Genomic DNA, 113,528 nt, shown 5'->3' on the forward strand with positions numbered 1-113,528 from the left:
AGCGACCAGACCCGCTCCAGGGAGGCCTCGATCAGGGTCTCGCGCTCGATCCTGTCCTCGCTCATGGGATGCTCCTCCGTCGTCACCAATGAATGCAACTCCATGGTTGCACCTCAATCCACCCGGGCGCAACCGGAGGGTTGCGCCCGGGTGCGGTCGCCCCGGTCAGCCCCACCACTGCTCCGGGACGGCGGTCTCCTCCCGCGGCAGCCCGGCCGGGTCCTCGGCGGCCCGCTCCGGACCGGCCGTGACCAGCAGCTCGTCCAGCCCGGTCGCGGCCACCTGGTAGCCGGACTCGCGCAGCACCACGGCGACCGCACCGGTGACCGCGGCCCTGATGCCCTCGACCGGAGGCGACGGGTCGACCCGGTCGGCGCCGTCACCCCCGCCGCCGTCGGCCCCGTCGGCCGACTGCCAGTCGACCACCACCCCTTGCGGGCGGTGGCCGATCCGCAGACCGGACACCCCCCGTCCGGTGTCGAACCCGGCCCGGGCCAGGTCGGCTGTCACGTCCTCGAAGAGTTCCCGGTGATCCACCATTGGCGCAGCGTAGGCCCGGCGCCGCACCCTCCCCGGGCACGGCGCGCGCCGAAACGCTTCAGCGCCCCGGCAACAGCACCCGGGCGCAGCATCCCGGCACCCCACCGGGGGTCGGGGACCACCGGACGGGCCGACACGAGCGGCCGGACGGGCCGATGGACGTGCACAGGCGGCGCGGTGCCGACAGCATGACAGAGTAAGCGCTCCATCACTTTGAGCAACGGGGTCGGCGGATCGGCGGATCCGCGCGTCGGCGTACCCGACACCCCCGCATCGAGAGGTCCGATGATCACATCACTCCGCCGGCCGGCAACTCTGCGGCCGGGCGTCCAGGACGTTCCGCAGCGGACGCCGGGGAGCCCGTCGTGAGAGCCGACCAGCAGTCGAGCCCGGGGCCGGCCACCAGCACCCGCGCGGCGCCCGCCAACAAGGCCGAGGCGCTCGCCGACTGGGCCGACGGGCGGCTCGGCATCTACGCCCTGTCCAAGTCCAACCTGCGCAAGATCTTCCCGGACCACTGGTCCTTCATGCTCGGCGAGATCTGCCTCTACACCTTCATCATCGTCATCCTGACCGGCGTCTGGCTGACGCTGTTCTTCGTCCCCTCGATGGGCGAGGTCATCTACGAGGGCTCGTACGTGCCCCTCAGGGGCATCCCGATGTCCGAGGCCTTCGCCTCGACGATGGAGATCAGTTTCGACATCCGCGGCGGTCTGCTGATCCGGCAGATCCACCACTGGGCCGCCATCGTCTTCGTCGCCGCCATGTTCGTCCACATGATGCGCGTCTTCTTCACCGGGGCGTTCCGCAAGCCGCGCGAGATCAACTGGCTGTTCGGCGCACTGCTGCTGTTCCTCGGCATGTTCGACGGGTTCATGGGCTACTCGCTGCCCGACGACCTGCTCTCCGGCACCGGCATCCGGTTCATGGAGGGCGCGATCCTCGCCGTGCCGATCGTCGGAACGTACCTCCAGTTCTTCATCTTCGGCGGCGAGTTCCCGGGCGTGGTGATCATCCCGCGGCTGTTCACCGTGCACGTCCTGCTGATCCCGGGGATCATGCTGGGGCTGCTGGTGGCCCACCTGATCCTGGTCTTCTACCACAAGCACACCCAGTTCGCCGGACCCGGCCGGACCAACGAGAACGTGGTCGGGATGCCGCTGATGCCGGTCTACATGGCCAAGGCGGGCGGCTTCTTCTTCCTGGTGTTCGGCGCCGTCTCCGCGATGGCGGCGATCGCCACCGTCAACCCGATCTGGCTGTACGGCCCCTACCGGCCCGACCAGGTCTCCACGGACGCCCAGCCGGACTGGTACATGGGCTTCTCCGAGGGCCTGATCCGGATCATGCCGGGCTGGGAGATCGGACTCTGGGGCCACACCCTCAACATGGGTGTCTTCGTACCGCTGATGATCTTCCCGCTGGTCCTGGTGGCGATCTGGTCCTACCCGTTCCTGGAGGCGTGGATCACCGGCGACCGGCGCGAGCACCACATCGCGGACCGGCCGCGCAACGCCCCGGTGCGCACCGCCTTCGGCGCCGCCTGGATCAGCCTCTACCTGATCCTGCTGGCCGGCGGCGGCAACGACCTGCTGGCCACGCACTTCCACCTGTCGATCAACGCGATCACCAACGCGGTCCGGATCGGCTTCTTCGTCGTCCCGGTGGTGGTCTTCGTCATCACCAAGCGGTGGTGCCTGGGCCTCCAGCGGCGGGACAAGGAGAAGGTGCTGCACGGCCGGGAGACCGGCGTCATCAAGCGGCTCCAGCACGGCGAGTTCATCGAGGTCCACGCGCCGCTGCCGCAGGGCCGGCTGCACACGCTCACCTCGCACGACCAGCCGCAGCCCGTCGAGCTGCCGGCCGAGGTGGACGAGAACGGGGTGGCCCGCAAGGTCGGGCTGCTGGCCCGCACCCGCGCCAAGCTCTCCCGCGGCTTCTACGGCTCGGGCAGCCAGATCGCCAAGCCGACGGTCGAGGAGCACGAGGAGATCACCAGCGGCCACGGGCACCACTGACCCGGACGCCCCCGCACGACCGGGCCCGCCGCACCCCCGTGAGGGTGCGGCGGGCCCGGTCGTGTCCCGGCCCCGCGGGACCGGGAGCCACCCGTCCCGCGGGGCGCCGTCAGCCGTGCAGGGCCGCCGGGAGGGCCGCGAGCAATGCCGCCGCCAGGGCCACCGAGAGGCAGAGGGCCGCCCAGCGGGCGCAGATCCGGCGGCACTCGGAGCGGTAGCGGGCGGCCAGTTGCCGGCACCGCTCGACCGCCCGGTCGACGACCTCCTCGGCGTACCGGAGCCGGTCGTCCGCGTAGGCCCGCTCCAGGGCCTCCCGGTCGTCGGGCGGGAGCCAGGGGAACCGGTCGGCGAAGGCCCGGGCGTCCCGCTCGGCCGCCGCCACCTCCGCCTCCCAGGCGAGATAGCCCTCCAGCCGGGCGATCTCCACCCGGGCGTCCACCGCCGGCCCGCCCGCGCTCGGGTCCGTCGCCCGCCTGCCCGGCCGGGCGTTCCGCGCCTTCGGCGGGCGCTGCCTGCCACCCATGACCGCTCCTTGTCCCGTCGTCGTCCCAGCACCCCCCGGCGCGAACCGCTCCGCAGCCACGCAACTACTATCAGTGACCAATGGCGGGTGGCGCCCGACTCGCCGGGCCGCCGCCCGGCCGGTCCGCAGGGACCCGGCGCGCGTCGCGCGGCGCGCGCCGGGGAGGCTCCGGCGCACCTCGGCGGGGGTGCGAACGGGCGTGGCGACACCGGAAGTACGGACACGCTCCGCACACGGCTGTGTACCATCAGCCATCGAGACCGGCGCCCTGCCCCGCGTCGGCCCCGCCCGCCCCCGGCCCAGCCCGGGACGTGATCCCAGGAGGTCAGCCATGCCCGACGCCGGTCGGTTCAGCGAGTTGGGCGAGCAGGGCTCGCGCGCGGTCATGGAGGCCGCGGCGGTGCTGGAACGCGAGCTCTCCGCCGGGCTGGCGGACGCCAAGGCGGCCACCGCCCGGCTGACCGGCGAGCACCGCGTGGACCAGGAGGAGTTCGACCGACTGGTCCGCCGGGTCTCGGAGAACACCCACCAGCTGATCGACGCCGTCAGCACCCGGGTCCTCGCCAGCACCACCGGCGAGGTGTCCGAGCAGGCCGAGCGGCTCACCGCCAACGCCCACGACGTCCTCGACCTGCTGCTGAACCTCAGCAGCCTCGCCCCCGGCCTCGCCAACCGGACGCTTCAGGGCGCCTTCGGCCCGCAGCGCGGCGCCGCCGACCGGGCCGAGGGCGCCGGCGGCGAGTCGGCCGACCGGCCGAACGGGTGAGCACGACGGCCGGGCCGGCGGCCGTCGGGGCTCCGCTGGTCGAACGGGTCCTCGCCCGGTACCGCGAGCGGACCGTCGCCGAGCTGCTCCGCCACATCCCCGAACAGAGCCCGCCCTACCTCTACGAGCTCGCCGCCGACTACCCGGTCCGGCCCTGCAAGGGCCTGCGCGCGGCGCTCTGCCTGGCCACCTGCACCGCCTTCGGCGGCTCGCCCGGGCGGGCCCTCAACCCGGCGGTCACCGTCGAACTGTTCCACAACGCCTTCCTGATCCACGACGACATCCAGGACGGCAGCGAGCTGCGCCGGGGCGCGCCCACGCTCCCCACCCAGTACGGCGTCGAGGTCGCACTGAACGTCGGCAACGCGACCCACCTGCTCGGACTGCGCCGGGTGATGGCCAACCGGCGCGGCCTGGGCGGCGAACTGGCCTGGCGGCTGTTCGAGGAGACCGAGCTGATGTGCCGGCAGTCGCTGGAGGGCCAGGCGATGGAGATCGGCTGGATCAGGGACAACGTCTGCGAGCTGACGGCCACCGACTACTACCGGATGTGCCTCAAGAAGACGTCCTGGTACACCTTCCTCTACCCGTGCCGCTCCGGACTGCTGGTCGCCCGCGGCGCCGGTACGGACGCCAACCGGCTCGACCGCTTCGGCTGGTACCTCGGCGCCGCCTTCCAGATCCAGGACGACGTGCTCAACCTGATCGGCACGGCCGAGGTGTACGGCAAGGAGATCGCCGGGGACCTCTGGGAGGGCAAGCGGACCCTCATGCTGATCCACCTGCTGGAGCGCGGCACCCCCGGCGAACGGGCCCGCGTCGTGCGGTACCTGAGCCGCACCCGCTCCCAGCGCGGCCCCGAGGCGGCCGAGGACGTCCGCTGGCTGCTCGACCGGATGGCCGCGTACGACTGCGTGGCGAGCGCCCAGGAGGCGGCCGCCGGGCTGGTCGCCGCCGCCGAGCGGGAGATCGAGGGCGTCCTCGCGGACGTCTCCCCGGACGCGGCCGGAGCGGCCGGGGAGGACGCCGACACGGCCGAGGAGGCCGCCGAGGCGCGGGAGTTCCTGCTGGCCCTGCCCGGATTCGTGGTCGCCCGCGGCCGCTGACCCTTGCGCGTTCACCCACCCTGCGTAAGATCCACAAGGCTGACCCCGGCGGACGGGAACCGGCCGCGGGTCGGTCGACGTCACCGGGGATGACGTCGCTGCGGTCAACGTGGGGGTGGGGTGGCCGATGTCCGTGGAATCCGGCCTGCGCGAGCTCGAACGGCTCGCCGGGCGACTGCCTGCCGGGGTCGACCTGTACCGGCTCCGGCCGGACGGCCGCGTCCTGCTCGCCGACCGGGACGGCGCACGGGAGTTGGGCCCGGACACCGCACACGGCCCGGCCGGTGAGGAACTGCTCCGCTTCATCGACGAGGGCCAGTTCGCCCACTACCTGGTCGGCGACGCCAAGACCTCGCCCGAGCGGCCGTCCAACGCCACCTACAAGCTCGGCATCGTCGCCCCGCGCAGCGCCTTCACCCCGCACGCCCACGGCGGCGAGCACCTGGTGCTCAGCCTCGGCCACGCCGCCTGCGGCCTCTACGACGCCGAGCGGCGCCGGGTGGTGGACGTCCCGCTGACGCCCGGACTGCTGATCCGGATCCCCGAACTGATGCCGCACTCCTTCGCCAACCGGGGCACCGAACCGCTCAACATCCTCGCCGCCAACACCGGTTACGGCATCGACCACGAGGACTACGCGATCACCGCCGCCGAGGCCGAACGCCGCCAGGAGACCGAACTCGCCGAGGCCCTGCGGGCGGTGGAGCGCGAACAGCAGGTGGGCGGGGTCAGCGCCCGGGAACGGCTGGCCGCCCGGCTGCGCCGGCTCGCGGCCGCGCTGGAGGTGCCGCGGTGATCTGCCCGCACTGCCGGCAGCAACTGCTGCAGCGCGAACGCCACGGCCGCCGCTGCGGCCGGTGCCGGCGCGAGTTCGCGCTGGACCCGAAGCTCGACCAGGGCCTGCACGACCTCCGGGTACGGCAGCACGCGGCCCGGCTCACCGGCGGCGGCCGCCTCGTCTGCACCACCGACCAGCTGCGCTGGTCCCTCGTCAAGCGGCAGCAGCCCTCGGCGCTCCCGGACCGCCCGCCCGCGGAACCGCCCGCGCCCATCGCCGGGACCGACCGCCCGGGCTGCACGACGGCGGGCGCGGCCGTCCCGCTGACCGCCGCCGTCCTCTGGGCCGTCCTCGCGCCCGGCTACCCGCTCCTCGCCCTCGCACCGGCCGCGATCGGCCTGTGGTTCCTGTTCGGCCTGCTGGTCATCGTCCTGGAACGCCGGAAGCTCCCGCAGAAGCGCCGGGAGTGGCAGTCGTCGCACGACCGGTGGACCGAACAGCTCCGGGAGTGGCAGGCCGAGCAGCAGCGCTGGACCGAAACCATGGTGACCCCCGTCGACCTGACGGACCAGCGGTTCCGCTCCTCGGTCCTGTACTCCTGGAAACGCACCTACGGCGCCCTGCCCGCGGGCGTGGTCGACGAGTCGACCGTCCGGCCGACCGGACCGTCCGGCGCCCCGGCGCTCGCCGTGCTCTGCCCGGACCCCACGGTGACGACCTTCCTGCACGCCAACGGCTTCCCCGGGCGCCACGACGCGCTCCTCGTGCGCACGCCGGAGGAGATACCCGCCGGACTCCCCGTGGTCGTCCTGCACGACGCCTCCCCGCAGGGCTGCCTGCTCGTCGCCGACACCCGCGCCGCGCTGCCCGGCCGCCGGGTCGTCGACGCCGGGCTGTCGGCACGGACCGTGCTCGCCGAGCGGACGCGGACGGTCCAGCTGTACGCCCGCCAACAGCGCGCAGCGCTCGCGGAACAGCTGGCGCGGCTGCCTGAACTCACCGGGGCCGAACGCACCTGGTACGAGAAGGGCCTGTGGAGCCCGATCGCCGCCCAGCCGCCCAGGCGGGTGCTGGCGGCCGCCGAACGGGCCGCCGAACGCGCGCTGGGACGCGACCCGGGACGCGACCTGGGGTTCCTGAGCTGGCCGACCCGCCCGGCCGGGCCCGCCCCGGCTGCGCCACCCGCCCGCCCGGCAGACCTGGGCAAGGCCGGACCGGAGGCGCCGCGATGATCTGTCCGCACTGCGCGAAGAGCCTGCGCCAGCGCGAGCGCGGCGGGCACCGCTGCTCGTACTGCCGCAAGGACTTCGCCCTCGATCCGAAGTCGGAGGGCACCGGGCTCCACGACCTGCGGATCCGCAAGCTGACCGCGAAGCTCACCCTGGACGGCCGACTGGCCTGCACCACCGACCAGTTGCGGTACGCCCTGCAGCGGCGCGGCCGGCCCGAACCGGCCTTCCTCGGCAGCCGGGGCGGCGGCTCCTGCCTGGCCGTGCTCGGAGTCGCGGCCGCGGTCGTCGGCGCGGCCCTGAACGGGGTGCTCACCGTACTCCTGGTACTCGGCGGCCTCGTCCTGATCGGCAGCGGCGTCCGGCTGTTCCGGCTCGCCGACAAGCCCGCGCCGCCCGCCCCGGTCGAACTCCGCTGGGACGCCGGCGCCTTCCGCGGCACCGTGGTCGACCGGTGGAAGAAGGTCTACGGCACGCTGCCCGCCGGGCTGGTCGAGGACGAACTGGTCCGCCCGGGCCCGCCGCCCGCCGACCCGGCGTTCGTGCTGCTCTGCCCGGACCGCACGGTGACGGCCTTCCTGCACGCCAACGACTACCCGCGCCGCCACCGCGCGCTGCTCGCGGCCGACCTGCGCGGCGTCCCCGCCGGACTGCCCGTGGTGGTGCTGCACGACGCCTCCCCGCAGGGCTGCCTGCTGGTCGCCGACGCCCGCGCCGCGCTGACCCGCCGCAGGGTCCTCGACGCCGGCCTCCCGGTCCGCACGGTGCTGGTCGACCAGTCCAAGTACGTCCTGCTCCGCGACCCGCACCGCTCCGAGGAGTTGCAGACCCGGCTGGAGCGGACCGTGCCGGGGCTGACCGCCACCGAGCTGACCTGGTTCGCCGAGGGCTGGTGGAGCCCGCTCGCCGCACTGCCGCCCAAACGGCTGATGGCCGTCGCCGTCCGGGCCGCCGAACGGGCGGGCCCGGCGCACCCGGCACGCGGGCCGGGCGCGGCGGGCGGGCCGGGCGCGGCGGGCGGCCTCGTCAAGGCCCCGGCGGCCCGGCGGCCCGAGCCGCCCGAGAGCCCCGCCGAGACCCGTCGACGCGCCCTCGCCGTCGGCTTCCTGACCTGGCCCGACGACCGGCCCGGCACCGGGCCCGGGCCCGCCGAGAAGGGCACCGCATGACCCCGCGTCCACTGCTGGACGGAGCACTGACCGTCGCCGCCGCCCGGGCCGGAGCCCCCGGCGGGCTGCGCTACACCGAACGCCAGCTCTACTACGAGCTGTGCCGGGTGCTCCAGCCGCTGCACGCCGGCCCGCGCCGGATCCCCTACACCCTGGCACCGCCGCTGCGGTACGGCCGCTTCGCCGACGCGCTGGCCGCCCGGCGCGGCGGGCTGCCGGGCCTGCTGCCGCCGCTGGAGCCCGGTGCGGCGGTGGCACCGCACGCCCGGGTGGCCACCGAGGGCGACCTCTACGACTACGGGCTGCCCCGGCTGCTGGTCTGCCAGAGCCCCGAGATCGCCGCCATGCTGGTCGCCAACGACCTGCACCTGGAGGCCGCCTGCCCCGTCGTCCCCGCCGCCGACCTGCCGCTCGACCCGCGGCTGACGGCGGCGCTGGCCCGCGCGGGCGACGCCGTGGTGCACGTGCTGCACGACGCCAGCCCGGCCGGTCTGGCCTGCTTCGAGCGGGTCCGGGCGGAGTACGGCGGCGGCGCGGGAGGCTCCGGCGCGGGCGACAGCGAGAAGGGACACAGCGAGAAGGGGGGCAGCGAGGCGGGGGGCACCGAGGCTGGGGCCGGCGGCGCGGACGGGGCCGGCGCGGTACGGGTGCGCTCGATGGGCCTGGTCCCCCGGCACGCCACCGCCCTCCACCTGACCTCCGGCCGCGGCCCGCGCGCCTACCGGGGCCCGCTGCCCGCCGGACTCCGGCCCGAGGAGCGGGCCTGGCTCGGCAGCGGCCGGACCATCGAACTGGCCGCCGTCGGCCCTGCCCGGCTGCTGCACACCGTGATCCGCCAGGTCCGCGGCACCGCCACCGGACCGCGCCGCACCCCGCTGCGGAGCCGGGTGCGCACCGCACGGGAAGCCGGCTTCCTCAGCTGGCCCACCGCCTGACCACCCGCCCCGTCACCGACGCGTGAGGACCCCTCGACCCATGAGCAACGCACGCCACCTCGGCTACCGCGACGAACTGCTGGCCGACGGCCAGCTGCACCGGCGGTACGAGGACGGCCGCAGCGAGTGGCGCCGGCGCGGCGCCGGCCACCTCGTCCACTGGCAGGACAGCCTCGGCCGGTCCGGCACCGACGAACGCCTCGGCCGGGACCTCGTCAAACGGCGCCACACCGACGGCACCACCGAGTACGGCCGCGACATCGGCTACGGGCGCACCGTCTGGGCCGGCGGCCTGGTCACCGTCAACCGCACCTCCTTCAGGGGGCGGCTCGGCGTGGTCGTCGGCGCGCTCGGCGTGGCCGGCGCCGCGGCGATCACCGCCGCGCAGCTCCCGCCCGAGACGCTGACCGAGGAGGAAGAGGAGGAGCTGCGCCGGACCGCCCAGCGCCAGCAGGCCGACGGCGGCGGCGGGGGGTCCGACGGCGGCGGCGCCGAGGCCGACTGGGGAGACTCCGACGACGGCTGGGAGGACACCGGCGACGACTGGGACGGCGACGACTTCGGCTGAGCCGAGCCGCGCCCTCGCAGACCCCCGACGAAAGGCACCACCCCATGCCCCGCTGCTGCGCCTGCAACGGCCCCGACGCCGACCGGGCCCGCTCCCACCTCGCCGCGCTCACCGGCGCCCCGGCGCCGGCCCCGACGCCGGCCGACGACACCGACCGGGGCGGCCGGGCCGCCCTCCTCCACGGTGAACCCGGCTTCGCCACCGGCCCGTTCACCGTCGACGGCACCACCGCCGTGGGCGAGGTCACCCTGCACAACCGGCCCGAGCTGCTCGACGCCCTCGCCGCCACCGGCTCCCCCGCCCCCGGGACCTGCCCGGACGGTGAACTGCTGCTACGGCTGTGGCTCCGGCTCGGCGCCGACGGGATCCGGCGCGCCGACGGACTGTTCGCGCTCGCCGTGGTCGACGGACCCGACCTCGTCCTGATCCGCGACCACGCCGGCGCCCGCACCCTCTTCTACGCCCGCGCCGACGGCTGCTGGGCCGCGTCCACCTCGCTGCGCGCGCTGCGCCGCTGGCCCGCGCTCGGCACCGGGCTCAACCTGGCCGCCGTCCGGTCCTTCCTCACCTTCGCCTACCTGCCCGGCGAGGAGACGCTGCTGCGCGGAGTCCACGAGGCGCTGCCGGGACGGATCCTGCGGCTCGCGGCCGACGGTTCGGCGCACCAGGACCCGTACTGGGAGCCGGCCGAACTGCTCGCCGAGGACGGCCTCCTCCCGCCCGCCGGGTACGCGCGGGAGCTGCGCGCACTGCTGGAGCGCGCCACCGAGCGCCGGCTGCCGGCCGGCGAGGCGGTGGCGGTGCTGCTCTCCGGCGGCGTCGACAGCTCCCTGGTCACCGCGCTCGCCGCCCGGCTGCACGACCACCCCGTCCACACCTACTCGATCAGCTTCGGCGACCGGCTCCCCAACGAGCTCGGCTACTCCGGCCTGGTCGCGGGCCACTGCGGGACCTCCCACCGGGTCCTCACCGTCTCCGGCGCGGAGGTCGCCGCCCGGCTCGCCGACACCGTCGCCCTGCTCGACAGCCCGGTCGGGGACCCGCTGACCGTCCCCAACCTGATGCTCGCCGAGGCCGTCGCGGGCGACGGGATCACCGTCTCGCTCAACGGCGAGGGCGGCGACCCGGTGTTCGGCGGCCCGAAGAACCTGCCGATGCTGGTCCACGAGATGCACCGGGACGACCCGGACCCCGACGCGCGGGCCGAGGCGTACCTGCGGTCCTACCGCAAGTGCTACGAGGACCTGCCCCGGCTGCTCACCCCGGAGGCGCTGCGGGCGCTGGCCGGTGAACCGCAGCCGCGCCGCTTCGTCGCGCCGTACCTGCGGCCCGGGCCGATGCACACGCTGCTCAACCAGCTGCTCCACTGCAACCTGCGGACCAAGGGCGCCCACCACATCCTCACCAAGGTCGAGCGGCTGACCGCCTCGCAGGGCGTGCAGGGCCGGTCGCCGCTCTTCGACCGGCACGTCGTCGACCACGCCTTCGCCACCCCGCCGACGCTCAAGCTCCGCGGCACGGTGGAGAAGTGGGTGCTCAAGGAGGCCGTCCGCGACCTGCTGCCGGCGGCCGTCGTCGACCGGCCGAAGAGCGGCATGCGGGTGCCGGTCCAGCAGTGGCTGAACGGGCCGCTGCGCGACCTCTCCGGAGACCTGCTGCTCGGCCGCGCCTCCCGTGAGCGCGGCCTGGTCCGGCCCGACACCGTCCGCACCTGGATGCGGCGGGAGGGCACGCTGCTGCCGCGCCAGGGCGGCAAGCTCTGGCTGGTGCTCACGCTCGAACTCTGGCTGCGCGCCTACGACCTGTGAGGCCGTCCGGCCCGGCCCCCACCACCGCCCCGGTCCGACCCGGCCCGACTCTGCCCGCCACTGCCCGCCACTGCCCGCCACTGCGCGATCTCGTCCCGACCCTGCCCGACCCTGCCCGACCCGCAACAACAGCTGCCCAGGCCCGGGAGGCCCGCCCATGGAAGCGTCCACCGAACCGTCGATCCACCTGACCGACCCACGCACCGGCCACACCCGCGGCACCCTGGTGCCCGCCCGCGCCGGGCAGGTCACCGAGACCGTCGCCCGGGCCCGGGCCGCCGCGCCGCGCTGGCGCGCACTCACCCCGCGCGAGCGCGAACGCCGCCTCGACGCACTCGCCGACCTCGTCGAACGGCACCTCACCGAGTACACCGTGCTGGAGCAGGCCGGCACCGGCAAGCCCGAGGAGGAGGCGGCCGGCGAGATACGCCAGGTCGCCGACCTGTTCCGGTTCTACGCGGGCGCCGCCCGGGCCGGCAGCGCTCCCGCCGCCGGCCGCTACCTGCCCGGCCACGAGAGCTGGGTCCGCTGGGAGCCGATCGGCGTGGTCGCCGCCGTCGTCCCGTGGAACTACCCGCTGCTGATGGCCGCCTGGCGGGGCGCCCCGGCACTGGCCGCGGGCAACACGGTGGTCGTCAAACCGGCCGAGACCACCCCCGACTCCGCCGCGCTGCTCGCCACCCACGCCGCCGAGGCCCTCGGCGAGGACGTGCTCACCGCCCTTCCCGGCGACCGGGAGACCGGGCGCCTGCTGGTCACCGCCGACGTCGACCTGATCGCCTTCACCGGCAGCGCCGCCGCCGGCGCCGACATCGCCGCCCGGGCCGGCCACCGGCGGGTCAGCCTGGAGCTGGGCGGCAACAGCCCCGTCCTCGTGCTGCCCGACGCCCCCGCGCACACCTGGGCCGCCCTCGCCGAGGCCTGCACCTACAACGCGGGCCAGAGCTGCGCCGCGCCCGCCCGCGTGATCACCTTGTCCGAGCACTACGAGCAGGTCGTCGCCGCGCTCACCGCCGCCTTCGCCGAGCGGCAGGCCGGCCGCGACTTCGGCCCGCTCAACAACCCCGACCAGGCCGCCCGCTACGACCGCATCCTCGCCGCCTCCGCCGCCGAGCGCTCGACCGCCGCGCCCGGCCGCACCGACGGCCTGTGGCGCCCGGCCCGCCTGCTCGCCGACCTGCCGGACGACGACCCCGCCGTACTGGAGGAGGTCTTCGGCCCGCTGCTCACCGTCCAGCACGCCCCCACCGTCGAGGCCGCGCTCGCCCTCGCCAACGCCGTCCCGCAGGCCCTCGGGGCCAGCGTCTGGACCCGCGACCTCTCCACCGCCCTCGACCTCACCGCCCGGCTGGACGCCGGCGAGACCTGGATCAACTGCCACCTCGTCCAGACCGCCGAACTCCCGCACGGCGGCCGCGGTGCCTCCGGCCACGGCACCGACCTCTCCGTCCTCGCCCTCCAGGAGTACCAGCGCCCGAAGACGGTCACCGCCCGGCTCTGAAGTCCTTCGCGTCCGAGCACTTCGCGTGCGAGAACTTCGCGTCCGAGTACGTCGCGTCCGAGCAGCTCGCGTCTGAGTACTTCGCGCAGGGGAACTGAGTACCCGTGCGCTGACGGGGCGGCGGGGCACCCGGGCAGGATCGCCGGTATGACGAAGAGGGTGGCCCGGTCGCGGGCCGGGTGGTGGCGTGCACCGATGGTGTCGACGCTGGTGACGGGGCTCTGCCTGCCGGTCCTGCTCTTTCTCCGGGGGCTGGCCGAGATGGCCCTCGATCCGTGTCCCTCCGAGCCCGGGTCCTGCCCGGCGACCCGTCACGGCCTGGCGTTCGCGGACGGGTGCCTGACGGCCACGCTGGTGCTGCTGGTGGTCCAGTGGCCGGTCGCGTTCCTGCTGCGACCGGCCCGGGTCTGGGCCGCCCTGGCACCCGGGACCGCCCTGTTCCTGGGCGTGGTGACGGTCTTCGGCGTCCAGCCGGGGCAGTGAGCGGGTCGCTCAGACGAAGGCGCCCGGGCGTCCGAGGGCGACGAGGTGGTGGTCCTTGGTGCCGACGTAGATCCGGCCCTTGTCGGTGGCCGGGACGGAGAACTTGCCGACCGTGCCGAGCGGGAAGGAGCGGCGCAGCTTGAGGACGCCGTCGACCGGCACGGGATCGTAGGCGCGCAGTTCGCCGCCCTCCCCGTACTGGCCGGTGCCGGACCAGATCACCCAGACCAGCGCCGAGCCGGAGCGGGTGCCGTCCGAGGTGACGACGGGCGAGCCGGACATCTTGAGGAAGTCCTCGGCGCTGGTGCCGGCGCTGCTGAGCTGCGGATTGCCGGCGGCGTTCACCGAGTACCCGAGAGCGCGCAGCTTGCCGAAGTTCTCAACGGTGTAGACGTAGCCGCCGTCGCCGCCCCAGACGGCCGGGTGGCCCCAGACGCCGCCGAAGGGTCCGGTGAGGCCGACCACCTTGTCGGTCCCGCCGGGGCCCTGGGCCGTGCCGCCCAGGTCGTCGCGGTCGAGCAGGAAGATCCGGCCGTCCTTGCCGACCTGGACGAGCAGGCGGGGGTGGGCGGGGGTGCCGAAGGTGGACGGGAGGGCGACCGGACCGCCGGAGCCCAGGTCGGTGTCCCGCTTGTCGAGGGTGGCGTTGTTGGTGGGGCTGAAGAAGTCCTGGGGCGCGAAGCCACCGTCCTCGTCGACGGCGAAGCGGATCACCGACTCGCCGAGGCCGCCGGGGGGCCGGTTGCCGGGGCCGGGGGCGGGTGAGGCGCCGGCGCCCTGGCCGTTGGCGGTGGTGAGGAAGAACCGGCCGGGGCCGTCCGAGACGAGGCCGCTGCCGGCCATCCAGATCGAGGCGCGCTGGGTGTCGGAGCCGGCGACGGTGGAGAACAGGGTGAGCTTGCGGGTGCGGGTGTCGAGGCCGGCCAGGGTGCCGATGTAGTCCCCGATGCCGCAGAGGGATCCGAAGCCGAGGTAGAGCCGGCCGTCGAGGAGCAGCAGTCCGGGGCGCTGGAGGGAGCGGTAGGCGTTGAACGGCTTGCCGGGGGCGTTGACCGGGTCGCCCTGGACGGTGACGGGCCAGCCGCTGCGTTCGGCGCCGGTCTGGGCGTCGACGGCGTGCACGTAGTAGTGCGGGTGCTTGTCGTCGGGCCCGTCGTTGACCTTGCTGGTCAGGTAGACGGTTCCGGTGGCGGGGTCGTACACCGGGGTGGAGGTGGTGCCGACGTTGGGGCCGGGGTCGGAGCAGCCGATGGCGGCGGAGGGCCAGGCCGGTCCCATCTCGCGGTGCCAGGTGATCTTCCCGGTGTTCGCGGCGATGCCGTAGACGTGGTTGGTCTCGGTGGCGACGACGACGGTCGGGCCGATGACGAGCGGCTGGGCGAAGACCTGTCCGTTGACCGGGGTGGAGAAGCGCACGCCGAAGTCGGACTTGCCGACCTCCGCGGGGCTCAGCGCGGGTTCGTCGCGGTCCCAGGCGGTGCGGTCGGTGGAGAAGGAGCCGGTGGTGACGTCGGCGCGGGCGGTGCCGACGGCCGCGGGGGCGAGCAGGGCGAGGCCGGTGAGGACGGCGGCGGCGCGCGGCAGCCGACGGGGGCCCGGGCGGCGGTGGCCCGCCGGGTTCGGGAGGGTGGTCCGGCACGGGAGGGTGGTCCGGTGCGGGTCGGTGGCTCGGTTCATGGCGCCCATGGTTCGGCGGGGCGGGTGGGGCCACCAGCGGGGATGGTCCACTCGGCGGGCGGCCGTTCGCGGCGTTCACCGGACAGGGCGGGCGGCCTGCTCTATCGTCGACGCGGCAGGTTTCCGAGTGACGGGTGGTGCGGTTGTGTGGTATGGGGTCATTGGTACCGGTGGGGTGGGTCGGACGATCGCGGACAAGCTGGTGGCGCTCGGCCACGAGGTGACGATCGGTTCTCGGACCAAGGACAACGAGAACGCGCTGGCGTGGGCCGAGCAGGCCGGTCCGAACGGGCACGCCGGCACGTTCGCCGAGGCCGCGGAGTTCGGCGCGAGAGTGGTGAACGCGACCGCCGGGACGGTGTCGCTGGAGGCGCTGGGGGCGGCGGGCGCGGAGCGGCTGGCGGGGAAGGTCCTGCTGGACCTCTCCAATCCGCTGGTGTTCTCCCCCGAGGGCACGGTGTCGCTGGACCCGGTGAACACCGACAGTGTCGGCGAGCGGATCCAGCGGGAGTTCCCGCGGACCCGGGTGGTGAAGGCGCTCAACACGCTGACCGCGCCGCTGATGGTGGACCCGGCCCGGCTGCCGGGTGAGCACAACGTCTTCGTGGCCGGTGACGACGCGGCGGCCAAGGCCGAGGTCGTGGCGCTGCTGGGCGAGTTCGGCTGGCCGGCGGAGTCCGTGATCGACCTGGGGGACATCGCGGGCGCCCGGGCGCTGGAGATGACCATGCCGTTCTGGATCCGGCTGATGCAGGCCTTCGGCACGACGGAGTTCAACTACTCGTTCAAGCGCGCGCAGTAGCGGCCGCACGGACGCCCCCGCGCCTCCCCCGACGGAACGGGGAGGCGCGGGGGCGTCGGTATCGCCCGGGGGGGGTGCCGCTACCGGCGGGCGGTGGAGGCGGGGACCCGGTCGGCCGGGTCGTCCTCGACAGGCTCGGGCGCGCCGGCCACCTGGCGTGGCACCCGGGTGCCGGCGGGGCCGCCGGTCCGGCCGGACCGGGCCGCCTCGGCCAGGGCGAGCCGGCGGTCGGCCTCGGCCTGGATGGCGTCCTTGTCGCCGATCTCGGCGTCCGGCAGCGCGTCCGGGAGGAGGTCCTCCAGGAGCCGCAGCGGCCGGTAGGCCAGGCCGAGCAGGCCCCAGAGCGTGAGCACCAGGCCGACCACGACGAGGAGCAGTCCGGCGCCGCGGCCCGGTCCGGTGCCGAGGACCAGTCCGACCGAGTCGGCGAGCGCCCCGCCGGGGCGCATCAGCGGCTCGAAGACGTGGTCGGAGAGCGGGCCCGCGGTGAGGAAGCCGAGCGGCATCATCGACATGGCGAGCATCTGGTTGGTCGCCAGGACGCGGCCCTGGAGCTCCATGCCGACCTTGGTCTGGATCAGCGCCATCCAGTGCGAGTTGAGGATCATCATGGCGGCCCAGAGGACGAACAGTCCGCAGGCGGTCAGCGCGGCCTCGGGTCGGCTGCCGGTCAGGACGGCGGCGACGCCGACCACCGAGGTGAAGCCGATCATGCCGAAGGTCCGCCGCCGCGTGCCGCCCCAGAGGGCCATGACCAGGGCGCCGGTCATGGCTCCCAGACCACCGAGCGCGGTGATCACACCGAGCTGGACGGCCGAACCGCTCGCCAGCACCATCGGGGTGATGAGCACGGTGGCCACGGCGAACAGGTAGTTGAACACCACGAAGAAGACCACCATGGCGACCAGGCTGTGCCGGCGCACGATGTACCGCCAGCCGGTGACCACCTCGCGGATCAGCGGCTCCTCCTGCCGGTCGAACATCGCGTCCGGGAAGCGGACCAGCAGCAGGCAGGTGACACCGATGAGGAAGGTCACCATGTCGAACAGCACGACGCCGTGCAGGCCGATCAGCGAGACCAGCACGCCACCGCCCAGGACGGCCATCATGTCGCCCGCGCCGGTACCGAGTTGGGCGAGGCCGTTGGCCTGCCCCAGGTACCGCTTGGGCACCAGCTGGGTGATCGCGGCCAGGTAGGCCGGGCGTTGGAAGGCCGAGCAGACGGCGCCGGTGCAGGCCACCACGTAGATGTGCCAGACCTGGAGGAGGTCGGCCCAGAGCAGCGCGCCGAGGCCGAGCATGCCGGCGGCGGCCACGGTGTCGGTGACGATCATGATCCTGCGGCGGTCGACCCGGTCGGCGAGCGCCCCGGCGATCGGCAGCAGCAGGACGGCGGGCAGCACCGCGACCACCGAGATCATCGCGAAGTCGAAGGCCGAGCCGGTCTGCTGGTAGACCCAGACGCCGAGGGCGAAGGTGGAGAGACTGGTACCGATCATCGAGACGAACTGGCCGATCGCCACCTTGGCGAAGGTCCCCAGCTCCGCGCGGGCGGCCGGGCGCTTGGCGTCCGCCCGGTCGTCGACCGTGCCCGTGGCGGCGAACCCGACCAGCACCCGGGCGAGTTCCTCGGCCTGGTGCTTCAGGAAGTAGTGCCCGGCGCGCGGGATGACGGCGAGGTCGACGGTCCCGCCGAAGTGCTCCCACTCGGCGTACCGCTCCTGGTACAGCAGGGTGGCGCGGTCCTTCTCTCCGACGACGCAGAGGATCGGCGCCTCGATCGGCTCCGGGCGGGCGTCGCCGTAGGCGCGGGTGTAGAAGTCCTCGGCCTGCCGGACGTCGTGGCGCAGCGCCCGGACCAGGAAGTCCTGCTCGGCCTGGTCGTAGACGTCGGTGAAGCCGCCCATGGCGCGCAGGTAGTCGAGGTAGGAGCGGTTGGAGAGCATCCGGTCGCCGGGGAGCCTGCGGGCCATCCACTCGGCGAACCGGCCGGGCAGCCGCGCGGCGGGGAATGTCCCGCCGAGGGCGACGCCGCGCAAGTCGGCGCCGGCCGCCTCCAGTCGGGAGCCGAGCGCGGTGGCGAGCGCGCCGCCGAGGCAGTGGCCGTAGAGCAGCACCGGGCCGTCGATCCGCTCGCGGATCTGTGCGGTCAGGGTGTCGGCCAGCGCGTCGAGTTCGGCGAGTTCGTCGTCGGGGCGGCTCGGGTCGTGGCCGGGCAGCTCGACGGCGTAGAGCCGGTGGTCGGCGGGCAGGGCGTCGGCGAGGGGCTGGAAGGTGATCGGGCTGCCGCCGCCGTACGGGACGCACACGACGGTGACCGCCGCGGGCGTGTTCCCGCGGGTGAGCTTGTGGACCAGGGTGCGCGGGCCCTCGTCGGCGGTGCCGCCGGCCCGGGCGTCGAGCAGTGCGGCGAGTTCGCGGACGGTGGGGTGCTGGAACAGGTCGATGACCGAGAGGCCGCGGCCGATCAGCCGGACGGCGTGCACGGCGGAGAAGGAGTCGCCGCCGAGGGCGAAGAAGTCGTCGGCGGCGCCGATCTCCTCGGCGGCCAGCACCTGGCGGTAGGCGGCGGCCACCGCGTGCTCCGTCTCGGTGGCGGGCTCACCGCCGCCCGCCGAGGCCGGCTGCGCGGCGACCGGTTCGGGCAGGGCGGCCCGGTCGACCTTGCCGTTGGCGTTCAGCGGCAGAGCGTCCAGGACGACCAGGACGGCGGGCACCATGTAGTCGGGCAGCCGGGTGCGCAGGGCGGCGCGCAGCGCGCCCGGGTCGGGGGCGGCGGCCGGGTCGGCCGGGACGAGGTAGCCGGCCAGGGTGCGGGCGGCGCCCTCGCCGCGGGTCACCACGACGGCCTCGCGCACCTCGGGGCGGGCCGTCAGCTCGGCCTCGACCTCGCCGATCTCGACCCGGAAGCCGCGGATCTTGACCTGGTGGTCGATCCGGCCGAGGAACTCCACGGCGCCGTCGGGGCGGAGCCGGACCAGGTCGCCGGTGCGGTAGCAGCGGCGGCCGTTCACCTCGGTGAAGCGCTCGGCGGTGAGGTCGTCGCGGCCGAGGTAGCCGCGCGCCACGCCGGCGCCGGAGACGTACAGCTCGCCCGGGACGCCGACCGGGACCGGGCGGCGGCGGGCGTCCAGGACGTGCGCGCCGACGTTGCCGAACGGGCGGCCGAGCGGGGCGGTGGCGGCGTCGCCGAGGTCGGCGGGGACGGGCGCGCCGAGCATCGAGACGGTGGTCTCGGTGGGCCCGTAGTGGTTGTGCAGCGGAAGGTCCGGCCGGGCGGCGCGGATCCGGGCCACCAGGTCGGGCCGCAGGGCCTCGCCCGCGCAGATCAGCAGCCGGGCGGGCAGGATCGCGCCGAGGCCGGCGCCGTGCGCGGCGAGGCCCTCCAGGTGGCTGGGGACGAGCTTCATCGCGTCGATCCGGTGCTCGGCCGCGTAGGCGGCGAAGGCCTCCGGGTCGGTCGCCTGGTCGCGGGTGAGCAGGTGCAGGCAGCCGCCGCCGGTGAGGGCGCCGAACACGTTGGTGGTGCCGAGGTCGGCGGCGAAGGTGGAGACCAGCGCCCAGTTCCAGCCCTGCTGGTCGCCGCCGACGCGCTCGCGCAGGCCGTGCAGGTAGTTGCGGTAGTTGCGGTGCTCGACGGCGACGCCCTTGGGCGCACCGGTGGAGCCGGAGGTGAAGACCAGGTAGCAGAGGTGCTCGGGCCGGACGTCCACCTCGGGCGCGTCGGCGGTGGCCGAGCCGTCCGGCACCACCGCCGGGATCCCGGGGGCCGACCGGCCGCGCAGGTCCTCGGTGGTCACCACGGCGGCGGCCCCGGCGGCGTCGAGCAGTCCGTGGATGCGCTCGTCCGGGTAGACCGGGTCGAGCGGCAGGTAGGCGCCGCCGGCCTTGAGGATGCCGAGCATCCCGACCACCAGGGCGGCGGAGCGCTCGACCAGCAGCCCCACCGGGCGGTCCGGGCCGACGCCGAGCGCCCGCAGCCGGTGCGCCAGCGCGTTGGCCCGGTGGTCGAGTTCGGCGTAGCTGAGGACGCCGTCGGCGCCGCGGACGGCGGGCGCGCCGGGGGTGCGGCGGGCCTGCTCCTCGACCAGGCCGTGCAGAGTGCCGCCGAGGTCCCAGCCGCGCAGGGTGTCGTCCCACTCGGCGAGTTGCCGCTGCTCGGACGGGGTGAGCAGGGGCAGGTCGGCGAGCGGGCGGTCGGGGGCCTCGGCCATCGCGTCGAGCACGGTGGTGAGGTGGCCGAGCACGCGGCGGACGGTCGGCTCGTCGTACAGCTCGGTGCGCCAGACCAGGTCGGCGGCCAGTTCACCGCCGGTGTCGACGACGGCCACCGACAGGTCGAACTTGGCGGTGTCGGTGCCGATCGGCCGCCAGTCCACGGCGTGGCCGGGCAGCCCCGGCCGGGCCTCGGCCTGGTTGTGGACGTTGAGCAGGACCTGGAAGAGCGGGGTGTGGGCGAGTTCGCGCTCCAGGCCGAGCGCGTCGATCAGCCGCTCGAACGGCAGGTCCTGGTGGCCGAACGCGCCGAGGGCGGACTCCCGTACGCGGTCCAGCAGCTGGCGGACGGTCGGGTCGCCGGAGAGGTCGGTGCGCATCGCCAGCGTGTTGACGAAGCAGCCGACCAGCGGCTCGGTCTCGCTGCGGGTGCGCCCGGCGACCGGGGTGCCGACGGTCACGTCCTCGCTGCCGGTGTAGCGGCCGAGGACGGTCTGCAGGGCGGCGAGCAGCACCATGTAGACGGTGGTGCCGGTCTGTTCGGCGAGTGCCCGGATCCGGCGGGTGCGCTCGGCGCCCAGCTCGGCGGTGAACCGGGCGCCGGCGGTGCCGGCCACGGCCGGCCGGGGGCGGTCGGTGGGCACGGTGACGGTGGCGGTGGCGCCGCGCAGGCGCTCCTGCCACCAGGCCTGCTGCCGGTCGAGCTCGGCGGCGAGTTCGGTGTGCTGCCAGTGCGCGACGTCGGCGTACTGGACGGTCAGCGGCGGGAACTCGGGCGCCCGGCCCTCGCGCCGGGCCGCGTAGGCGGTCGCGAGGTCGCCGAACAGGACCCCGATCGACCAGCCGTCGGCGGCGATGTGGTGCAGCACCAGGCTGAGTACGGCGCCGTCGCCGGTGCGCAGCAGGGCGGCGCGCAGCGGCAGGTCGACGGCGAGGTCGAAGGGGCGGTGGGCCTCGGTCTCCAGCCAGGCGTCGACCCGGTCGGCGGGGACGTCCGCGGTGGTGAGGGTGAGGCGCTCGGCGGGCAGCGGCTCCGGGCGGACCTCGCCGTCGACGGTCGGGTAGGCGGTGCGGAGCACCTCGTGCCGGGTGAGGACGTCGGTGAGGGCCGCGTGGAGCACGGTCGGGTCGGGTTCGCCGTCGATGTGCAGGGCGAGCGGGATGTGGTAGGCGGCGCTGTCGGGCTCGTACTGGGCGAGGAACCACATCCGGCGCTGGGCCGAGGAGAGCGGCGCCGGGGTGCCGTCGGGGCGCGGGGCGATGGCGTAGCGGTCGCCGGTGCCGCCGGCCGCGGCGGCCTGGGCGTTGGCCTTGGCGTTGGCCTTGGCGTTGGCCTTCGCCCTGGCGAGGCGGCGGCGGAGCAGCTCCTGCCGTCGGGCCTCCGGGTCCTGGGTGGTCCCGGTGGTGGGCTGGTCGGTCATGCGGTCTCCCCCGTCCGGGCGCCGGCGGTACCGGCGGCCGTCTCGTGGTGCGGGTCCCCGGACGCGCCGGGGTCGCCGGCGCCGTCGGGGTCGGTCGGGCGGTCGAGGTCGCTCAGGTCGTCCGGATCGGCGTGGCCGTGCGGGTCGTCGAGGTCGTTCGGGTCATCGAGGTCGTTCGGGTCGTCGAGGTCGCCGATCTCGGCGAGCATCCGCTCCTCGATGCGGCGGGCCAGCGCGGCCAGGGTGCGGGCCTCGAAGATGGTGCGCAGCGGCAAGTCCGTCTCGAAGGTGTCGCGGACCTTGGTGAGCAGCCGGGTGGCGAGCAGCGAGTGCCCGCCGACGGTGAAGAAGTCGTCGTGCCGGCCGACCCGTTCGACCCCGAGGACCTCCTGCCAGAGGTCGGCGAGGAGTTCCTCGCAGTCGCCCTCGGGCGGGGCCCCGGCGCCGCCGAGCTGCGGAGCGGGCAGCGCGGCCCGGTCGACCTTGCCGCTGGGGGTCAGCGGGAGCGCGTCGAGCAGGACGAGCGCGGCGGGCACCATGTAGTCGGGCAGCCGCTCGGCGAGCGCGGTGCGCAGGTCGTCCTCGGTGAGCCCCTCCCCGGTGGGCCCGTCCCCGGTGGGCGGGGTGCCGGGGGTGCCGGGAGTGCCGGGAGTGCCGGGGACGGCGTACCCGGCGAGGACCGGGCCGGCCGGGGTTCCGACGAGCCGGACGGCCGCCGCGGCCACCCCCGGGACCGCGGCGAGCGCGGCCTCGATCTCACCGAGCTCGATGCGGAAGCCGCGGAGCTTGACCTGGGCGTCGGCGCGGCCGTGGTACTCCAGCCGGCCGTCGGCGCGGCGGCAGACGAGGTCGCCGGTGCGGTACATCAGCGCGCCGTCGGGGCCGCCGGGTTCGGCGGTGAACCGTTCGGCGGTGAGGTCGTCGCGGCCGTGGTAGCCGAGCGCGACGCCCGCGCCGGCGATGCAGAGCTCGCCGACGCCGTTGACCGGGACGGGCAGACCCGCGGAGTCGAGCAGGTGCAGCCGGGTGTTGGCGATGGGCGCGCCGAGCGCCACCACGCCTCCGTGGGCGGCGAGTTCGGGGGTGACCCGCTGCGCGGTGGACCAGACGGTGGTCTCGGTCGGACCGTACAGGTTCCACAGCGCGCCCACGCGCGGGAGCAGCGCCCCGGCGAGGTCGGCGGTGAGGGCCTCGCCGCCGCACAGGGCGGTCAGGCCGGGGTCGCCGGACCAGCCGGCCTCCAGCAGCATCCGCCAGGTGGCGGGGGTGGCCTGGAGGTGGGTGACACCGCGGTCCGTCAGCCAGCGGGCCAGCGCGTGGCCGTCGGTGGCGGTGGCCCGGTCGGCGATCTCCACCCGGGCGCCGGTTACCAGCGGCAGCCAGAGCTCCAGGCCGGCGATGTCGAAGGTGACGGTGGTGACGGCGGCCATCACGTCCTGCCCGGTGAGGCCGGGTTCGCGGCCCATCGAGGTGAGGAAGTTGACGATCGCGCGGTGCGGGACGGCGACGCCCTTGGGGCGGCCGGTGGAGCCGGAGGTGTACAGCAGGTAGGCGCGGTCCTCCGGACCGACGGTGACGGCGGGCGCCCCGGTGGGGGCGGCGGCGTGCTCGGGGCCGTCCACCAGAACGGCCTCGCGGCCGTCCAGCAGCGGGTCGCCCGCCGTCGCGGTCTCCGCGACCAGCAGGGTGACGCCGGCGTCGTCGAGGACGCCGCGGTTGCGGACGAGCGGCTGGTCGACGTCGAGCGGCAGGTAGGCGGCGCCGCTGCGCAGCACGCCGAGCAGGGCGGCGGGCAGCAGCCGGCCGCGCCGGACGGCGACCCCGACCAGGCTCCCCGGACCGGCGCCGCGGGCGGCCAGCAGGTGGGCCAACCGGTCGGCGGCGTCGTCGAGTCCGGCGTAGTCGAGGACGCCGTCGGCGGCGGAGACGGCGACCGCGTCCGGGGTGCGGGCCGCCTGGGCCGCGACCAGCTCGTGCAGCCGGGCGTCGGGGACCGGCGCCGCGGTGCGGTTGCCCGGCTCCTCGGCGGCGAGTCCGGCGAGTTCCGCGAGTTCCGTGAGTTCGGCGGCGGAGAGCATGGCGAACTCGCCGAGCGGACGGTCGGGTTCGGCGACGGCGGCGGTGAGCAGCGCGACCAGGTGGTCCAGCACGGCCCGGACGGACCGCTCCTCGTAGCGCGAGGTGCGGTACTCGGCGGAGAGCAGCGGGCCGTCGGCCGGGAACTCCAGGAAGATCGAGAGGTCGGTCTTGGCGGTGCCGTTGCACACCTCGGCGGTGAACCGCAGGCTGAGGCCGGGCAGTTCGACGGCGGCCACCGGGTGGTTCTGGACGGCGAGCAGCACCTGGGAGATCGGCGAGGCGGTGAGCCCGCCCGAGCCGCCGAAGCGGCGGGCGTGGTCGACGAACGGGTGGCCGCTGTGCTCGGCGGCGTCCAGGACGACCGAGCGGACCCGGGAGACCAGGTCGCGGAAGGTGTCGGTGCCGGCCGCGTCGAAGCGCAGTGCCACGGTGTTGATCAGCGAGCCGAGGACCTGCTCCAGCTCGGGGACGGGCCGGACGGCGAACGGGCTGATCACCGCGAAGTCGGTGCGGCCGGTGTAGCGGTGCAGGACCCCGCCGAGCGCGGCGAGCACGGCCATGTAGAGGCTGGCGCCCTCCTGGGCGGCCCAGCGCTCGGTGGAGTGGATCAGCTCGGCGTCGAGCCGGCGGGCGATCCGGCGGCCCGCGATGTCCTGCGGGTTGGGGCGGGAGCGGTCGCCGGGCAGGTGCTGCTCGGCGTCCAGCCCGCGCAGCCGCTCGCTCCAGCGCCGGGCCGCCTCCTGGCCGGCCGCCACCGCGCGCTCCTCCCAGCGGGCGACGTCGGAGAGCTGGAGGGCGGGTTCGGGCAGCTCGCCGTCCCGGTGGGCGCGGGCGATCTCGGCGAGCAGCAGCCCCGCGGCCCAGCCGTCCATCGCGGCGTGGTGGACGGTGAACAGCAGCTCGTGCCGGTCCTCGCCGGTCCGCACCGCGAGGACGCGCAGCAGCCTGCCGCCGGCCAGGTCGAGCGGCCGGGCGGCCTCGGCGCGCAGCGCGGCGTCGAGGGCCTGCTCGTCGGCGCCGGTGAGGTCGAGCAGCGGGACGTCGACGGGGTAGGGCGGGCGGACCTCCGCGCTGACCTCGCCCTCGTCCCCGCGCGGGTTCTCGACGCCGCGCAGCGCGGTGCGCAGCACCTCGTGCCGGCGGACCACCTCGGTCACGGCGCGGCCGAGGGCCTCGCGGTCGAGGACGCCGTCGGCCCGGACGAGCAGCGGCACGTTGTAGAGGGGGCTGCCGGCCTGGATCGACTCGTGCAGCCGGAGTTCGCGCTGGAAGCTGGTGGCGCGGGCGGGCAGTCCGGCCCCGCGCTCGGGGGGTGCGACGGAGCGGCGTCCGCCGCCGCCGTTGGCGACCCGGACGGCCAGTGCGGCGACGGTAGGCGCGGCGAAGAACTCGGCGAGCGGCACCCGGGTGCCGAACTCGCGCTCGATCCGGGCCAGCAGTCCGGCGGCGAGCAGCGAGTGCCCGCCGAGGTCGAGGAAGACGTCGTGCACGCCGACCTCGGGGACGCCGAGCAGGCCCTGCCAGAGTTCGGCGATGCGGGTCTCGACGGGGGTGCGGGGGGCGACGAACAGCTCGTGGCCGGCCCGGCTCCGGGCGACCGCGGGAAGCGCCTTGCGGTCGGTCTTGCCGTTGGGGGTGAGCGGCAGGCTCTCCAGGACGGCGACGGCCAGCGGCACCATGTAGCCGGGCAGGGCGGCGGCGCAGTGGGCGCGCAGTTCGGCGGGGGACGGTTCGGCGGTGCCGGGCGCGGGCTGGACGAAGGCGGCCAGGTAGTCGCCGGCCTCGTCGCGCTGGACGACGGCGGCTGCGGCCTCGACGGCGGGGTGCGCGGTGAGCACCGCCTCGATCTCGCCGAGCTCGACCCGGAAGCCGCGGACCTTCACCTGGTGGTCGACGCGGCCGTGGTACTCCAGGTCGCCGTCCGGCAGACGGCGGACGAGGTCGCCGGTGCGGTAGCAGCGCACGCCGTCGACGGTGACGAACCGCTCCTCGGTGAGGTCGGGGCGGCCGTGGTAGCCGCGGGCCAGGCCCTCGCCGGAGAGGTACAGCTCCCCGATGCCGCCGTCCGGCACGGGTATCCGCTGCTCGTCGAGGACGTGGCCGACGGTGCCCTCCAGCGGGCGGCCGATGACCGGCTCGCCGGTCTCGTGGCGGCCGACCAGCGACCAGGTGGAGTAGACGGTGTCCTCGGTGGGGCCGTAGAGGTTGTAGAGCCGTTCCACCTTGGGCTGGGCGTACACCTTGTCCGCGAGGCGGCGCGGCAGCGCCTCGCCCGCCAGGTTGACCACCCGCACGCCGTCCGGCAGCCCGCCGCCGCCGGGGAGGCCGTCGCCGCGCAGCAGCGCCGCCATCGCGCTGGGCACGGTGTTGACCAGGGTCACCTCCTCGCGGGCGGGCAGTTCGGGGAGCGCGAGGACGTTCTCGGCCACCACGAGCGTGCCGCCGACGGCGAGTGGGAGGAACAGCTCGTAGACGGAGATGTCGAAGCAGACGGAGGTGCCGAACAGCACGCCGGCCAGGTCGGCCGGGGTGTAGGTCCGTGCGGCCCAGCGGAGCATGGCGTTGACGCCGCGCCGGGTGACCGCGACGCCCTTGGGGCGGCCGGTGGAGCCGGAGGTGTAGAGGACGTAGGCGAGCCCGTCGGCGTCGGCCGGGGCGGGAGTGGCGGCGGCGAGGGTGGGCGTCCCTGCGGCGGAGATGGGCGTCCCTGTGGCGGGGACGTCGCCGTCGACGTGGAGGAGGGTGGCGCCGGCGCCGGCCAACAGGTGCTCGTGGGCACGGTCGGTCACCACCACGGGGGCCTGGGCGTCGCCGACGACCAGTTCGAGGCGGTCGCGCGGGTAGGCCGGGTCGAGCGGCACGTACGCACCGCCGGCCCGCAGGACCGCCAGCAGGGTGACCACGAGGTTCGCCGTTCGCGGCAGGCAGACCCCGACCAAGGTCTCGGCCCGGACCCCGGCGTCGGCCAGGCGTGCTGTCACCACGTCGACCGCGGCGTCGAGTTCACGGTACGTCAGCCTCGTCCGGCCGTCGATCACGGCGGTGGCTTCGGGGGTGCGCCGGGCCTGAGCGGCGAACAGCTCGGCCGGCGATGCTGCCGGGTCCAGCGGAGGATGTCCCGTCGAACTCATCAACTCTCCTGAGGGTGTTGCTGCTCCGACTTGTGGTCGGCGAGAAACGGTCGGTGTGCCCCCGGAGATGGTGGGGTAAAGATCTTCTGATGACCAGCACATTTCCGTCACTCGTTCGATATGCCGGAAAGATCACCTCAATCACCCTCCCCATCGGTGCGCAGACGTGAGGGTTCGCCGGTGATTTCGCACTGATTGTCAGGACCCTTGGCATCGGCGGCCGTTGACGCTACGTTCGTCCCCAACGGGTTCCGGGAGACGGCCGACGCCGTTCCGCCGGAGACGCAAGGCCGGTTCCGGCCAATTGATTGTCAGAGACCTGCCAGGTCAGCGGCCGCGCCACCCGGCGCGGGGCGGAACGGCGGCGGTGGCGCCGACGGTCACTGTGCGTACAACAGTGACTGTGAGTCGCGAGTGCGGCGGCGGCCAGTGCGCCGGCGGCGGTGGCGGCGGGGTCGGTTGCGCACATCCGACCGGACGGTCGGGCACACCGGCGGGCAAGCGGTCGGACGGTCGCGCACGCGCCGCGCATCCGGTCGGGCACCCGGCCGGCCGACCCGGCGTACGACAGGGTGGGCGGCAGGGTGGGCGGGAGCCGCCCCGGACAGGGGCCAGAATGTACGCCATGTCCCGACGACGCCCCGCGCCCCGCGCCGCCGCGCCCGCGCCCCGCCTGCTCCCCTCCTCCCCCTGCCCCTGCGGGCTGCCCGCGACGTACGGCGAGTGCTGCGGCCGCCTGCACCGCGGCCAGGCCGCCGCGACCACGGCCGAGGCCCTGATGCGCTCGCGGTTCAGCGCCTTCGCCGCCCGCGACGAGGCCTACCTGCTGCGCACCTGGCACCCCGACACCCGGCCGGACTCGGTCGACTTCGACCCGGGGCTGCGCTGGGTCCGCCTGGAGGTGCTCTCCGGCTCCGAGGGCGGAGCGTTCCACGCCGAGGGCACGGTGGCCTTCCGCGCCCACTACACCGAGGGCCGGGAGGAGGGCGTCCTCACCGAGCACAGCCGCTTCGTCCGGCACGAGGGCGCCTGGGTGTACCTCGACGCCCTCTCGCTCGACTGAGCGGCGGGCGGGCGGCCGGCACCGGGACACCGGGGCACCGGGGCACCGGGGCACCGGGGCACCGGGGCACCGGGGCACCGGGGCACCGGGCGACACCCCCCGCGCGGCACCGGGCGGCACCGGGCGGCACCGGCCGACGGGGCGGGCCCGCCGGTGGCCCGCCGCGCGGCTGCTACGGGTAGCGACTGCTACAGGTAGTCGTCCAGCCGGGCCAGCGCGAAGCCCTGCGCGGTGACCTCCTCGACGACCTTGCGGAGCAGGTCGGTCATGGTGCCCGGCCAGAGGTCGGTGCCCCGGAAGTGGGTGAGGATGATGTCGCCCGAGTGCAGGCGCTGGTCGAGCTGGCGGTACTCCATCCGGTCCGGGAAGGCCTCCTCGTTCCAGAGCGGCACCGCCTCGATGCCGCAGGAGGCGGCCGCCCGCAGGGTGTCCTCGTTGTACTCGCCGTACGGGGGCCGGAAGAGCCGGGGGCGGGCGCCGATCTGCTGCTCCAGCTGGTCCTGCTGGTTGCAGATCTCCTCCCGCTGGGTCTCGTAGCCGAGGACCTTGAGGTTGCGGTGGTTGATCGTGTGGTTGTTCACCGCGTCGCCCTGGGCCGCGAGCCGGCGGAAGTACCCGTAGTCGGAGCGGGCCAGGTAGTCGGCGACGAAGGTGGAGAGCGGGATCCCCAGTTCGGCGGCCATCCGGCTGAACTCCGGGTCCTTCTCCGCGCCGTCGTCGACCGTGAGGAAGACGATCCTCTCGTCGGTGGGCACCCGGTAGACCACCGGCGGCAGGCCGTCGGCGAGCTTCACCCCCGAGGCCGCGTGCAGCTCCGGCCTGCTCGCCGGGCGCGGCGGCGCGGGCAGCGGCGGACGCTCCAGCCCCCAGCGGTGGGCGGTCTCCAGCGCGGTCCGGACGGCCTCGGCCTTGCGGGCCACCGCCTCGCTGCTGGTCTCCTCCTCCGCACGGGCGGGCCCCGGCAGGGACAGCGGCACGGCGGGCGGACGCGGAGCGCCCTTGTCGGCCGGCGCCCCGCCCGCGGGCGCCCCGGGTCCGGGCGCCGCGCTCACCCCGGCCCGCGCCGGCTCCGGCGCCGCCGGGCCCCCGGTCGGCCCGCCGCAGCCCGCGACCACGGCGGCCAGGCACACCGCCGCGACCAGCCCGGCGCGGCTCCGGTGATGCCCCCTCAGAAACCCGCTAATACGACAATCTGATGGTCTATCCATGGACCCACTGCTCCCCCGCCACGCCGACCACTCAATCCCCCCGTCACCCGGGCGGCGCAGCCGGACGCCGCCCGAGGGCCCTCACGCAGCGCCCCCGCCCGGCACCTTCACCGGGGGCACCTTCACCCCCGGGCGCCTTCACCGGGCGCCTTCACCCGGCCCGGGGCGCGGGTCGGGGCGGGGCGCGCGCGGGGCGGGGCGGGTCGGGGCGCGCGCGGCGGCGTGGCCCGAGGCGCGGACGGCGGCGAGCAGGGAGCGGGCCCGAGCGGCAGCGGCCACCCGCCGGCGAGCACCACCGGCTCCCGTTGCGGGCGCCGCCCGCCGACGAGCGCGAGCACGACGCCTTGGACGAGACGTCGTACTCGCATTCACTCGCCCGGGCACGCGAACCCCCAACGCGCTCGGCCGCCACGGCGTCCGCGTCCCGGTCAGCCGTACATCGCCAGGCGGTACAGGGTCGCGAGCGCGCCGTCGATGGGATGGGGCTGCGGCCTGCCGGAGGAATCGAGCCTGTTCCACCTCTGCAGGTTCACCGCGACCGCCATTTGCCGCTTGCCGTCGGCACGGGTCATGGCCAGCGCTCCACCACCCCAGACCGTGCCGCCGTGGCCCCAGAAGACGCCCTGCCCGGGATCCTCCATCGGGTGCAGGCCGAGGCCGTAGTCGATCGTCCTGCCCTCCTGGGAGACGACCGGGACCGTGCGTTGCATCTGCGCCAGCGACGACGGGCTGACGATCTCCCCGGCCAGCAGCATGCCGTAGAAGCGGTTGAGGTCCGCGACGGTCGATATCAGCGAGGCCGACGGCCCCACCCACGACATGTCGTAGACGCTGTAGTCGCGCGGCGGGTCGATCATGCCGAACCACGCCTCGTAGAGCTGCGAGTGCGGGCCGTCGACGTACGGTCCGGAGGGGAGTTCGGTGTCCCGGAGCCCGGCGCGCTCGATGACGTTCCGGGTGATGTACTGCTCGGCCGTGGTGCCGGTCACCACTTCCAGGAGTCGGACGAGGAGCAGGTAGTTGGTGTTGGAGTACACCCCCGGTGTGCCGCCCGGGGCGCCGACCGCGGGTGCGGTGACGCCCATCCCGATCAGGTCGGCGGGGTCGAACCGCGTGAGCCGGTGGTCGTCCAGACTCTGGGGCCCGGTGTCCGCGAGGGCGGGGAACGCCTTGAGGGAGGGGTAGGCGTACGGGAGGTACTCGGCGAGGCCGCTGGTGTGGTTGATCAGCATCCGGACCGTGATGGCGTCACCGCGTTCTCCGGGGACCAGCCCCGGAAGGTACCGGCTGATCGGTGTGTCGAGGCCGATCCGGCCGCTCTCGACCTGTTGCAGGACCGCGGCGGCGGTGAAGGTCTTGGTGATGCTGCCGACGCGGTGCCGCATGTCGGCGGTGACGGGGCGACCGGTGGCGACATCGGCGACCCCGGCGGCACCGCGCCAGACCTGGTCGCCGTCACGCACCTCGGCGAACAGGCCCGGCATCCCGGCGCGGTGGACGTTCTCGACGGCTGCGTTCAGCGCCGCCGAATCCAGTGGGTTCTTCACGTCATGCGTCCTTTCGTGTTCCCCGGGGTGAGCGCCGCATCGGTCGCCCGACCGGGACAAACAGGGCACGAGTGGCGTGCCGGCCCGCCGGCACACCCATGTCCTCATTATGCACACGGTGCGTGCAACACCAAGTGCACAGGTAGGCTGGGACCCGGCGAGAGGAGCCCGATGGCAGGCCGAAGGCGTTGGTCCCCCGAAGAGATCCTGGATGCGGCGGCGGAGCTGCTGCGCACGGACGACGCGGAGTCGTTCAGCGTGCGCAAGCTGGCCGCGGTCCTCGGAACCGATTCCTCCAGCCTCTACCGGCACTTCCGCAGCAAGACCGAACTGCTGCGCGCGGTCGCCGACCGGATCCTCCTGGCCGCGATGGACGGCTACCGCCCCGAGGGCGACTGGAAGCAGCGCATCACCTCCCTGGCCCTGCGCGTGCGAGAGGCCTTCGGCCGACAGCCCCAACTCGCCGCGGTCTGGGGGCGCTACGCGTCCAGCGGCACCGGCTCCCGGCTGGTCATGGAAGAGGCGCTGGAGGCGCTGCGCGCGTCGGGACTGCCCGACGAGGAGATCCCGACGCACTACCACCGGACCGCGGTCCTCCTCGCCGCGCTGATCGCCTCCGAGGCCGGGGTCAGCGCGGTCACCCCGGAGGAGCACGAACAGGGCATGGAGCTGTTCCGCGTGGCGGTCCTGGGCGCCGACCCCGAACGCTTCCCGAACCTCGCCCACTTCGCCCGCGACGTCCGCCCCCTCGGGGTGGACCGCCGCGCCGCGTTCGAGGAGATCCTCGCCGCCCAACTCGCCCACATCGAGGCCGCGATCCGCCCGAACCAGGCGGTGCCGTCAAAGTCGTGAGGGCTCACCGGCAGGCCGCCGGGGCGCGAGAAGACAGGGCCGGAACCGGGCGCTCGGCCGCTCACGGGGCGGGTTGACCAGCAAACTCCACCCGGCCGTCGACGGACGGATGTCGCGACCGTTTGAGGACACGGGCGCGCTGGAGTCGGAGGTCAGGAAGCACCCCCACGACGGTGGGGATGGGCCCTCAACGATGGCCGGCGCTGCCAGTAGGGGCGTTCTGTGCCCCGCACACGCGGGGACACCCAGCCCTGGCTGAACCGGGCCGCCTCCCTGTCGGCGTACTCCTCCAACAGTCGGGCGGCCTTCACGGGAACGTGCTCACCGGCTGCGCAGGCCCGTTCATGTCGTGCGCCCACAGTTCGTGGGCAGCGGCGAGCGGGGCCTCGGAGTCCGGACACACCTCGCAGTGGACGATTGTCCGCGCGATCCGCAGGGACTCGCCGAAGGGGCCGGCCACCCGGTGTCCTGCGGCGTGCCACGGGACCTCCCCCCGAGGCCGTGAGGTGGGAAGTGGAAAGGGCCGGCCAGGGGCTCACCCGCCGCGATGGGCAAGAGCCCCGTCCTCATTGGTTGAGGCCGGGCCCTTGACTACTCGTCAGATCACTTCACTCGCCGGGGTTCAGGGCTTCGTCTTCCTTGACGATGACGTGCTCCTCACCCTCGATGGTGATCACCTCGCCATTGGCGAAACCGTCCTTCTTGGGCGCCGTGCCTTCGTCGTTCGTCTGCTCGGTCGCCATGTCTACCTCCGGCGCTCACCGCGATGAATAGCTGTCCTGTCAGGCAGCTGCTCGGAGTCTTGACCACGTTCGATTTGTGCGGCAAGTCCAAGATCAGCCACGACGCGCAAGCACAGAGACGGGGCCCTGAGCACAGCTCCTCAGACGCGATTGCCCCAGCGGGAGGCGATGGCGTCGCGGGCGTTGTGGCCGTGGAGGCTGCCTTCACCCTCACCGCGGCGCGCGCTGTGCGACTGGCACCGGATGTCGAAGGACACCGCCGGAACGTGGGTTGGGGCAGCCGCCGGCCGACCTGGCTACCGCACCCGCCAGGTCGCCGCCGTCGAGCTGCCCATCGCCGTCCCGCTCTACCGGACAACCTCGTCGGCGTCGCCGGTCGCTCGCGGCAGGTGACGACCGCGGCGAGGGCACGGACGGCAACGTGTGGGCGCTGTGCTGCCCGTAGCACAAGGCCAAGCCGCGGCGGGACTTCAACGCCGAACGTCCGCCGTTCTGACAGCACGCCGCCCCGGTGCAGACCGTGAGAGGTCCGAACCGGGGCGGTGGGCGACTGTCAGCGCTGAGTGAAGTCGTCCGCTTCGTACCTGTCGACAGCGAGGAAGTCCGGCGCCCCGTGCGATGAAGCCGGGTCGGACACGAACACGCCGGCCGTGTAACTGTCGCCCAGCGCGACCCAGTCGGGCTGCGTGGGCGCCGGGGCGGACACCGGGGCGGACACCGGATCGGGCGTGTGGAGGACCGCATGGCCGTTCACCCAGGCGAATCGAGCCGCGTACACCGCGCCGGAACTGCTCACAACGGGAAGCTCGGACGGGACGTACTTCCCCCCGCTCGCGACGATCACGGCCACGCCGTTCCGGTACTCGATCGACAGGGTCGCGGCGTCCTCGGGCTTGATCTGGTCTGCCGGGATCAGCGCCGGTTCCGTGGGTGCCGTTGCTGCGGGGGTGGAGGTCAGTCCGAGGTTTGCCAGCTGCTCGGGTGACATCTGCACCTTCGCGGGTCCCTTGGAGTTGGGCGTCTCGGGCATGGCTGTCTCCTTACCGGTCGGCTCGCTGCCGACCCTGCGCGGATCTTCCCATGACGGACAGTCATCAAACCGTCACTCCTGACAGATCGGAGGTGCGCGCCATGCCTCGCGAACCATGCCCCGTGCAGTGTCCCCGGGTGCCCCGAGCAGGGACGTGGCCCCTTGCACATCAGCTCGTTTCCGCAGGTCGGGAACATGGTGCAAGAGTGAACCGTCCTGCCAGGTGGTCGCCCAGGCCAGGTCGAACGGGAGCGCCCGCAGCAGCTCGCCGTGCGCGCGGTCCAGCCAGACCTCCACCGGGCGGGCGGCCCAGGCGGGCTCGGTCCGGAAGGGCCGGCGCCCCGGCGGGCGCTCCGCCGGGGTGGCGAAGTACGGGTTGAGCGGTCCGTCGACGTCCAGCAGGAGCAGCGGGCGTGGTTCCACGGGACGGAACCGTACCCCGCACGGGCGGGCCGGAGCAGCGGCGGTGCCGGTTCCGGGGATGATCGAAAACCGTTCGTCACCGGGGCGGCCGGGCGCCGATAATGCGCGCATGACGATCAGCGGGACACGTACTACCGAGATGACCTGGGCCGTTTCGGCCGCCGACGTCGGGTCCGCGGAGGCCCTGGCGTTGCTGCGGGAGTACTACGTGGACGTCGCCAACCGGTACTACCGGCTCCACCTCGGCCGGGAGGGCACGACGGAGGAGATCGAGACCGGGCTGGCGGACTCGCCCAGCGACGACCTCGCCCCGCCCGCCGGGGTGTTCCTGCTCGGGCGCTACGGCGGGGTGGCCGACTCCTGCGCCGGCCTGCGCGTGCTCGACGCCCGCACGGTGGAGCTGACCAGGGTGTACGTCCGCCCCGCCCGGCGCGGCACCGGCGGGGGCGCGCAGCTGCTGGCCGCCGTCGACGAGGCGGCGCGGGCGCTGGGGGCGGAGCGGATCGTGCTCGACACCCGGCTCGACCTGGTCGAGGCCCGCGCGCTGTACCTGCGGAACGGGTACCACGAGATCCCCGCGTACAACAGCGGTCCGTACTCCGAGGTCTGGTACGGCAAGGACCTCACGCCCGGCCCCGCCGACGACCAGGCCCAGTCCCCGACCTCGGGCGGACCGCGTGCAGACCGTTGAGCTGCTCTGCGACGCGCCGTTCGACCGCGCCGTTCGCACGCTCTGGCAGCAGCTGGCCGACGGCGGCGTGGACAGCCTCGCGCACAACACCCACGCCGGCCACCGCCCGCACCTGACCCTGGCCTCGTGCGCCCGGATGCCCGACGGAGCCGCCGAGCGGCTCGACACGCTCCTTCGGGACGCCCTGCCGCTGCCGGTCCGGCTGACCGGGCTGCTCTCGTTCAGCGCCCGCAGCCGACGCCGGGTGCTCAGCCGGTCGGTGGTGCCGACCGTCGACCTGATGCTGCTGCACCAGCGGGTCTGGGAGGTGCTGGACGGCGCCGAGGAGCCGGACCGGCACTACGTCCCGGGCCGCTGGTCCCCGCACCTGTCCCTCACCCGCCGCCTCGTCCCGGAGGACGTCACGCTCGCGCACGACCTGCTCGGGCGTCTCCCCGACCTCACCGGGACCTTCGACGCGGCCCGCAGCTTCGATTCCGAGACGCAGGAGGCCCGTCCGCTGGGAGCGGGATGAGGGCCGGACGCCCCCGGGCGGCACGGCGGCGAGCGGCACGGCGGCGAGCGGGGCGCCGGAGGGAGTATCCGCGGCAGGGCAGGGCAGGGCAGGGCGGGGCGGGGCGTCCGGGGCCAGGCGGTCCGGGGCGGGGTGCCTGGCCGCCGCGGGACCGGGGCGCTTGCGGACGATCGGCGGCGCCCGCCGGGCGGTCACGCTCCGGGCGCGGCGGGTGAGGGCCGCCGGCCGGGTCGTCGGCGGGCCCGGAGGGTGCCTTCAGGACGCCGGAGCGGCCAGGGCCTCCGCCAGTTCGGCGGCGTCGGGCGGGTTGGCGCCGGGGCGGGCGACGGTCAGGGCCGCGGCGGCGGCCGCCCGGGTCAGGGCCTCGTCGAGGCCGGCGCCGCCGTGGCGGGCGTGGAGCAGGGCGGCCATGAAGGAGTCGCCGGCGCCGACGGTGTCGGCCACCTCGACCGGGCGGGCCGGCACCTCGGCGCGGCGGCCGTCGGCGGTGAGCGCGAAGGCACCGTCGGGCCCGAGGGTGACCGCGACGGTGGCCGGGCCGAGGCCGAGCCAGTGGCGGGCCACCTCCTCGGGCTCCCGGCCCGGGTAGAGCCAGCCGAGGTCCTCGTCGCTGGCCTTGACGAGGTCGCTGAGCGCCACGCACCGCTCGACCCGCCGGACGGCGTCGGCGTGACCGCCCAGCAGCGCCGGGCGGACGTTGGGGTCGTAGCTGACGCCCGCCCGGCCGCGCCACCGCTCGACCAGGTCGAGCACGGCGGCCGCGCCGGGCTCGGTGACCGCGGCGATCGAGCCGATGTGCAGGTGTCCCGGCGGGTGCGGGAGTTCACCGGCCGGGAGGGTCCAGCCGATGTCGAAGGTGTAGCGGGCCCGTCCTTCCCCGTCGAGCCGGACCACGGCGGAGGGGGTGCGCAGGCCCCCGGCCGGGCCGGTGAGGACGGCGACGCCGGCCGATTCGAGGTGGGCCCGGATCAGCCGCCCGTACGGGTCGTCGCCGAGCTGGGTCAGCAAAGTGGTCGGCGTCCCGAGCCGGGCCAGTCCGTACGCGACGTTGGCCGGACTGCCGCCGGGGTGGACGGTGTCGGGCGCGCCGTCGGTGCGGACGACGTCGGCGACGCACTCGCCGATCACCACGAACTGCGGGCTGGTCACGGGCTGCTCCTGCCGGTCCGGTGCACCGGCGGGGCTGCGGGCGGCCGGCGCGGCTGCCCAGCCTACGAGGTGGCCGGCGCGCGCGGCCGGCGCGTACGGCGGGAGCACCGCCGGGGGCGCGCGACCGGTGGCAGGAACGGTGGCGGAACAGCAGCCGGAACGGCGCGAAGAACGGCGGGAGGAAACAGCGGTGGGAACGGCGGCGGGGCGGTGCACGGGTGCGGCCGCGCCGCGCGGGTGCGACCGTAGGCACCGTAGGCATGAGTACGGCCGCCGGACCTGGCCAGGTTCTCCGACGGCCGTGGCCCCGCCCGTCAGGGGGTGGGGCTCTTCGAACCTATGACACTGCGCAGCCGCTCGGCTACCACGGTGGTCCGTCCGGGGGACGACCGCGTGTCGCGCGGCTCCGGCGGGGTCGGCGGGAACGGCTGGAACCCGGCGGGGTTGTCGGACCCCTCTGCTACGTTCCGTGTCCTTAAGGTCGCTCCACGGAACCGGGTGTCGCCCGGTCCGTGCGGCGGGCCGCACGACACGAGAGAGGTGATCGCCTTGTCCAGGTACCGCCCCGTCCTCGCCGCCGCGCTCGCGCTGGGCGCGGCACTGCTCGGTCTCGCCCCGCCGGTCGCGGCCGCCCCGGCGCCGGGCGCCGGCCCGGGGGTGGGCACCGACGTGGGCACCGACGTGGGCACGGGGAACGGCACCGGGGATCCGGTGTTCCCCGGGCTGGGCACCACCGACTACGACGCGCTCGCCTACGACCTCGCCTTCACGTACCGGGCCGACACCCGCACCGTGGACGGCACCACCGTGCTGACCGCCCGCGCGCTCACCGCGCTGCCCAGCCTGGAGCTGGACGCCCTCGGGCTGGACGTGCGCTCCGTCCGGGTCGACGGCCGGCCGGCGCGGTTCCGGAAGCACGACGAGAAGCTGACCGTGGTGCCGGCCCGGGCGGTACGGCGCGGCGCCGCGCTGCGGGTGGAGGTCGCGTACACGGCCGACCCGCGGGCCGCGCTGCCGCACACCGGCTGGGTGGTGACACCCGACGGCTTCGCGGTGGCCGGCCAGCCGGACGGTGCGCACACCGTGTTCCCGTGCAACGACCGCCCGGGCGACAAGGCCCGCTTCGCCATCACCGTCACCGCGCCGGGCGAGCTGTACGGCGTGGCCAACGGGACGCTCACCACCACCAGGCCGAACTCCGACGGCTCCACCACCCGCCGGTACGTGTCGCGCGAGCCGATGGCGACCGAGCTGGTCCAGGTGTCGGTGGGCCGGTACACGGTGCGCGAGAGCCGGGGCCCCGGTGGGATCCCGCTGAGGGACGTCGTCCCCACCGCGCGGGCCGCCGCGCTGGAGCCCGCCCTCGCACTGACCCCCGGGCAGCTGGCCTGGGTCGAGGGGCACCTCGGCCGGTTCCCCTTCGAGACGTACGGGCTGATGCCCGCCGACACCGACGACCCGGCGGCGTTCGACTTCACCGGGCTGGAGACGCAGACGCTCACGCTCTACAAGCCGAACTTCCTCCGCCAGCCCGCGCACCTGATCGGCTCGCACATGGTGCACGAGCTGGTGCACTCCTGGTTCGGCAACAGCGTCACCCCGGGCACCTGGGCCGACCTCTGGGTGAACGAGGGCCACGCCGACTTCTACGGCCTGATGTACCGCTACGAGCGGGGCTGGCCGGATTCCTCCGGCTTCACCACCCTGGAGGACCGGATGCGGGCCGTGTACGCCAAGGGCGACCAGTGGCGCCGCGACTCCGGGCCGGTCGCCGCGCCGACCGCCGCCAACCTCTTCGACAGCCAGCGCTACACCGGCGGCGCGTTGGTGCTGTTCGCCCTGCGGGAGCGGGTCGGCACCGCCGTGTTCGACCGGATCGAGCGGGCCTTCCTCCAGCGGTACCGCAACGACAGCGCCACGACCGCCGACTTCCTGCGGACCGCCGACGAGGTCTCGGGGCAGCAGCTGAGCGGGTTCCTCACGGAGTGGCTGTACGGCGACAAGACGCCGCCGATGCCGGGCCACCCGGACTGGACGGTGGACCAGGTGGACCGCGCGGCCCGGCGTGCCGCCGACGTGCCGCACGGGTCCGGGACGCTCTGACCGCCGGGGCCTTCCGGGACCGCCGGCCCCGGAAGGCCCCGGCCCGGCCCCCCGGCCCGGAACGCCCCGGCCCGGGAAGGGAGGCCGGGGAGTCGTCACACGGCCCGGAAGTGGCGCGGCACGGGACCGGTCCGACTCGGTCCGCCGACCGGGTCGGCCGACCCGACGCGCCGGGTCGGTGCGCCCGGGCGCCGTCCGCGCGCCCCTGGACGGCCCCGGCGGACGGGCGGATCGTGGTGCGCACGGCCCGCCCGCCGCCCGGCCAAGTCCCGGCCGGCTCGCGGGCCGTCCACCGTTCCGGGCAGGTCCGCCGGTCCGGGCCCGGTGCTCCTCCCGGGCCGTTCCGCGCCGTACCCGGCCCCGCCGCGCCGTACCCGGCCGGGCCGTCGGACGGGAGGCAGCCCGGGGGCAGTCCGGGGGCAGTCCGGAAGGCGGCCCGGGAGCGCCGGCCCCGTCACCGGGCGGCTCGGTGGGCCCGCCCGTCCCGAGGGAGCCGCCGGTCCGGCCGAAGATCGGAAAAGTCGCCCCGGGCAGGCAACCGAATCCGCGCCCCAGCGCGTTCAGCAGCCGTGAGGACGAAAACGGGGACACGGCGGCCACGGCCGACCGGCAGGGCCTCCGCCGCCGGAAAGGCGGCGAGGACGACGGACACGACGGCGGGAACGCAATGGCGGGGGCGGCAGGATGAGGGACGCGACACCGGACTTCGAGGAGTTCGTCGCCGCCCGCAGCCCACGGCTGCTCCGGATGGCGTGGCTGCTCACGGGCGATCCCTACCTGGCCGAGGACCTGTTGCAGACCGCCCTGGCCAAGGTCTGGCCGCGTTGGGACCAGATCTCCATCGACCGGCCCGAGGCGTACGTCCGACGGGTGCTGGTGAACTCGCACGTCTCCTGGTGGCGCCGCCGCTGGCACGGGGAGCTGCCGCACGACCGGCTGCCCGAGCCGCCGGTCGACGCGGACCCGTTCGAGGACGTGGTGGTCGGCCAGGTGGTGGCCGCCGCTGTGCGGGCGCTGCCGCCGCGCCAGCGGGCCGTCGTCGTCCTGCGCTTCTTCGAGGACCTCAGCGTGGAGGAGACCGCCGAGGCGCTGGGCTGCACCGCGGGCACCGTCAAGAGCCAGACGCACCGCGCCCTGCAGGCGTTGCGGGGCAAACTGCCGACCCGCGAACTGCTGCTGCACGGAGGACACCGTGACGGGGCGTGAGTCCGGCCCGGACGACGGCCGGCCGTCGGACCCCGAGGTCGAGGACGAACTGCGGATCCTGCTCCACCTGGCCGCCCCCCACCTCGCGGCGCCCGAAGACCGGATGGACCGGATCCGCGAGCGGGCGGCCCGGACCCGGCGGCGGCGCCGGACCGCCGCCCTGGCGGCCGGTCTGGCCACCGGCCTGACCGCCGCGGTGCTGGCCGCCGCCCCGGCCCTCGCGCCGGGCCCCACGGGGACGGCACTGGCTCCCGGATCCGTCGGCCCGGCCGCGCCCGGCGGGGCGCCGTCGAGCGCGGTCCCCGGTCCCGCGCCGGACCGCAGCACCGGAACCGTCACCGGAGGACCGGTCCGGTTCCCCGAGCTGGACGGGGTGATCATCGACATCCCGCCCGACTGGTACCGGCTGTCGGTGCCCGGCACGGGCCGGAAGGACGACACCGGCGCCAGCTACGGCTACACCTCCAACCAGCCGCTCGTCCCCGAATCGGGCTGCCCCACCAGGAACGGAACCAGGGAGCGGCTCTGCCTCGCCTCCGGGGCCCTGGAGGACGGCGGGGCCCTGCTCAGCCTCACGCTCGTGCGCGACCCGGCCGTGGCCGGCAAGCAGGCGGGCCGGTCCGCCACGGCCACCGAGATCCTGCCGGAGAAGTCCTGCCTCATGCTGGGCGGTACGCGTGCGTTCCGCGGGTACCGGACAGTGGTGGCGGACACCAGCCCGACGGTCGTCGAACTGACTGCCTGCCTGCGCAGGTCGTCCGAGCAGACCGTGCTCGCGGTGGACCGGATCCTCGACTCGGTCCGGCTGTCCGGCGGGGCCGCGGACGCCCCGACGACGGCCCCCGGGTGACGGCGGGCCGGGGCTCCCCGGCCCGCCCGTTGCGGTGGCGCGCCCGGCGGGCGCTCCACCGGCTGGTCACCGGCGGGCCGACGCCGCCGGGCCACCGCGGGCCTGCACCGAACGCGTCCGGCGGCACCGGCGCAGGCGCGTGCGAGGGAGCGGCCGACAGCGGTGCGGCGGCACGACCGACGGCGGTGCCGCCGAGGTGAACGACGACACGGCCGGCAGGGTGAACGGCAGCGTGACCCATGGCGCGGCGGGCCGGGCCAGCAACCGGACCACCGACGACCGAGCCACCGACCGGGCCACCGTCGGGGCGGCGCGCTCCGGGGGTCGTGCCGCCGACGCGTGGCGCGACCGGGACACGGCGGCGGGGAGCGGCCGTAACCCGAGTGGCGCAGCGTCGTTGGACGGGGCATGAAGAAGCGCAGCATGCTCGCCGTCGCCTCGCTCGCCGTGGGTGTCGTGGCCTCCCTGACCGCTCCCAGCGCCCACGCCTCCGCCGTCGGCGGCCAGGGCGACCTGGCCGGGCCGCTCCAGGGCGGGGTCCCGGCCTCGGTGCCGGACGCCCTCCCGGGCCAGGTCGGGGACGCCGGCGGCGTGGTCGGCGACGCGACCGGGTACGTGACGGGTCAGGCGCCCGGGCTGGTCGGACTGCCCTCCTGACGGCCCGTCGCCACACCCGCCCGTCGTGCTGGGGGCCCTTCGTGCTGGGGCCCGTTGCGCTGAGGCCCGTTGTGGTGGGGGCCGTCGTGACGGCAGCCCGTCGTGATGGTGGTCGTCGGCCCTGGTGAGGGCGAGTCCTCGGTGCCGCTCCGCCGTGGGTACCGCTCCGCCGTCAGTGCTGCTCCGCCGTGGGTGACCGTCAGCCGAGCGGGGCGCCGAGGTCCTGGGTCCAGTACAGGCCGGCCGGTCCGGTGGCCACACCGATGCCGACGTCCTTGAAGGCGCAGTCCAGCATGTTCGACTGGTGGATGCCCTTGTCCATCCAGCGGGAGAAGACCACGGCGGGGGCGCTCGGCCCCCGGTCGAGGTTCTCGCCCCACTGCGACCAGCGGTAGCCGGCCGTGCTCAGCCGGGAGTCCGCGCGGGTGCCGTCCGGGCTGATGTGGTCGAAGAATCCGCGCGCCACCATGTCCTCCGAGTGCTTCTGGGCGGCCGCGTGCAGCTTGGGGTCGATCCGCAGCGGGCCGCAGCCGGTCCTGGCGCGCTCGGCGTTGACCAGGTCCACCAGCTGGCGCTCCAGGCTGGGTGGCGGGCTGGCCGGGCGGCTACTGCTGCTCGGGGTCGGGGTGGCCGCCGGGGTGCTCGGAGCCGGCGGCTCGACGGGCGCGGACGCGACGGTGGCCATGACGGTCGGGACTGCGGTCGGGGTCTCGGGCTCCGGTGCCGGCGGCGCCGGTATCGCGGCCGCCGCCGGGGTGTCGGGCGCGGCAGCCGGAGTGGTCGGTTCGGGTGTGGTCTCCCCGGGCTGCGGGTGGTTCGGCCAGACCATCGCGAGCGTGGCCGCCGCCAGCACGGCGGCCGTACCACCCGCCAGGACGGTCTTCCGGCGCGCGAACTCGGCCCAGCCGCCCGTCCCCCCTGCCGGGTCGGTCGGGGGCGCGCCCGCCCCGCCGGGCGAGGTCGCGCCGGAGCCCGTGGCGGTGCCGGAGGCGGCCGAACCCGGCTCGGTGGCGGGACCGGCGGCCGCCCCGCCGGCGGGTGCGGCGGACGGGTTGGCCGCGGCGGCCGCGGCCTGGAGGGCCAGCCCGGTCGGCGTGTCCATCGGCACCGGCACCAGCGCCAGGCCGGCCAGCAGCCCCTCGGCCGGGAAGAGGTCGCGGCCCAGCCCGTCGCAGGAGGCGCAGGCCCTGATGTGCCGGGCGATCCGCTTGCGCCAGACGGAGTCCGGTGCGCCGTCCCACCCTGCCGTGAGTTCGGCCAGCTCGGGGCAGCGCGGGTAGGCGGTCAGTGCGCGGACCACCACCCGGCCCGCCTCCAGCTGCTTCTTCATCCGCTGCACCCGGACGGCGGCGTGCTGGGGCGTCAGGTCGAGCGCTGCGGCGAGTTCGGCGCGGGTGAGGTCGCCGCACGCCTCCAGCCACCAGAGGGCGAGCAGTTCCTGGTCGTCCTGGTCCAGCCAGCGGGTGGCCTCGGCGACCTCCCGGCGCTGGCCGGAGAGGCCGAGCCGGAGGATGGTCAGGTCGGTGAAGTCCGCGCGGGGATCGGCCACCTCCCAGGTCTCGTCGAGGCCGCCGACGGCCGCCTGCTGCTGACCCGTCGACCGCCGGCGGACCTGGTTCATGGTGATCGCGACCAGCCAGGACCGGAACGCCTCGGGGTCGCGCAGCCCGTCCAGTCCGTCGAGGGCCCGGATCATCGTCTCCTGCGCGACGTCGTCCACGTCGGCGTGGCCGTTCAGTGCCCGCCCTGCGACGTTGTAGACCAGCGGGAGCCACGCGGCGACCAGCGCCTCCCGCGCCTGCGGGTCGCCCGCCTGGGCCGCGAGTACCAGGGTCGTCCCGGTCCTGCTCTGCACGTCAACGTTCATGGGTCCGCACTCCGTCTTGCTGTCGTCCGTCCGCCGCTGCCTCCTCGGAGACCTCTGGGGAGTGCTCAGATAACAACAATTCGCGCGGATTGGGAAAATCCGAGGTCAGCAGGGGTGCTCTCCGGGGTGGGAACGGGCCGGACAGGGCAGGGCAGGGAGCGGAAACGGGAACGGGCACACGAGGCAGGACCAGGACCGGGCAGACCGCGGGCAGACCGGTCGCCGGTCACGACGGCGAGGCGAAGACCTGCGTCCACCAGGGGCCGCCGGAGCCCGTCCGGACGCCCACGCCGATCTGCTTGAAGGAGCAGTTGAGGATGTTGGCCCGGTGGCCGGGGCTGTTCATCCAGGACTCCATCACCGCCGCGGGGTCCTTCTGGCCGCGCGCGATGTTCTCGCCCCAGCTGCTCCAGCGGTAGCCGGCCGCCTCGATGCGCTGGTCCGCGTGGTTGCCCTCGGGACTGGCGTGGTCGAAGAAGTTGCGGTTCGCCATGTCCTCGCTGTGCACCTGGGCGGCGGCGGTCAGCCGCGAGTCCACGGTGAGCGGGCCGCAGCCGGCCTGGGCTCGCTGGGCGTTGACCAGGTCCGCCACCTGCTGGGCGAACTGGGTGTTCGACCCGCCCGGGCCCGCGGTGCCGGTCGGCTTGGCGGTGGCCGAGGACGGCTTGGCGCCGGTGGGCGCGGCGGTGGTCGTGGCGGCCGGCGACTCCGGCTTGGTGGTGGGGGCGGCGGTCGGGCTCGCGGTGGGGTTGCGCGGCGTGCCGGAGGCCGAGGACGGGGCGGCCGAGGCGGTCTGTCCCGGCGTTCCGGCGGAGGCGGAGGCGGAAGGTGCCGTCGGCGTCGCGGACGCGGTACCGGTGGCCGGGGCCGCGGTCGCCGCACGGGCCGGGTCGCCGGCGGGCGGGGTACCCCCGGCCGGGGTGGCGGCCGGGTCGACGACGCCCGCCCCGGGCACCTGGATGCCGTTCTGGTCGCCGGCCTCCGCCGCGATCAGCGGCTCGTAGGCCACGGCCTGCCGGCCGTCGTCGACGCCCTCGTCGCCCCGGTACACCGCGTACCCGGCGCCGGCCAGGGCGGCTATCACCCCGGTGCCCGCGACGGCGGCGACGACCGCCACCATCGGTCCGAGGCCGCCGCGCCGCCGGCCGCGGCGGCCGTGCCCGCGACGCCGCTCGGCGGCACGCCGCGAGGCGCGCCCACCGGCGCCGTCATGGCGTCCGGTCGCGGGGAGGATGGTCGTCCGGTCTTCGCTGTTCACCTGCGCACGCTTCCTGCTGTCCGGGTCCGTCGGGAGGGTACCGACACCTTGGAGACCTCACGGCGGAAGCGGGATAACAGAAAGTACGAACGAATTTCCGAGAATCCTCCGGGGAGACGCGCGAGGGGCGCGGAAGGGGCGCAGAACAGGCGCAGAACAAGCACAGAACGGGCGCTGGAGGAGCAGCGGCGGCGGGGAACACGACCCGCACTGCCCCCGCCCCGCCGTGCACGCCGTGCGGCGCGGGGCTGGAGCCGGACCCGCGCCGGATCAGGCCGGATCAGGCCGGATCAGGCCGGATCAGGCCGGATCAGGCCGGAACGGGCCGCGCCGCGGCAGTGGTCAGGGCGTCCGCCGGCGCGCCTGCTTCGCCTCGCGGGCGACCGCCCAGGCGTCGGCGACGGTCCCGAGGTGCCCGAGCTTGTCGGGATTGACCACGCTTCGGACGGTGCGGATCCGCCCGTCGAGGACTTCCAGGACCAGGACGTAGAGGATCCCGCCGTCCCGGTCGCGGAAGACCGCGCCGGGCTGGCCGTTGACCTCGTGCAGCTCGAACGTCACGTCGATCCGGGTCAGCGAGGGGATGCCCGCGCCCAGCAGCCGGGCCACCTTCTCCGCGCCCACGACGACCCTGGCCAGCTGCGGGGCCTTGCCGCCGCTGTCCCCGACCAGCTGCACGTCCGCGGCCAGCAGGTGCTGCAGCCCGCCCACGTCGCCGTCCTTGAGCGCGTCGAAGAACCGGCTCGCCAGCTCCCGCCGCTCCCGCCCGTCCACGTCGAACCGCGGCCGGCCGGCCTCCATGTGCCGCCGCGCCCGCACCAGCAACTGCCGGCAGGCCGCCTCCGAACGACCCACCGCCGCGGCGACGTCGTCGAACCCGAAGGCGAACACCTCCCGCAGCAGGAACACCGCCCGCTCCAGCGGGCTGAGCCGTTCCAGCAACAGCAGCGCCGCCATCGACACCGAGTCGGCGAGCTCGACCGACCGCGCCGGGTCCTGGTAGGGATCGCTCAGCAGGGGCTCGGGGAACCACGGCCCGACGTACGCCTCCCGCCGCACCCGGGCGGAACGCAGTACGTCGATCGAGATCCGCGTCACCGTGGTCGACAGGAAGGCCTTGGTCGACGTCGGCCGGGTCGTCGAGCCGTCGAAGCGCAGCCAGGTCTCCTGGACCGCGTCCTCGGCCTCGCTCACACTGCCCAGAATCCGGTAGGCGATCGAGAACAGCAGCGGCCGCAGCTCCTCGAACTCCTCGACCTTGCCCATGCCGACTCCCCTTCCCCGAACCCCTTCCACCTGGCCGTACTCATCGGCGCAGGCGGTCCCCCCGTGATCATCCGGACCACCGGCACGCAAGCGTAGGGCCCGGCCGCGGTGGCCACGGGCGGCGGCCCCGCGGCCGCCGCCCGTGCGCACGACGGTCAGTGGAACCGGCCGGCCACGTAGTCGCCGGCCGGCTGCCGGGTGATGACGTTCAGCCGGTTCGCCATGTTCATGAACGAGACCAGGAGCACCAGGGCGGTGAGCTGCTCCTGGTCGAAGTGCTCGGCGGCGGCCGCCCACGCCGGGTCGGTGACACCGCCGGCCCCGTCCGCGGTCCGGGTCGCCTGCTCCGCCAGCTCCAGCGCGGCCCGCTCGGCCGCGGTGAAGACCGTGGCCTCCCGCCACACCGCCACCAGGTTCAGCCGCACCGAGGTCTCGCCGGCAGCGGCGGCCTCCTTCGTGTGCATGTCGACGCAGACCGCGCAGCCGTTGATCTGGCTCACCCGGAGCGACACCAGCTCCTGCGTCACGGTCGGCAGCGACGACTCCTTGAGCGCCCTGCCGGCCGCCATGACGTGCTTGAGGGCCTTGCCGGCGGTCGGGTCGGCGAAGAAGTCCAGTCGAGCATCCATGATGTGCCCCTCCATCGGTCATCCGAGGTTTCACCCCCTGAGACGGATCGGCACGCCCTCCTGTGACACGGGCCGATGTGACCTGCGTCTCCTCCCCCGGCCGCTCGAACACGACGCCGGCTCGGCCCGATTCAGCCCGATTCGGCCTGATTCAGCGCAGCTCGGCCCAGCCCGGCGCGACTCCGCCTTCAGAAATATTCCTTGACGCGAATATTCGTGTAGGCGAATACTGACTCCCATGGACGCACTCCTCACCGCACTGGCCGACCCGGCCCGATGGCGGCTCGTGACCCTGCTGGCCGAGCGGCCCCGCCCGGTCGGCGTCCTCGCGGAGCTCGCCGGGGCACGCCAGCCGCAGACGACCAAGCACCTCCAGACCCTGAAGCGCGCCGGCGTCGTCACCTCCCAGCGCACCGGCCAGCGCCGCATCTACGCGCTGCGGCCCGGTCCCCTGAGGGAGCTGGCAGCCGCGCTCGGCGGCCTCGCCGACGCCGCGGACCGGACGGACGGCCCGCACGCGACCTTCGAGCGCTACGGCCTCAGCCTCCGGGCGGAGCGGCTGGCCGCCGAGGAGCCGGGGTGGGCCGACGGGCGGTCCTTCAGGTTCCTCCGGTCCCTGCCGGGACCACCCGGGCCCGTCTGGCGCCACCTGACCGAGACTCCCCTGCTCGCCCGCTGGTGGACGCCCGACGACCTCCGCGTCTCCGAGCTCGTCTTCGAGGCGCGGCCGGGCGGGCGGATCGTCCACGAGTACCGCGACGTCGAGGACACCGACGGTTCCGACCGGGTCGCCGGGCGCGCGGAGGGGGTCGTCGTCGACGTGCACCCCGGCGAGCGCCTCGCCTACCGGCTCTCGCCGCTCCTCCCCGACGGCGGACTCGCCTTCACCGCCCACGTCGAACTCGGTCTGCGGGCCACCGCGACCGGCACCGACCTCGACGCCCACTGGCTGATCACCGACAGCACCGTCGACTCTGCGGACTTCATCGCAGGAATCGAGATCGGCTTCGGCCAGAGCCTCGACAAACTCGCAGCGGGCCTCGCCGCGGGGTCCCACCACACGGGAACAGGGAGCACGAAGTGACGGAGCAGACTGCCGGCCGCCGGGTCGTCACCAACATGAGCCTCTCCCTCGACGGACGCTACGCCTCACCGGACGACCCGCTGGACATGGGCTGGGTGATGCCCTACGCCCACACGGACGTCGCCCGCAACCACCTCACCGGCCTCTGGGAACCCGCCACGACGGCCCTGCTCGGACGGGTCAACGCCGAGGGGTTCCTGGGGTTCTGGCCCGCCGTCATCGGCATGGAGGGGGCCGACCCGCGCGACACGGCCTTCGCGAAGTGGCTCGTCGGCACCGAGAAGGTGGTCCTCTCCAGCACCCTCCGCGAGGCGCCGTGGGAGCGTACGACGATCGCCGACGGACCGACCGCCGAGGTGGTCTCGGACCTCAAGGCCGCCGACGGGGGTGACATCCTCGTCCTCTCCAGCGCGAGCGTCATCAAGGCCCTGCTGGCGGCCGACCTGGTCGACCGCCTCGCGCTCACGGTCTTCCCGGTCGTCCTCGGCGGCGGGCCCCGCCTCTTCGACGACGGCCTGCCCGCGGGGAAGTGGGCGCTCGTCAGCCAGGCCGCGGGCGAGCACGGCACGGTGGCACTCGTCTACGACCGGCTCCGCTGAGCCCGTCGGCCGGAGCACATCCGGTCGGCGTGCGCAGGATGAGAGTCGGTGTGCCGGGCCGCCGCCGCCAACCCGCGCCTGACGCCGGAAGCCCTGGAAGCCCTCCTCACCGACCCCCGCACCGCAGAGGGCGCTGCGGCCGACCCGTCCCTCCCCGTACCCCGCATGCACGCACTCCTCGACCGCTGCCTGAACGGCACCGCCATCCCGCCGACGGCGGCCCGACGCCGAGAGGCGACACCCACGTAGCGATCACACGTCTGCCGACGTTCTCCGTTCGTCACCTACGCAGTGGCTCCGGCGCCGCCCGGGGGCATGTCGTAGGTGACGAACATGGTGCGCGTGGCGACCTGGTCGTACTTGCTGCGGGCGCGGTGGTTGTCGTCGGCCGTGATCCAGCGGACGGTGTTCCAGCCGCGTTCGGCGGCGATCTCGCGCAGCCGGGCGAGCAGGGCGTCGACAGCGCCGGTGCCGCGGGCGGACGGGGCGACGAAGAGGTCGTCGAGGAAGCCCGCGACGGCGCCGTGCAGGGGGCGGACGAAGGGGCGGTAGTGGGCCAGGCCGACCGGGGTGCCGTCGGTGTCGCGGACCAGCAGGCCGTCCAGCTCGTGGGCCGGGTCGGAGAGCCACGACCACACCAGCTCGGCCTTCTCGTCCGACGCCGGCACCCGGTAGAACTCGCAGTACCCACGGAACAGCTCGCGCCAGGCGGCGAAGTCGCCGCTCCCCGGGGCGTCGACGGTCCAGCGGGCGGCGGTGGTCACGGACGTCATGGCGGGCTCCCCCGGAGTGCACTCGATTCTGCGGTCGCGGGACAGCATGACGGTCCGTCGGGTCACGGCCGATCGACAGTCCGGCCAAGAACGACCCCGGTACCGCTCCATCGAGGCAGACGCGCGGTACCCGCCGCGCCGACCGGCGTCGCCCTGCCCCTGCGGCCGTCGTCCCGTCCTGACCGGCGGCCTCCCGCCTCGGCGGCAGGCGGGGGCGCGGCAAGCGGGAGCACGGCGGGCGGCGGGGCGTGTCCGCCGTGCGCGATCGGCCCGCGTCGCCGATGCTGGACGCCCGCGCGCAAACCCCCGCCTCCCGTTCTCCCGAGGAGCCCGCGATGCTGCTCCGGCACCTGGCCCTGACCTCCCGCGCCGTGGCGGCCGAGCCCGGGCGCCGGGCCAAGACCGAACTGCTCGCGGCGTGCCTGCGCGACCTCGGCCCGGAGGAGGCACCGGCAGCGGTCGCACTGCTCTCCGGCGAGTCCCAGCGGCTGCGGACCGGCGTCGGACCGGCCGCCCTGCGCGACCTGCCGCCGCCCGCCGCCGAACCGGTGCTCGGGGTACGGCAGACGGAGCGGGCCCTGGAGGAGATCTCCACCGTGCACGGCACGGGCGCGCAGGCCGAACGCCACCGGTTGCTGGCCGGACTGTTCGAGCGGGCCACCGAGGTCGAGCAGGCCTTCCTGCGCGCGGTCCTGGTAGGCGACCTGCGCCAGGGCGCGCTGGACGCGGTGGTCGCGGACGCGGTGGCGCGGGCCGCCGGCGTGCCGGCGGCGGCGGTACGCCGGGCACTGATGTTCCGCGGCTCGGCGCGGGCGGTCGCGGCGGCGGCGCTGGCCGGCGGCGTACCGGCACTGGCCGGGTTCCGGCTGGAGGTGGGCCGCCCGGTCCGGCCGATGCTGGCGGCCTCGGCGCCGGACGTCGGGGCGGCGCTGGAGCGGGTCGACGGCACGGCCGCGCTGGAGTGGAAGCTGGACGGCGTCCGGCTCCAGGTGCACCGGGACGGCGGGGAGGTCGCGGCCTTCACCCGTTCGCTGGACGACATCACCGCCCGGGTCCCCGAGGTGGTGGAGGCCGCACTGGCCCTTCCGGTCCGGTCGGCGGTGCTGGACGGCGAGGCGATCGCGCTCGGCGCGGACGGGCGGCCCCGCCCCTTCCAGGAGACCGCCGCCCGGACCGCCGCCCGCCGGGACCCGGACCGGCTGCGCGCCGAGGTCCCGCTCAGCGCGCACTTCTTCGACCTGCTGCACCGGGACGGCGAGGACCTGGTGGACCGGCCGGGCCGGGAACGCTGGGCCGCGCTGGCCGAGGCCGTCCCCGCGGGACTGCGGGTGGCGCACACCGAGACCGGGGACCGTGCGGAGGCGCTCGCCTTCTTCCGGAACACCCTCGCGCGCGGGCACGAGGGGGTGCTGGTGAAGGACCCGGCGGCCGGCTACCAGGCGGGCCGGCGCGGCGCCGGTTGGATCAAGGTCAAGCCCCGGCACACCCTGGACCTGGTGGTGCTCGCCGCCGAGTGGGGCAGCGGGCGGCGGCACGGTCTCCTCAGCAACCTGCACCTGGGCGCCCGGGCGGGCGGCGAAACAGGGCTGGGGCCGTGGGTGATGCTCGGCAAGACCTTCAAGGGACTCACCGACGAGACACTCGCCTGGCAGACCGAGGCGCTGCTGGCCCGCGAGGTCGAGCGGGACGCCTGGACGGTGCGGGTGCGGCCGGAGCTGGTGGTCGAGATCGCCTTCGACGGCGTGCAGCGCAGCCCCCGCTACCCCGCCGGGCTGGCGCTCCGCTTCGCGCGGGTGGTGCGCTACCGGCCCGACAAGGCGGCGGCCGAGGCGGACACCGTGGCCTCCGTCCGGGAGATCGCGGCCGCCGAGGGGCTGTGAGGACCGGCCGGGCAGACGGCGGGCCCGGCGCCCGCCGGCCCGGACAGACCGCCCTCCGGCGGGCAGCCGGTCCGCAGCTGATCTGACGGTCACTCAAACTTCTTTTTCCTCACACCCGTTCACGACCAGAGGCAAATCGGCCATTCTGCGCAAGGCGGCCACGCACTCTTCGTATGCGACGGGAGCTGGGGCTAGGTTGACACCGACAGCAAGGGGCGGCACGGCCCGGGCCGTCCGGTGCCACACCAGTGAGAGGTGTCCGACCATGCACGTGAGTGTCGATCCGGACCGCTGCTGCAGCTCCGGCCAGTGCGTCATGACCGTGCCGGAGTTCTTCGAACAGGACGACTCGGACGGCCTCGTGAGGATCCGTCGGGTCGTCCTGGAGCCGACGCGGTTCGCCGATGTCCGGCTCGCCGCCAAGCTCTGCCCCGGCGGAGCGATCACCGTCACCGAGGGTGCCGAGCCCACCGGGGAGGCCGAGGAGGCTCGGCAGGCGGAGGGCACCGGGCACGGCGGGGGCCACGGGCACGGCCCCGCCGCGTAACCGCGAGGCCTCTCCACCGCCGTCGCCCGCGCCCCTACACCCCCCTTCACCTCACCACCCCTCACCTCCCTTCGTCACCACGCGCCCCACTTCGTCATACGAGGAGGAGACCTCACCTTGACGAGCACACCCACCACCCAGGCCCCACTGCTCCCGGCCCGGCACGACACCCGCTGCCCGTTCAGCCCGCCGCCCGTCTACACCGAGGCGGCGACCACGGGCCCGGTCAGCCGCGCCGAGCTGCCGGACGGCACCTCCTGCTGGCTGGTCACCGGCTACCAGGAGGTCCGTACGGTCCTCTCCGACCGGCGGTTCAGCGCCGACGCCCGGCGGCCCGAGTTCCCGTTCCTCAGCAGCGGGCAGCGCGAGATCGTGACCGCCAACCCCTCCTTCCTCCGCCTCGACGACCCCGAGCACGCCCGCCTCCGCCGGATGGTCACCGGTGACTTCCTGGTCAAGCGGGTCGAAGCACTGCGCCCCGGCATCCAGCAGATCGTGGACGAGGCGCTCGACCGGATGACCGCCGGAGGTGCGCCCGCCGACCTCGTCGCCCACTTCGCGCTGCCGGTGCCCTCCCTGGTGATCTGCCTGCTGCTCGGCGTCCCGTACGCGGACCGGGAGGCGTTCCAGGAGCGAAGCCGGCTGCTGCTCACCATCGACGCCGGGAAGGAGCAGGTCGCCCGGGCCCAGGACGAGCTGCTCGACTACCTCGGCGAGCTCGCCGTCCGGAAGCGGGAACGGCCCGGCGACGACATCCTCAGCCGGCTCGCGGTCCGCGACGACCTGACCCCGCGGCAGATCGCCACCACCGGCGTGCTGCTCCTGGTCGCCGGCCACGAGACCACCGCCAACATGATCGGGCTCTCCACCGCCCTGCTGCTGCGCCACCCGGAGCAGGCCGCCCGGCTGGCCGACCCGGCGGCCCTCCCCGGGGCGGTGGAGGAGCTGCTGCGGCTGCTCACCATCGTGCACACCGGTGTGCCCCGGCTGGCCGTGGAGGACGTCGAGCTGGGTGACACGCTGGTCCGCGCCGGGGAGGGCGTGATCGCGATGCTGTCGACCGCCAACCGGGACGAGGAACTGTTCGGCAGCGGGGACCGGCTGCCCACCGACGAGCTGGACCTCGACCGGGACGCGCGCCGGCACGTCGCCTTCGGCTTCGGGGTGCACCAGTGCCTGGGCCAGCCACTGGCCCGGGCGGAGCTCCAGATCGCGCTGGCCACGCTGTTCCGGCGACTGCCGGGGCTGCGGCTCGCGGTGCCGGAGAGCGAGCTGGACTTCCGGGCCGAGACGGTGATCTACGGACTGAAGTCGCTGCCTGTCTCCTGGTGAGCGCGCCGGGTCGCGGCGGGTCGCGGCGGGTCACGGGGGGTCACGGGGGCTCCGGGCCGGGCGCGCCCTGACCGCGAAGGCGGACCGGCCGGAGAAGACCGGAGCGGCGCGGCGGGCCGGGCACGACGGGCCGGGCACGACGGGGCGGGCAGGCGCAGGACCGACGAGGGCAGGAGTAACCGCCGGACGAACGGGCAGACGGGTGGGCGGGCAGACGGACCCGGAGGACGGGTCCGGGCCCGCCCGCCCGACGTCCGGCCGGTCCGGTTGGCCGTGGCGCGGGCACGGAGGCAGGCTGGAGGGGCGAGACAGAGCACCGGTCCGGCGGCCGCCCGGCACCACGGCGTGTCGCGGCGGATCCGGGCGGCCCGGCCGGCCGAGGAGAGGAGCCCGCGATGACCGACATGAGCGCACGCTCCGAGGTGGGCGCCGACCGGGACGAGGACGTCCGCGCGGCCGACCCCGAGGAGGGCATCACCTCGATGCAGAACCAGCACGCACAGGACACCTCCCAGGCGGAGGGCGAGCCCCTGGAGGAGCCGGGGGCGAGCGGCTGACCGCTCCTGACGCAAGCGTTGCCACGAGGCCGCCCGCTCCCCGGGCGGCCTCCGCGACCGCCGGTGTCGCCCCCCGAACGGCGGCGGACCGGCAAGGGAGGATGGGCGCATGACCGAACAGCAGCAGGGCGCAGCAGAGCGGAACGCGGCTGGGCAGGGCCCGGCGGCACGGGCCACGACCGGGCCGGGCGGCACCGGGCCGGTGGAACCCCCGGTGGATCCGCGGGCCTCCTGGGCCACCTGGACCACCCAGTCGATCATCAGCGGACCGGGCGGGGTGACCACCGCGGAGGTCGGCCCGATCTCCGGCGACCTCACCGTCCACACCACCTGGGTGGACGGCGAGGCGCGGCTCACCGTGCAGTACACGGGGGCCCTGGACTGGTACAGCGTGGCGGGAAGCCCGGTTCCGGCGGCCGACGAGAGCACGGCGCGGGCCGTTCACCAGGCGATGGTCAACGCCGTCAAGTCCGGGCGGGGCGCCGGCGCGCCGCAGGCGCCGGCCGGCTGACGGCGTTCCCCGAGGGGCCGCACCTCGCCCGAGGGCCTCGGTCCCCGGGCGTCTCCGACACGGGGCCCGGACCGCGGACCTCGGTCACGGGCCCTCGGTCACGGGCCCGGCAGCCGCGGGTCCCCGGTCGCGGTCGCGGTCGCGGTCCCGGGCCCGCCGGGGGGTGCGTGTTCAGTCGCCCTTCTCTCCCCGGAGCGCCGGGGCGGCGGCCGGCCAGTAGCCCGGGTCCGCCGGGAGGCGCCTGCGCAGGTCCTCGCGGACCTCGCGGGCCAGTTTGCGGGTGTCGCGGCGGTTGATCGTGGCGCCGATGCCCGCGCCGACCAGCAGGGGGGTCAGCGAGGGCAGACGGCGCAGCGAGCTGCGGGTGAGACGGCGACGGACCTGCTGGCGCACCTCGGAGCCGAGCGCCATCGCGGCCAGGCCGGCCGGTTTGACGAGCAGGGTGCCGTCGATGCCGCGCCGGTTGGCCCAGGCGGTGACGTAGGCACTGGCCCGCTGCGTGGTGCTGCCCTGGGCGGGGACACCGTAGACCTCGTGGAGCTCCGCGATCAGCTTGATCTCGACGGCCGCCACCGCGAGCGTCTCGGCGGCGATCTCGACCGGCATCGCGGGCGGCACCGGAAGCATCGCCGCTGCGCCGACCCCGGCGCCGAGCGCGCTGGACGCCCTGGAGGCGCCGAGGACCAGCAGCTCGGCGAGCTTCTCGGGGTCGGTGGCACCGGGGTGCTGGGAACGCAGTGTCGCGAGGTTGCGGACCGGAATGCGCGGCGCGGCGTGGAGCAGCTGGTCGGTGAGGGCGCGGCCGCCGTACACCGCGCCCTTGGCTGCCGCCTTGCTGCCGGTGCCGAGCCGGCGGGCGATGTCGGCGACCAGCCGGGCTCCGCGCCGGCGGCCGTACTCGACGCCCGCGCCGTACTCGATCACCTGTCCGACGGGGCCGCCGGGCTCGGCCGGCGCGGGGCGTTCCAGCTCCTCGACCAGTTCGGCCAGCTCGTCGGCCACGCGGTCCGGGGTCGGCTCGGGCTCGCCGCCGCGTCCCGGTTTCCTGAAGATTGCCATGCTCTGCCGGTACCCGGCCGGGCACCGCGGTACGCGCCCGCGGTGTCCGGGTCCTGTGACGGTACGGCTACTGCGGCCGTCTGGCCGAAGGGCGTGCCGCCGGCCCCGCTACTCGGTGATCTCGACTCCGCGCCAGAACGCCACCCGGTCCCGGACATGCTCCGCCTCGGGCTTCGGGTCGGCGTAGTACCAGGCCGCGTCGGGGTTGGTCAGCCCGTCGACGTCGAGGGTGTAGTAGGCGGCGGTGCCCTTCCAGCCGCAGACGGTGGTGGTGTCGGAGGGGCGCAGGTACTCCGCTCGGACCGAGTCGGCCGGAAAGTAGTGGTTGCCCTCGACGACGGTGGTGTCATCGCTCTCGGCGATGACCGTGCCCTGCCAGCTCGCTGTGGTCATGCCGGCGATTCTGCCCGACGACGAACGGACGGCGCCGCCCGTCCGACGGGTTCAGGACAACGACGGGCCGGGCCCTGCCGAGTCCACCCGAGGGCGGGCCACACGGGCCGGGGCCGGGCGGGGAGACGGGCCGGGGCCGGGCGGGGGGAAGACGGGTCAGGGCAGCGGCTCGGCGTGAACCGGGAAGTGCGGAGTCTGGTGGCCGCCGCTGGCGAGCATCCGGACCTCCCCCGCGTCGCTGATCTCGGCCCGGACGATGCCGCTGGCGTCCTCGTACACCGGGTGGCCGCCGGGGCCGGTCGCGCTGGTGCGGGCGACCACGACGACGTCCTGCGGTGCCTGGGTACCGGGGGTGCCGGGGAAGGTGAGTGCGTAACGGGTGGCTGAGCTCATCGCCGACCTCCTGGTCCCTGCTCGTCACTGCCGGTTGCTGGTGACTGCTCCACGATCGCTTCCGGTCACTGTGTTCGCTGTGCTCGCTGTGCTCGCTGTGTTCACTGCGTTCGCTGTGCTCGCTGCATTCGTTCGCTGCGGCCCGCGGTCACGCCGCGAGCCGGGTTCGCGGTGCCCGCCGCCGCCCTAGACCGTGGCCCGGGCGGGCCGCGCGGTGGCACCGCGGACCTCCAGCTCGTCGAGCAGCCGGGCGGTGGCCTCCGTGACGGCGTCCACGGCCCGGTCGAACGCCTCCCGGTTGTGCGCGGCGGGGGCCCGGAAGCCGGAGACCTTCCGCACGTACTGGAGGGCCGCCGCCCGGAAGTCCTCCTCCGAGGCGTCGGGCGTCACGGGTGGTCTCAGCGTCTTGATACTGCGGCACATGGTCCCAGTCTCGCGCGCGAGCGCCCGACTGGCGACCCCCGTCCGTCACCGGCCCGCCATGACCGCCACACGGTGCGGCCATCCGACCGGATTAGGATTTCGCCCGAACAATCCTGACTCCTCCCGCTCGTTCCGGAGTATCCCCTTGCCTCTCGCGCTGGTCGCCCTGGCCGTGACCGCCTTCGCCATCGGAACCACCGAGTTCGCCGCCATGGGGCTGCTCCCCCAGGTGGCCGACAGCCTGGACGTCTCCATCCCGCAGGCGAGCTGGCTGATCTCCGCCTACGCCGTCGGCGTGGTGATCGGTGCCCCGCTGCTCACCGCGCTCGCCGCCGGGCGGCCCCGGAAGGCGGTCCTGGTCGCCCTGGCGGGGTTCTTCGCCGCCGGCAACCTGCTCTGCGCGGTCGCCCCAGACTTCTGGTCGCTGGCCGCCGCCCGGCTGATCACCGGGCTCCCGCACGGCGCCTTCTTCGGCGCCGGGGCGGTCGCCGCGGCCGAACTGGTCGCCCCGGGCCGGCGCGCCCGCGCGGTCGCGGTGATGTTCTCCGGTCTGACCGTGGCCAACATCGTCGGCGTCCCCGCGGCGACCCTGCTCGGCCAGCACCTGGGGTGGCGGGCGACGATGCTGGTGGTGGTCGTGATCGGCGTGGCCGGGACGGTGGCGATCGCGCGGCTGGTCCCGCACCTGCCCTCCCCCGCACAGGGCGGGCTCCGGCACGAACTGGGCACGTTCCGCAGCGGACAGCTCTGGCTGGCTCTGGCCACCGTGGTGTTCGGCTGCGGCGGGTTCTTCGCCTGCTACAGCTACATCACCCCGCTGCTGACCGAGGTCTCCGGGTACGCGACCGGGTCGGTGACGCTGGTGCTGGCGCTGTTCGGGGTGGGGATGACGATCGGCAACGTGCTCGGCGGGTACGCGGCCGACCGGGCGCTGCGACCGACGGTCTGCGTCGCGTTCCTGCTGCTCTCCGCCGTGCTGGCGCTCTTCGCGGTGACCGCGCGGACCGAGTGGTCCGCGGCGGTGACGGTGGTGCTGGTCGGACTGTTCGGCTTCGCGATCGTGCCGGCCGTGCAGACCCTGGTCATGCGCGAGGCCCGCAGCGCGCCGACCCTGGCCTCGGCCACCGTGCAGGGCGCGTTCAACCTGGCCAACGCCCAGGGCGCGTACTTCGGCGGGATCGCGTTGGACGCCGGGCTCGGCTGGACCTCGCCGACGCTGGTCGGCTCGGGGCTGGCGGCGTCCGGGGCGGTGATCGCGCTGCTCGCCTGGGCCCTCGACCGGCGCGGGAAGGCGCCTGCGGGGGGCCTTCCGGTCGCCGGCGGACCCCCCGCCGGCCTGCCGGTCGTTCCCGGGCCGGCGCTTGCGGGAGACGACGTGATCCGGGTGGAAGCCGCCCCGACGGGCCGGGTGGACGGCCCGGGCACCGGGTCCGCGGGCGACCGGGTGGGCGCGGGGGCCGGCGCGGGCCGCTGAGCTGCGCCGGACGCCGGACGCCGGGCGGGCCACCCGGCCCGTCGGGGCCGTGGTCCGGAACCGCTTCACCGCCGCGCGGCCGGGCCGCCGCACCACCGCGTACCCCGGCCCGGCCGGTCGGCCGCCCGGCCAGGCGGGCCGGGCCGGGCCGGGTGGTGCGCCGTGCGTAGCGGGTTGCTCCGGCGTCCCTGCACTTTGCAAAGTGAGTTTTCACTTTGCAAAGTGCAGGGACGGACAGCGGAGACGAGGCGGTCAGCCCAGCTACCCCGGGCTGCCCCGGGCTACCCGGGTTCGCCGGCGGTCGGCGGGACGGGGCGGATGTCCCGGTGGCCGTCGGCCAGCAGGCGGTACCCCTCCGCGTTGAACTTGATGCCGGAGCGCTCCTCCTCGGTCAGCTCCCGGCGGACCTTGGCGGGCACACCGGCGACCAGGGAGCCGGGCGGGACCTCCATGCCCTGCGGCACCACGGCGCCGGCCGCGATGAGCGAGCCGGCCCCGACGCGGGCGCCGTTCAGCACCGTGGCGTTCATCCCGACCAGGACGTCGTCCTCGATCACGCAGCCGTGCAGGACGGCGTTGTGCCCGACCGAGATCCGCTCGCCCATCACCAGCGGGAAGCCGAGGTCGGCGTGGAGGGTGCAGTTGTCCTGCACGTTGCTGCCCGGTCCGACCGTGATCGTCTCGGCGTCGCCGCGCAGCACCGCCCCGTACCAGATGCTCGCCCCGGCGCCGACCGTCACGCTGCCCACCACGACGGCGTTCGATGCGACGAACGCGCTCGGGTCCACGGCGGGCACCCGGCCTGCGACCTCGGCTATCAGCGGCTCTGCCATCTCTCGTCCTCCAGGTGACGACTGCCCATCAGGTGCGGGCCATGATGACATCCCCGGCAGCCGGCCCGATCAAGGACCCAGAACTGTCGGCTCCTCGGTCGGACCGGCGCGACGGCCCCGGTCAGTCGAGCGCACCCGCGGTCGGGGGTTCGGCGGCCCGTGCCGGGGCAGGGGCCGGGGCCGGGTCGGCGGCAGGTGCAGGCACCGGGACCGGAGCGGCGGCCGAAGCAGGGGCCGGTTCGGCGGCCGGTGCCGGAACCGGGGGCGGGCCGCCGCAGACTCCGGTGTGGAACAGGTTCGCGAACACCGCGTTGCTGGCGTCGAGGTCCGAGACGTCGTACGCGTTGACCGAGGCCACGAACTGGCGGTGGTTGTCGGAGTCGCCGTACATGAACGCGTTGTAGCCCGGAATACCGCCCGCGTGGCCCCAGACCTCGCCGCAGGGCGTCAGGCTCCGCTGGAGGCCGAGGCCGTACTGCACCTCGTGGCTCTGCGGGGTGACCTTCTTCATCTCGGAGAGCAGGCGCTCGGGCAGCAGCCGGCCCCCGAGCAGGGCCGTCAGGAAGGTGGTGAGGTCGGCCGTCGTCGAGATTCCGGCGCCGGCCGGGCCCGCCAGGCTCGGGTCCAGCTCGGTGGTGTCCGCCGGACCGGTGGGCATCTTGTAGTAGCCGTGCGCGTGCGGGCCGGGGACGGTCGTCGAGTGGACCGGCATCGAGGTGCCGGTCAGACCGAGCCGCCGGACGATCCGGCGGTCCACCTCGTCGGCCCAGCTGCGGCCGGTGACCCGCTCGATCACGAGACCGATCACGATGTAGTTGGTGTTGGAGTAGTGCCACCCCTGTCCGGGGGCGAAGTACGGCTGGTGGGCGTTGGCGATCGCGACGAGCTGCTGCGGCGGGTAGACCGTCCAGCGCCCGGTCTCCAGCCACTGCTGCAGCGCTTCGGTGCTCTCCTCGTACGCGAAGGCGTCGTCCTCGGTGTAGTTGAACAGGCCGCTGGTGTGGTCGAGCAGCTGGCGGACCGTGATGTTCCGCCCGTTGGGGACGAGACCGGGCAGGAAGCGCTCGACGCTGTCCTCAAGATCCACCCGGCCCTCGGCGACCAGCTGGAGGACCACCGTCGAGACGAAGGTCTTGGTCACGCTGCCGATGCGGAACCGGCCGTCCGCGGAGGCCTTCTCCCCCGTGGCGAAGTCGGCGGTGCCGGCCGCGCCCTTCCACACCGTCCGCCCGCGATCGCTGACCCGGGCCAGCGCGGCCGAGGCCCCGCCCTGCTCCACCATCCTGCGCAGCGCCTCGTTCAGTGCCTTCACGTCGACGCCCTTCTTCGCTCCCGCCACCGCCACCCGGTAGGGCTCGGGCGCGCCGTGGGCACCGGCCACCGGGGCGACCACGCCCACCAGGCCCGCGCCGGCCAGCGCGACCGCGAGCACACGGACGGCCGCACCGCGCCGTCGGCGTCCGACGGCCGCCGCCCGGCCGGCGGCCGCCCCGCTCCCCCGGCCGTCCTCCGCTCCCCTGCCCGTCCCACCCATGCCGCCTCCTGAGTCAGTGCCGACAAGTTTCCGCAACACTCCTGCCGCTTCCGGCAGTTGACACCATGACAGGTGTGCACGAAGGAAGCGTCAGACCTTGGTCCGGACCTTCTCGACCTCTGGCCCGATCCGTTCCGGCGTGTCCCTCCCCCCTCCGGTCGAAGGCGCCCCCGACGGAACTCAGGGTGCGCGTCCGACCGGAGGCGGAGGAACCGGAGGAACCGACGCCGGGACCAGGTGGATCGGGACCAGGAGAGAATAGGAAGGACCGGGGTCAGGCGACCGGGGCCTTCACCCGCAGCACCTCGACGAACGCCCGCAGCCACGCCGGGTGGTCGGGCCAGGCACGGGCCGATACGACCACCCCGTCGACCACCGCCTCACCGTCCACGTACTCGGCGCCGGCCGCCTTGACGTCCGGCTCCAGGGCCGGGTAGGCGGCACTGGTGCGCCCGGCCAGCACTCCGGCGGCGGCGGTGACCAGCGGCCCGTGGCAGATCTGCGCGACCGGCTTCTCGGTCTCGAAGAAGTGCCGCACGATCCGCTGCACCTCGGGGTCGTTGCGCAGGTACTCGGGGGCGCGGCCGCCGGGGATCACCAGCGCGACGTACTCGGCCGGGTCGACGTCGGCGAACGCGACGTCCGCGGGCCAGGTGTAGCCGGGCTTCTCGGTGTAGGTGTCGAACCCGTCGACGAAGTCGTGCACGACGAACTGCAGCCGCTTCTTCGCCGGAGCGGCGATGTCGACCTGGTAGCCCTCCTCGCGCAGCCGCTGGTAGGGGTAGAACACCTCCAGCGACTCCGCGGCGTCCCCGGTGACGAGCAGGATCTTCGATGCCATCGCCGACATCCCTCCGAATCGATCGATCGTCGGACACGGTGCAGGCCCGCTCCGGTGGGATCCGGCGCGGGCCTGCACCAACCTCCCGCACCGGGCGGCGCCCACGCAACAGGGCGCACGGGCATCGAGCGGCGCATTTACGCCCTCGCACGCCGGTCGTGGACAGTGCACGCCCCCCCGGATGGCGTACCCCTAGACTCCGTGCTGCCCGCACCCGCTGATCTTGGAGGGAGTCCGCCCCGATGTCGGACCGCACCACCTACCTCGTCCTGCCCGGCTACCAGAGTTCCGGTCCGGCCCACTGGCAGAGCCGCTGGGAGGCGGCCGATCCGGCGTTCGTCCGCGTCGAGCAGGCGGACTGGGACCACCCGGACCCGGAGGACTGGGTGGCCCGGGTGGACGCGGCGGTCGCCGCGGCGGCGGCGGACGGGCCCGTGGTGCTGGTGGCGCACAGTCTGGGCTGCGCGACGGTGGCCCGCTGGGCGGCCGGCGCACCGGCCGAGCGGACCTCGGCCGTCCGGGGCGCGCTGCTCGTCGCCCCCGCCGACATCGACCACGCCGACGTCCCGCCGCTGCTGGGCTTCCGCCCGGTCGCGCTGCCCCGCCTCCCGTTCCCCGCCGTCGTGGTCTCCAGCAGCGACGACCCGTGGGTGACGCCGGAGCGCGCACGCCACTTCGCCGCCGCCTGGGGAGCCCGCTACGTCGAGCCGGGTGCGTACGGGCACCTCAACTCCGACTCGGGGCTGGGCGACTGGCCGGAGGGCCGCGAGCTGCTCGCCGGGCTCTGACCCGGAGGCGGGAGCAGCGGCGGCAGCAGCGGCGGGAGCAGCGTTGGCGCGCGGTGCCGGTGGGCCGGTGGGCCGGTATACCGGTGCCGGTGGCCGGCAGTGGTACCCCGCGGCCGCGGTGACAACGGTGCCCGGCGGGCATCCCAGACTTCGGGGATGGGAACGCGATCACCCCTGCGACCAGAATTCGGGGCAGACCGACCGACTCCCCGAAGGGTGTGCCACCGATGAACCGTCTCGTCCGCTCGCTCGCCGTCCTCACGCTCGGCGCCGCCGCCGCCCTCACCGGGACGGCCGCCGCCCAGGCGGCCGTCCCTCCCGGTGCCACGCCCGTGACACCCACCCTCGACCCGCAGCCCGTCGAGCGGCTCGCCGCCGCCTACAAGTGCGACGTCGAGTACACCGTCGCGTACTACACCTACCGTCAGCTGGGCTACCCCGAGCTGGAGTCCATGCTGCACGCGGAGAAGAGCTACGCCCTCTGCGCCTCGCAGGCCTGACCGACCGGCGGCCGGCGACCAGCGGCTGACCGGCGGACAGCGGTCGGCAGCCGGTGCGGACGGGACCGCGATGCGCCGGGCACTCCTCTCGCCGCTCGCCCCGTGCACCGTCACCGGGCACTGCCGCACCACCGTCCGCACCACCGGCACCGCCCGCCGGGCTCCCGGCGGGCGGTGGGTGTCGGAACTTCTCCCGCAGTTCGTCCGGAGGCCACCCGGCGGGGCGCGGCGGCTCCTAGTCTGCGGGCGACGACCCCGACGCCACGCCACCAGGGCGAGCAAGGAGAACCCATGACGAACCGTCCGCTCGACGGCAGCAGCCCGGCGGAGCCCGCCGACGGCACCGGCTCCTCCCGCCGACGCTTCCTGCGCGCCACCGGCGCGGCCGGGCTCGGCGCGGCCGCGTTCGCCGCCGGTGCCGGCGAGGCCTCCGCGGCTCCCGGCGGCGACCCGTCGGGCGCCGAGCAGCCCGCCGCCGACGAGCGGGCCGCCGCCGCGGGCCGCCCGTCCGGCACCCGCCCGCCGGTCCGTACCGGGACCGGCCTGGACCGGCTGCCGCACCCGCTGATCGTCGGGCACCGCGGTGCCCCCGGCTACCGCCCTGAGCACACCCTCGGCTCCTACGACCTGGCCCTCCAGCTCGGCGCGGACGTCATCGAGCCGGACCTCGTCCCGACCAAGGACGGCCACCTGGTGGTCCGGCACGAGAACAACATCCTGGAGACCACGGACGTCGCCGACCACCCGGAGTTCGCGGCCCGGAAGACCACCAGGACCATCGACGGCGTGGCCCAGTCGGGCTGGTTCACCGAGGACTTCACGCTCGCCGAGCTCCGCACCCTGCGCGCCAAGGAGCGGCTGCCGCAGCAGCGCCAGCGGAACACCCTCTACGACGGCCGCTGGGCGATCCCGACCTTCCGCGAGGTGGCCGACTTCGCCCGCAAGCGCGGCCGCGAGCTGGGCCGGGACGTCTGGGTCTACCCGGAGACCAAGCACCCGAGCTACTTCCGGTCGATCGGCCTGCCCCTGGAGGAGCGGCTCGCGGACGAGCTGCGCCGCACCGGGCTGTCCGGGCGCAACGGCCGGGCGATCCTGCAGTCCTTCGAGCCGAGCAGCCTCCAGCGGCTCGCCAAGCTGGTCGACAACCCGCGGATCCAGCTGCTCGGCGGCGCGACCACCCGCCCGTACGACTTCGAGCTGGCCGGGGACCGGCGCACCGTGGCCGACCTGGTCACCCCGGCCGGCCTGCGCTGGATCTCCTCCTTCGCGCACGGCATCGGCCCGACCACGCAGCTGATCGCACCGGTCGACGCCACCGGCAAGCTGCTGCCGCCGACCACGCTGGTCCGGGACGCGCACGCGGCCAACCTGCTGCTGCACCCCTACACGGTGCGCAACGAGAACGGCTTCCTGCCGCTGGACTACCGCAAGGGCACCGACCCGAACGCGTACGGCGACGCGATCGGCTGGGCCAAGTACCTGTACGAGCTCGGCGTGGACGGGTTCTTCACCGACCAGGCCGACAGCAGCGTGCTGGCCCGCCAGGACTTCTGGGCCGCCAAGGGCGTGCACTGACACCCGGCGCGCGCGGCTGAAACGCCTGTGCCCCGGACCGTCGCGGGGACGGTCCGGGGCACAGGCGTCGGTACGCCCGCCCGGGTACGCGGGCGGTCCGTCGGCCGTCAGCCGTCAGCCGTCGGTCGCCTGGCCGTCGGGCTGTTGCTCCTGCGGCTCCGCGCGCTCGGTGGGCTGGGCGGGCCTGGTCTGCTGCTGGGTGGGCTGCGGGGAGCGCGGCCGCCCGGGCCCGGTGTTGCGGCCGCCGGGCCAGGTCGGGGCGGTGTCCGTCGTGGAGCTGCCCGGCGACGGGGAGCCGCCCGAGCCGCTGGGGCTCGTGGAGGGGTCGCGCTTCGGCGGCGGGTCCGGGATGTGGACGGTGGCGAACTCCTTCTCCGGCATGCCCTTGACCGCGGCGCTCATGCCCATCTGCCAGATCGGCCCCGGGCCGGTGGCGCCGAAGACCTCCTCGAAGTACTTGCCGCCGATCCTGATGTTCTTCATCGGCACGCCCTTGGCCGGGCCGCCCAGCCAGACCGAGGCCGCGAGGTTGCCGGTGTAGCCGCTGAACCAGGCCGACTTCTTCTCGTCGCTGGTGCCGGTCTTGCCCGCGATCTGCCGGTCGTCGTCGAGGCCGAGGTCGCGCCCGGTGCCGCCCTTCTCGGTCACGCCGAGCAGCACGGTGTTGATGACGTCGGCGGTGTTCTCGGAGAGCACCCGGTCGCACTTGGGCGGGCTGACCGGGATCTCCTTGCCGTCCACCGTGGTGATCCTGCTGATCGCGACCGGGTCGCAGTGGGTGCCGCGCGCGGCGAAGGTCGCGTAGACGTTGGCCATCACCAGCGGGCTCACCTCCTGGGTGCCGAGGCCGAGGGCCGGCAGCTCCTCCAGCGGCTTGCCGCTCGCCTTGGTCGCCACGCCGAGCTTGTTGGCCATCTGCTTGACGGCGCAGAGCCCGATCTCCTGCTCCATCTGCACGAAGTAGGTGTTGACCGAGAGCGCCATCGCCTCCTTCAGCTGGTACGGGCCGATCTCGCCCGCCGACTCGTTGGGGACGGTGCCGTTCTTCTTGTCGTTCTTGGCCAGGTTCTTCCAGGTGCCGTCGCAGGTGCTCATCGTCGGCCAGTCCATCCGGTTCGGCGACGGGTAGGACTGGGTGGACGGCAGTCCGGCCTCCAGGGCGGCGGCGGCCACGATCGGCTTGAAGTTGGAGCCCGGCTGGAAGCCGTTGCCGCCGCCCATCGCCGCGTCCACGTTGTAGTTGACGACGGTCTGGTTCTTGTTCGGGTCGAGCCCGTAGGGGCGGGTCTGGGCCATCGCGAGGATCTTGCCGCTGCCCGGCTCCACCATGGTCATCGCCGCCGAGACCGGGTCCGTGACGTTGACGCGCTTGGTGACCGCGTTCTGCGCGGCCGCCTGCTTGACCGGGTCCAGGGTGGTGTGGATCGCCAGCCCGCCCTGGTCCCACAGCTTCTTGCGGTCGGCCGCGGTCTTGCCGAAGACCGGGTCCTGCTTGACCACGTGCCGGACGTAGTCGCAGAAGAAGCCCATCCCCGCCTGGGCGGTGATGCAGCCGTTCTGCGGCTCCTTGTAGCGCAGCCCGAGCGGCGCCGCCTTGGCCTCGCGGGCCTGCTCCGGGGTGAGGTGCTTGTTCTCCACCATCTTGTCGATGACGGTGTCGCGGCGCTTCTGCGCGGCCACCGGGTGGAGCTTCGGGTCGTACTGGGAGGGGTTCTGCACCAGCCCGGCCAGGGTGGCGGCCTCGGGGACGGTCAGGTCCTTCGCGTCCTTGCTGAAGTAGCGCTGGGAGGCGGCCTGGATGCCGTAGGCCTGGTGGCCGTAGAAGGTGATGTTGAGGTAGTTGGTGAGGATCTGCTCCTTCGTCAGCTCCTCCTCCAGCTTGATCGCGTACTTGAGTTCCTGGATCTTGCGGCCCAGCGTCTTGCGCTGGGCCGCCAGCACGGCCGCCTGGTCGTCGCCGGCCTTCTCGACGTTGACGTTCTTCACGTACTGCTGGGTGAGGGTCGACGCGCCCTGGACGGTGGCGCCGCTCTCGGCGTTCTTGGTGACGGCCCGCAGGACACCCTTGAGGTCGACCGCGCCGTGCTCGTAGAAGCGGGCGTCCTCGATGTCCACCTGGGCCTGGCGTATCAGCGGCGACATCTGGTCGGCGGCGAGCACCGTGCGGTCCCGCTCGAAGACCTTGGCTATCAGGCCGCCCGTCGAGTCGTAGACCCAGCTGGCCTGGGTCAGCGGCGGGGTCTTGAAGTCGTCCGGGATGTTGTCGAATCCCTCGACGGTGCTCTTCACCCCGAGGCCGAGGGCGCCGGCCGCCGGCAGGGCGATGCCCGCGAGCAGGACGCCGGCCAGGGTGCTGTAACCGAGGAACTTCACGCCGTGGCCGAGCAGGCCCAGCGGGGTCTCGCGGCGCCGGGGGCGCGGCACCCAGGTGTCGAAGGGCTCCGGGGAGGCGATGCGGCGGCTTCTCCGTGACATAGTCGGAACACTACGTCCACGAAAACCGCGCGAGGGGCCGGTGTTGGCCAACCTTGGTCACAAATCGGCGACAGATCGGTCGGGTTGGCGCGGGCGGTCGACAGGGTCTGCGAACGATCCCCGGGAAGTGGCGGCCGTTCGTCCACGTGCGGGTGATTCGATCAAGGCGCCGGACGTGCGGGTACGGGGCAGTCGGCCGGGACGCGCAGGGTGGACGACCGGGGCGAGCAGGGAGGACGGCCGGGGCGAGCAGGGCAGGCCTACGGGGCAGTCGGGGCAGTCGGGGCGGACGGGGCGGGCCTGCGGGGCGGACGGGGCGGGGCAGCCGGGGCAACCGGGGCGGGTCTGCGGGGCGGGCGCGCCGGGCGGGCCCGCCGCACGGGTGTCAGTCCTTCTGCTTCTTGCGTCGCAGGCCCAGCACCGCCCCCGCCACGGCCGCCAGGAAGAGCACGCCGAGCACCTGGTCGAAGGGCCCGTCGGAGGAGCCCCCCGAGGACGACGCATCGGCCGGAGCACTCCCGGACTCGCCACCGGCGGAGGGCGGGGCCGCGGCGCCCGGGGTCGCGGCAGAACCGGCACCGGGCAGCGGTTTGACGGTGTCCGGAAGCTCGTTCCCGTCCAGCGGGGCACGCCAGACCGGGCTGCTCTTGCCCTCGCTGCCGTAGAGCAGTGCCCGGCCGTCCGCGCTGAAGGCGACCGACTCGCCCTGGTACTGGAAGGGCGTCGTGGGCGAGCCGATCTCGCTCGGTGCGCCGTCCTTCCAGCGGTAGAGGGTGGCGGAGAAGTAGCCGCGCAGGACGAGCCGGGTGCCGTCCGGCGAGAACGCGCCGTCGGTGGTCCACGGGACGTCGGCGATCCGGCGGAAGGTGTTCACGCCGGTCGGGGAGAGCTTCTCGGGGCCCTGGTAGAGGCCGCCGCCGCCCTGTCGCTTGCTGGCGATGTAGGCGCGGCCGGTGGCCGGGTGGACCATCAGCGCCTCGGCGTCGCGCGGCCCGTCCTCGTAGCGGACCTTGTAGCGCGTCACCTCCACGGTCTGGTCGCGCAGTTCGGCGGGTTCGGCGAAGGCGTAGATCCAGACCTCGGGCCACTTCCCGCCGAGGTTGTCGCCGATGTCGCCGAGGTAGAGCCGCCCGTCCGGCCCGAGCGAGACGGCCTCGACGTCGCGCGGCTCGACGCCGCGCAGGGTGACGGTGGCGACGGTGCGGCCCTGGGAGTCGACGGCGTAGAGGTACGGGCCGTCGTCGCTGTCGTTGTGGGTCCAGTAGACGCCGGGGTGGGCCTGGCTGGCCGCGAGCCCGCTGGACTCGGTGATCCGCGGGTCGGTGATGGTGAACGCCTCCCCCGGGCCGTCGGCCGCGCGGGCGGGCGGGGCGCCGACCGCGAGGACGGCGCAGACGGCGGTGCAGGCGGCGAGCAGCGCCGCGGAGAGCCGTCCGGCCGTTCCGGGGCCGGCGGGGTGCTTCGTCGCCTGCCTCTTCGTTCGCATCCTCAGCACCAGCCGATCCTCCCACGACTTCCGCGACAGGACGGGCCCGCACCTTTTCGTCATCTTGACGAGATCTGGCCCCGGCCAATAGCGTCTGCATGACGAAAAGGGGTTCGCACTCATGGCCGACATCACCAGGCGCTTCGGACTGCGCCACCTGCGCGCCGTCCCGACCGCCCACATCCGCCACCTCCGGCGCGGACGGCTCACCCACGACGGCACCGGGCTCGCCTTCTGGTTCCGCCCGCTCAGTGCCGCCCTCTCCGAGGTGCCGGTCGACGACCGCGAGCTCGCCATGCTCTTCCACGCCCGCACCGCCGACTTCCAGGACCTCACCGTCCAGGCCACCCTCACCTACCGGATCACCGACCCGGCCACCGCCGCCACCCGCGTCGACTTCGGCATCGACCCCGACACCGGTGCCTGGCGCGCGGCCCCGCTCGACCAGCTCGCCACCCTGCTCACCGAGACCGCCCAGCAGCACGCGCTCGGCCTGCTCGCCCGCACCCCGCTCGCCGCCGCGCTGGCCGACGGCGTCGCCACCGTCCGCGACCGGATGGCCGCCGGGCTCGCCGCCGAACCACGGCTCGCCGAGACCGGGCTCGCCGTCATCGCCGTCCGCGTCGTCGCGCTGCGCCCGGAACCGGAGGTGGAGCGCGCGCTGCGCACCCCCGCCCGCGAACTCGTCCAGCAGGAAGCCGACCGGGCCACCTTCGAACGGCGGGCCGTCGCGGTCGAGCACGAGCGCGGCATCGCCGAGAACGAGCTCGCCAACCGGATCGAACTCGCCCGGCGGGAGGAGCAGCTGATCACCCAGCAGGGCGCCAACGGCCGGCTCAAGGCCGAGGACGACGCGGTCGCCGACCGGATCCGCGCCGACGCCGAGGCCGAGCGCCGCACCCGGCTCGCCGTCGCCGAGGCCGACGCCGCCCGCGCGCTCGGCGAGGCCCGGGCGGCCACCGAGGCGGCCTGGCTGGCCGCCCACCAGCAGGCCGACCCGGCCGTGCTGCGGGCACTCGCCCTGATGCGGCTGGCCGAACACCTCCCGCGCATCGACAGCCTCACGCTCACCCCGGACGTGCTCACCGGGCTGCTCGCCAAGCTCGGCGCAGCGGGCGGCGGGGCTTCGGGCGGCGGGACGCCAGGTGGCGGGGTTTCGGGCGGCGGGGGCGGTCGGTGACGCTCGCGCCCCGGGCGGTCCTGGTCCACCGCCGCACCGAGTACGAGGAACTGGTCGCCCACCACGGGACACCCGGCCAGGCCGCGTACTTCCTGCACAGCCGGGGCCGTTCGGTCGACGAGGTCGAGCAGCGCCACCGGCGGCAGGCCGACGCGCTCGTCCGGGCGGCCGCAGCCGTCCCGCTCGACTGGCGGCGCACCCGGGTCGAGCGGGCCGACCTGCCCCGCTTCCTCTTCGAGCCGGAGGACGTGGTGGTCGTGGTCGGCCAGGACGGCCTGGTCGCGAACGTCGCCAAGTACCTCGACGGGCAGCCCGTGATCGGCGTGGACGCGGACCCCGGCCGCAACCCCGGCGTACTGGTCCGGCACCGTGCGGACGCCCTGCCGCTGCTCCTGCCGGCCGCGGCCGGCCCCGGCGTCGAGCGGCGGGTCGAGGAACGGACCATGGTCGAGGCGGTCGCGGACGACACCCAGCGGCTGCTCGCGCTCAACGAGGTGTACGTCGGGCAGCCGGGCCACCAGACGGCCCGCTACCGGCTGGCCGTCGAGGGCGCCCCGGACGAGGCCCCACACGAGGCGCCGGACGGCACCGACGGCGGCGAGGCCCAGGCGTCCTCGGGCGTGTTGGTCGGCACCGGGACCGGCGGCACCGGCTGGTGCCGCTCGGCCTGGCTGGAGCGCGGGGCCCCGCTCGCGCTGCCCGGGCCGTCCGCCCCCGCGCTCGCCTGGTTCGTCCGCGAGGCGTGGCCCTCCCCCGCCACCGGTACCGGCCGGGTGCACGGCCTGCTCGACGCCGGGCGGCGGCTGGTCCTGACCGTCGAGTCGGACCGGCTGGTCGCGTTCGGCGACGGCATCGAGAGCGACGCCCTGGAGCTGGCGTGGGGCCAGACCGTGCGGGTGGGTGTCGCCGACGCCCGGCTGCGGCTGCTGGGGTGAGGGCCGGGGCCGAGGCGCTGGTGGGTTGAGGTGCTGGTGGGTTGAGGTGCTGGTCGGTTGACGCGGTGGTGGGGTCGAGGTGCTGACGGGCTGAGGACCGCCCGCCGGCCGCGCGCCCCGGCCCGCCCGCGGGGACCGGCGGAGCCACGGTTGGAGCGCGACCCCGGGGGGTTCAGGGCTGAGGCCCGAGCCACCACGCGGGCCCGGGTGGAGGCCCGGACGGGTCCACGGCCACGGCTCAGGCCGGGCCCGGCGGCTCGGCGTGGCGGACGACGGCGACCGGGCAGTGGGCGTGCTGGATGACGGCCTGGCTGGTGGAGCCGAGCAGCAGGCCGGCGAAGCCGCCCCGCCCGCGGGCGCCGACCACCAGCAGCTGGACGTCGCGGCTCGCCTCGATCAGGGCCGGGCGGGTGTGCTGCTCGACCAGCCTGGTCCGGACGTCGACGTCCGGATACTTCTCGCGCCAGCCGACCACCGCCTCGTCCGGCACCCGCTCCTCCCGGTCGGGCCGACCCGTGTGGGGGTGCCAGGCGTGCAGGGCGGTCAGCGGGGCCCGGCGCGCGGAGGCCTCGGCGAAGGCGAAGCCGACCGCCTCGGCTCCCACTCCCGAGCCGTCCACCGCCACCAGCACGTCGCCCTCCGGGTCCGGCCGGCCCCGGACGATCAGCACCGGGCAGGCGGCGTGCGCCGCGAGGTGCACCGCCACCGAGCCGACCAGCAGGGCGCTGAAGCGACCGAGCCCCCGGCTGCCGACGACGACCAGGCAGGCGCCCCGCGACCGGCCGGCGAGCACCCCCAGCGGTTCGCCGGTGACGAGCTCGGCGTCGACGTGCAGGTCGGGATCGAGCTCCCGGGCCCGGCGCCGGGCGTCGGCGAGCACGTGCTCCGCCTCGTGGCGCAGCCCGCCCTCCGCGGGGCCGTTCGGTGAGGGCCCGAGCGACACGTGCATCAGCGGCCAGATGAACGCGTGCACGATCCTGAGGCCGCAGCCGCGCAGCCGGGCCTCACGGACCGCGACGTCCACCGCGGCCAGGCTCGCCTCCGAGCCGTCCACGCCCACCAGTACCGGGTCGCTCATCTGCCGTCTCCTGTCACCGTTGCCACCGTCGGGGTTGTCACCGTCACCGTTGCCACCGTCGGGGTTGTCACCGTCGGGGATCACCTGCCGTCACCTGCCCTCCTGCCGCCGCCCGGCAGGCGCCACCGGACGCCGCCGCGACGCGACCGGGACGCCTGCCGGGTGCCGTCTACGGGGTCTCCCGGGAGCCGTCGTCGGCCTCGCCCTGCTCCCACGCCCGTTCCTGCTCGCGCACCCGCTCGTACGGCACCACGGCGACCGGGCACGGCGCGTGGTGCAGGACGGCGTGGGCCACCGCGCCGACGTGCACGCCCACCGGCGACCTGCGCACCCGGCGACCCACCACGAGCAGCTCCGCACCCGCCGCGCGCTCGGCCAGCACCCGGGCCGGCCGGGCGTTCACGGTCTCCTCCACCACTGTCACCTGCGGGTACTTCTCCCGCCACGGCTGGAGCAGCCGGGCCACTTCGCTTCGCGCCTGCGCCGACATCTCGGCGGTCACGTCGACGCCGGCCGCGATGCCCGCGTACTGGTAGGTGGGCGGGAGCGTCCACGCGTACACGGCGCGCACCGGCAGCCCCAGTCGTCCGGCGGCTTCGAAGGCGTGGGCGAGCACCTCGTCGGCGCCGGCGTACGGGTCGACACCCGCCACGACCTCCGGTCCGGTGCCCGCCGTCCCGGCAGGTTCACCGGCATCGGCGGACGCGGCGATGCCGGCGGGTCCGGCGGCGGCCTCGCCCCTGCGGACCAGCACCACCGGGCAGCCCGCCCGGCCGAGCACCCGGTGGCTCACCGAACCGACCAGGAACCCCGTCACCGCGCCCAGCCCTCGCGAGCCGAGCACCAGCAGCCCGGCCCCGTCCGCCTCCGCGAGCAGTGCGCGCACGGCGTCGCCCGGCACGTGCACGGCCGTGACCGCCGAGTCACGGCACCGGTCCCGCGCCCTCAGCTCGGCCTCGCGCAGCACCACGTCCGCCTGCCGGCGCTCCAGGTCGGCGGTGCCCAGCACCGACAGCGGTGTGACCGGACTCGGCCAGGCGTGCACCAGGCGCAGCGGTGCGCCCCGGCGGGACGCCTCGTCGGCCGCCCAGTCCAGGGCCGCAAGGCTTTCGGGCGAACCATCGACACCGACCACGACGGGAGCGGACATGAAGGCCTCCGGCATTCGTACGGAGCGGCCGGGCGGGGTACTTCCCCGGCCGCATGCACCACCCTTCCCGTCCGGGTCGGGTGCTCCCAGGGCCCAAGGTCCCCGTCGGGGGGTCCGTCCGGCCCCGGGCCGGCGCGGCGGTCGGACGGCCCCCGGACGGGGCGCCGTTCCCCCGGGGCCGTCCGGGCTGCCTTCCGGACGGGTCCCGGCCGTCCTTCCGGTCCGCCGTTTGTTCCGGTCCGCTGTCGTTCCGGTCCGCCGTCCTTCCGGTCCGCCGTCCCTCCAGGTTCCGTCCGTCCTCGCGTTTCCGCCTGCCCGGCGGGCGGACGACGGGGGCGCGGCGGCGGGCTCCGGGCGGCTACGGGAGGGTGAGGATCCGGGGTCCGTCCTCGGTGATCGCCACGGTGTGCTCGACGTGCGCGGCCCGGGTGCCGTCGGTGGTACGGATCGTCCACCCGTCCGGGTCGGTGGCGTGGTCGTCCTTCCCGCCGGCGGTGAGCATCGGTTCGATCGCCAGTACCAGTCCCGGCTTCAGGGGGAAGCCGCGGCCCGGTCGGCCTTCGTTGGGCAGGTGCGGGTCCTCGTGCATCCGCCGGCCGATGCCGTGGCCGCCGAAGCCCTCCGGGAGGCCGTAGCCGGCCCCGCGCGCGACGCGACCGACCGCGTGCGCGATGTCGCCGGTCCGGTTGCCGACGACGGCCGCCGCGATCCCGGCCTCCAGTGCGCGGCGGGTGGCGGCGATCAGTTCCACGTCCTCGGGGTGTGCGGCGCCGACGGTGAAGCTGACGGCGGCGTCGCCGGCCCAGCCGTCCAGGACCGCCCCGCAGTCGATGCTGACCAGGTCGCCGTCGCGCAGCCGGTAGCCGTCCGGGATGCCGTGCACCACCACGTCGTTGACGGAGGCGCAGATCACCGCCGGGAACGGCACCGGTGCGAAGGAGGGCTTGTACCCGAGGAAGGGCGAGGTCGCGCCGGCTTCCCGCAGCACCTCGCGGGCCACCCCGTCCAGCTCCCGCAGGCTCACTCCGACCGAGGCGGCGCGTTCGACCTCCGCGAGGGCCGTGGCGACGACCCGCCCGGCCTCGCGCATCGCGGCCAGTGCCGCCTCCGATTTGAACTCCACCATGCGATCCCTCCGAGGGTCACCGATCCAATTCTTATACCGGTATTTCTATCACGGTCTTCTCGGTTCCGGAACGCGGCGGCGCAGGCCGCGGACGGGCCCGGACACCCGGGTGGCTCCGAACGAGTGGACTCCTCGGAACGCGCACCGGACGTGGACCTCGGCCCTGCGCTCCGGATGGTGACGTTGCCGTCTCGACCCCGACCGGGACCGAGGTCGTGACCCCGCACAACGTCGACGACTGCCCGCCCCCGCGCTGAGGACCCGGGCCCCGGGGGGCGGCGGCCGCCACGGAAGGCGCACCCGGGATGTGGGCCCGGCCGCCGTCCCCGAGCCTGGGTCCATGGGATCGATCATCGTCCTCTACGAGACGGAGCCCGACCAGGCGCTCGGCCCGGACGGAGTCGAGCCCGCGGTGCTGGCGGTGCACGCCGCGGGCGCCGACCCGGACGTCCCCGAGGACCCGCAGCCGCGCACCCTCTGCGGCCTGGACACCGGCCCCATGGAGCACACCCACTACCGGCCCGCCCGGCCCGGTGAGCCCTGGTACCCGCCGGCGCTCGCCGACCGGCGCTGCCCCGAGTGCGAGCGGGCCCTGCGGGCGCGGTGAGCCCTCCGGGCCCGCGGAGGCCGGGCAGGACCCGTTCCCGTTCCCGTTCCCGCCGTCCGCCGTCCGCCGTCCGCCGTCCGCCGGGTGCGTACTACTCAAGACCGGTCCCGTCTGTCACTGTCGTCTTTCACCGGACACCGTCGGGTCGCGCCTCGGGTCGCGTGTCCGACAGGCGGGGTACGCCCTGCGAGAGCGCGTCCGGCTGCGGTACCGACGCCGGGCAGCGCGCCCCTCGACCGGAAGAGGTGAACGTGCTCGGTGAGACCGCCCGCACCTGGCTGCGGCGATGGGACCGGCAGCAGGAGCGCTACAGCCCCGACCGGGACGAACGCTTCGAGGTGGTCGTCGACACCGTCGGCTGGTTGCTCGAAGGCAGCGATGCGCCCCGCCCCCGCCTGGTGGACCTGGGCTGCGGCACCGGGTCGCTCACCGCCCGCCTCGCCCGCGCCTTCCCGCACGCCGACGTCGTCGGCGTGGACGCCGACCCCCTTCTCCTGGGCCTCGCCGAGGAGGCCGTCGCCGACACGGGCACCCGGCTCCTCGCCCGCGACCTCACCGCGCCCGGGTGGGCCGACGAGATCGGGCCGCCCGCCTCCTGGGACGCGGCGGTGTCCTCCACCGCCCTCCACTGGCTCACCCCCGACGAACTCGGCGCGCTGTACCGCACCCTGGCCGGCCGCCTGCGACCCGGGGGGATCCTGGTCGACGCCGACAACCGGCCCCCCACCGCCGCCCCCGCCCTCCTCGAACTCGCCCGCCATCTGCGCGCGCGGCGGGCCCACCGGACTGGACGCCGTGGCAGCGAGGACTGGGACGGCTGGTGGAAGTCCGTCCTGTCGGCCCCGGAGCTCGGCCCCCTCGCCGAGGCCCGTGCCCGTTCGCCGATCGCGTCCCGCACCTTCACCGAGCCCCACGATCTGACGACCGCCGAGCAGATCCGCCTCCTTCGCGAGGCCGGCTCCACGCATGCCTCCACCGTCTGGCAGTGCGGAGACGACGGCGTCCTGGTCGCCGTCCGCTGAACAGGCGGGCCGGCCGAACCGGCAGGTCGGACCAGCAGGTCGGACCAGCAGGCCGGACCGGCAGGTCGGACCGGCAGGTCGGGTCAGCGGGCCACGGCGGCATCGCCGGTGAAGGCCCATCGGACAGGTGGCCGCCCGGCGCTGCCCCCAGCACTGCCCCCCGCGCCGCCGAGGTCGTACCGGCCGTACGAGGACCGGGCGCTCGCGGTCCCTGGCGCACGGGTCCCGCGGGAAACGACGACGCCGGGGTGCCGTGCGGCACCCCGGCGTGACGTCGGGGGCGAGGAAAGCGGAGGGACTAGTTCTAGGGATGAGAGAAGGAAGTCTCCCCATGGCCTCGCCGGGGCCTACCGTAGCAGTCAGCCGGGGATCAGGTCGCGCAGATTCGCCGGGGTGACGATCAGGGAATCCGGGTGCAGTCCCTCCGGGCGCTCCAGGCCGATGTACGTGACCGGGCCGTCCGGGACCGTCGTGCCGTCCCACCGGGTGGTGGCGGTGGCGGAGGCGCCCATCAGGTCGGTGAGGTACCGGACCGTGAGGTAGTCGCGCTCGACGATGCCGCGCACCAGCGTCGCGACCGAGACCCGGTTGCCCTCGACCTGGTTGGAGTCCGGGTCGCCCTTCAGGTAGAGGTGCAGCCACTTGGCGCGCCACGTGCCGTCGGTCCCGCGCAGGAAGGCCAGCGGCAGCGCGACCCTGGCCGGGCCCCGCAGTTCCGACTTCATGCGCACGGTGCGCGCCTCGAAGGGACGGCCCTGCTGTTCGCCGTCGCGCAGCATGAAGCCGAACAACGACTCCTCGACCTCCTCGAAGCCCTCCCCCGAGTAGATGTTGACCTGCGGGACGATGAAGTCGCCGCGCACGGCGCCCAGACGCAGGTTGATGAACTCGGAGGCACCGTCGGTCGCGTCCGTGATGTCGCCCGAGTGCTCGCCCTCGACCTGCGTGAGCTCGGTGTACGACAGCCAGCAGACGGTCTCGTACGAGGCGTCCAGCATCAGCGCCGACAGGTCGAAGTCGGTGCTGCGACCGGTCTGCTTCCAGTGGACGAAGAACCGCAGCAGTTCGCCGTCGACCGGGGAGAGGGAGCCGCGGGGCAGCACGCCGAGCCCGGCGGCCGTCGCCCTGCCGCTGAGCGGGAGGGCGACGTCGAGGACGTCCGGGTCGATCAGCAGGTGCCCCGGCTCCGGGAGGCGACGGCGCGTCTCGGCGTCGAGGACGGCGATCAGGCGCTCGCACTCGGGCGGCAGCACCGGTGGGCGGGTGTCGGTGGCCACCCAGGCGCGGCCGAGGCGGTTGACGAAGACGCGGCGCTCGACCGTCTCCCCCGTCCGGTTGTGGAAGTGCTCACGGACCGACAGCAGGACCCTGCCGGAGACCCGTGGGGCGACCTGCTCGGCGGCGGCCACGACGGCGTCGCGCTCGTCCTGGGTGCCGCAGGCGCGCAGCAGCCGGTCCAGGGAGCGGAACAGCCTGCCCGGGGCGGCCGTGAGCAGCCGCGCGGCCCCGGTGACGTCCTTCGCGCCGAGCAGCTCCTCGACGCGGCTTCCGACCGACTGGGCCCGCTTCTCGCCGCGGGCGACGGCGAACACGTCGGCGGCGTGCGGCCAGCGCGGGTACTCGTGCGGGTGGAGGCGCTCACCGAGGCGCTTGAACGCCTCGCGGTGCGCGGTGACGTCGGCGAGCTTGGCGGGGGCCGCCGCGACCACGGAGTCGAGGCCGGCGAGCAGGGCCCGGCGGGTCGGCCGGGACAGCGCCCGGAACCGGGTCGGTGCCACGAGGGTCACGTCGCCGTCCGACAACGCGCAGGCCAGGCGGAGCACATCGGTGACGGTGTCCAGCAGGAGGTCGGCGCCGGCATCGAGGCGGGCGCGGTTGACGACGGCTCGGGTCTCCCGCACCGGGACGGCCTCGGGCTGGGGGCCGCCGACGCAGAGCCCGGCGAGTGCGCCGAGGTCGCGCAGGGCCTCCTCCCCCAGCGGGGTCGTGCTGCCCGCCAGCGCGAGGTACAGGGCGGTGACCTCGTCGTCCAGGGCGGCGCCGAGGTGCAGGACCGTCATGCGGTCGCCTGCGGCGGCGATCAGTTCGCCGTGCGCGGCGAGCAACTCGGCGTACGTGTGCCGGTAGTTGCCGTACGAGGGGAGGGTCAGCAGGTCGACCACGCCGGTGCGCAGCCGGGCGAGCGTGCTCTCGCGCGACGTTTCGTCGGCGAGTGCCTCGGCGATGCACCGCGTCCAGAAGTCGAACGTGTCCGGGACGTTGGCCGGGAAGTCCACGAAGTAGGCGTTGTGCGGGACGTGGTCGCCGGTCATCTCGCGGACGGTTTCCAGTGTGCGCACGGCGGTTTCGACGACCGCCTCCTCGGCCAGCCCCGACAGGTGCTCCAGGAGATCGGCCGCGAGCTTGAAGCCCACGGACATCAGCGCGGCGTCGAACTGCCGTGCCGCGGCGCCTCCCTGTCCGGCGGGCCCGGCGGGAGCGGCGAGGCGGTACGTGTGCCGGATGACCATGGATTCGAGATGCTGGGGCATCCGGGCATGATCCCAGAACCGCCCGAGGCGCCGCATGCGGGTTTTCGAACACGGGGTGCACCGGCCGACCGGCGGGCCGGCCGCGCGGAGACCGGGGCCCGGAGACGGGGCTCGGAGACCGGCGCTCGGCCGATCCCGCCCGGAACGGCGGCGGTACGCGGGGGCAGACGGCTGCGGTACGCGGCGGCGGGCTGGGGCGGCGGGCCGGGGTGGTGTCTCCCGGGGTGGTGCTGGCCTACCATCGGAGGCATGGTGAGGACTCCGCTGACCCCTTGGGAGCGCGAGCGCGGCGAGCGCTTCGGCGCGCTGCTGCGCGAGGCGCGTGGCGAGCGCAGCATGGTCGAGGTGGCGGCCGCCGCCGGTGTCTCGGCCGAGACGCTCCGCAAGATCGAGACGGGGCGCGCTCCGACGCCCGCCTTCTTCACCGTCGCAGCCCTGGCCTTCGCCCTCGGGCTCTCGCTCGACGACCTCGCCGCCGCGAGCGGTGCCCCGGCCGGCGAGGAGGCCCTCTCCGCGTAGGCGGGAGGCCGGGCACCCGTGCCCCCAGCCGCACAGGCCCACAGGCCGGCAGGCCGGCAGGCCCACAGAACGGCAGGCCCGCAGGCCCGGAAGCCCGTAGGAAGGCTGAACGGGCGGACGACCGAACGGCCGGGTGGGGGTCCGGCCGTTCGGGGTCGTGGTGCCTCAGGCGGTGATGCCGCCGTCGAGGACGAGGTCGGCGCCGACGGTGTAGGCCGACTCGGGGGAGGCCAGGTGCAGGACGGCCGCGGCGACCTCCTCGACGGCGCCGGCGCGGCCCACGGGGACGTTGCCCTTCATCCGGTCGGCCTTGTCGGCGGCGGTCTCACCGGGCCGGGAGGACATGTCGGTGTCGATCGGGCCGGGGCTGACCAGGTTGATCCGGACGCCTTCGGCGATGTGGTCGCGGGCGGCGCTGCGGGTGAGGGCGGCGACGGCGGCCTTGGAGACCGCGTAGGCGCCGAGGCCCTCCAGCCGCATGTGGACGCCCAGGTTGGAGGCGATGTTGACGATGGCTCCGCCGCCGTTGGCCCGCAGGTGGGCGATCTGGTGCTTCATCGCGAGCCAGGTGCCGGTGAGGTTGGTGTCGATCAGCCGCTGCCAGTCCTCCTCGGCGACGTCGGCGACCGGGCCGAGGCCGCCGAGTATGCCCGCGTTGTTGACCGCGATGTCCAGCCCGCCGAGCTGCTCGACGGCCTCCCGGACCAGCCGGGCGGCGTCCTGGCCGTCGGCCACGGAGCCGACCAGGGCCACTGCGGTGCCGCCCTCGGCCTCGATCCGGGCGACCGTCTCGGCGAGGGCGCTCGCGGTCCGTCCGGCGACGGCGACACGGGCCCCCTCACGGGCGAAGGCGAGGGCGACGGCGCGGCCGATGCCGCTGCCGCCACCGGTGACGAGGACGGCGGTGTCGGCGAAGCGCGTGGTGGTGCTGGTCATGCTGGGACTCCTAGATCGTGGTCTAAATCGACCGTTCGGTTCAGTATCAGGACAGCAGTCGAGAGCATTCGGGAGGAACAGGGGGAAAGCGGCGGGGCACCCGCCCGAGCAAGGCGCAGCGGAGCGAACGGGGTGGGGGCGGAACGGATCGGAAAAGAAGGGAAGGGAAGGGATCGGAACGGCGGCGGCGCAGCGCGGGCCCGTCCCGGTCAGTCCAGCAGTGCCAGCGCCTGCTCGGCGGCGTCGCGCAGGCGCGCCGAGCCGTCGCCGGCCTTGCCGATCACACGCATGCCCTGGAACAGCACCAGGAGCAGCCGCGCCAGCGCCTGCGGATCGCGCCCCTCGGGCAGTTCACCCTGGGCCCGCGCCCGGACCAGGGCCGCGGTCAGCAGCGTCTCCAGGTGGCCGAGACTGGCCTCCACCCGGCGGGCCGCGCCCTCGTCGTGCGGGGCCAGTTCGACCGCCGTGTTGGTGACGAAGCAACCGCGCTGCGGCCCGCCGTCACCGTCCGCGGCGGACTCCCCGGCGAACCGGCGAACCAGCGCGCGGACGGCCGGCAGCACCGGACCGGGCTGGGACAGCTCGGAGAGCAGCAACGGGTTCTGCTGCTCCCCGTACCGTTCCAGCGCCCGCAGGTAGAGCTCGCGCTTGCTGCCGAAGGTGGCGTAGATGCTGGCGCGGGCGATCCCGAGGTGGTCGACCAGGTCGGCCATCGAGGTGGCCTCGTAGCCGCGCCGCCAGAAGAGCTCCAGAGCGGACTGGAGCGCTGCGTCGGGATCGAATTCCTTGGTTCGCGCCATGACTGAACCGTAGCCCTTTCCAGATCGATCGGTCAAGAAAGGTCGAGGAGGAGGGGACGGAGGAGGGGGCGGAGGAGGGGGCGGAGGAGGGGCGGGTGGCGGACGATCGGGACGGGCTGGAGAAAAGCGCCGGAGCCCCCTGGCGGAACCTGACAGTATCCGCGCATGGAGATCCGTCGCATCACTCAGGCCGGGGCCGTCGAGGCGGCCGGACACCTTTTCGATGATCCCCCGCTGCCCGGCGCGACCGAGCGGTTCCTGGCGGACGACCGCCACCACCTGCTGATCGCCTACGCGGACGGCGCGCCCGCGGGCATGGTCACCGGCGTCGAGATGACGCATCCGGACAAGGGCACCGAGATGTTCCTCTACGAGCTGGGCGTGGACGAGCCGTTCCGCGGGCGCGGCATCGGACGGGCCCTGGTGGCGGCGCTCGCCGACCTGGCGCGCGAACGGGGCTGCTACGGCATGTGGTCGATCACGGAGCAGGACAACGCGGCGGCGCTGGCGACGTACGGGCACGCCGGCGCGGCGCCGGAGGAGGGACAGGTGGCGCTCACCTGGACCTTCGACGAGGCGTAGCACCGGCCCGGCCCGGCTCCACGGCTACCCGGGCTCCGCACCCCGTCCCACCGCGGCAGCCCGGCCACCGTGTGCCGGGCCGCCGCTGTGACGCTCCGTCAGACCACTGTCGGCAGCGGCGGTTCGACCGCGAGGGGGGCCGAGCTGCGGGCGCGGTGCTGCGCCGCCCAGGTGGTCAGCGCGACCGTGCAGGCGTGGTCGAGGTGGCGCAGCCCCGACCAGTCCAGCTCGACCGGGCGGTCCGCCGGGAGCCGCTCCAGCGCGTCGAGCAGCCGGGGCAGCCGCAGGAAGGTCGCGTTGCCGCTCAACCGGACCCGCAGCCGGGATTCGGCGGGGCCGTCCGCGGCGGCCGGCAGCTCCTCCACCCCGATCTGCAGGTGGGACGTCTGCCAGGCCGACTTCACGACGGCCAGGCCGATGCCGATCAGCACCCCTTCGAACAGGTCGGTGGTGATGATCGAGACGGCCGTCACGGCGAGCACCGCCGCCTCGCCTCGGTGGTCGCGGCAGAGCGCGGCCATCCGCCGCGCCGGGACCAGCTTGGCGCCCGCGTGCACCAGGACGGCGGCCAGCGCGGTGAGCGGGACCAGGCCGAGCGCACCGGGCAGCAGGGCGGTGAACAGCAGCAGCCAGCAGCCGTGCAGCACCCGGGAGGCCTTGGTCCGGGCGCCGGCCTGGACGTTGGCGGCGCTGCGGACGATCACCGCCGTCATCGGGAGCGCGCCGAGCAGCCCGCAGAGGGTGTTGCCGACGCCCTGGGCGGTGAGTTCGCGGTCGTAGTCGGTGCGCGGACCGTGGTGCATCCGGTCCACGGCCGCGGCGCTGAACAGGGTCTCGGCGGAGGCGATCAGGGTGAAGGCGAGGATCGTGCCGACCCCCGCCGTGCCGGCCAGGGTCCCGAGGGCGTCGCGGTCGGGCAGCTGGACCACGTCGAGCAGCCCGGCCACCCGGACCCGGGCCACCGGCAGGTCGGCGGCGGCCGTCACCGCGGCGGCGAGGCCGACGGCGGCCAGCGGGGCGGGCACCGCCCGGGCGATCCGGGCCGGCAGGTACTTCCAGGCGACCAGCACCAGCAGGGTGGCCGTGCCGAGCGCCACCGCACTGGGGTTCGCGGCACCGGTCGCGGCGTCGCGCAGCAGCGCGGGAAGGCCGGCGATCTTCTCCGGGCCGGTGCCGGGGGCCCGGCGGTCGGCGAGCGCGTAGAGCTGGCCGAAGAGCAGCGTGAGGCCGATGCCGGCCAGCATGCCGTGCACCACCGAGGCCGACATGGCGCGGAACCAGCGCCCCAACCGCAGGGCGCCCATGGCGAGTTGGAGCAGTCCGGTGAGAAGCACCAGCATCCCGAGGGCGGCGGCGCCGTACTGCTGGACGGCCTCGTAGACGAGGACGGTCAGGCCGGCGGCCGGGCCGCTGACCTGGAGGCTGCTGCCCGGGAGGACGCCGACCACCAGGCCGCCGACGATGCCGGTGACCAGTCCGAGTTCGGCGGGCACGCCGGAGGCGACGGCGACGCCCACGCAGAGCGGGAGCGCGACCAGGAAGACCACCAGCGAGGCGGGCAGGTCGTAGCGCCAGGGCACGGCTCGCAGCGCGTCGGCCGGGCTCCGGCCGCGCAGCGGGCGGCGGGGGCGGGCCCGGCCGGGCGGGGCCTTGCGGCGCGGGCCGGCGGGCGGGCGCTTGCGTCCGCGGGGCAGTCCGTTCACCGGGCCACCGCCCGGGCACACGGGGGGAGGTGGGCGGCGACGGGGCGGAGGGTCCCGGTGCGGGGGCGGAGGGTCCCGGCGGCGGAGCGGGTGGTCCCGGCGGCCGGGTCTTCGGACGGGTGGCGGCGTCGGGGCATGGGGCGATTCCTTCCGTACGCCCGCCGCGGGCGGGCGCGCTGCTGCTGCTGGGAGGACGGAACGGCGGCACGGGCGGGCGGTCCGGACGGCCCGACCGCTGCGGCGGCCCGGGCGGGCGGGCCGACCGGGGAAGCCGGAGAGCGCGGGGAGGCCGGGGCGCGCGGGGCGGACCCGGCCGAGGTGCGCCCGGCCGAGGCGGGCATGAACGGATCCGGGCGGTCCTGGGTGTCCCGGCGGTCCAGGAGGACCGGGGATCCAGGAGGTCCGGGCGGTGGCGGTGGCGGGCGGCGGGTCGGGGCCGATGCGGTCACGGTGGGCGGGTCGCCCGGTCGGGTGCGGGCGGACCGGACGGGCACGGGCCCGAGCCGCCCGGGCCTCCCGAGACGTCCTTGCGCAACCTTGAGCGTCCTGCGAAGTCCTGCGAACGGGGCTCGAACCCCGGAGCTCCCCCGCTCCCCAGTCGGCCCCAAACCCCCTTGCCGCGGCCCGAGTTGAACATGGCAACCATGACGGGTCCGGCGTGCCACCGACGGTACCCAGCGGCCCGGGATCGGCCAACCTCGCTCACCATCCCTTCACGTGGGCGGCACACCGGACTCGCTTTCGGCCCGGAATCCGGGGTTCGGACGGCTACGTACGTTCGCCGATCGAGCACGCGACCGAGTTCCCGGCCGGGACGCCGCCGGAGAGCCTGCCCGAGCCACCAGTCGAGCCGGCGACCGAGCCACCGACCGAGCCGGCGGCCGGGACGTCGACCAGGGCGTCGGCCGGTGCGTCGGTCAGGGCGCCGGCCGACCGGGGGCCGGGAGGTCGGCGACGGCGGGCCACCTTCCACATTCTGTTGAATCCCCCTTGACGCCCACCGGGGCCCACCATACTTTTGTTTCCGCATAAAGAAACCGTTCTTCCGTATGGTGGAATTCTGGAGATGAGCCCTCCGATTCCCTGCGGGCCGACGCAGGAGAAGTCCGATGCCTCGTATGACAGCCGCCCGCGCGGCCGTGGAGATCCTCAAGCTCGAAGGCGTTGAGGTCGCGTTCGGCGTGCCGGGTGCGGCGATCAACCCCTTCTACGCCGCCCTCAAGGCCTCCGGCGGGATCCGGCACACGCTGGCCCGCCACGTCGAGGGCGCCTCCCACATGGCGGAGGGCTACACCCGGGCCAAGGCCGGGAACATCGGTGTCTGCATCGGCACGTCCGGCCCGGCCGGCACCGACATGATCACCGGCCTCTACTCGGCCATCGCCGACTCGATCCCGATCCTGTGCATCACCGGCCAGGCCCCGGTCGCCCGCCTGCACAAGGAGGACTTCCAGGCGGTCGACATCTCCTCGATCGCCAAGCCGGTGACCAAGGCCGCCACCACCGTCCTGGAGGCCGCACAGGTCCCCGGCGTCTTCCAGCAGGCCTTCCACCTGATGCGCTCGGGCCGCCCGGGCCCGGTGCTGATCGACCTGCCGATCGACGTCCAGCTCACCGAGATCGAGTTCGACCCCGAGGCGTACCAGCCGCTGCCGGTCTACAAGCCGGCCGCCAACCGCACCCAGATCGAGAAGGCGATCGCGCTGCTCCAGCAGTCCGAGCGGCCGCTGATCGTGGCCGGCGGCGGCGTGATCAACGCCGACGCCGCCGACCTGCTGCTGGAGTTCGCCGAGCTGACCGGCGTCCCCGTGGTGCCCACCCTGATGGGCTGGGGCATCGTCCCGGACGACCACGCGCTGAACGCCGGCATGGTCGGTCTGCAGACCTCCCACCGGTACGGCAACGAGAACTTCCTCGCCTCGGACTTCGTGCTCGGCATCGGCAACCGCTGGGCCAACCGGCACACCGGCGGCCTCGACGTCTACACCGCCGGCCGCACCTTCGTGCACGTCGACGTCGAACCCACCCAGATCGGCAGGATCTTCGCCCCCGCGCTCGGGATCGCCTCGGACGCCGGGGCCGCACTGGAGCTGTTCGTCGAGGTCGCCCGGGAACTCAAGGCCGCCGGCACCCTCAAGGACCGCGGCGCCTGGGCCGCCTCCACCCAGGAGCGCAAGGCGCGGCTCCAGCGCCGCACCCACTTCGACGACGTCCCGCTCAAGCCGCAGCGCGTGTACGAGGAGATGAACCGGGCCTTCGGTCCGGAGACCCGGTACGTCACGACGATCGGCCTCTCGCAGATCGCCGGCGCCCAGCTGCTGCACGTCCACCGGCCGCGCCACTGGATCAACTGCGGCCAGGCCGGGCCGCTCGGCTGGACCATCCCGGCCGCGCTGGGCGTGGCCACCGCCGACCCGGAGGGGCAGATCGTGGCGCTCTCGGGCGACTACGACTTCCAGTTCATGGTCGAGGAGCTGGCGGTCGGCGCCCAGCACCGGATCCCGTACGTCCACGTCCTGGTGAACAACTCCTACCTGGGCCTGATCCGCCAGGCGCAGCGGAACTTCGACATCGACTTCCAGGTCAAGCTGGAGTTCGAGAACATCAACTCCCCGGAGCTGGGCGTCTACGGCGTGGACCACGTCAAGGTCGCCGAGGGCCTGGGCTGCAAGGCGATCCGGGTCACCGAGCCGGAGGGGCTGCTGCCGGCGTTCGAGGAGGCCAAGAAGCTCGCGGCCGAGTTCCGGGTGCCGGTCGTGGTCGAGGCGATCCTGGAGCGGGTCACCAACATCTCGATGGCCGCCGCCGACATCGACAAGGTGGTGGAGTGGGAGGAGGTCGCCACGCTCCCGGGCCACGCCCCCACGGCGATCCGGCCGCTGTCGCCCTGACCCCCTCCCCGGCCGGTCCCTGCGCCGGCCGGTCCGTCCCTCCCGCCGGTCCGGGCCGCCCGCCGGTCCGTCCGCCGACCGATCCCCACACACACCGGCTGGTCCGTCCCGCCGCACGGGGCACCCGGCGCGGCGGGTCCGGGGCGCGTCCGCACCGCTCGTCCGCCCGCGCGTCCGGGCCCGCCTCGTACGGACGGGGGACGGCGTCCGGGCCGCGTTCGGGACGGATACCGTACGGGTACGTATCAAGGACACGTATCAGGGACCCCCGCGCGCCCTCGGCGCGCGGGCCCGCCCACTCCGGGAGGCCCACGCCGTGTCCTTCACCATGAACAGCGCCGACCGCGAACGGTTCCTGGCCGCCGTGCACGTCGGCGTCCTCGCCGTCGGCGGCGCCGACCAGGCCGCCGCCCCGCTGGCCGTCCCGGTCTGGTACTCCTACCGGCCCGGCGGACTGGTCACCGTGCTCACCGGGCGGGACTCCGTCAAGGCCCGGCGGATCCGGGCCGTCGGCCGGTTCACGCTCTGCGCCCAGCAGGAGGAGGCACCCTGCCGCTACGTGAGCGTCGAGGGGCCGGTGGTGGCGATCGAGGACCGGCTGGACCCGGACGAACGGGCCGCGATGGCCCACCGCTACCTGACCCCCGACACCGCGCCGGCGTACCTGGCGGCCACCTCCGAACAGCTGGTGGCCGACGTGGCCATCCGGATGCGGCCCGAGCGGTGGCTCAGCGCCGACTTCAGCGCCGTCGCCGAGCGGCTCGCGGCCGCCGCGCCCCACCCGGTGTCCGACCGGCCCGTCGCCGAGCGGCTCACCTGACCTCCGCTCCCGGAACACCCGCGGGCCGGTGACGGTTGAGGGTTCGGGAGCGGCTACCGTTCCGGACGAGCCGAACCCGCTACCGGCCTCCGAAGACCCTCGGAAGCAGACCCTCAGAATGGGGACCACACCGTGAGCCTGTACGACATCCCGCTGCGCACGCTGTCCGGCGAGGCCGCCTCGCTGGCCGACTACAAGGGCAAGGCGCTGCTGATCGTCAACGTCGCCTCCAAGTGCGGCCTGACCCCGCAGTACGCGGGCCTGGAGCGGCTCCAGGAGCGCTACGCCGAGCGCGGGTTCACCGTGCTGGGCTTCCCCTCCAACCAGTTCGCCGGGCAGGAGCCGGGCAGCGCCGAGGAGATCCAGACCTTCTGCTCCACCACCTACGGCGTCTCCTTCCCGCTGTTCGAGAAGACCGACGTGAACGGCGAGGACCGGCACCCGCTGTACGCCGCGCTGACCCGGACCGCCGACGCCGAGGGCCAGGCCGGGGACGTCTCCTGGAACTTCGAGAAGTTCCGGCAACGTCCTCCCAGTTTACGGGCTGCGGGAGCACACGCGTAGGGCGTACTGTCCACCGGCAATAGTCACTCTCTCAGGAGGCAGCACAGATGGCTCACATCACGTTCAAGGGAAGCCCGATTCCGCTCAACGGCGTACTGCCTCAGCCCGGTGCCCAGGCGCCCGGGTTCACGCTGGTCGGCGAAGGGCTCGCGGACGTGGCGCTGTCGGACTTCGCGGGCAAGCGCAAGGTCCTGAACATCTTCCCCAGCATCGACACCCCGACGTGCGCGACCTCGGTGCGCACGTTCAACGCGCAGGCCGCCGGGTTGGAGAACGCGGTGGTGCTCTGCATCTCCGCCGACCTGCCGTTCGCGCAAGCCCGGTTCTGCGGTGCGGAGGGTCTGGAGAACGTCAAGACGCTGTCCACGCTGCGCGGCCAGGACTTCCACCACAGCTACGGCGTCGAGATCGCCGAGGGCCCGATGACCGGGCTCACCGCCCGCGCCGTGGTGGTGCTGGACGAGACCGACAAGGTCATTCACTCCGAGCTTGTCCAGGAGATCGGCCAAGAGCCCAACTACGACGCCGCGCTTGCGGTCTTGAAGTAGCGGCGGCCCGCCCACCACGCCGGGGGCCCCGGTAGGCACAGTGCCTACCGGGGCCCTTTCGCGCGCCTACTCCTCGGTGTCCGCCAGCCACAGGCCCCCGGGCTTGTCGCTCTGGTCGCCCATCGGGCACATGTCCCCGAGGCCCTTGATCCGGTGCCGGGGAAGTCCCCCATTCGGGAGCACGTGAACCGTGTGCCCACACTCCGGGTTCGGGCACGGGACGTAGGCCGGGGTGCCCTCGGGAACCGTCGCCATCTGATCCAGGTAGATCCGAACGGTCGTGTCGATCTTCACCCGCTGCTCGGCGGTGACTCGGCCCATCACCCCCGTCACGACGTCCAGCACCCTCGAACCGTAGTGGTAGTCCTTGCCCGCGACCACCCATTCCGTGCGCTCGGGGTCCGGGTCCGCCGTGCCGTCCTCCGTGACCACAAGGGCGTCCCCGAGCTGTTCGACGCACGCCCGCCGCCCCTGAATGGGTACGTCATCCGCCAACTCCCCCATGGCTTGCAGGCGGTTCATCGCCTCCGCAAGGGCACCCCATGCGGCCTCGGGGGTCCAATGGTCGAGTGCTTCGCTCGTGTCGGTCATGAGGGCAGGCTAACGGCCAACCCGCCCCCACCGTCCGGGAATCGCCAACTCTCCCCCGGACGGGCGACGGCCCCGCCGGCACTCGGTCCGACGGGGCCGCGGGGCTCCATTTCCCTTGTCTGGCTTACGTGTTGCACCAGGTACTACGGGAAATGGCGGTAGCTGTTGAGCTTTCGGTTCTCGGCTTCCCATCGGGCGGCGGCGGCCTCGCTCGGACTCCGGATGTGCAGCCCCCAAGTGCGGTACAGGGCCCGCAGGCGGTGAGGCGTCACGCCCTGCTCTCTGGCGATCGCGCCCAGGCCCACACCTTCGGCATGCTGCTTCTCTACAAGCGCTCGGTCCACCTCCGGCGGCTCCCGCTCAGGGAGGCGACTGTGGAACTCCGGGGTGGCCGGACGACTGCTCTTGCTCTTCCGCTTGAGGACGCCCCACCTGTCGAACCACGTGCTCATGGTTGGGGCGGATACCCCGGCTTGGCGCCCCAATTTCTTCAAGCTCGCCCCGGCGACATAGGCGGCGATCAGATCGGCGCGAGCCTTGCCGACCGGCTCAGGGATCTTCTCGAACTTCCCCACGATCTTCCGTTCACTAGATGCGAAAGGCCCCGCCCGTGCGCCATGGGGGGGACGCGCGGACGGGGCCGGTATGGGGGCGAAGGTCACTGCCCCAGGTTGTAGACCGCCAGCCACGTGACGACCGCGACAGCCATGACCACGACCGCCCAGAAAGCCGCCTTGCCCATCTTCGGCTCAGGGTGTCCGAGGGCCTTCCGAGCCGCCGCGATCCGGTAGCTCAAGTACTCCTCCTCAGCCACCCCCGCGCCGATGTCCGCGCCCCGGACGCGCGGCGCGACCCGTTCGAACTCCTCGGCCGAGAGCCCGCTCAAGGCGGTCTCCAAGCGTCGCTGCCGGTCGTCCATATCGTCGTCCACCTTCGCGCGTCCTAGCGGGCCCTGCGCCACACCGAGACCACCAGGGTAGCGACCAGCCCGATGCCGACCACGACGGGTGCGCCGACGACCATGCACCCGGGGTTCTCCCCCGACGCCTGGTTGTCGGACGGCTTGCTGTGCTTCCCGCCGGAGCCGGACTCTTGCTTGTGCTTCGGCTTCGGCCTGTCGGCGGCTTCGCGGTACTCGTCGTATTCGCTCACGGTTCCTCCTCGGGAGTGGTCGTGCTGGCGGTTCCGGCGGCGTCCTCGGTGGACACCGTCACGTGAGTGGCGAGGTACTGCACGAACCGGGCGTGACCCGTCTCCCGGCCGTGCGCGGCCATGTCATGGGCAAGTAGTTCCGGGGGCAGGGCCTCCCCGTCCCCGGTCTCCCACAAACACTCGTCCTCGTCGGGGCAGTCGCACCGGTCGTCATCCTCGTGCGGGCAGTCGGCGCCCAGGCACTGAGCTATCCCCGCCGGGGTGATGTCCGGGTCCGGGGTCACGGTGATGCCTGCCATGAGGAGGGCCGCGAGCTTCGCGCCCTGGTCCTCCTCCTCGGCCGGGGCGGGGAGATCGTCCGCCGTCTGCTGCACCGGGACTTCCACGCCCTCGGCCCGGTTGGCGCTCGGGTCGCACGTCGTGTGCGCGAGCGGGGGGTTCGGCATGCTGCACTCTCTCTAGCGTTGGGTGTGCTTCCGGCGGCTTCCCTCTGTCGGGAGGACGGCCGGAGGAGTAGCGGCGGAGGGGGCGACGGCGGGGCGGCCACAGCCAAGGGAGCACGCTCACGCCCGCTTGCCGTCCGCCAGACGGGCCGTCAGCCACGCGACGTCGTCCATGGGGCCGGGGTGTGCTCCGTCTCGAACTTCGGTGCCGCCCAGGGGGCACCAGGACAGTTCGGCGGCGAGCGCGTTCCTCGTGTGAGGAGACAGCCGGTGATCGGCCACCAGGACCGTCCGGGCACAGTCGCGCTGGGGACAGCTCACCGCGACGATGTTGCCGGTCCGGGGGTTCCGGGTGACGGTGATCGAGACGGGGACGTGCCAGGACTTCATGCCACCCCCCACACGTCGACGTCCGCCCCGAACCCGCGCGTCACCAGGGCGAGACGGGTCCGCACCAGGTCCTCGATCGTCGCGTGTTCCTGCGGGGCCGCCCGCTGCACGAACCGCCCGTTCCCGATGGCGCTCATGAACGAGACGAGCATTCGGGGCAGCGATTCGGCGGCCTTGGTCACCTCGGCCATGTGCGGCGTGACGGCGAACAGGTGGTCCGCGTCGTACTCGACCGCCAGCGTGGCCACGTCCGCCCAGGACTTGACCAGCTTGCGGACGTACTCCTTGGAGAACACCGGGTTGGCCATCATCACGCGCTTGGTGATGTCCTCCGCGTACGCGTAGAACGGACCGTCGATCAGCAGCTCAACCCCGCGCGAACGCGTCTCCGTGCTCGGCATTTCCTTGCTCCTCCCGTCAGTTGGGGCGCCGCCCGGTCGGCCGGCGCCTAGCTCCCCGGGCGTGCGTGACCACGCCCGGGGATGTCCCGGCTAGCTGGGGGACATGAAGCTCTGCGCCCACCGGTGGCGAGCGTTGACGGCGTGGCTTGCCCTCTGGAGGCGTCGTAGGGTCAGCGACTCAACTACCGGCTCAAGGCGGGGCTTGGGCGCGGTCTCGTCGTCCTCGTCCGGCGCCGGGTCAGCGGGGGGCGGCGGGAGTTCACGACTCATCAGGGATCACCTCGCACTCGTCTTCGAGGTGCTTGGCAAGCAGGCGGTTGATCGTCGGGTGGGTGTCGGCCGGGTACTGCTTGGACGCCGCTGCGATCGCCGCACACCCGGGGCACTCCAGCCCCGTTCCGCCGAACGCGTCGGGGGCAGGGGGGAGGGGCGCGAGAGAGCTACGGCCGTCCACGCTGCGCCGCCTCCTCCCACTCCAGGGGGGCGAACTGGAACGGGTCCGGCCGCGCCGACGCCGTCGCCGCCTGATACTCCCTCAGACAGGCGAGCACCAGCTCGGGGCTCGCCCGCTTACCCGGAGGGCGCTGGGGGGACGCCACCACGACAACGGGGGAAGGGTCGATGTCCATGGGGGGCCATCTCCTTACGTTGGGGTGTGATACACCCAACTCCTCTGGGTAAGGGCTTGGCGACATTGCGTCTGGGAAAAAACGGACCGTCACGAATGGGGTTGCGCGTATGGCAGGTAAGTCACTAGCGACGAAGGTGAAGCCGGAAACGTTCGCTTGGCTTCTCAAGGACTTGCGACGGGCAGGGGGGTACGCCACGTCCGGCGCGTTCGCCGAAGCGGTGCACGTGTCGGACAGTTACGTGCGCAAGGTGGATGGGCTGCGAATCCGGCCCGCCCGCTCGTACGCGGTGTCATGTGACGAACTGTTGGGCACCCGAGGACAGCTCACCCGGCTATGGGACGACGTGGACTGGTCGATCCTTGATCACCCGGACTGGTTCCGGACCTACGCTCTCAAGGAGGCGGAGGCAGTCCGGATCAGGGGTCTGCACACCGAGCGGATTCCGGGTCTGCTCCAGACGGCCGACTACGCACGGGCGCTCGTTCGGCATCTGAGCCCGGACGACGACCCCGACGAGATCGAGCAGACCGTTCAAGCGCGACTGCTCCGACAGTCGCGCTTCCTCGACCCCGACGGGCCGGAGCTGGTGGCCATAGTGGATGAGGGCGTGGTCTGGCAGCACGTCGGCGGGCGCGTGGTCATGCACGCCCAGCTCGCCCACCTCCTGGACGTCTCCGAGAGGTACCCGAACGTTCAGGTGCACATCGCACAGCGGGAGTTGGGAGAGCGGACGGGCAACGGCGGGTTCCACCTGTTGAGCCTCCCGAACGGCTCGACGCTGGTCTACGCGGAGAGCCTTGGGAGCGGTCGTTTTATCACGGATGCGGGGAAGGTGGCGGAACACTCCCGGGCCTATGATCGGCTTCGGCGGGCCGCACTGAACGGCGCGGATTCCGCCGTAGTGATCCGCCGCGCAATGAGGGAGCTAGTGAACGTGACCACCCCCAGCCTGACTGTCGATTGGCGCCGCCCGCGCGAATGGAAAACCAGCACGTACAGCCAGGGCGACGGCGGAGAGTGTGTTGAGGTGTCGGCGGCGTCCGCCATCACCGAGGGCGTTGTTCCGGTGCGGGACAGCAAGGACCGGCAGGGCCCCGTCCTGGAAGTCCAGCCCGCTGCATGGTCGGCGTTCCTGGACGCCGTGCGCGCCGGAGAGTTCGACACCGTCTGAGCCCCTGACGGCCCCCTCGGAGCCCCGTCTCCCCTCTCCGGGAGGCGGGGTTCCGTCGTGCCCCGAGGGCCCGCCAGCGCCCGCCCGCCGGCTTAGGATTGGCCGTTCGGCGGAGGCTCCACGTAGTCCTCCCCCACCGTGCAATACCTGCGGGCAAGGGGGTCCCATTGTCTCGCCATCAGGGCGAGCAGGCGGCCCGACGCCTTGTGTCTCATCACCACCCGGAACAGGACCGCGCGCCGTCCCCCGGGAATCCAGAACATGCGCTCCGACATGCTGACGACCGTTCGCGTGTGGCGCGCCAGCTCGGCGTGCGAGCCGATCCAGAACTCAACCGGCGTCGTCGGTACGTCAGGCCACGGTGAGAGCGTGGTAACCCACGTACCGCCACCATCCTCGGAGTGCTCCACCATCATGACCACATTGGTTTCCTGCGGGCCTCGAATGGCTCTTTCCAGGTCGCTCGGAGGCCGCCGAGACCGTGGCCCCGTGTCGTCACTCATAGTCACACTATGGCCCGGTGCGGCCCCGCCCGCACGTTGAACTGTTCGAGTGATGAGATGTTAGTTAGGCTAAGTAATAGTTTAGGCCGAAAAGAAAAAGGGCCCCGACGAAAGTCGGGGCCCGAGGGGTCTAGCCATGCCGCGCGAGCCGGGCAATCCCTCACGTGAGGGATTGCCCGGGGTCCGAATACAGAAAGGCCCGGCACCCTAAAGGGGCGCCGGGCCGTGACTTGCAGAGTGGATCAGCCGGTCCACCACTCGGGGGCCTGTCGGGGCTTCCGCAGCTCTCCCCGCTCAAAGAGGCGCACATCCCGCCCGTCCGCGATGGCCACGTGGTAGTCACCATCACTCACCATCCGGACGACCCCCCAAGCGTCCTTTTCGTCGCCCTCGCGGATGTAGACGAACGTGCCGGACTTCACTGTGTCTCCCTTGGTCGGTGGCGGTGTGGCCACCCTAGCTCATGGACGGGAGCGTGTCCGAATAGCCGGGCACCTCGTTCCGGACCCTGGCGCCTGCGGCATGCTCCCGCCGGAGGCGCTGCGCGGTCGGGCACGCCTCGGGAGCCGGGGTGTCGAATGCCCCGTACGCTTCGGCCCGGTGCCGCATCTCCTCGTACTCCTCGGCCAGTAGGTTGTACGCCTCGGCCGGCACTGCGCCGAGGGCCGCGATCACACGGTGTCGGATCGTCATCTAGCGTTCCTCGCTTATGAGTTGGTCCACCTTGTGGTGAAGGTCAGTCAGACTTCCATTGTTCAGAACGGCACGGTGGCACAGGGCAGCGCTCAGCGTCTCGCTGGAATGCACTCCCCGTATCCCAACTCCCGGGCGGGCCACATAGATTAGGAGGAATCCGCGGTTGCGGAGGGCCCGCGCCTCGTTCTCGAAGCGCACGTCAGGAACCACCACCGCGGGGCCGTCCGAACCGCCGAGGGCGTTCGACATCTTCCATACCCAGTGCCAGTCTCCGACGTGCTTCCGAACACCCTCGGTGCCGAGGCGTTGGAGCGTGCGCCGGACCTCGGGATACCGGTCCTTGGCCGTCTCCCACCCCCACCGGTCCACCACCTCACGGAGGCGGACGGGAAGGTGCCCCATACCGCACGGCTCATACGAGACAAGGGGGTTGACGTCGTAGGCCATTTCCTTGAGAGGGTCTGCGAGCGCCACCCGCCGAAAGCCGTGCCGTTCCACCAGCCGGGTCGCCACGGAGTCCTTGCCGGTCCGGGCCCGTCCGATGATGCCGATTCCGCGCATAGTCACTTGCCTCTCTCAGTCGTCACGGGGAACAGCAGGGCCCGGAGCAGTTGGCAGAGCACCCGGAGCGCTTCGCCAACGACTCCCCCTCGTACAGGAATCGAGCCAGGCGCATGGTCGCGTCCACCCGGGCCGCATAGGTCACACCGTCCATGTAGCCCCGGGCGTTCGCCGCCATCTCCGTGGCCATCTTCTGAGCGCACGACAACGCCTCCTCTCGGGTCACTTCGCGTCGCCGGACAGCAAGAACCGGGCCATCATCAGGCGGGACGCCACGGACGAGTCCTTGCCCAGCAGCTCCGTTGCCCGGAGGAACGCGCGCTCGCGGGTCTCGGTGCCCTGCTGCGGCAGCATGGTGTGCAGGAACGGGACCGCCGCCGGGTCGGCACTGCCCGCACCCCCTGACAATCCCTCACGTGAGGGATTGCCAGATGCGTCACGGGTCGGGTCCGACAGCGGGCGCCCGTGTAGTGCCGCAGCCTTGAGCGCGTCGACCAGCGCCGTCATCACGTCAGGGTCCAGGTAGACCGAGGCCCGGACGGGGTGGCCGCCGTCGTCGTGCAGGTTGACCGTGGTGAGTACCACGTCCCCGTTCGCGTGTGTCGTCACGTCAAGCCTGTCGCCGGGGCCGTCGTACTTGCAGGGGAAGGTGTACAGCATCTCTCTCCTCTGAGGGCCACTCAGTCTTCGTCGTCGGCGGGGTCCCGGAAGGCGTCCAGCTCCTCGCGGTCCCACTGGTCCAGCACGGAGGCGCCAGCCAGCGCGGCATCCTCGGGGGTCAGGTACTTGCTCACGACACACTCACTCCTTAGCGCAGGCCGAGACGGGCCAGCAGTTCCTTGTAGGTCTCTCCGGCGGCGGGGGCGGCCGGGGTGGCGGCCCGCGCCCGCGCAAGGCGGGCCGGGTCCTCGGGAAGCTTCACGGGCGGCCCGGGGACCAGCGGGCTGTCAGTCGAGCGGGCGGCGGCGTAGGCGTTGCACAGCATGTGATCTCTCCTCAGGCGTTGGCGCGACGGAGGGCGTCCCGAACGGCAAGTCGTTCCATGACGGGGGACCCATAAGTGAAGTGCTCCCGGATCTGACGAAGCATGAGAGTCAGATCAACCGGAGTCCGCGTGAAGTGGTCGAACTGGTCGGGGTGGTCGAACGCCTCCCACGCCCGGTTATCCCACTCGGTGGGCACGGCGGCCTCGTCCTCGATCTCCGGCACCGGGCCGTACTGTGCGACCAGGTGGCCGATCTTGACGGCGTACTCCTCGCGCTCCTCGGCGGTCTTGGCGACCAGCGGGGTACCCTCCGGGCGGTTCCGGCGGTTGGCCGCAGCCTCGGCGCGGGTGCCCTCGGGAACGGTCGGCTCGACGTACCGCGTCGGGTGGTCGATCGGGTCGACCTTGCGGACGGCGCCGAGGACCGGCATTGCCTTGCGCGGGGCCGACGTGGCGACGGGCACCCCACCGCGCAGCTTCTTGGCCTCACGGGACCACGACGCCTTGACGGTGCCTTCGGTCTTGCCGAGTGCGGCGGCCACGGCCTTGCCGTCCATGCGGCCGTCTGGCAGCAGCATCGGCGCGCCGTCGAACCCGAACGCCAGCTCGGCTATTCGCCGGTTGGTCGGGCTCATCTTCTCCAGCAGCGCCGCCCCCGCCATGCCCTGAACCTCACGGTTCATGGCATGGGTCTGCGCCTCGGTGGCGGGGTCCACGATGGCGCCCCGCTTGCGCTTGCCCGAGCCCCCTCCGGTGGTCCGAACGCCCTTGCAGCGCACGGCGTCACGGGACAGGTCGAGCGGGTAAAGCATGTGCTCCGGCAGCTCGCCCTGTTCCTCGGCCCATGCGTCCTGCGACGGGGCCACGGAGGCCGCCATGGCGTCCTCGGCGTCCTGGCCGCCGGCATCTATCCGGGCGACCCCTGCAAGGGCCTCCTGGGCCAGCATGACGGCGTCCTCGGAGAGTCGCTGATCCGCCCGGTCGGGGGATATCGCGTACACCCGGGCCGCTTCGTGGTCCCCCTCGCATGCCTTGAGCGCGCGGCCGTACCGCTTCGCGATGGCCGAGGACACGGGGCCGTCGGAGTGAGCAGCGTCACTGACCTTGCCCGTGGCGCAGCCAATCGCGTAGGTCGTGAACTCGGCCGCGTTGTCGGCGGTCACGTCCCACGCCATGAGGGCTTCCCAGAAGGCCAGGCGGGCATCCTGCGCGAGGTCCTTGGCGGCCTCGACCTGGTCCCCGTCCGTCCGCTCCGCGCGCTTGCGGGCGATGGCCAGGGCGGCGCGCTCCAGCTCGGCGAGGATCAGTTGGACGGCGGGGCGCCCTCCGGCCTCGGGGCGTACGTCAGCCTGGGCCTGGAGAATCAGTTCATTGGTGATCACGTGCGTGTCTTTCTGCGTGCTTGGGCTGTTCGAGGGGGTTGAAGAGCGGCGGTTAACGCCGGGCCCGGCACGCGCTTTGGCATGTGCGCGTCATAGGTCGGGGCGTGAAAGTGGCCCGCACGACCTGCCGGATTTGGGCATGGCGGTGCCCGGGACACGGCCCGTCAAGGTCGACCGCTCCGAGGCATGGCAAAGCCCCGGACACGGCCCGTTAGGTCAGCCGTTGCCGGGGCATGACGAAGCCCCTACCCGCCGAGTGCTAGCCGGAGGTAGGGGCTTGGGTTGGGATACGCGCTACGCGCTTGCCCTGGCCACTCCGGGGAGGCCGGGCGGAACCTGGGCAAGGCGTCGAACGCGGAGGGCGGCGAGGGCCGTCCGGACGCGCGCAAGCGTCACAGCCAGCTTGCGGCGGAAGATCGGGAGGGGGCGCCGTCCACCCGTACCGGCGATCCGGCGCGCGGCGCGCGCCCACTCCGCGTACAGCCGCGCGAGGCGCCCAGCGACGCCCCCCGGCAGGCCGGACGCAGGAATCAGGCGCTCGGAGACGCCCTCCGGGGAAACCCCGCAGAGCCCGCTGTAGAACGCCGGGGCCGAGACGATGAGCGGAGCCCCCTCGGCCAGCAGGCGCGCCCGCACAAGGGCGAGCCTGCGAAGCAGGTACCGACGCGTGCCCGCAAGTGCCATGGGGCCCGTTGCGAACGCGGCGCAACGCGTCGTCCGCCCCATGACACTACCTCCGTTCCGTGACCGTCGGGGCACTCCCCGTCCAACGTTCAACACTCTGCAACATCACGTAAACGGATGGCAAACTGATCCGAATCGCATCTGACTCCCAGGGAGTTGTTACTTCCCCGGGATCTCGTCATCCCCTGGGATGACTCGGACCACCATAGACCGCAATCCCTCACGTGAGGGATTGCGACGCGCGCAACCCGGCAGGGGCATCAATCCCTCACGTGAGGGATTGGCCAGCCGTGGTGCCAGCCACTCCCACGGGTCCGCGTCACCCTTGCTCGCGTTGCATTCGGCACAGGACGGCCAGACGTTGCCCACGACATCCCGGCCACCTCGGGCAAGCGGGACGACGTGCTCGCGCTCCGACCACGGTCGGTCGCAGTAGATGCACCGCCACGCATCCGCCTCCTCCCAGGATGCGAAGAGCTGGCGATCTGTCAACGTCGGGGCGGTGCGCCGCCGGTGGCGATAGGCCGCATACACGGCGCACCCCCTTTCATGCCGCTCGGTAGTCCTCTTCTTCGGGGCACCCGTAGCCGCTCCCCCAGCTCGGCCCGTAGACCTCGGGGTCCGAGGCGATGTCGATCCCGAAGAACCGCATGTTCATCAACTCGCCCACCCGGACGATCAGTTGCTCGGCCTGGCCGGCGGGGAACGAACAGATCAGCTCGTCATGGACGACGCCCACGACGTAGTCCAGCAGTCCGGCCTCCTCGATGCGGATCAGCGCGGCACCGAGGATGTCACGGGCGGACGACTGGCACATGTACGCGATGGCTGCATACGACTTGTCCCGGTCGAGCTTGAGAACGCGCTCGGACGGCGTCACCACGGTCATACCGTGCGCCTGTGCGTCGCGCGTGAGGCGACGCTGATACTGGGAGAACGCTGGGAGTGCCCTGTCATATTGGTCAACGGCCTGCTTTACCTGACTGACCGGAAGATTCGTCTGTTTCGCAAGCGTGACCGGACCACCCGCGTACGCCTTGCCCAGAGAGATGACCTTGCAGAGCTTCCGGCGCTTGTCGTTCTTCAACTCGGCGTCGGTGATCATCTCTTCCGTGAGGCCGTAGACCAGCCGGGCCGTGAACCCGTGCAGGTCGGCACCGCCGTTGATCGCCTCGATCACGTCATCTGCCTCGGCGAGGGCCGCCAGGACCCGCAGCTCCACCTGCGCGAAGTCCGAGGCTGCGATCAGGTGGCCGGCGTCCGCGATGACGCACCGTCGGATCGACCAGCCAGAGGAGGGCAGTTGCTGCAAAGGAGGGTTGCTGACCGACCACCGCGCCGTCCGGGCACCCATGGTGTTGATGTCCGGGTGGATGCGCCCCTCGGCGTCCATGGTGTCGAGCATGGCGTGCGCGTAGCTCTTGACCCACTTCCCGGCACGCTTGGCCCGGAGGACCGCGTCCGCCAGGCGGTTGGGCTCGCGCTGGTCTGTGCGGTCCCAGTCCTTGTCAAGGTCGGCGAACCGGCGGAGCACGTCGCCGTCCACGGCGGGGGCCCCGCTGTCGGTCGTCTCCGTCCAGTTCTCGCCCATGGCGGCCAGGGCCTCGGCCACCTGTTTCGGGGAGTTGACCGAGTCGACCCCGTAGCGGGCCGCAATGGCGGCGTAGTGGTCGCGCTCGGCCTCCAACTCCCCGATCAGTCGCCGGGTGTACTCGGCATCGATCCGCATCCCCTTGCGGCGGACCAGCGCCCCGATCTTCATCACGCGGTGCTCGTAGGAGAACAGCTTGGGGCCGTAGCCAGCGCGCCGGTACAGCGCGCGCAGCGGAGCGACGATGCGGGACAGGAGGACGACGTCAAGTCCTGCGTACAGCTCATAGATTCGGTTCGAGAGGGGGATGCCCGCCCATCCGGTCTTTTTCGTGAAGCCGAGGCGGTTGAACTCGGCCGTCAAGCCTTCCTGCGTGTCCGGCGCGTTGGGGTCGACCAGGGCCGCCGCAAGGGGTTTGAGTGCCAGACCTAGGCCGCCCTCGAAGTGCTGGCGACTGTCGATGAGATGGGCGATCACCTTTGTGTCCACCACCCGCTCCCATATCTCCTCGACCTTGACGCCGAGGTGACGGTCCGACACCAGGAGGTCGAACGCAGCGTTGTGGATCGTGATCCGGGGCAGGGCCCGCAGCGCCCACGCGGCGAGGGCCGCCCACTCCGGGCCCAGCTCCACCGGCAGTACCCACGCGGTGTCGGCGTCGCCGAACTGGGCCAACCTCAGGCGGTAGCCGGGGGCGTAGATGTGAAGCCCCGTCGTCTCCGTGTCGTAGGCCACCAGGCGGCCGGCTGTCCCCGCGGAATCGATCCAGGCCCTGAACTCCTCGGCGTCCCTTGCCGATTGGAGAACGTGGACCTTGACCGGGTCCCCGGCTATCTCGTATTCGTGTGTCCGCATCTCTCTCCTCTCAGAACGGGTCGCCGGGGGTGGTGTCTCGCGTCACCGCCTCGGTTGTGCGGGCAGGGCCGCCGTACTCGGGCGTCAGCCGCAGACCCCGGTAGGTCATGGCGCCCGTGGCGTCCTTGACCTCGGTCACGCCGGAGCGCTCCAACTCGCGCTTGACCCAAGACGGTTTGAACTTCCCGGAGTCCTCGCCGTTGATCGACCGCCATTCCTTCAACGACTGGTTGAACACGGACCGCTTCACCTGCGCGTCGCCGTCGAAGTCGAACAGGTCGCCGACCAGGGGGTGAAGCGGGTTGACCTGGTCCCGGTGCATCGCGGTCGCCGCGTCCACACAACCCGGCGTCGTGAGACCGCCGTTGTAGTAGCGGACGGCCCCGGCGATGACCCACGCGGCCACGCCCTCGGCCTCCGGGCCCTGGATGGTGGGCTCTAGGTCCAGGTCGACCCGACCGGCGAACGACTCCCCGAACAGGACGGCCCGGGTTCGCGACCACAGCGCGGCACCGCCGTCCGTGAACTCCGGGAGATGGTTGGTGCAGAGCACCAGGGAGAACCGGGGCGCGTAGGAGAACTGACGTCCGTACAGGTGACGGGCCGACAGTCGGTCCCCGCCGGACACGTTCTTGAGGAGGGCGGTGTTCATCCGGGTCCCGGGATTGCCCTCCTGCGCAACCACGATGCGGGCAGGGCGCATTGAGGCCATGACCTCCGTGTGGGGGCCCGAGGTCCCGCCGGCCTTCTCGAAGGTCTCGAAGGGCACTTCGTGCACCAGGGACGTGCCGAACACCGCTTGCAGCGTGCGCACGATGGTGCCCTTGCCGTTCCGGCCCTGTGCTCCGTACCAGACGCCGAGGACGTGTTCACGCACCTCGCCCGTGATGGCGTAGCCCAGGAACGCCTGTACGTACGCCTGTAGTTCGGGGTTGCCCGGGAACACCTCCTCGATGAACTGGAGCCAGCGCGGAGCCACGGCCTCCGGGTCGTACGGCACCTCTGCGCATTGCGTGATCATGTCGGCCCTGCTGTGCGGCCGGAGGACGCCGGACCGCAGGTCCACCGTCCCGTTCTTGAACGACAGCAGGTGGTTCCGCGCGTCGAACTCGTCGGCCACGGCCGCCAGTTCGGGCAACACGGCCATCTCGGCCACGATGCCCTTGCGCTCCCGGTGGACCAGCATCTTGGACGCTGCGTCGGCCGCCCACGACTCCCCGCGCTCCAGCAGCGTGCGAGCCGCCGAGGTGATCGCTTGCAGCGCGGCGCCGTCGTCCCCGGCGTCCTCCCAGACGGCCCCCGTCCAGCGGTACCACCCGAGGCCGCGCACAAACCGCAGATCCGATCCCTGGTCCCATGCGACGAACTGAGCGAAGCTCACATGCCGGATGTCCTTGGTGCTCTCCAGCCGGGCACGCCATATGTTCCAGTCACTCACAGGATCAGTCCTCCTACGCCAGCGCGGCGGAACCGCTCTAGCTCAATCTCTCTGCGCTCCGCGACCGTGAACGGTGCGGGCCTTGCTCTCTCCAACTCGCGTGCGAGACGGGACGGGAAGCGCTCCGGGTTCTCCGCCCGAAGGTCCGTCAAGTCCCGACCCGTCACCCGCCGCAACACGCGCGACTCGATGCCCTCTCGGGCCAGCGCTACCGCCAGCGACTTGACGAACAGTCGGCCTGCGTTGTCGCCGTCCCCCGCGAGCACCACGTCCCGACCTCGGAGGCCGTCCACCAGTTCCGCCAACAGTTCCGGTGAGGCGCCGAGCGAGGCCCCGCGGACTGCCACGGCGTCAACTCCCGCGCCACACACCGACAGCGCGTCTCCCGGCCCCTCGGTCACAACCACCAATCCCTCACGTGAGGGATTGGCCGGGAAGTGCCCGAGCTTCGACCACACAGCGCCGTCCGGGTTGCTGAGGGACAGCCAGCGCCCGGAGCACTTCCCGGACATGTCCCTCCCCTGTGCGCCCCGGGCGACTCCGTCGAACCCGGCGAGCGGGACGACCAGCCGGGGGAACCGGGCGAACCGGGCCCCGATCCAATCGGGGTGCTCCGGGACCGGGTCCCACCGGCGCAGGTCCAACGCCTCCGCCTGCGCGTCGGACAGCCCGAACCGCTGGACGGCGTACGGGAGTCCCGCCGCCGGGGGCAAGCTGTCCAGCCACACCCGGAGGCCCGCCACGTACCGCACGCCCACCCGTTCGGGTCGGGTGGCGGGCGCGACGGCCAGGCCGCCAGCGTCGACCCCACGCAGGTCGGCGAAGCGCAGGCCGACGCACGCCAGCACATCAGAAGTGGCGCACCCGGCACGGCACTTGACGCCCAACATCCCGCCGTCGTGCAGGTTGAACCACAGCGAGGGCGAGCGGTCCCCGTGCGCGGGGCACAGCGCCAGGAACTCCCCCGGCCGTCCGGCGTCCTCGACGCCGGTGAATCGGGACAGGATCTCAGTCATGCGCACGGGGACCGCCCCTCTCAACTCTGTCTCAGTAGCCAGCCCTTCGAAGGGCCATGACGATGCCCGCAAACGTGCGGATGGACAGGACGGCGTAACCGTCCTCCGTCCCGGCGCGGGGCTTCTTCACGAGAGCGACACCGAATGGCATTCCGGCGTTCCGCGCCTCGCGCTCGGCCTGGCGGACGTATGAGGCAAGGTCAAACGACTTCTCCGCCTTGCACTCTCCGGCGAACGGACGCACGTCGAGATCGCCAATGTCGGCGACGCCTTCCTGAACGTTCCGAGTGACGTTGTCCCGGTCGTGCGGGTCCTTCCAGCGCACCGCACGATCGCCTTCCTTCCAGAACTCTCGGTACTGGCCGAGCTGTTCGTTCAGGTAGTCAGCAACCGCTGATTCCCACGCGGTCCCCTTGCGCTTCTCGCGGCTCACTCAGCAGCCCGGAGGACGGACGCACCCCGGGCGAACGCGACCCCGGCGGCATCCCAGATCCGTGGCCAGTCCATGCGATCGGTGGCGCCCGGGTGGAGCACCAGGACGTCACCGGAGCGCATGAGGCGGATGTCCCCGAGGGCCGGGGTCTGATCCTCGGTCACGATGCGAAGGTTCATCGGCCCGCCCGGCGGAGCACCTCGGCGAGCGGGTCAGTGCGGAACGGGTCTTCCCACGGCGTCCGGTCGTCGCCCGGCAGGGTGATCGAACCGGTTGCCCGTGCGCTCCAGGCCGGGCGCTCGATGCCCGCATGGCGCAGGGCGCCAGCGAGGGCGCGCACGTGTCGGCGCGGCCCGCTGGTCATGCCGCCCACGTGGTGGAGCACGACGGCCAGGGCCTCGGCCTCCTCGGCGGACAGGGCGAGGGTCACGCCGGTGATGACAGTCTCGGTCTTCTTGACGGCGGTAGCCATGGTGAATCTCCTTGCTTCGTGGGTGAGTTCAGGGGGTGGCGACGGGCGCCGGCCGAGGGGCCGTCAGCTCTCGTCCGCGTAGGCCGGGACCACGACACGGGCGTGTTCGGCACTGATGGTCACGACGCGCGGGGAACGGCGCTTGACGAACCCGCTTTCCACTCCGGTCGGGCGGACCTTGAGCAGCGGGACGACCCGTCCGCCGACGACGGCGGACGTCAGCTTGACCACCACGGCGTCAGACATGCGCACGCGGTTGCCAGTTCGGACGGCGTAGGCCACCAGGTCACCGGGGACGATCTCCTCGCCCGCGTAGTCACAGATACGGCCTCGGGCCTTGCTCATGCTCTCTCCAGGGGAAATCCCTCACGTGAGGGATTGGGTAGGGGCCGGATCGTCGATGTCCGGCCCCGCGGAATTGAGAGCCCGTCAGAACGGGACGTCGGCGTCGTAGGCCGCCGCGCCCACCGCCGGGGCATCGAGCTTCGGAGGCTCCGTGATGGCGGTCTCCCACGCCTTGTGCACGGTCACCTTCGGAGCGGTGTAACTGACCTGCTTGCCCGCCATGGGGCCCCGCTTCGGGATGAACTCGATCAGCTCCAGCTCAAGCGTCGCCAGGGCGGGGCCGCCCACCTTGTCCAGGTCGTTGGCGAGGGCGAACAGCTCACCGAGCAGCGACCACGACGAACTGACGTAGCGGAAGACGCCGAGGTCAGGGTCATCGGCCAGCCTGAACTTGATGCTGATGTTGGGCTTGGGCCCCCGCTTGCGCTTGGCGGCGTCCTTGCGCTCGGCCAGCAGGGGCGGACAGCCGCACGCCTCGCCCTTACGATCCTCGTCCAGGAAGGTGGTCCCGGTGCAGTGGTGGAAGATCCCACCGGGGCCGTACAGACGCATGTCCGCGTACAGGGCGTCCGGGCCGTCGATGATGACAGACACTCGCTTGGCGGCCGTCAGAACCTCTATGCCGTCCTCGCCCTTGGTCTCCCACTCGGCCGGAGCCTCGCCGCCGAACAGCTCGTGAACTGCCTTGCCCACGCTGGGATCACCGGTCGTGATGCGCCACTCGTTCAGCGACACGGGAGTGTCCTCGATCTGCTTGCCCGCCCGGAAGCGACCCACGTAGTCGTCCGCGAACGACTTCCGCTCACGGGGCTTGGCGTCCGGGTCGGTGTCGAACACGTTCATGTTGCCGAGCAATGCGTCTCCTGCGTGAGTGCGTGCTGAGGGCCGGGGCGGCGGTGCGCCGCCCCGGTCACTGGTGTTGAAGTGCGGCGGTTAACGCCCGCCGTGGCGCCCTACTTGGCGCGTCGCTGAGTGCCCGTCACCAGGGCCTCGGGGCCGCCGGCCAGGACGGGCTTGCCAAGGACTCCCTTGGACACGTCCCGGTCCCAGCGATGCATGTGCAGCAGCGCGCGGAAGTGGGTGAACACGCGCTCGGAGACCTCCACCGGCTTGAGCGCCCACTGACCTTCCGTCACGTGCAGGACGGCCCCGGCGTCCACCTTCGGCATGGGGTAGGGGTCGCCCTCGGCGGGGATCACGCGGTCCGCGAAGGCATAGGCGGAGAGCTGGAGACTGACGTCCGCGTAAGTCGCCTTGCTGGTCTTGAAGTCGACCATCACCACTTCACCGCTGATCCGCATCAGGGCATCGAACGATCCGGCGTAGCCGAACCGGTCGGACCACGCGACGTCTTCCATGGCGAGGACTTCGGGCTGCGCCCGCTCCAGAAACTCGGCGAAGTGCCGGTGGTACGGGACCAGGTCCGGGTGCACCCTGCCTACCGTCTGCCCGCGCGCCATGCGCTCGAACAGGTCGTGCGCCGAACTGCCCAGCTCCGCGCGGGCCTTGGTATACCTCGTGGCCGCACCCTTGAGGTACTGGACGGCGCCCTCCCGGTCCCGCTCGGCCATCTGCGCGATGAACTCCAGGGAGTCGACGCAGAGTTCAGCGGTCATCTTCGCTGACCAGTGCTGCAAGAACGGCTTGGCCTGCATGTTGATGACACTCGTCACGCCGGGAAGCTTGATATCCGCGTTCACGGGGTCGATGTAGAAGCGCGACCCGCCTCGGTGGATTGTCCGCACTGCGCCCATGAGGGCCCCTCTCGCTCGGTGCGTGGTGTCCTTGCGAGGGGGTTTAAGGGCGGCGGTTAACAGGGCCCTGGCCGGAGGGCCAACGGCAGATTTTCTGCCGTCTCCACAGACCCCCTGACGCATAGAGGAGGTTTAGGTGGACGGCAGAAAATCTGCCGTTCGTCCTCAACGCTGCGCGCGAGGCGGAGCCGAGCGAGGGCACGCCCGTCCGCTGGCGCCGACCGCCGGGACGAGGGGGCAACCGGCCGGAGGGGTCCGCAAGAGGCCGGAAACGCGAAAAGGGGCCCGTCCTACCCCGGAAGGTAGGACGGGCCCCTGTGGTGCCTCTGTGTCCGCTCTGGCCCTACTCTGCGGCGCCCGCGCCGTCGCCCTGGTCGCCGGGCTGGTCCTCGCCCATGGCGGCCTCCAGTGCGGCCAGCGTCTCGCGGAGCGCCTTGATCTGCTCCCGCATCGCCTGCCGGGACGAACCCTCGTGCAGCCGAGGAACAAGCTCCACCAGGGGCACAGCCGTCTTCGCGATCTCCGCGACCACGGCCACCGTCGCCGCGTCACGCTTCTCCGGCGACTGCCGGATGTCGGCCGCCAGGGTGAGCGCGCTGTCCGCTGCCTTGGCGGACTGCCGGGCCCCGGTGATCGTCGCCGCCGTCTTCTTGGCATCCGAAATCTCGGCGCGGGTGCGGCGTCCCTGCTCGGCGCGGGTCTCGTTCGTGATCCCGAGGTGCGCCGCCAGCTCGCTGGCAGCCTTCATGATGGCCGCGTGCATCGCCTCCGTCTCCACGCCGTCCGCGAACGTCAGCGGCTTGATTCCGACCTTGGCGGCGAGGGCCGGGTCCACGACGGCCGTGCGGACCAGCCTGGCCTTGGCGTCCGGGAACGCGTTGCTCACGGCCTTCTTGATCTTGCGGGACGTCTCCCCCACGATCCGCTGTTCCACGGTGGGGTTCTCCCCCTGGTCGGCCTTGTCGTCCAGTCCGGCCGCCGCGTACATGTCCGCCGCCAGACTCTTGGCTCCCGGGCTATCCCCGTTGCCGTCGACGCTCCCCCGGAATCGGCAGTCCAGCCGGCCGAGCATGATCCGGTAGGCCAACTCCTCCTCCAGCCGGGCGCCCTCCGCCTCATGCTTGAGCAGCTTTCGGGCCAGCTTCGTACCCTCGCCGACCAGGGCGACAAGCTCGGGGTTGTCCTTGTAGGTCTGCGTCTCAATGGCAGCCTGCGCCCGCGCCTCCAGCTCCTTCCGCTCGGCCTTGATGGCGTCGCGGCGCGCGTTGGCGGCAGCCCGGAGCGTGGTGGACAGGTCGGCACCCGAGTTGCCGGGAAGCTCCAGCAGCAGCGATCCCCCCTCGACCTCGACGGCGTCAGGGTCGGCAGCGTGCTCCAGCTCTGCGACCAGAGCGAGAATCTGCGCCTTGATCTCCTCGACCTTGGCGGCCTTCTCCTCATCTGACGGCCCGTCACCGGTCAGGGCAAAGGGATCGGTGAGGGGGGCCGGGCGGGGCGGCTTGTCGCCTTCGGGGGACTGCTCCGCCTCGGGGGTGGCGGGCGCCGCCGGGGGCGTCCACTTCTTCGCGCAGTTCGCGCAGACGTTGTGAGTCGCGCTGTACCCCTCGTCCTCGGGGCTGGCGACGATCCGCACGAGCGGCTTGCCGTGGCAGACAGCATCCGGGGTGGCCGCCTCCTGGTCCGCGACGATGTGCCCGATGGCACTCCGCCCCACGTGCCCGATGGCGCCGCCCGCCTCGATGACAGCACCCTCGTTCAACTTCTCCGCCACAGCGTTCTCCTTCTCTGATTTCAACAGCTCGGCAGTCAGAATGTCCCAGCCTCGCCGGAGGGCTTCGCGAAGACACAGCTTGCACTCATCACCGTGAGTACCCCAGTTCTCGGGGTCAATAACCCCGGCACTGTTCCACTCCCGCATGCAAAGCGTCTCATCGTTGCCGTGCCGCCGAGTCTGGGCATAGTGCTCGGTGCGACCCTTGCCGACACGCACCCGCTCCCCGTTGCGGCTGTCACGCCACGCCCAGAATGCGTCCGAGTCGGTGATGGTCTGCGCCACTGCCTTGCCTTCCTTGCGTCGGCCGCCCCGGCACTCCCGGGGTGACTCGGCGCAGACGCTACACCTCGATCTGTAGACGATCAAGCCAATCCCTCACGTGAGGGATTGGCCGGGGCCCGATCAGGCGTCCGGGCGGGCATCCTCCGGCCGGTCGGCATGCACACAGTCGCAGCACGTCTGCGCCGCTTCCATCTGGCGCATCTCGGCGGCGTCCGCGAGCGTGACCCGCCTACCGGCGGACTGGCCCGCCCAAAGGGCCACAGCGGCCACCAGGGGGCCCGCGATCAGCTCGGCGTCCACATGGGCCAGTGCGGGCACCACGGAGGCCAGAAGGCCCACCAGGGCCACGACGGCCGCACGGGTCCGCACGGGGTTCTGTCGGATGAGTTCCTTCACGGCTGCATCAGCCCTTCACGAGAGAGACGATTTCGGAGATGAGGGCGCTGACCCCCGCAGCGCCGGAGGCCACGACGCCGTAGCGCCAGCGCTCAAGGGCGCGCACGCGGTCCTCGTGGTCCTCTAGGGTCCGGTCGACACTGGCGCCGTTCTGCGCGAGCGAGCGCACGTCCTCGCGGACGCCGACCAGCTGGTCATAGATCTCGCGGGCGCCGATGTGCACGCCGTTGAGCTGGTCGGGTTCGTTCATCAACGGGCCTCCACAGCATGGGAGTTGGCGCCTTCGGGGAAAGCCGCGGGGCCCTCGGCGGGAGTCGCCGGAGCGGGCTCGGCCTTGACTGCCGGGGCATCAGGAAGCGGCACGGAATGGGTAGTTGAGGTCACCGCGGAAGGCCGGCGGGCGCCCTCGGGGCACCGGCAGGGGCAGTCACCGTGCCAGTGCTTTCGGCCCTGGTCCGGCTTGGCCGCCGGGCGGGCGGGCTTGGGCTTGGCCGGGGCCGGTCGCGCCTGGGCAGGCTTGGCCACCGCAGGCTTGACCGGCTTGGCCGAGGCAGCCGGGGCAGGCTTCGGCTTCACCGGGGCCGGGGTCGGTCGGGCCGGAGCGGGAGCCACCGGCACCGCCCTGGCCGTCACGCCCGCTGGAAGCTTGATGTGCTGACCCGGAGTGATCACGTTGGGGTTCTGGAGAGTGTTCACGGCGAGCAGCTGCGCGACGGAGACGCCGTGCGCGTTGGCGATGGCCCACAGGGTGTCACCGCGCTTGACGGTGTACTCGGCGAGCGCCGGGGGCGTGGTGGGGGCGGTCGGCTTCTCGGCCTCGCCCGGCTTGGCCGGAACGGTGAGGACCTGGCCCTCGTGGATGCGGTCGGGGTTGGTGACGTCGGGGTTCAGGGCGACGATCGCACCGACCGACGTCCCCAGGAGTGCGGCGATCCCGCCGAGCGTCATGCCCTTGCGGACGGTGAACTTGCCGGTCGCGGTGGCCGGTTCGGTCGGGCCGCCCCCGGCCGGGGCCTCGGCGTAGGCTGGGCGCACGTACCCGTAGACGTTCGGGTTGGTGCGGCTCACCCACTTCTCGGCGACGGAGCCGCCCGCGTAGGACGTGCCCTCGCCCGAGGTGTTGCCGCCCACGGTGCGGACCCGGCCAGGCTCGACGGCGGCCACCAGCTCGACGTGCGACCCGCCACCGGCGCCGTACATGATCATGTCGCCGACGCGCGGGGTGGAGCTGAACCGGCCCCGGGCCTTGGCCCACGACACCGCGACGGCGCACCCGGCCGTCCACGGGTAGTCCTTGTCAGGGCGACCCCCGGCGGCCTTGTGGATGATGCTCTGGAATGCCTGGCACCAGGGGTAGCCGTACCCGCCGTCGCCGTATCCGGGGATCTTGCCGAAGCTCTGCGCGTACTTCGTGGCGGTGCCCTTGTTCCGGTGGTATCCAACCTCCGCGCGGGCGAGGCGGATTGCAGTCTCGGCGGTGTACGCCATGGGATTCTCCTCATGCAGGAGGCCCGCCGGGCAGACAGCCGGCGGGCCCGTGAAAGGTCGTCAAGGACGGGTCAGTGGAAGCCCAACGGCTTCTCGATCATCTCCCAGTGGCCGACGCCGAGGGAGGGGTGATCCCCGGCGGCGTACAGCGGCAGCGAGATGGCCACGCCGGGGTCCACAGTGGCCGACATCTCGCCGTCGTTCGCCCGGATCTGCATTGCCATCCGGTGCCACCGGCGGGAGCTGGTCCCCGTGAGGCCGTGGCGCCATGTGAGCTGTACCCACTGGTTCTGGGCCGGGACGCCGAGGCCCCGGATCAGAGCCTCGGCGCTGGTACGCCCGGTGTCGGAGTCGACCAGGCGGAAGGTCACGGATTCGCCCTGCCGGATGGCACAGCGAAGATCGAGCCGCAGCACCGGCTGTGTCAGGGAGATGGTCGAGATGAATCCGCAGGCGTACCACTGCCCCTGAGTGGAGCCGTACGGGTACGGCATGAACGTCAGCACCTCGCCCCGGGCGCTGGTGTTCTGCTCCAGCGCGCCGAGGCGGGAACCGATCGCGTTGAACTCGTCCGCGAGGGACGGGCGTCCGAGGATCACCGCTGCTCCTCCTGTCCTTCCTCCAGGCCGTCAACGAGCTTGAACGCGCTCACGGGGACCAGGGCGAGCTTGGTGTTCTCCCCGGAGCCGTCCACGGTGGTGTCCAGCTCGGTGACGACGTACTCGGCATCCACGCCGGGCCAGTTCTCCAGCCGGGCGCGGACGCGGACCTTGTGGCCCACGCGCAGCTCCGCCACGGAGACCTCCCCGCCGGGGTGGAGCTGGACGTCCGGCACCACCAGGGGGAACGCGCCGACCGCCTGAATCCGCCACGCCTGCGCGGCCAGCGTCTCCGGCCGGGACACGGAGTTGTGCGTCTCGACGGTGGCAAGGCGCGGAATGCGTCGTCCGGCGTCGGCCTCCAACTCTCCGTTGTTCCACCAGGACTTAACCTGTCCCCAGCCCTCGCCCGCGCCGTTGACGGCGGACTCGGTGCACATCGCGGAGCCGTCCGAGGTGATCCGCGTGACGTCGCAGTTGGCACCGTGCTCCAGGACGAACCCGGTGTCCGTGCCGCCCTGGGGGAGGAAGGTGAACAGGTTCCGGACCCTGCCATCTGCCATGCGGTCGTGGTCTATTCGGAAGTCGAACCCCTCGATCACGGCGGCCATCTGTTCGACCGCCTCACCCACAGACTTCCACTCGTACCACATGTACGAACGGTCCCTACGCCGGTCGTCCCAGCCCACCGGGGGCGCGGTGAAGCTCAACGCGCCGGGCCCGTTCGACACCCAGTAGTCACCGCCGGACCCGTCCCGGGGTCGGGGGGTGTCGGCGTAGTACTGGATCAACTCCCGTGCAATCACCGTCTGCGGGACGTTGTAAGCCTGGTATCCGCCGTCGTCGCGGCCCTGGCCGCCGACCATCTGAAAGCCCCGGTTGATGATGTTCCGGCGGTAGTACTCCCACAGGCCGACCACGTCCATGGTCATGGTCTCTGAGTCCATGTCGACGCCCCACGTCAGCAGCGGGCCGCCCCAGAGGATGCGTTCGCCGCGCTGAATGTGAATCAGGGCCCGCCAGGGCGAGAGGAGTGACCAGTCAAGGCCGTCCAGCGGCCGGGCCGCGAGAGGTATCTTGACCTGTGCCGAGCCCGGCCGGGACAGGATCGAGTGGAACGAGACCGAGGCCGCGGGTATCTCGGCGATCAGCTCGCCGGTCTTGAACTCGCTTAGCAGAACGCGATATTCGATCCCGCCCACCTCCTATGCGCTGTAGATGACGGCCATGCCGAACCGGGTCAAAGCCAGCTCGGTGTACTTGCAGTTGCCCTTGTCCCCGCCGGACTCGCCGGTGCCGTAAAAGCCGCGCATGATGCCCGCGTCCGCGTTGAACGGCACGCCGGCCGGGATCTCAACCACGCAGTAGCCCGAGTGAGTTTGGGTGTGGGTCAGCTCACTGGCCGCGCCGAACCAGCGGTTCGCGTTGTCGAGCGGGATGCGGGCACTGTTGAACTGCAAGGCCGCGCGCATCCAGAAATTGTCACCGTACTCGTAGACCGCCGTCGCCCCGAACGAGACTGCGGCGTAACGGCGGTAGGGCGCGGCGCCCACGCGCCACTCCATCACGAACTCGTCGCACCAGCCGCCGTCACTCCCTTTTGGGGTGCCCATCACCACCTCAGGCGGAGCACTCACGGGAACGGCCTTGCCGGGGGCCGTGACGACGTACATGCGCTGTTCCTGGCCGTAGTAGACCATCGAGCCTTCGGGCAGTCCGTTGATCGCCTCGTTGAGCCCCTGCTGAGGGGCCGTCCGAATGTGCGCCAGGGCGCTGGTGTCCTTCTGTGGAACGACGCCCCCGCCCGGCGAGTTGAACCGCACGTCCTCGATCCCGGTAATGCCGGTGGCACCGATGCGCACCCGGGCGAGACGCACCGCGTTGTGCGGGACCTTCCAGTCAGCAGCGCCCGGGGTGGTCTCGGCGAGAACCGCCAGGGACCAGCCGCTCGTGCCTTCCTGGCTCACCCCGCCCCCGGCGGTGTCCGCCGCGTACCGGGTGCCGTCCTCGGCGTACCAACTCGGCTGCAGGAACCGCGCCTCAGTGCTCCGGACGTCCACGATGCGGGCACCGAAGCCCGAGGCGTCGGGATCGGCGAACGCCACCACCAGGTCCACGCGCTCACCCTCGCCCGGCTTGGGGGTTGAGCACTGGAGCTGAATGCTGGCGTCCAGGTGGGCGAAGAACACCGCGCCACTGTGGGACGCCTCGGTGTCGTCCGGCAGCCAGATGGAGCCCGACGCGACCGAGACGCGCGGCGTCGGATTGTCGATCTTCTCGACCCGCAGCGCGTCCGGCCCGGCGACACCGACGTGTCCGCCCCGGGTGCGCCCGATCATGTTCCGGAAGTCGAGCGCGTCATACCTGCCCTGCTGCAAGAACAGCGGGGCCCGCATCTCAGCGACCAAGTTGATCCCTCCTCACATCCACGCCGAGCGCCATTCCACACTCGCCGTCAGGCCCTCGGGGCCCTCGTTTACGTCTAGAAGCACCTGGCTCGTCCCTGGCTCCAGGGCGAACCACTCGCTCCCGGGCTGGACCTTGCCGAACCGGGAGGCGCCGTTCAGGGTCAGCCGGCGGGCGGCCATGTCGATGACCAGGACGTCACCCTGACCGACCCTCAGGCCGGACGTGGTGAACTCCCGGCGCCTGCCCTCACGTATCAGGGTCAGCCGGGGGTCCACGACGACGCCGCCGCGCGGCACCATGCGGATGACCGGATAGACCTGCACCGAGCCGGAGTTGACTACGTCGTTGTTCGCCCTCGACACGGCGCCCTGCCCCAGTTCGAACGGGAACGTCATGGGGAATACCGGCACACCCGTGCGAGGCACGCGAACCGTGATCGCCCGCGTATGCGCCGGACCCCCGGAGTACAACCGGGGGTCCGCAGCGAACAGCTCAACGTCAACTCGCGCGCCACCAGCGACAGTTACGGCGTCGACCTTGGCTGAGCGCTTCCGCACCCGCGCCATGATCTGGCCGTCTCCCCCGGCCACGCCGGGGAAGGCGAACCGGAACGGCTTGTCCGTGCCCGGGGCGAACGCCCGCAGCACCTCGGCCAGGTCCTCGGGGCCGTTCTCCGCCTCGACCATCACGGTGAGCTGAACAGTTCGACCGCCCATGTAGTCCTGACCGACCGAGACGCCGTCACGCTGCAACAGCGCGGCATCAGCCGTCCGGACCTCCGGCGCGTCGAGCAGGCCCGATACCTCTTCCAGGTAGGCCGTCGACGGCCCACCGAGAAGGGCCCCACTGAACTCCGCAGTCCAGGGGGACCCTTCGTATGCGTTCTTGACGGAGAACCGAGCGGGCGGCGCGCCCTCGGCTGCTGTCACGTCGTCACCTCCCACTCGTACGAAGCTGCCAAGCGATCTCGCTAGCGATGTCGTTTGCGTTCGCGTCGGTCCGCGCGTTGACCGTGATGGACGGCCGCAGCCTCTCGGCGCGAGCATCGCCCAATCCCTCACGTGAGGGATTGCCCCACAAGCCGTCAAAGGACTTGGCGCCGAAGGTCTGTGCACCGCCGAGGATTGCCGTCCGGACCGCGCGGCCCGCCTCCTCGATCGGAGACGCGAAGGCAGCGAACGGCGCCGGAGCCGCGAACGCCATAGGCGCCGCCATCGGGGCCGCGCCCGCCATGGCCGGAGCCGGTGGATTCGGCATGGGTGCAGACTTGAACGGGTTGAGCTTGGACACCACCGAGCCGACAGCGCTGGTGAGCGACCCGGCCATGTCCTTGATCCCGTTGATCAAGCCCTGCACCAGGGACTTGCCCTTGTCGTACAGCAGATGTCCCAGGTCGCCTATGCCGGACAGGATCTTGCCCGGCAGTTCGGTCACGGTGGACACGGCCTTGGACACCATGTCGCGTACGGCCTGGACCAGCTTCTCAGGGCTCTGCGCGGCGGTGTGGATGGCGTTCGTGAAGCCGCTCATGCACGAACGGACCACGCCGAGCACGGTGTTGAACGCGCTGGTCACCGCCGACCAGGCTGCCGAGACGGCCGACGAGACAGCCGACATCGACGAACTCACGGCCGACCGCGCCGCGTTGAACGCTGACGTCACCGGCGGCACCAGCGCGCCGACCACGGCGTTCCAAGCTGCCTGGATCGCCGACCAGGTGGACGAGATGACGCTCTGACAGAACGCCATCACGGCGGAGACCACCGCACGGACCGCGCTGAACGCGACCTCGACCACCGGCGACAGGACCGCGACGGCAGCCGACCAGACAGCCTGGATCAGCGCCCAACCGGCCGAGATCGTCCCTCGGACGGCCGCCATCGTGGTCTCGACCACCCACCGGACCACGGCGAACCCGGCCTCGGCCACGGCCGACACGACCGCGACGCCAGCGGACCAGACAGCCTGGATCACCGACCAAGCAACCGAGATGACGGCCTGAATGACCGTCATCACTACCGAGATGTACGCCTGTATGAGGCCCCAGTACACCTGGATGGCCATCCAGATGGCCTGGACCACTGTCATGACCTTGGGGCCGATGGCGTCCCAGACGCCCAGGACGATGCCCTTGATGATCGCCCAGACCACCACCGTGGTGTCCCTGATGAACGACCAGGCAGCGTCTACGAAATCACGGAACCAACCCACCTTGTTGTAGGCCAGAACCAGCCCGGCGACCAGGGCGGCGACCCCGAGGACGATCCACACGAACGGGTTCATGGCCATCACGGCGTTGAACGCTGCCTGAGCGATCGTCCAGACGCGCGTCACAGCGGCCACCAGGCGGGCCCTGGTGAGGTATGACGCCATACTCGATGCTGCCGAGGCTATGGCACTGCCGGTCGCGCTGAGCGCCCGGCCGGTGGCGGAGGCCGCCGTGGACAGGCCGGAGCCGAGCGCAGTTGTCGCCGTGCGGGCGGCCGTCGCCAGGTTGGATCCCAGCCACGTGGCGGCCGAGGCGGCACCGGAGCCGATGGCCGACATGGTCGTTCGGACCCGCCCGCCGAGCGTACCCATGGGGCCCGAGAAGGAGGAGGCCGCAGCGCCCGCACTGGAGAACCCCGAGGCGAACATGCCGAGTTGGCGAGTGCCCGCCATGGCGACCGAGCCGACCCGGGCGCCGGCTGTCACGAAGACGCCGAGGCCCTGGGCCACCTTGCCGAGGCCGAGGCCGACAGGCCCCAGCGCGGCCCCCACAAGGGCGATCTGAGTGCCCATCCGGAGCATCGAACTGTCCGTAGAGGACAGCTTGCCGACGAACTCCCCGACGACGTTTACGACCTTGGTGAAGTCGGCCAGCAGGCCCGAGTCACCAATGGCGATCGCCAGGCCCTCGACAGCGGAACTGAAGTTCGCCATGCCATTGGTCGCGGTGTCGGACATGATGGCGGCGAACTCGTCGGTCGAGCCCGCGGATTTCTCCAGATCACCCGTCAACTTCCGCATGGCGTCGCCGCCCTGGCTCTGGAGAATGCCCATGGCGCGGCCACCTTCGACACCAAAGAGGGTAATGAACTCCTCGTTGGTCAGACCGGCCTTGCCGACGTCGTCAATGATCTGAGCGAGCGGCTTCATCTTGCCGCCCGCGTCGGCGAACGTCAGACCGGTTCGCTTCATGACCTTCTGAGCGTCGCCGGTCGGCTTCATCATCTGGACCAGGGCGGCGGC

General features: G+C 73.3%; 110 protein-coding genes (2 of these 110 only partly in view). 42 read left to right on the forward strand and 68 right to left on the reverse strand.

Annotated features, from left to right (window positions below):
• Window positions 1–65, reverse strand: the 5' end (the start) of a protein-coding gene (locus AC067J_RS28330) for an SRPBCC domain-containing protein (protein ID WP_478303849.1). 382 nt of this gene lie to the left of the window's left edge; only the first 65 of its 447 coding nucleotides appear in the window; the start codon lies at window positions 63–65; its stop codon lies beyond the left edge, outside the window.
• A 100-nt stretch (window positions 66–165) separates the two neighbouring features.
• On the reverse strand, window positions 166–540 hold the full coding sequence (locus AC067J_RS28335; RefSeq protein ID WP_478303851.1) for a hypothetical protein: 375 nt from the start codon (window positions 538–540) through the stop codon (window positions 166–168).
• Window positions 541–905: 365 nt separating this feature from the next.
• Between AC067J_RS28335 and qcrB the strand changes: the two genes are divergently transcribed.
• Complete coding sequence (gene qcrB / locus AC067J_RS28340) at window positions 906–2,558, forward strand: cytochrome bc1 complex cytochrome b subunit (protein ID WP_478303853.1); 1,653 nt, start codon at window positions 906–908, stop codon at window positions 2,556–2,558.
• Window positions 2,559–2,667: 109 nt separating this feature from the next.
• On the opposite strand, the gene AC067J_RS28345 is transcribed toward qcrB, so the two are convergent.
• Window positions 2,668–3,081 (reverse strand): hypothetical protein, encoded by a 414-nt coding sequence (locus AC067J_RS28345; protein WP_478303855.1) that lies wholly within the window; start codon window positions 3,079–3,081, stop codon window positions 2,668–2,670.
• Between the two features lie 331 nt (window positions 3,082–3,412).
• Between AC067J_RS28345 and AC067J_RS28350 the strand changes: the two genes are divergently transcribed.
• The 10 genes from AC067J_RS28350 to AC067J_RS28395 all read left to right on the forward strand — a co-directional run bounded on the left by AC067J_RS28350 (window position 3,413) and on the right by AC067J_RS28395 (window position 13,424).
• A complete protein-coding gene (locus tag AC067J_RS28350; RefSeq protein ID WP_478303857.1) occupies window positions 3,413–3,847 on the forward strand; it encodes a hypothetical protein in 435 nt (144 codons plus the stop codon).
• Window positions 3,844–4,953 carry a polyprenyl synthetase family protein gene (locus AC067J_RS28355; protein ID WP_478303859.1) on the forward strand — a complete coding sequence of 370 codons (1,110 nt, stop codon included), beginning with the start codon at window positions 3,844–3,846 and terminating at the stop codon, window positions 4,951–4,953. The genes AC067J_RS28350 and AC067J_RS28355 overlap by 4 nt, the downstream gene beginning before the upstream one ends.
• A 127-nt stretch (window positions 4,954–5,080) precedes the next feature.
• The gene (locus tag AC067J_RS28360; RefSeq protein ID WP_478303861.1) at window positions 5,081–5,749 is read left to right on the forward strand and encodes a cupin domain-containing protein; all 669 of its coding nucleotides are present in this window, start codon (window positions 5,081–5,083) and stop codon (window positions 5,747–5,749) included.
• Window positions 5,746–6,963 carry a hypothetical protein gene (locus AC067J_RS28365; protein ID WP_478303863.1) on the forward strand — a complete coding sequence of 406 codons (1,218 nt, stop codon included), beginning with the start codon at window positions 5,746–5,748 and terminating at the stop codon, window positions 6,961–6,963. Before AC067J_RS28360 ends, AC067J_RS28365 begins: the two co-directional genes overlap by 4 nt.
• Entirely contained in the window at window positions 6,960–8,129 is a 1,170-nt protein-coding gene (locus AC067J_RS28370; RefSeq protein ID WP_478303865.1) for a hypothetical protein, read from the forward strand. The genes AC067J_RS28365 and AC067J_RS28370 overlap by 4 nt, the downstream gene beginning before the upstream one ends.
• Window positions 8,126–9,064 carry a hypothetical protein gene (locus AC067J_RS28375; protein ID WP_478303867.1) on the forward strand — a complete coding sequence of 313 codons (939 nt, stop codon included), beginning with the start codon at window positions 8,126–8,128 and terminating at the stop codon, window positions 9,062–9,064. Before AC067J_RS28370 ends, AC067J_RS28375 begins: the two co-directional genes overlap by 4 nt.
• Before the next feature lie 40 nt (window positions 9,065–9,104).
• A complete protein-coding gene (locus AC067J_RS28380; protein ID WP_478303868.1) occupies window positions 9,105–9,632 on the forward strand; it encodes a hypothetical protein in 528 nt (175 codons plus the stop codon).
• A gap of 44 nt (window positions 9,633–9,676) precedes the next feature.
• Window positions 9,677–11,440 (forward strand): asparagine synthetase B family protein, encoded by a 1,764-nt coding sequence (locus AC067J_RS28385; RefSeq protein WP_478303870.1) that lies wholly within the window; start codon window positions 9,677–9,679, stop codon window positions 11,438–11,440.
• A 157-nt stretch (window positions 11,441–11,597) separates the two neighbouring features.
• On the forward strand, window positions 11,598–12,941 hold the full coding sequence (locus AC067J_RS28390) for an aldehyde dehydrogenase family protein (protein WP_478303871.1): 1,344 nt from the start codon (window positions 11,598–11,600) through the stop codon (window positions 12,939–12,941).
• Between the two features lie 147 nt (window positions 12,942–13,088).
• Complete coding sequence (locus tag AC067J_RS28395) at window positions 13,089–13,424, forward strand: hypothetical protein (RefSeq protein ID WP_478303873.1); 336 nt, start codon at window positions 13,089–13,091, stop codon at window positions 13,422–13,424.
• A gap of 9 nt (window positions 13,425–13,433) precedes the next feature.
• On the opposite strand, the gene AC067J_RS28400 is transcribed toward AC067J_RS28395, so the two are convergent.
• Window positions 13,434–15,101 carry an outer membrane protein assembly factor BamB family protein gene (locus tag AC067J_RS28400; RefSeq protein ID WP_478303875.1) on the reverse strand — a complete coding sequence of 556 codons (1,668 nt, stop codon included), beginning with the start codon at window positions 15,099–15,101 and terminating at the stop codon, window positions 13,434–13,436.
• A gap of 145 nt (window positions 15,102–15,246) precedes the next feature.
• Between AC067J_RS28400 and AC067J_RS28405 the strand changes: the two genes are divergently transcribed.
• On the forward strand, window positions 15,247–15,903 hold the full coding sequence (locus AC067J_RS28405) for an NADPH-dependent F420 reductase (protein WP_478303877.1): 657 nt from the start codon (window positions 15,247–15,249) through the stop codon (window positions 15,901–15,903).
• An 80-nt stretch (window positions 15,904–15,983) separates the two neighbouring features.
• On the opposite strand, the gene AC067J_RS28410 is transcribed toward AC067J_RS28405, so the two are convergent.
• Window positions 15,984–21,539 carry a non-ribosomal peptide synthetase/MFS transporter gene (locus AC067J_RS28410; protein ID WP_478303879.1) on the reverse strand — a complete coding sequence of 1,852 codons (5,556 nt, stop codon included), beginning with the start codon at window positions 21,537–21,539 and terminating at the stop codon, window positions 15,984–15,986.
• Window positions 21,536–26,749, reverse strand: a complete 5,214-nt coding sequence (locus AC067J_RS28415) for an amino acid adenylation domain-containing protein (RefSeq protein ID WP_478303881.1) — start codon at window positions 26,747–26,749, stop codon at window positions 21,536–21,538. The genes AC067J_RS28410 and AC067J_RS28415 overlap by 4 nt, the downstream gene beginning before the upstream one ends.
• Window positions 26,750–27,374: 625 nt before the next feature.
• Between AC067J_RS28415 and AC067J_RS28420 the strand changes: the two genes are divergently transcribed.
• A complete protein-coding gene (locus AC067J_RS28420) occupies window positions 27,375–27,812 on the forward strand; it encodes a YchJ family protein (protein WP_478303882.1) in 438 nt (145 codons plus the stop codon).
• A gap of 188 nt (window positions 27,813–28,000) precedes the next feature.
• On the opposite strand, the gene AC067J_RS28425 is transcribed toward AC067J_RS28420, so the two are convergent.
• Together AC067J_RS28425 and AC067J_RS28430 are read right to left on the reverse strand one after the other, a co-directional pair.
• Window positions 28,001–28,789 carry a polysaccharide deacetylase family protein gene (locus tag AC067J_RS28425; protein ID WP_478303884.1) on the reverse strand — a complete coding sequence of 263 codons (789 nt, stop codon included), beginning with the start codon at window positions 28,787–28,789 and terminating at the stop codon, window positions 28,001–28,003.
• 659 nt (window positions 28,790–29,448) lie between these two features.
• Entirely contained in the window at window positions 29,449–30,567 is a 1,119-nt protein-coding gene (locus AC067J_RS28430; RefSeq protein ID WP_478303886.1) for a serine hydrolase domain-containing protein, read from the reverse strand.
• A 171-nt stretch (window positions 30,568–30,738) separates the two neighbouring features.
• Here AC067J_RS28430 and AC067J_RS28435 point away from each other — a divergent pair, with 171 nt between their 5' ends.
• A complete protein-coding gene (locus tag AC067J_RS28435) occupies window positions 30,739–31,419 on the forward strand; it encodes a TetR/AcrR family transcriptional regulator (protein ID WP_478303888.1) in 681 nt (226 codons plus the stop codon).
• 608 nt (window positions 31,420–32,027) lie between these two features.
• On the opposite strand, the gene AC067J_RS28440 is transcribed toward AC067J_RS28435, so the two are convergent.
• From AC067J_RS28440 to AC067J_RS28450, 3 genes are all read right to left on the reverse strand, one after another.
• Entirely contained in the window at window positions 32,028–32,162 is a 135-nt protein-coding gene (locus AC067J_RS28440) for a hypothetical protein (RefSeq protein ID WP_478303890.1), read from the reverse strand.
• A 553-nt stretch (window positions 32,163–32,715) separates the two neighbouring features.
• Window positions 32,716–33,192, reverse strand: coding sequence for a hypothetical protein (locus AC067J_RS28445; RefSeq protein WP_478303892.1), 477 nt, complete (start codon window positions 33,190–33,192; stop codon window positions 32,716–32,718).
• A gap of 72 nt (window positions 33,193–33,264) precedes the next feature.
• Window positions 33,265–33,615: a hypothetical protein gene (locus tag AC067J_RS28450; RefSeq protein WP_478303894.1), complete on the reverse strand. Its 351-nt coding sequence runs from the start codon at window positions 33,613–33,615 to the stop codon at window positions 33,265–33,267.
• Window positions 33,616–33,724: 109 nt separating this feature from the next.
• On the opposite strand from AC067J_RS28450, the gene AC067J_RS28455 reads away from it, so the two are divergent.
• Both AC067J_RS28455 and AC067J_RS28460 read left to right on the forward strand, forming a co-directional pair.
• Window positions 33,725–34,306 (forward strand): GNAT family N-acetyltransferase, encoded by a 582-nt coding sequence (locus tag AC067J_RS28455; protein WP_478303896.1) that lies wholly within the window; start codon window positions 33,725–33,727, stop codon window positions 34,304–34,306.
• The gene (locus AC067J_RS28460; RefSeq protein WP_478303898.1) at window positions 34,293–34,820 is read left to right on the forward strand and encodes a 2'-5' RNA ligase family protein; all 528 of its coding nucleotides are present in this window, start codon (window positions 34,293–34,295) and stop codon (window positions 34,818–34,820) included. The genes AC067J_RS28455 and AC067J_RS28460 overlap by 14 nt, the downstream gene beginning before the upstream one ends.
• Before the next feature lie 255 nt (window positions 34,821–35,075).
• Here AC067J_RS28460 and AC067J_RS28465 read toward each other — a convergent pair whose 3' ends face one another.
• Complete coding sequence (locus AC067J_RS28465) at window positions 35,076–35,969, reverse strand: carbohydrate kinase family protein (RefSeq protein ID WP_478303900.1); 894 nt, start codon at window positions 35,967–35,969, stop codon at window positions 35,076–35,078.
• A 540-nt stretch (window positions 35,970–36,509) separates the two neighbouring features.
• Between AC067J_RS28465 and AC067J_RS28470 the strand changes: the two genes are divergently transcribed.
• The 4 genes from AC067J_RS28470 (at window position 36,510) to AC067J_RS28485 (ending at window position 40,785) form a co-directional block, all read left to right on the forward strand.
• Window positions 36,510–38,072 (forward strand): M1 family metallopeptidase, encoded by a 1,563-nt coding sequence (locus tag AC067J_RS28470; RefSeq protein ID WP_478303902.1) that lies wholly within the window; start codon window positions 36,510–36,512, stop codon window positions 38,070–38,072.
• A 684-nt stretch (window positions 38,073–38,756) separates the two neighbouring features.
• A complete protein-coding gene (locus AC067J_RS28475) occupies window positions 38,757–39,278 on the forward strand; it encodes a SigE family RNA polymerase sigma factor (protein WP_478303903.1) in 522 nt (173 codons plus the stop codon).
• The gene (locus AC067J_RS28480; RefSeq protein ID WP_478303905.1) at window positions 39,265–40,128 is read left to right on the forward strand and encodes a hypothetical protein; all 864 of its coding nucleotides are present in this window, start codon (window positions 39,265–39,267) and stop codon (window positions 40,126–40,128) included. The genes AC067J_RS28475 and AC067J_RS28480 overlap by 14 nt, the downstream gene beginning before the upstream one ends.
• A gap of 408 nt (window positions 40,129–40,536) precedes the next feature.
• Window positions 40,537–40,785, forward strand: coding sequence for a hypothetical protein (locus tag AC067J_RS28485; protein ID WP_478303907.1), 249 nt, complete (start codon window positions 40,537–40,539; stop codon window positions 40,783–40,785).
• Between the two features lie 199 nt (window positions 40,786–40,984).
• Here AC067J_RS28485 and AC067J_RS28490 read toward each other — a convergent pair whose 3' ends face one another.
• The 4 genes from AC067J_RS28490 to AC067J_RS28505 form a co-directional block, all read right to left on the reverse strand.
• A complete protein-coding gene (locus AC067J_RS28490; RefSeq protein ID WP_478303909.1) occupies window positions 40,985–42,652 on the reverse strand; it encodes a sigma-70 family RNA polymerase sigma factor in 1,668 nt (555 codons plus the stop codon).
• A 226-nt stretch (window positions 42,653–42,878) separates the two neighbouring features.
• Complete coding sequence (locus AC067J_RS28495; RefSeq protein ID WP_478303910.1) at window positions 42,879–43,910, reverse strand: CAP domain-containing protein; 1,032 nt, start codon at window positions 43,908–43,910, stop codon at window positions 42,879–42,881.
• A 342-nt stretch (window positions 43,911–44,252) separates the two neighbouring features.
• Window positions 44,253–45,176, reverse strand: coding sequence for an RNA polymerase sigma-70 factor (locus AC067J_RS28500; protein ID WP_478303912.1), 924 nt, complete (start codon window positions 45,174–45,176; stop codon window positions 44,253–44,255).
• Between the two features lie 155 nt (window positions 45,177–45,331).
• Entirely contained in the window at window positions 45,332–45,805 is a 474-nt protein-coding gene (locus tag AC067J_RS28505) for a carboxymuconolactone decarboxylase family protein (RefSeq protein ID WP_478303914.1), read from the reverse strand.
• 238 nt (window positions 45,806–46,043) lie between these two features.
• Here AC067J_RS28505 and AC067J_RS28510 point away from each other — a divergent pair, with 238 nt between their 5' ends.
• Window positions 46,044–46,889, forward strand: coding sequence for a metalloregulator ArsR/SmtB family transcription factor (locus AC067J_RS28510; protein ID WP_478303916.1), 846 nt, complete (start codon window positions 46,044–46,046; stop codon window positions 46,887–46,889).
• A complete protein-coding gene (locus tag AC067J_RS28515) occupies window positions 46,886–47,488 on the forward strand; it encodes a dihydrofolate reductase family protein (RefSeq protein ID WP_478303918.1) in 603 nt (200 codons plus the stop codon). Before AC067J_RS28510 ends, AC067J_RS28515 begins: the two co-directional genes overlap by 4 nt.
• A 284-nt stretch (window positions 47,489–47,772) precedes the next feature.
• On the opposite strand, the gene AC067J_RS28520 is transcribed toward AC067J_RS28515, so the two are convergent.
• Window positions 47,773–48,261 (reverse strand): N-acetyltransferase family protein, encoded by a 489-nt coding sequence (locus tag AC067J_RS28520; protein WP_478303920.1) that lies wholly within the window; start codon window positions 48,259–48,261, stop codon window positions 47,773–47,775.
• Window positions 48,262–48,596: 335 nt separating this feature from the next.
• Here AC067J_RS28520 and AC067J_RS28525 point away from each other — a divergent pair, with 335 nt between their 5' ends.
• The 5 genes from AC067J_RS28525 (at window position 48,597) to AC067J_RS28545 (ending at window position 53,088) form a co-directional block, all read left to right on the forward strand.
• Window positions 48,597–50,141 (forward strand): ATP-dependent DNA ligase, encoded by a 1,545-nt coding sequence (locus tag AC067J_RS28525; protein WP_478303922.1) that lies wholly within the window; start codon window positions 48,597–48,599, stop codon window positions 50,139–50,141.
• A 265-nt stretch (window positions 50,142–50,406) separates the two neighbouring features.
• Entirely contained in the window at window positions 50,407–50,688 is a 282-nt protein-coding gene (locus AC067J_RS28530; protein WP_478303924.1) for a ferredoxin, read from the forward strand.
• 117 nt (window positions 50,689–50,805) lie between these two features.
• The gene (locus AC067J_RS28535) at window positions 50,806–52,020 is read left to right on the forward strand and encodes a cytochrome P450 (protein ID WP_478303926.1); all 1,215 of its coding nucleotides are present in this window, start codon (window positions 50,806–50,808) and stop codon (window positions 52,018–52,020) included.
• A 395-nt stretch (window positions 52,021–52,415) separates the two neighbouring features.
• Window positions 52,416–52,577: a hypothetical protein gene (locus AC067J_RS28540; RefSeq protein ID WP_478303928.1), complete on the forward strand. Its 162-nt coding sequence runs from the start codon at window positions 52,416–52,418 to the stop codon at window positions 52,575–52,577.
• A 214-nt stretch (window positions 52,578–52,791) separates the two neighbouring features.
• A complete protein-coding gene (locus AC067J_RS28545) occupies window positions 52,792–53,088 on the forward strand; it encodes a hypothetical protein (protein WP_478304118.1) in 297 nt (98 codons plus the stop codon).
• 171 nt (window positions 53,089–53,259) lie between these two features.
• Here the strand turns inward: AC067J_RS28545 and AC067J_RS28550 are convergent, their stop codons facing one another.
• From AC067J_RS28550 to AC067J_RS28565, 4 genes are all read right to left on the reverse strand, one after another.
• Entirely contained in the window at window positions 53,260–54,147 is an 888-nt protein-coding gene (locus tag AC067J_RS28550; protein ID WP_478303930.1) for a hypothetical protein, read from the reverse strand.
• A 108-nt stretch (window positions 54,148–54,255) separates the two neighbouring features.
• Window positions 54,256–54,540, reverse strand: a complete 285-nt coding sequence (locus AC067J_RS28555) for a DUF427 domain-containing protein (RefSeq protein WP_478303932.1) — start codon at window positions 54,538–54,540, stop codon at window positions 54,256–54,258.
• 156 nt (window positions 54,541–54,696) lie between these two features.
• Complete coding sequence (locus AC067J_RS28560) at window positions 54,697–54,933, reverse strand: DUF6296 family protein (protein ID WP_478303934.1); 237 nt, start codon at window positions 54,931–54,933, stop codon at window positions 54,697–54,699.
• A gap of 186 nt (window positions 54,934–55,119) precedes the next feature.
• Window positions 55,120–55,356 (reverse strand): DUF2277 domain-containing protein, encoded by a 237-nt coding sequence (locus AC067J_RS28565; RefSeq protein WP_478303936.1) that lies wholly within the window; start codon window positions 55,354–55,356, stop codon window positions 55,120–55,122.
• 145 nt (window positions 55,357–55,501) lie between these two features.
• Here AC067J_RS28565 and AC067J_RS28570 point away from each other — a divergent pair, with 145 nt between their 5' ends.
• Entirely contained in the window at window positions 55,502–56,830 is a 1,329-nt protein-coding gene (locus AC067J_RS28570; RefSeq protein WP_478303938.1) for an MFS transporter, read from the forward strand.
• A 281-nt stretch (window positions 56,831–57,111) separates the two neighbouring features.
• Here the strand turns inward: AC067J_RS28570 and AC067J_RS28575 are convergent, their stop codons facing one another.
• From AC067J_RS28575 to AC067J_RS28585, 3 genes are all read right to left on the reverse strand, one after another.
• Window positions 57,112–57,663 carry a gamma carbonic anhydrase family protein gene (locus AC067J_RS28575; RefSeq protein WP_478303940.1) on the reverse strand — a complete coding sequence of 184 codons (552 nt, stop codon included), beginning with the start codon at window positions 57,661–57,663 and terminating at the stop codon, window positions 57,112–57,114.
• A gap of 121 nt (window positions 57,664–57,784) precedes the next feature.
• Window positions 57,785–59,197, reverse strand: coding sequence for a serine hydrolase domain-containing protein (locus tag AC067J_RS28580; RefSeq protein ID WP_478303942.1), 1,413 nt, complete (start codon window positions 59,195–59,197; stop codon window positions 57,785–57,787).
• 274 nt (window positions 59,198–59,471) lie between these two features.
• A complete protein-coding gene (locus AC067J_RS28585) occupies window positions 59,472–60,038 on the reverse strand; it encodes a DJ-1/PfpI family protein (protein WP_478303944.1) in 567 nt (188 codons plus the stop codon).
• Between the two features lie 242 nt (window positions 60,039–60,280).
• On the opposite strand from AC067J_RS28585, the gene AC067J_RS28590 reads away from it, so the two are divergent.
• From AC067J_RS28590 to AC067J_RS28600, 3 genes are all read left to right on the forward strand, one after another.
• Complete coding sequence (locus AC067J_RS28590; RefSeq protein ID WP_478303946.1) at window positions 60,281–60,826, forward strand: RBBP9/YdeN family alpha/beta hydrolase; 546 nt, start codon at window positions 60,281–60,283, stop codon at window positions 60,824–60,826.
• Between the two features lie 227 nt (window positions 60,827–61,053).
• The gene (locus tag AC067J_RS28595; RefSeq protein ID WP_478303948.1) at window positions 61,054–61,326 is read left to right on the forward strand and encodes a hypothetical protein; all 273 of its coding nucleotides are present in this window, start codon (window positions 61,054–61,056) and stop codon (window positions 61,324–61,326) included.
• Window positions 61,327–61,617: 291 nt separating this feature from the next.
• Complete coding sequence (locus tag AC067J_RS28600; protein ID WP_478303950.1) at window positions 61,618–62,901, forward strand: glycerophosphodiester phosphodiesterase; 1,284 nt, start codon at window positions 61,618–61,620, stop codon at window positions 62,899–62,901.
• Between the two features lie 114 nt (window positions 62,902–63,015).
• On the opposite strand, the gene AC067J_RS28605 is transcribed toward AC067J_RS28600, so the two are convergent.
• Entirely contained in the window at window positions 63,016–65,376 is a 2,361-nt protein-coding gene (locus AC067J_RS28605) for a transglycosylase domain-containing protein (protein WP_478303952.1), read from the reverse strand.
• Window positions 65,377–65,761: 385 nt separating this feature from the next.
• On the reverse strand, window positions 65,762–66,862 hold the full coding sequence (locus AC067J_RS28610) for a hypothetical protein (protein WP_478303954.1): 1,101 nt from the start codon (window positions 66,860–66,862) through the stop codon (window positions 65,762–65,764).
• 121 nt (window positions 66,863–66,983) lie between these two features.
• Here AC067J_RS28610 and AC067J_RS28615 point away from each other — a divergent pair, with 121 nt between their 5' ends.
• Window positions 66,984–68,042: an SPFH domain-containing protein gene (locus tag AC067J_RS28615; protein WP_478303956.1), complete on the forward strand. Its 1,059-nt coding sequence runs from the start codon at window positions 66,984–66,986 to the stop codon at window positions 68,040–68,042.
• The gene (locus tag AC067J_RS28620; RefSeq protein ID WP_478303958.1) at window positions 68,039–68,977 is read left to right on the forward strand and encodes a hypothetical protein; all 939 of its coding nucleotides are present in this window, start codon (window positions 68,039–68,041) and stop codon (window positions 68,975–68,977) included. The genes AC067J_RS28615 and AC067J_RS28620 overlap by 4 nt, the downstream gene beginning before the upstream one ends.
• A 238-nt stretch (window positions 68,978–69,215) precedes the next feature.
• Here the strand turns inward: AC067J_RS28620 and AC067J_RS28625 are convergent, their stop codons facing one another.
• The 3 genes from AC067J_RS28625 to map form a co-directional block, all read right to left on the reverse strand.
• Entirely contained in the window at window positions 69,216–70,055 is an 840-nt protein-coding gene (locus AC067J_RS28625) for a universal stress protein (protein WP_478303960.1), read from the reverse strand.
• Window positions 70,056–70,224: 169 nt separating this feature from the next.
• Window positions 70,225–71,205, reverse strand: coding sequence for a universal stress protein (locus AC067J_RS28630; RefSeq protein WP_478303961.1), 981 nt, complete (start codon window positions 71,203–71,205; stop codon window positions 70,225–70,227).
• A 358-nt stretch (window positions 71,206–71,563) separates the two neighbouring features.
• Entirely contained in the window at window positions 71,564–72,331 is a 768-nt protein-coding gene (gene map / locus AC067J_RS28635) for a type I methionyl aminopeptidase (RefSeq protein ID WP_478303963.1), read from the reverse strand.
• Between the two features lie 340 nt (window positions 72,332–72,671).
• On the opposite strand from map, the gene AC067J_RS28640 reads away from it, so the two are divergent.
• Window positions 72,672–72,938, forward strand: coding sequence for a hypothetical protein (locus tag AC067J_RS28640; protein WP_478303965.1), 267 nt, complete (start codon window positions 72,672–72,674; stop codon window positions 72,936–72,938).
• Between the two features lie 251 nt (window positions 72,939–73,189).
• The gene (locus AC067J_RS28645) at window positions 73,190–73,960 is read left to right on the forward strand and encodes a class I SAM-dependent methyltransferase (protein WP_478303967.1); all 771 of its coding nucleotides are present in this window, start codon (window positions 73,190–73,192) and stop codon (window positions 73,958–73,960) included.
• A gap of 359 nt (window positions 73,961–74,319) precedes the next feature.
• On the opposite strand, the gene AC067J_RS28650 is transcribed toward AC067J_RS28645, so the two are convergent.
• Entirely contained in the window at window positions 74,320–76,491 is a 2,172-nt protein-coding gene (locus AC067J_RS28650) for a TerD family protein (RefSeq protein WP_478303968.1), read from the reverse strand.
• Between the two features lie 249 nt (window positions 76,492–76,740).
• On the opposite strand from AC067J_RS28650, the gene AC067J_RS28655 reads away from it, so the two are divergent.
• Window positions 76,741–77,010, forward strand: coding sequence for a helix-turn-helix domain-containing protein (locus AC067J_RS28655; protein WP_478303970.1), 270 nt, complete (start codon window positions 76,741–76,743; stop codon window positions 77,008–77,010).
• Between the two features lie 165 nt (window positions 77,011–77,175).
• Here the strand turns inward: AC067J_RS28655 and AC067J_RS28660 are convergent, their stop codons facing one another.
• Both AC067J_RS28660 and AC067J_RS28665 read right to left on the reverse strand, forming a co-directional pair.
• Window positions 77,176–77,946, reverse strand: coding sequence for an SDR family NAD(P)-dependent oxidoreductase (locus AC067J_RS28660; RefSeq protein ID WP_478303972.1), 771 nt, complete (start codon window positions 77,944–77,946; stop codon window positions 77,176–77,178).
• Window positions 77,947–78,155: 209 nt separating this feature from the next.
• On the reverse strand, window positions 78,156–78,746 hold the full coding sequence (locus tag AC067J_RS28665) for a TetR/AcrR family transcriptional regulator (RefSeq protein WP_478303973.1): 591 nt from the start codon (window positions 78,744–78,746) through the stop codon (window positions 78,156–78,158).
• Between the two features lie 165 nt (window positions 78,747–78,911).
• Here AC067J_RS28665 and AC067J_RS28670 point away from each other — a divergent pair, with 165 nt between their 5' ends.
• Window positions 78,912–79,328, forward strand: coding sequence for a GNAT family N-acetyltransferase (locus tag AC067J_RS28670; protein ID WP_478303975.1), 417 nt, complete (start codon window positions 78,912–78,914; stop codon window positions 79,326–79,328).
• A gap of 98 nt (window positions 79,329–79,426) precedes the next feature.
• Here the strand turns inward: AC067J_RS28670 and AC067J_RS28675 are convergent, their stop codons facing one another.
• Both AC067J_RS28675 and AC067J_RS28680 read right to left on the reverse strand, forming a co-directional pair.
• Window positions 79,427–80,944: a SulP family inorganic anion transporter gene (locus AC067J_RS28675; protein WP_478304119.1), complete on the reverse strand. Its 1,518-nt coding sequence runs from the start codon at window positions 80,942–80,944 to the stop codon at window positions 79,427–79,429.
• A gap of 855 nt (window positions 80,945–81,799) precedes the next feature.
• Window positions 81,800–81,997, reverse strand: a complete 198-nt coding sequence (locus tag AC067J_RS28680; RefSeq protein WP_478303976.1) for a hypothetical protein — start codon at window positions 81,995–81,997, stop codon at window positions 81,800–81,802.
• Window positions 81,998–82,140: 143 nt separating this feature from the next.
• On the opposite strand from AC067J_RS28680, the gene gcl reads away from it, so the two are divergent.
• The 4 genes from gcl to tpx all read left to right on the forward strand — a co-directional run bounded on the left by gcl (window position 82,141) and on the right by tpx (window position 85,854).
• Window positions 82,141–83,922: a glyoxylate carboligase gene (gene gcl / locus AC067J_RS28685; protein WP_478303978.1), complete on the forward strand. Its 1,782-nt coding sequence runs from the start codon at window positions 82,141–82,143 to the stop codon at window positions 83,920–83,922.
• Between the two features lie 316 nt (window positions 83,923–84,238).
• Entirely contained in the window at window positions 84,239–84,742 is a 504-nt protein-coding gene (locus tag AC067J_RS28690) for a pyridoxamine 5'-phosphate oxidase family protein (protein WP_478303980.1), read from the forward strand.
• Between the two features lie 132 nt (window positions 84,743–84,874).
• Complete coding sequence (locus AC067J_RS28695) at window positions 84,875–85,306, forward strand: glutathione peroxidase (protein WP_478303981.1); 432 nt, start codon at window positions 84,875–84,877, stop codon at window positions 85,304–85,306.
• A gap of 47 nt (window positions 85,307–85,353) precedes the next feature.
• A complete protein-coding gene (tpx, locus tag AC067J_RS28700; RefSeq protein ID WP_478303983.1) occupies window positions 85,354–85,854 on the forward strand; it encodes a thiol peroxidase in 501 nt (166 codons plus the stop codon).
• Between the two features lie 66 nt (window positions 85,855–85,920).
• Here tpx and AC067J_RS28705 read toward each other — a convergent pair whose 3' ends face one another.
• The 8 genes from AC067J_RS28705 to AC067J_RS28740 all read right to left on the reverse strand — a co-directional run bounded on the left by AC067J_RS28705 (window position 85,921) and on the right by AC067J_RS28740 (window position 89,285).
• Window positions 85,921–86,445 (reverse strand): hypothetical protein, encoded by a 525-nt coding sequence (locus tag AC067J_RS28705; protein WP_478303985.1) that lies wholly within the window; start codon window positions 86,443–86,445, stop codon window positions 85,921–85,923.
• 143 nt (window positions 86,446–86,588) lie between these two features.
• Entirely contained in the window at window positions 86,589–87,020 is a 432-nt protein-coding gene (locus AC067J_RS28710; RefSeq protein WP_478303987.1) for a hypothetical protein, read from the reverse strand.
• A gap of 83 nt (window positions 87,021–87,103) precedes the next feature.
• Complete coding sequence (locus AC067J_RS28715; protein ID WP_478303988.1) at window positions 87,104–87,376, reverse strand: hypothetical protein; 273 nt, start codon at window positions 87,374–87,376, stop codon at window positions 87,104–87,106.
• Window positions 87,377–87,387: 11 nt separating this feature from the next.
• Window positions 87,388–87,597: a hypothetical protein gene (locus tag AC067J_RS28720; protein ID WP_478303989.1), complete on the reverse strand. Its 210-nt coding sequence runs from the start codon at window positions 87,595–87,597 to the stop codon at window positions 87,388–87,390.
• Complete coding sequence (locus tag AC067J_RS28725) at window positions 87,594–88,043, reverse strand: hypothetical protein (protein ID WP_478303991.1); 450 nt, start codon at window positions 88,041–88,043, stop codon at window positions 87,594–87,596. Before AC067J_RS28725 ends, AC067J_RS28720 begins: the two co-directional genes overlap by 4 nt.
• Window positions 88,044–88,160: 117 nt before the next feature.
• Window positions 88,161–88,430: a hypothetical protein gene (locus tag AC067J_RS28730; protein WP_478303993.1), complete on the reverse strand. Its 270-nt coding sequence runs from the start codon at window positions 88,428–88,430 to the stop codon at window positions 88,161–88,163.
• On the reverse strand, window positions 88,427–88,831 hold the full coding sequence (locus AC067J_RS28735; RefSeq protein WP_478303994.1) for a hypothetical protein: 405 nt from the start codon (window positions 88,829–88,831) through the stop codon (window positions 88,427–88,429). The genes AC067J_RS28730 and AC067J_RS28735 overlap by 4 nt, the downstream gene beginning before the upstream one ends.
• 259 nt (window positions 88,832–89,090) lie before the next feature.
• Window positions 89,091–89,285: a hypothetical protein gene (locus AC067J_RS28740; RefSeq protein WP_478303995.1), complete on the reverse strand. Its 195-nt coding sequence runs from the start codon at window positions 89,283–89,285 to the stop codon at window positions 89,091–89,093.
• 284 nt (window positions 89,286–89,569) lie between these two features.
• Between AC067J_RS28740 and AC067J_RS28745 the strand changes: the two genes are divergently transcribed.
• Window positions 89,570–90,634 (forward strand): Scr1 family TA system antitoxin-like transcriptional regulator, encoded by a 1,065-nt coding sequence (locus AC067J_RS28745; protein ID WP_478303996.1) that lies wholly within the window; start codon window positions 89,570–89,572, stop codon window positions 90,632–90,634.
• A gap of 745 nt (window positions 90,635–91,379) precedes the next feature.
• Here the strand turns inward: AC067J_RS28745 and AC067J_RS28750 are convergent.
• The 26 genes from AC067J_RS28750 to AC067J_RS28875 form a co-directional block, all read right to left on the reverse strand.
• A complete protein-coding gene (locus AC067J_RS28750; RefSeq protein ID WP_478303998.1) occupies window positions 91,380–91,559 on the reverse strand; it encodes a hypothetical protein in 180 nt (59 codons plus the stop codon).
• A 34-nt stretch (window positions 91,560–91,593) separates the two neighbouring features.
• The gene (locus AC067J_RS28755) at window positions 91,594–91,830 is read right to left on the reverse strand and encodes a hypothetical protein (RefSeq protein WP_478304000.1); all 237 of its coding nucleotides are present in this window, start codon (window positions 91,828–91,830) and stop codon (window positions 91,594–91,596) included.
• Complete coding sequence (locus AC067J_RS28760) at window positions 91,831–92,394, reverse strand: deoxynucleotide monophosphate kinase family protein (RefSeq protein ID WP_478304002.1); 564 nt, start codon at window positions 92,392–92,394, stop codon at window positions 91,831–91,833.
• A gap of 22 nt (window positions 92,395–92,416) precedes the next feature.
• Entirely contained in the window at window positions 92,417–92,584 is a 168-nt protein-coding gene (locus AC067J_RS28765) for a hypothetical protein (protein ID WP_478304004.1), read from the reverse strand.
• A gap of 32 nt (window positions 92,585–92,616) precedes the next feature.
• Window positions 92,617–93,054, reverse strand: a complete 438-nt coding sequence (locus tag AC067J_RS28770) for a hypothetical protein (protein ID WP_478304006.1) — start codon at window positions 93,052–93,054, stop codon at window positions 92,617–92,619.
• 148 nt (window positions 93,055–93,202) lie between these two features.
• A complete protein-coding gene (locus AC067J_RS28775; protein ID WP_478304008.1) occupies window positions 93,203–93,379 on the reverse strand; it encodes a hypothetical protein in 177 nt (58 codons plus the stop codon).
• Window positions 93,380–93,390: 11 nt separating this feature from the next.
• Window positions 93,391–94,761: a hypothetical protein gene (locus tag AC067J_RS28780; RefSeq protein ID WP_478304010.1), complete on the reverse strand. Its 1,371-nt coding sequence runs from the start codon at window positions 94,759–94,761 to the stop codon at window positions 93,391–93,393.
• Window positions 94,762–95,604: 843 nt separating this feature from the next.
• Window positions 95,605–95,979, reverse strand: a complete 375-nt coding sequence (locus tag AC067J_RS28785) for an HNH endonuclease (RefSeq protein WP_478304012.1) — start codon at window positions 95,977–95,979, stop codon at window positions 95,605–95,607.
• 13 nt (window positions 95,980–95,992) lie between these two features.
• Window positions 95,993–97,891, reverse strand: a complete 1,899-nt coding sequence (locus AC067J_RS28790; protein ID WP_478304014.1) for a DNA polymerase — start codon at window positions 97,889–97,891, stop codon at window positions 95,993–95,995.
• A 10-nt stretch (window positions 97,892–97,901) separates the two neighbouring features.
• A complete protein-coding gene (locus tag AC067J_RS28795; RefSeq protein ID WP_478304016.1) occupies window positions 97,902–99,329 on the reverse strand; it encodes a DNA primase family protein in 1,428 nt (475 codons plus the stop codon).
• The gene (locus tag AC067J_RS28800; protein ID WP_478304018.1) at window positions 99,326–100,345 is read right to left on the reverse strand and encodes a toprim domain-containing protein; all 1,020 of its coding nucleotides are present in this window, start codon (window positions 100,343–100,345) and stop codon (window positions 99,326–99,328) included. Before AC067J_RS28800 ends, AC067J_RS28795 begins: the two co-directional genes overlap by 4 nt.
• A gap of 31 nt (window positions 100,346–100,376) precedes the next feature.
• Entirely contained in the window at window positions 100,377–100,778 is a 402-nt protein-coding gene (locus tag AC067J_RS28805; protein ID WP_478304020.1) for a hypothetical protein, read from the reverse strand.
• Complete coding sequence (locus AC067J_RS28810) at window positions 100,775–100,942, reverse strand: hypothetical protein (protein WP_478304022.1); 168 nt, start codon at window positions 100,940–100,942, stop codon at window positions 100,775–100,777. Before AC067J_RS28810 ends, AC067J_RS28805 begins: the two co-directional genes overlap by 4 nt.
• Before the next feature lie 11 nt (window positions 100,943–100,953).
• Window positions 100,954–101,250 carry a hypothetical protein gene (locus tag AC067J_RS28815; RefSeq protein ID WP_478304024.1) on the reverse strand — a complete coding sequence of 99 codons (297 nt, stop codon included), beginning with the start codon at window positions 101,248–101,250 and terminating at the stop codon, window positions 100,954–100,956.
• A 63-nt stretch (window positions 101,251–101,313) separates the two neighbouring features.
• Window positions 101,314–101,595, reverse strand: a complete 282-nt coding sequence (locus AC067J_RS28820) for a hypothetical protein (RefSeq protein ID WP_478304025.1) — start codon at window positions 101,593–101,595, stop codon at window positions 101,314–101,316.
• 84 nt (window positions 101,596–101,679) lie between these two features.
• Entirely contained in the window at window positions 101,680–102,450 is a 771-nt protein-coding gene (locus AC067J_RS28825) for a recombination directionality factor (RefSeq protein ID WP_478304027.1), read from the reverse strand.
• Window positions 102,451–102,548: 98 nt separating this feature from the next.
• The gene (locus AC067J_RS28830; RefSeq protein WP_478304029.1) at window positions 102,549–103,295 is read right to left on the reverse strand and encodes a hypothetical protein; all 747 of its coding nucleotides are present in this window, start codon (window positions 103,293–103,295) and stop codon (window positions 102,549–102,551) included.
• Window positions 103,296–103,692: 397 nt separating this feature from the next.
• Complete coding sequence (locus AC067J_RS28835) at window positions 103,693–105,405, reverse strand: hypothetical protein (protein WP_478304031.1); 1,713 nt, start codon at window positions 105,403–105,405, stop codon at window positions 103,693–103,695.
• 120 nt (window positions 105,406–105,525) lie between these two features.
• The gene (locus tag AC067J_RS28840; protein ID WP_478304033.1) at window positions 105,526–105,801 is read right to left on the reverse strand and encodes a hypothetical protein; all 276 of its coding nucleotides are present in this window, start codon (window positions 105,799–105,801) and stop codon (window positions 105,526–105,528) included.
• Window positions 105,802–105,808: 7 nt separating this feature from the next.
• Window positions 105,809–106,051 (reverse strand): hypothetical protein, encoded by a 243-nt coding sequence (locus AC067J_RS28845; protein ID WP_478304035.1) that lies wholly within the window; start codon window positions 106,049–106,051, stop codon window positions 105,809–105,811.
• Window positions 106,051–107,289 carry a LysM peptidoglycan-binding domain-containing protein gene (locus AC067J_RS28850; RefSeq protein ID WP_478304036.1) on the reverse strand — a complete coding sequence of 413 codons (1,239 nt, stop codon included), beginning with the start codon at window positions 107,287–107,289 and terminating at the stop codon, window positions 106,051–106,053. Before AC067J_RS28850 ends, AC067J_RS28845 begins: the two co-directional genes overlap by 1 nt.
• Window positions 107,290–107,360: 71 nt before the next feature.
• Complete coding sequence (locus AC067J_RS28855) at window positions 107,361–107,888, reverse strand: hypothetical protein (protein WP_478304038.1); 528 nt, start codon at window positions 107,886–107,888, stop codon at window positions 107,361–107,363.
• On the reverse strand, window positions 107,885–109,090 hold the full coding sequence (locus AC067J_RS28860) for a hypothetical protein (RefSeq protein ID WP_478304040.1): 1,206 nt from the start codon (window positions 109,088–109,090) through the stop codon (window positions 107,885–107,887). Before AC067J_RS28860 ends, AC067J_RS28855 begins: the two co-directional genes overlap by 4 nt.
• Before the next feature lie 3 nt (window positions 109,091–109,093).
• On the reverse strand, window positions 109,094–110,296 hold the full coding sequence (locus AC067J_RS28865) for a hypothetical protein (protein ID WP_478304042.1): 1,203 nt from the start codon (window positions 110,294–110,296) through the stop codon (window positions 109,094–109,096).
• Between the two features lie 12 nt (window positions 110,297–110,308).
• A complete protein-coding gene (locus AC067J_RS28870) occupies window positions 110,309–111,226 on the reverse strand; it encodes a phage distal tail protein (RefSeq protein WP_478304043.1) in 918 nt (305 codons plus the stop codon).
• A 4-nt stretch (window positions 111,227–111,230) separates the two neighbouring features.
• A protein-coding gene (locus tag AC067J_RS28875) for a phage tail tape measure protein (RefSeq protein WP_478304045.1) crosses the window boundary here: on the reverse strand, window positions 111,231–113,528 show its 3' portion. Its footprint extends 654 nt past the window's final position; only the last 2,298 of its 2,952 coding nucleotides appear in the window; its start codon lies off the right edge, out of view — the gene reads right to left on this strand; the stop codon is at window positions 111,231–111,233.

This window comes from Kitasatospora sp. NPDC042419, assembly GCF_056437345.1.

Coding starts and splice junctions, on each gene's coding strand:
- AC067J_RS28335 (WP_478303851.1), bottom strand. CDS start 540: ATGGTGGATCACCGGGAACTCTTCGAGGACGTGACAGCCGACCTGGCC.
- AC067J_RS28345 (WP_478303855.1), bottom strand. CDS start 3,081: ATGGGTGGCAGGCAGCGCCCGCCGAAGGCGCGGAACGCCCGGCCGGGC.
- AC067J_RS28350 (WP_478303857.1), top strand. CDS start 3,413: ATGCCCGACGCCGGTCGGTTCAGCGAGTTGGGCGAGCAGGGCTCGCGC.
- AC067J_RS28360 (WP_478303861.1), top strand. CDS start 5,081: ATGTCCGTGGAATCCGGCCTGCGCGAGCTCGAACGGCTCGCCGGGCGA.
- AC067J_RS28370 (WP_478303865.1), top strand. CDS start 6,960: ATGATCTGTCCGCACTGCGCGAAGAGCCTGCGCCAGCGCGAGCGCGGC.
- AC067J_RS28375 (WP_478303867.1), top strand. CDS start 8,126: ATGACCCCGCGTCCACTGCTGGACGGAGCACTGACCGTCGCCGCCGCC.
- AC067J_RS28380 (WP_478303868.1), top strand. CDS start 9,105: ATGAGCAACGCACGCCACCTCGGCTACCGCGACGAACTGCTGGCCGAC.
- AC067J_RS28385 (WP_478303870.1), top strand. CDS start 9,677: ATGCCCCGCTGCTGCGCCTGCAACGGCCCCGACGCCGACCGGGCCCGC.
- AC067J_RS28390 (WP_478303871.1), top strand. CDS start 11,598: ATGGAAGCGTCCACCGAACCGTCGATCCACCTGACCGACCCACGCACC.
- AC067J_RS28395 (WP_478303873.1), top strand. CDS start 13,089: ATGACGAAGAGGGTGGCCCGGTCGCGGGCCGGGTGGTGGCGTGCACCG.
- AC067J_RS28400 (WP_478303875.1), bottom strand. CDS start 15,101: ATGAACCGAGCCACCGACCCGCACCGGACCACCCTCCCGTGCCGGACC.
- AC067J_RS28410 (WP_478303879.1), bottom strand. CDS start 21,539: ATGACCGACCAGCCCACCACCGGGACCACCCAGGACCCGGAGGCCCGA.
- AC067J_RS28415 (WP_478303881.1), bottom strand. CDS start 26,749: ATGAGTTCGACGGGACATCCTCCGCTGGACCCGGCAGCATCGCCGGCC.
- AC067J_RS28420 (WP_478303882.1), top strand. CDS start 27,375: ATGTCCCGACGACGCCCCGCGCCCCGCGCCGCCGCGCCCGCGCCCCGC.
- AC067J_RS28435 (WP_478303888.1), top strand. CDS start 30,739: ATGGCAGGCCGAAGGCGTTGGTCCCCCGAAGAGATCCTGGATGCGGCG.
- AC067J_RS28440 (WP_478303890.1), bottom strand. CDS start 32,162: ATGGCGACCGAGCAGACGAACGACGAAGGCACGGCGCCCAAGAAGGAC.
- AC067J_RS28445 (WP_478303892.1), bottom strand. CDS start 33,192: ATGCCCGAGACGCCCAACTCCAAGGGACCCGCGAAGGTGCAGATGTCA.
- AC067J_RS28455 (WP_478303896.1), top strand. CDS start 33,725: ATGACGATCAGCGGGACACGTACTACCGAGATGACCTGGGCCGTTTCG.
- AC067J_RS28475 (WP_478303903.1), top strand. CDS start 38,757: ATGAGGGACGCGACACCGGACTTCGAGGAGTTCGTCGCCGCCCGCAGC.
- AC067J_RS28485 (WP_478303907.1), top strand. CDS start 40,537: ATGAAGAAGCGCAGCATGCTCGCCGTCGCCTCGCTCGCCGTGGGTGTC.
- AC067J_RS28490 (WP_478303909.1), bottom strand. CDS start 42,652: ATGAACGTTGACGTGCAGAGCAGGACCGGGACGACCCTGGTACTCGCG.
- AC067J_RS28500 (WP_478303912.1), bottom strand. CDS start 45,176: ATGGGCAAGGTCGAGGAGTTCGAGGAGCTGCGGCCGCTGCTGTTCTCG.
- AC067J_RS28505 (WP_478303914.1), bottom strand. CDS start 45,805: ATGGATGCTCGACTGGACTTCTTCGCCGACCCGACCGCCGGCAAGGCC.
- AC067J_RS28510 (WP_478303916.1), top strand. CDS start 46,044: ATGGACGCACTCCTCACCGCACTGGCCGACCCGGCCCGATGGCGGCTC.
- AC067J_RS28520 (WP_478303920.1), bottom strand. CDS start 48,261: ATGACGTCCGTGACCACCGCCGCCCGCTGGACCGTCGACGCCCCGGGG.
- AC067J_RS28525 (WP_478303922.1), top strand. CDS start 48,597: ATGCTGCTCCGGCACCTGGCCCTGACCTCCCGCGCCGTGGCGGCCGAG.
- AC067J_RS28530 (WP_478303924.1), top strand. CDS start 50,407: ATGCACGTGAGTGTCGATCCGGACCGCTGCTGCAGCTCCGGCCAGTGC.
- AC067J_RS28540 (WP_478303928.1), top strand. CDS start 52,416: ATGACCGACATGAGCGCACGCTCCGAGGTGGGCGCCGACCGGGACGAG.
- AC067J_RS28550 (WP_478303930.1), bottom strand. CDS start 54,147: ATGGCAATCTTCAGGAAACCGGGACGCGGCGGCGAGCCCGAGCCGACC.
- AC067J_RS28555 (WP_478303932.1), bottom strand. CDS start 54,540: ATGACCACAGCGAGCTGGCAGGGCACGGTCATCGCCGAGAGCGATGAC.
- AC067J_RS28560 (WP_478303934.1), bottom strand. CDS start 54,933: ATGAGCTCAGCCACCCGTTACGCACTCACCTTCCCCGGCACCCCCGGT.
- AC067J_RS28565 (WP_478303936.1), bottom strand. CDS start 55,356: ATGTGCCGCAGTATCAAGACGCTGAGACCACCCGTGACGCCCGACGCC.
- AC067J_RS28575 (WP_478303940.1), bottom strand. CDS start 57,663: ATGGCAGAGCCGCTGATAGCCGAGGTCGCAGGCCGGGTGCCCGCCGTG.
- AC067J_RS28580 (WP_478303942.1), bottom strand. CDS start 59,197: ATGGGTGGGACGGGCAGGGGAGCGGAGGACGGCCGGGGGAGCGGGGCG.
- AC067J_RS28585 (WP_478303944.1), bottom strand. CDS start 60,038: ATGGCATCGAAGATCCTGCTCGTCACCGGGGACGCCGCGGAGTCGCTG.
- AC067J_RS28590 (WP_478303946.1), top strand. CDS start 60,281: ATGTCGGACCGCACCACCTACCTCGTCCTGCCCGGCTACCAGAGTTCC.
- AC067J_RS28595 (WP_478303948.1), top strand. CDS start 61,054: ATGAACCGTCTCGTCCGCTCGCTCGCCGTCCTCACGCTCGGCGCCGCC.
- AC067J_RS28600 (WP_478303950.1), top strand. CDS start 61,618: ATGACGAACCGTCCGCTCGACGGCAGCAGCCCGGCGGAGCCCGCCGAC.
- AC067J_RS28605 (WP_478303952.1), bottom strand. CDS start 65,376: ATGTCACGGAGAAGCCGCCGCATCGCCTCCCCGGAGCCCTTCGACACC.
- AC067J_RS28610 (WP_478303954.1), bottom strand. CDS start 66,862: ATGCGAACGAAGAGGCAGGCGACGAAGCACCCCGCCGGCCCCGGAACG.
- AC067J_RS28615 (WP_478303956.1), top strand. CDS start 66,984: ATGGCCGACATCACCAGGCGCTTCGGACTGCGCCACCTGCGCGCCGTC.
- AC067J_RS28625 (WP_478303960.1), bottom strand. CDS start 70,055: ATGAGCGACCCGGTACTGGTGGGCGTGGACGGCTCGGAGGCGAGCCTG.
- AC067J_RS28630 (WP_478303961.1), bottom strand. CDS start 71,205: ATGTCCGCTCCCGTCGTGGTCGGTGTCGATGGTTCGCCCGAAAGCCTT.
- map (WP_478303963.1), bottom strand. CDS start 72,331: ATGGTGGAGTTCAAATCGGAGGCGGCACTGGCCGCGATGCGCGAGGCC.
- AC067J_RS28640 (WP_478303965.1), top strand. CDS start 72,672: ATGGGATCGATCATCGTCCTCTACGAGACGGAGCCCGACCAGGCGCTC.
- AC067J_RS28650 (WP_478303968.1), bottom strand. CDS start 76,491: ATGCCCCAGCATCTCGAATCCATGGTCATCCGGCACACGTACCGCCTC.
- AC067J_RS28655 (WP_478303970.1), top strand. CDS start 76,741: ATGGTGAGGACTCCGCTGACCCCTTGGGAGCGCGAGCGCGGCGAGCGC.
- AC067J_RS28660 (WP_478303972.1), bottom strand. CDS start 77,946: ATGACCAGCACCACCACGCGCTTCGCCGACACCGCCGTCCTCGTCACC.
- AC067J_RS28665 (WP_478303973.1), bottom strand. CDS start 78,746: ATGGCGCGAACCAAGGAATTCGATCCCGACGCAGCGCTCCAGTCCGCT.
- AC067J_RS28670 (WP_478303975.1), top strand. CDS start 78,912: ATGGAGATCCGTCGCATCACTCAGGCCGGGGCCGTCGAGGCGGCCGGA.
- gcl (WP_478303978.1), top strand. CDS start 82,141: ATGCCTCGTATGACAGCCGCCCGCGCGGCCGTGGAGATCCTCAAGCTC.
- tpx (WP_478303983.1), top strand. CDS start 85,354: ATGGCTCACATCACGTTCAAGGGAAGCCCGATTCCGCTCAACGGCGTA.
- AC067J_RS28705 (WP_478303985.1), bottom strand. CDS start 86,445: ATGACCGACACGAGCGAAGCACTCGACCATTGGACCCCCGAGGCCGCA.
- AC067J_RS28725 (WP_478303991.1), bottom strand. CDS start 88,043: ATGCCGAACCCCCCGCTCGCGCACACGACGTGCGACCCGAGCGCCAAC.
- AC067J_RS28730 (WP_478303993.1), bottom strand. CDS start 88,430: ATGAAGTCCTGGCACGTCCCCGTCTCGATCACCGTCACCCGGAACCCC.
- AC067J_RS28735 (WP_478303994.1), bottom strand. CDS start 88,831: ATGCCGAGCACGGAGACGCGTTCGCGCGGGGTTGAGCTGCTGATCGAC.
- AC067J_RS28745 (WP_478303996.1), top strand. CDS start 89,570: ATGGCAGGTAAGTCACTAGCGACGAAGGTGAAGCCGGAAACGTTCGCT.
- AC067J_RS28755 (WP_478304000.1), bottom strand. CDS start 91,830: ATGACGATCCGACACCGTGTGATCGCGGCCCTCGGCGCAGTGCCGGCC.
- AC067J_RS28760 (WP_478304002.1), bottom strand. CDS start 92,394: ATGCGCGGAATCGGCATCATCGGACGGGCCCGGACCGGCAAGGACTCC.
- AC067J_RS28765 (WP_478304004.1), bottom strand. CDS start 92,584: ATGGCCACGGAGATGGCGGCGAACGCCCGGGGCTACATGGACGGTGTG.
- AC067J_RS28770 (WP_478304006.1), bottom strand. CDS start 93,054: ATGCTGTACACCTTCCCCTGCAAGTACGACGGCCCCGGCGACAGGCTT.
- AC067J_RS28775 (WP_478304008.1), bottom strand. CDS start 93,379: ATGCTGTGCAACGCCTACGCCGCCGCCCGCTCGACTGACAGCCCGCTG.
- AC067J_RS28790 (WP_478304014.1), bottom strand. CDS start 97,891: ATGCGGACACACGAATACGAGATAGCCGGGGACCCGGTCAAGGTCCAC.
- AC067J_RS28800 (WP_478304018.1), bottom strand. CDS start 100,345: ATGACTGAGATCCTGTCCCGATTCACCGGCGTCGAGGACGCCGGACGG.
- AC067J_RS28815 (WP_478304024.1), bottom strand. CDS start 101,250: ATGGCTACCGCCGTCAAGAAGACCGAGACTGTCATCACCGGCGTGACC.
- AC067J_RS28820 (WP_478304025.1), bottom strand. CDS start 101,595: ATGAGCAAGGCCCGAGGCCGTATCTGTGACTACGCGGGCGAGGAGATC.
- AC067J_RS28845 (WP_478304035.1), bottom strand. CDS start 106,051: ATGAACGAACCCGACCAGCTCAACGGCGTGCACATCGGCGCCCGCGAG.
- AC067J_RS28850 (WP_478304036.1), bottom strand. CDS start 107,289: ATGGCGTACACCGCCGAGACTGCAATCCGCCTCGCCCGCGCGGAGGTT.